Annotated in this window: 92 protein-coding genes; 49 read left to right on the top strand and 43 right to left on the bottom strand. The window is 70.9% G+C overall.

The genetic code is table 11. The features are described from left to right. Nucleotides 1-34 precede the first annotated feature (34 nt). Nucleotides 35-217 carry a hypothetical protein gene (locus AB0I22_RS31180; protein WP_363134321.1) on the bottom strand — a complete coding sequence of 61 codons (183 nt, stop codon included), beginning with the start codon at nucleotides 215-217 and terminating at the stop codon, nucleotides 35-37. Between the two features lie 119 nt (nucleotides 218-336). Here AB0I22_RS31180 and AB0I22_RS31175 point away from each other — a divergent pair, with 119 nt between their 5' ends. Beyond that, a complete protein-coding gene (locus tag AB0I22_RS31175) occupies nucleotides 337-708 on the top strand; it encodes a hypothetical protein (protein WP_363134320.1) in 372 nt (123 codons plus the stop codon). Nucleotides 709-757: 49 nt separating this feature from the next. Here the strand turns inward: AB0I22_RS31175 and AB0I22_RS31170 are convergent, their stop codons facing one another. Continuing rightward, on the bottom strand, nucleotides 758-1,861 hold the full coding sequence (locus AB0I22_RS31170; protein WP_363134323.1) for an FAD-dependent oxidoreductase: 1,104 nt from the start codon (nucleotides 1,859-1,861) through the stop codon (nucleotides 758-760). Nucleotides 1,862-2,090: 229 nt separating this feature from the next. Between AB0I22_RS31170 and AB0I22_RS31165 the strand changes: the two genes are divergently transcribed. The 14 genes from AB0I22_RS31165 to AB0I22_RS31100 all read left to right on the top strand — a co-directional run bounded on the left by AB0I22_RS31165 (nucleotide 2,091) and on the right by AB0I22_RS31100 (nucleotide 16,995). Beyond that, nucleotides 2,091-2,621, top strand: coding sequence for a GrpB family protein (locus AB0I22_RS31165; protein WP_363134319.1), 531 nt, complete (start codon nucleotides 2,091-2,093; stop codon nucleotides 2,619-2,621). A 226-nt stretch (nucleotides 2,622-2,847) separates the two neighbouring features. Beyond that, nucleotides 2,848-4,383, top strand: a complete 1,536-nt coding sequence (locus tag AB0I22_RS31160; protein WP_363134318.1) for a carbamoyltransferase C-terminal domain-containing protein — start codon at nucleotides 2,848-2,850, stop codon at nucleotides 4,381-4,383. 91 nt (nucleotides 4,384-4,474) lie between these two features. After that, the gene (locus tag AB0I22_RS31155) at nucleotides 4,475-5,335 is read left to right on the top strand and encodes a DUF6071 family protein (RefSeq protein ID WP_363134317.1); all 861 of its coding nucleotides are present in this window, start codon (nucleotides 4,475-4,477) and stop codon (nucleotides 5,333-5,335) included. Between the two features lie 33 nt (nucleotides 5,336-5,368). Then, on the top strand, nucleotides 5,369-6,586 hold the full coding sequence (locus tag AB0I22_RS31150) for a DegT/DnrJ/EryC1/StrS family aminotransferase (RefSeq protein ID WP_363134316.1): 1,218 nt from the start codon (nucleotides 5,369-5,371) through the stop codon (nucleotides 6,584-6,586). Then, entirely contained in the window at nucleotides 6,586-7,953 is a 1,368-nt protein-coding gene (locus AB0I22_RS31145) for a radical SAM protein (RefSeq protein WP_363134315.1), read from the top strand. The genes AB0I22_RS31150 and AB0I22_RS31145 overlap by 1 nt, the downstream gene beginning before the upstream one ends. Beyond that, nucleotides 7,950-9,068 carry an aminotransferase class I/II-fold pyridoxal phosphate-dependent enzyme gene (locus AB0I22_RS31140; protein ID WP_363134314.1) on the top strand — a complete coding sequence of 373 codons (1,119 nt, stop codon included), beginning with the start codon at nucleotides 7,950-7,952 and terminating at the stop codon, nucleotides 9,066-9,068. Before AB0I22_RS31145 ends, AB0I22_RS31140 begins: the two co-directional genes overlap by 4 nt. Nucleotide 9,069: 1 nt before the next feature. Continuing rightward, entirely contained in the window at nucleotides 9,070-9,735 is a 666-nt protein-coding gene (locus AB0I22_RS31135) for a 2OG-Fe(II) oxygenase (protein ID WP_363134313.1), read from the top strand. Between the two features lies 1 nt (nucleotide 9,736). Next, complete coding sequence (locus tag AB0I22_RS31130) at nucleotides 9,737-10,297, top strand: adenylate kinase (RefSeq protein WP_363134312.1); 561 nt, start codon at nucleotides 9,737-9,739, stop codon at nucleotides 10,295-10,297. Beyond that, nucleotides 10,284-11,873, top strand: coding sequence for a hypothetical protein (locus AB0I22_RS31125; RefSeq protein ID WP_363134311.1), 1,590 nt, complete (start codon nucleotides 10,284-10,286; stop codon nucleotides 11,871-11,873). Before AB0I22_RS31130 ends, AB0I22_RS31125 begins: the two co-directional genes overlap by 14 nt. A 247-nt stretch (nucleotides 11,874-12,120) precedes the next feature. After that, complete coding sequence (locus AB0I22_RS31120; protein WP_363134309.1) at nucleotides 12,121-12,903, top strand: tyrosine-protein phosphatase; 783 nt, start codon at nucleotides 12,121-12,123, stop codon at nucleotides 12,901-12,903. Between the two features lies 1 nt (nucleotide 12,904). Then, nucleotides 12,905-13,795, top strand: a complete 891-nt coding sequence (locus tag AB0I22_RS31115; RefSeq protein WP_363134308.1) for a hypothetical protein — start codon at nucleotides 12,905-12,907, stop codon at nucleotides 13,793-13,795. 85 nt (nucleotides 13,796-13,880) lie between these two features. Beyond that, nucleotides 13,881-14,606 carry a methyltransferase domain-containing protein gene (locus tag AB0I22_RS31110; RefSeq protein WP_363134307.1) on the top strand — a complete coding sequence of 242 codons (726 nt, stop codon included), beginning with the start codon at nucleotides 13,881-13,883 and terminating at the stop codon, nucleotides 14,604-14,606. Further along, a complete protein-coding gene (gene truD, locus AB0I22_RS31105; RefSeq protein WP_363134306.1) occupies nucleotides 14,603-15,658 on the top strand; it encodes a tRNA pseudouridine(13) synthase TruD in 1,056 nt (351 codons plus the stop codon). Before AB0I22_RS31110 ends, truD begins: the two co-directional genes overlap by 4 nt. Then, complete coding sequence (locus AB0I22_RS31100; protein WP_363134305.1) at nucleotides 15,655-16,995, top strand: hypothetical protein; 1,341 nt, start codon at nucleotides 15,655-15,657, stop codon at nucleotides 16,993-16,995. Before truD ends, AB0I22_RS31100 begins: the two co-directional genes overlap by 4 nt. Nucleotides 16,996-17,090: 95 nt before the next feature. Here AB0I22_RS31100 and AB0I22_RS31095 read toward each other — a convergent pair whose 3' ends face one another. The 10 genes from AB0I22_RS31095 to AB0I22_RS31050 all read right to left on the bottom strand — a co-directional run bounded on the left by AB0I22_RS31095 (nucleotide 17,091) and on the right by AB0I22_RS31050 (nucleotide 27,792). Continuing rightward, nucleotides 17,091-18,344, bottom strand: coding sequence for a cytochrome P450 (locus AB0I22_RS31095; protein WP_363134304.1), 1,254 nt, complete (start codon nucleotides 18,342-18,344; stop codon nucleotides 17,091-17,093). 106 nt (nucleotides 18,345-18,450) lie between these two features. Further along, entirely contained in the window at nucleotides 18,451-18,978 is a 528-nt protein-coding gene (locus AB0I22_RS31090; protein WP_363134303.1) for a DUF6125 family protein, read from the bottom strand. Between the two features lie 4 nt (nucleotides 18,979-18,982). Next, nucleotides 18,983-20,707, bottom strand: coding sequence for an AMP-binding protein (locus AB0I22_RS31085; protein ID WP_363134302.1), 1,725 nt, complete (start codon nucleotides 20,705-20,707; stop codon nucleotides 18,983-18,985). Then, complete coding sequence (locus AB0I22_RS31080) at nucleotides 20,704-20,952, bottom strand: acyl carrier protein (RefSeq protein WP_363134301.1); 249 nt, start codon at nucleotides 20,950-20,952, stop codon at nucleotides 20,704-20,706. Before AB0I22_RS31080 ends, AB0I22_RS31085 begins: the two co-directional genes overlap by 4 nt. Before the next feature lie 5 nt (nucleotides 20,953-20,957). Continuing rightward, a complete protein-coding gene (locus tag AB0I22_RS31075) occupies nucleotides 20,958-21,455 on the bottom strand; it encodes a PaaI family thioesterase (RefSeq protein WP_363134299.1) in 498 nt (165 codons plus the stop codon). Nucleotides 21,456-21,807: 352 nt separating this feature from the next. Continuing rightward, nucleotides 21,808-23,007 (bottom strand): ferritin-like domain-containing protein, encoded by a 1,200-nt coding sequence (locus AB0I22_RS31070; RefSeq protein WP_363134297.1) that lies wholly within the window; start codon nucleotides 23,005-23,007, stop codon nucleotides 21,808-21,810. Between the two features lie 72 nt (nucleotides 23,008-23,079). Beyond that, on the bottom strand, nucleotides 23,080-24,489 hold the full coding sequence (locus AB0I22_RS31065; RefSeq protein WP_363134296.1) for an MFS transporter: 1,410 nt from the start codon (nucleotides 24,487-24,489) through the stop codon (nucleotides 23,080-23,082). Between the two features lie 402 nt (nucleotides 24,490-24,891). After that, nucleotides 24,892-25,659, bottom strand: a complete 768-nt coding sequence (locus AB0I22_RS31060) for an SDR family oxidoreductase (protein WP_363134295.1) — start codon at nucleotides 25,657-25,659, stop codon at nucleotides 24,892-24,894. Between the two features lie 223 nt (nucleotides 25,660-25,882). Continuing rightward, entirely contained in the window at nucleotides 25,883-26,623 is a 741-nt protein-coding gene (locus tag AB0I22_RS31055) for an LppX_LprAFG lipoprotein (protein WP_363134294.1), read from the bottom strand. A gap of 200 nt (nucleotides 26,624-26,823) precedes the next feature. Continuing rightward, on the bottom strand, nucleotides 26,824-27,792 hold the full coding sequence (locus AB0I22_RS31050; RefSeq protein WP_363134293.1) for a LysR family transcriptional regulator: 969 nt from the start codon (nucleotides 27,790-27,792) through the stop codon (nucleotides 26,824-26,826). Nucleotides 27,793-27,917: 125 nt separating this feature from the next. On the opposite strand from AB0I22_RS31050, the gene AB0I22_RS31045 reads away from it, so the two are divergent. After that, a complete protein-coding gene (locus tag AB0I22_RS31045) occupies nucleotides 27,918-29,078 on the top strand; it encodes an iron-containing alcohol dehydrogenase (RefSeq protein ID WP_363134292.1) in 1,161 nt (386 codons plus the stop codon). A gap of 79 nt (nucleotides 29,079-29,157) precedes the next feature. Here the strand turns inward: AB0I22_RS31045 and AB0I22_RS31040 are convergent, their stop codons facing one another. The 3 genes from AB0I22_RS31040 to AB0I22_RS31030 all read right to left on the bottom strand — a co-directional run bounded on the left by AB0I22_RS31040 (nucleotide 29,158) and on the right by AB0I22_RS31030 (nucleotide 32,866). Next, nucleotides 29,158-30,600: a CoA transferase gene (locus AB0I22_RS31040; protein ID WP_363134291.1), complete on the bottom strand. Its 1,443-nt coding sequence runs from the start codon at nucleotides 30,598-30,600 to the stop codon at nucleotides 29,158-29,160. A gap of 107 nt (nucleotides 30,601-30,707) precedes the next feature. Continuing rightward, entirely contained in the window at nucleotides 30,708-31,703 is a 996-nt protein-coding gene (locus AB0I22_RS31035; RefSeq protein WP_363134290.1) for an MDR family oxidoreductase, read from the bottom strand. 302 nt (nucleotides 31,704-32,005) lie between these two features. Then, complete coding sequence (locus AB0I22_RS31030; protein WP_363134289.1) at nucleotides 32,006-32,866, bottom strand: LysR family transcriptional regulator; 861 nt, start codon at nucleotides 32,864-32,866, stop codon at nucleotides 32,006-32,008. 123 nt (nucleotides 32,867-32,989) lie between these two features. Between AB0I22_RS31030 and AB0I22_RS31025 the strand changes: the two genes are divergently transcribed. The 3 genes from AB0I22_RS31025 to AB0I22_RS31015 all read left to right on the top strand — a co-directional run bounded on the left by AB0I22_RS31025 (nucleotide 32,990) and on the right by AB0I22_RS31015 (nucleotide 35,585). Then, a complete protein-coding gene (locus AB0I22_RS31025) occupies nucleotides 32,990-34,171 on the top strand; it encodes a YbfB/YjiJ family MFS transporter (protein ID WP_363134288.1) in 1,182 nt (393 codons plus the stop codon). Nucleotides 34,172-34,193: 22 nt separating this feature from the next. Continuing rightward, nucleotides 34,194-35,225 (top strand): nitronate monooxygenase, encoded by a 1,032-nt coding sequence (locus AB0I22_RS31020; protein WP_363134287.1) that lies wholly within the window; start codon nucleotides 34,194-34,196, stop codon nucleotides 35,223-35,225. A 75-nt stretch (nucleotides 35,226-35,300) separates the two neighbouring features. Beyond that, a complete protein-coding gene (locus AB0I22_RS31015) occupies nucleotides 35,301-35,585 on the top strand; it encodes an acylphosphatase (RefSeq protein ID WP_363134322.1) in 285 nt (94 codons plus the stop codon). Between the two features lie 33 nt (nucleotides 35,586-35,618). On the opposite strand, the gene AB0I22_RS31010 is transcribed toward AB0I22_RS31015, so the two are convergent. From AB0I22_RS31010 to AB0I22_RS31000, 3 genes are all read right to left on the bottom strand, one after another. Then, complete coding sequence (locus tag AB0I22_RS31010) at nucleotides 35,619-36,491, bottom strand: oxaloacetate decarboxylase (protein ID WP_363134286.1); 873 nt, start codon at nucleotides 36,489-36,491, stop codon at nucleotides 35,619-35,621. Between the two features lie 148 nt (nucleotides 36,492-36,639). Next, nucleotides 36,640-37,356: a GntR family transcriptional regulator gene (locus AB0I22_RS31005; RefSeq protein WP_363134285.1), complete on the bottom strand. Its 717-nt coding sequence runs from the start codon at nucleotides 37,354-37,356 to the stop codon at nucleotides 36,640-36,642. A gap of 152 nt (nucleotides 37,357-37,508) precedes the next feature. Further along, on the bottom strand, nucleotides 37,509-38,213 hold the full coding sequence (locus AB0I22_RS31000; RefSeq protein WP_363134284.1) for a Clp protease N-terminal domain-containing protein: 705 nt from the start codon (nucleotides 38,211-38,213) through the stop codon (nucleotides 37,509-37,511). Nucleotides 38,214-38,564: 351 nt separating this feature from the next. On the opposite strand from AB0I22_RS31000, the gene AB0I22_RS30995 reads away from it, so the two are divergent. From AB0I22_RS30995 to AB0I22_RS30955, 9 genes are all read left to right on the top strand, one after another. Further along, nucleotides 38,565-39,665 carry a lectin gene (locus AB0I22_RS30995; protein ID WP_363134283.1) on the top strand — a complete coding sequence of 367 codons (1,101 nt, stop codon included), beginning with the start codon at nucleotides 38,565-38,567 and terminating at the stop codon, nucleotides 39,663-39,665. 16 nt (nucleotides 39,666-39,681) lie between these two features. Beyond that, nucleotides 39,682-40,254, top strand: a complete 573-nt coding sequence (locus AB0I22_RS30990; RefSeq protein ID WP_363134282.1) for a hypothetical protein — start codon at nucleotides 39,682-39,684, stop codon at nucleotides 40,252-40,254. Nucleotides 40,255-40,727: 473 nt separating this feature from the next. Then, nucleotides 40,728-41,939: a sialidase gene (locus tag AB0I22_RS30985; protein WP_363134281.1), complete on the top strand. Its 1,212-nt coding sequence runs from the start codon at nucleotides 40,728-40,730 to the stop codon at nucleotides 41,937-41,939. 24 nt (nucleotides 41,940-41,963) lie between these two features. Further along, nucleotides 41,964-43,190 (top strand): chromosome condensation regulator RCC1, encoded by a 1,227-nt coding sequence (locus AB0I22_RS30980; protein ID WP_363134280.1) that lies wholly within the window; start codon nucleotides 41,964-41,966, stop codon nucleotides 43,188-43,190. Nucleotides 43,191-43,216: 26 nt separating this feature from the next. Beyond that, a complete protein-coding gene (locus AB0I22_RS30975; RefSeq protein WP_363134279.1) occupies nucleotides 43,217-43,762 on the top strand; it encodes a hypothetical protein in 546 nt (181 codons plus the stop codon). Further along, a complete protein-coding gene (locus tag AB0I22_RS30970) occupies nucleotides 43,759-44,862 on the top strand; it encodes a hypothetical protein (RefSeq protein WP_363134278.1) in 1,104 nt (367 codons plus the stop codon). Before AB0I22_RS30975 ends, AB0I22_RS30970 begins: the two co-directional genes overlap by 4 nt. Beyond that, complete coding sequence (locus AB0I22_RS30965; protein ID WP_363134277.1) at nucleotides 44,859-46,163, top strand: hypothetical protein; 1,305 nt, start codon at nucleotides 44,859-44,861, stop codon at nucleotides 46,161-46,163. The genes AB0I22_RS30970 and AB0I22_RS30965 overlap by 4 nt, the downstream gene beginning before the upstream one ends. Nucleotides 46,164-46,373: 210 nt before the next feature. After that, the gene (locus AB0I22_RS30960; protein ID WP_363134276.1) at nucleotides 46,374-47,063 is read left to right on the top strand and encodes a DUF5701 family protein; all 690 of its coding nucleotides are present in this window, start codon (nucleotides 46,374-46,376) and stop codon (nucleotides 47,061-47,063) included. 281 nt (nucleotides 47,064-47,344) lie between these two features. Continuing rightward, a complete protein-coding gene (locus AB0I22_RS30955; protein WP_363134275.1) occupies nucleotides 47,345-48,490 on the top strand; it encodes an alpha/beta hydrolase in 1,146 nt (381 codons plus the stop codon). Nucleotides 48,491-48,558: 68 nt separating this feature from the next. On the opposite strand, the gene AB0I22_RS30950 is transcribed toward AB0I22_RS30955, so the two are convergent. Both AB0I22_RS30950 and AB0I22_RS30945 read right to left on the bottom strand, forming a co-directional pair. Continuing rightward, the gene (locus AB0I22_RS30950; protein WP_363134274.1) at nucleotides 48,559-49,041 is read right to left on the bottom strand and encodes a hypothetical protein; all 483 of its coding nucleotides are present in this window, start codon (nucleotides 49,039-49,041) and stop codon (nucleotides 48,559-48,561) included. Nucleotides 49,042-49,133: 92 nt separating this feature from the next. After that, nucleotides 49,134-50,372, bottom strand: a complete 1,239-nt coding sequence (locus AB0I22_RS30945; RefSeq protein WP_363134273.1) for an MFS transporter — start codon at nucleotides 50,370-50,372, stop codon at nucleotides 49,134-49,136. Nucleotides 50,373-50,680: 308 nt separating this feature from the next. Between AB0I22_RS30945 and AB0I22_RS30940 the strand changes: the two genes are divergently transcribed. Further along, a complete protein-coding gene (locus tag AB0I22_RS30940) occupies nucleotides 50,681-51,136 on the top strand; it encodes a hypothetical protein (protein WP_363134272.1) in 456 nt (151 codons plus the stop codon). Nucleotides 51,137-51,232: 96 nt separating this feature from the next. On the opposite strand, the gene AB0I22_RS30935 is transcribed toward AB0I22_RS30940, so the two are convergent. From AB0I22_RS30935 to AB0I22_RS30925, 3 genes are all read right to left on the bottom strand, one after another. Beyond that, nucleotides 51,233-51,766, bottom strand: a complete 534-nt coding sequence (locus tag AB0I22_RS30935; RefSeq protein ID WP_363134271.1) for a hypothetical protein — start codon at nucleotides 51,764-51,766, stop codon at nucleotides 51,233-51,235. Nucleotides 51,767-51,950: 184 nt separating this feature from the next. Further along, entirely contained in the window at nucleotides 51,951-52,373 is a 423-nt protein-coding gene (locus tag AB0I22_RS30930) for a hypothetical protein (protein ID WP_363134270.1), read from the bottom strand. Continuing rightward, nucleotides 52,330-53,160, bottom strand: coding sequence for a hypothetical protein (locus tag AB0I22_RS30925; RefSeq protein ID WP_363134269.1), 831 nt, complete (start codon nucleotides 53,158-53,160; stop codon nucleotides 52,330-52,332). Before AB0I22_RS30925 ends, AB0I22_RS30930 begins: the two co-directional genes overlap by 44 nt. A 1,187-nt stretch (nucleotides 53,161-54,347) precedes the next feature. On the opposite strand from AB0I22_RS30925, the gene AB0I22_RS30920 reads away from it, so the two are divergent. The 9 genes from AB0I22_RS30920 to AB0I22_RS30880 all read left to right on the top strand — a co-directional run bounded on the left by AB0I22_RS30920 (nucleotide 54,348) and on the right by AB0I22_RS30880 (nucleotide 65,017). Further along, nucleotides 54,348-55,424 (top strand): hypothetical protein, encoded by a 1,077-nt coding sequence (locus tag AB0I22_RS30920; protein ID WP_363134268.1) that lies wholly within the window; start codon nucleotides 54,348-54,350, stop codon nucleotides 55,422-55,424. A 1,052-nt stretch (nucleotides 55,425-56,476) separates the two neighbouring features. Next, nucleotides 56,477-57,076: a chemotaxis protein CheB gene (locus AB0I22_RS30915; protein ID WP_363134267.1), complete on the top strand. Its 600-nt coding sequence runs from the start codon at nucleotides 56,477-56,479 to the stop codon at nucleotides 57,074-57,076. Then, entirely contained in the window at nucleotides 57,076-58,941 is a 1,866-nt protein-coding gene (locus tag AB0I22_RS30910) for a CheR family methyltransferase (RefSeq protein WP_363134266.1), read from the top strand. The genes AB0I22_RS30915 and AB0I22_RS30910 overlap by 1 nt, the downstream gene beginning before the upstream one ends. Nucleotides 58,942-58,963: 22 nt before the next feature. Further along, the gene (locus tag AB0I22_RS30905; protein ID WP_363134265.1) at nucleotides 58,964-59,818 is read left to right on the top strand and encodes a GAF and ANTAR domain-containing protein; all 855 of its coding nucleotides are present in this window, start codon (nucleotides 58,964-58,966) and stop codon (nucleotides 59,816-59,818) included. A 12-nt stretch (nucleotides 59,819-59,830) separates the two neighbouring features. Beyond that, entirely contained in the window at nucleotides 59,831-60,565 is a 735-nt protein-coding gene (locus tag AB0I22_RS30900; RefSeq protein ID WP_363134264.1) for a GAF and ANTAR domain-containing protein, read from the top strand. A 114-nt stretch (nucleotides 60,566-60,679) separates the two neighbouring features. Next, a complete protein-coding gene (locus AB0I22_RS30895) occupies nucleotides 60,680-61,000 on the top strand; it encodes a DUF6191 domain-containing protein (protein ID WP_363134263.1) in 321 nt (106 codons plus the stop codon). Nucleotides 61,001-61,073: 73 nt separating this feature from the next. Continuing rightward, a complete protein-coding gene (locus AB0I22_RS30890; protein WP_363134262.1) occupies nucleotides 61,074-61,838 on the top strand; it encodes a DUF2071 domain-containing protein in 765 nt (254 codons plus the stop codon). Between the two features lie 703 nt (nucleotides 61,839-62,541). Then, on the top strand, nucleotides 62,542-63,759 hold the full coding sequence (locus AB0I22_RS30885) for a cytochrome P450 (RefSeq protein ID WP_363134261.1): 1,218 nt from the start codon (nucleotides 62,542-62,544) through the stop codon (nucleotides 63,757-63,759). Nucleotides 63,760-63,808: 49 nt separating this feature from the next. Next, on the top strand, nucleotides 63,809-65,017 hold the full coding sequence (locus AB0I22_RS30880; protein ID WP_363134260.1) for an MFS transporter: 1,209 nt from the start codon (nucleotides 63,809-63,811) through the stop codon (nucleotides 65,015-65,017). 79 nt (nucleotides 65,018-65,096) lie between these two features. On the opposite strand, the gene AB0I22_RS30875 is transcribed toward AB0I22_RS30880, so the two are convergent. The 8 genes from AB0I22_RS30875 to AB0I22_RS30840 all read right to left on the bottom strand — a co-directional run bounded on the left by AB0I22_RS30875 (nucleotide 65,097) and on the right by AB0I22_RS30840 (nucleotide 74,137). Then, a complete protein-coding gene (locus AB0I22_RS30875; protein ID WP_363134259.1) occupies nucleotides 65,097-67,070 on the bottom strand; it encodes an SMI1/KNR4 family protein in 1,974 nt (657 codons plus the stop codon). A 157-nt stretch (nucleotides 67,071-67,227) separates the two neighbouring features. Beyond that, nucleotides 67,228-67,821 (bottom strand): 3'-5' exonuclease, encoded by a 594-nt coding sequence (locus AB0I22_RS30870; protein ID WP_363134258.1) that lies wholly within the window; start codon nucleotides 67,819-67,821, stop codon nucleotides 67,228-67,230. Nucleotides 67,822-68,157: 336 nt separating this feature from the next. Then, the gene (locus AB0I22_RS30865; RefSeq protein ID WP_363134257.1) at nucleotides 68,158-68,715 is read right to left on the bottom strand and encodes a hypothetical protein; all 558 of its coding nucleotides are present in this window, start codon (nucleotides 68,713-68,715) and stop codon (nucleotides 68,158-68,160) included. Between the two features lie 249 nt (nucleotides 68,716-68,964). Next, the gene (locus AB0I22_RS30860; RefSeq protein ID WP_363134256.1) at nucleotides 68,965-69,762 is read right to left on the bottom strand and encodes an SDR family oxidoreductase; all 798 of its coding nucleotides are present in this window, start codon (nucleotides 69,760-69,762) and stop codon (nucleotides 68,965-68,967) included. Nucleotides 69,763-69,879: 117 nt separating this feature from the next. Then, nucleotides 69,880-71,127, bottom strand: coding sequence for a hypothetical protein (locus tag AB0I22_RS30855; RefSeq protein ID WP_363134255.1), 1,248 nt, complete (start codon nucleotides 71,125-71,127; stop codon nucleotides 69,880-69,882). Next, on the bottom strand, nucleotides 71,127-72,404 hold the full coding sequence (locus tag AB0I22_RS30850) for a hypothetical protein (RefSeq protein ID WP_363134254.1): 1,278 nt from the start codon (nucleotides 72,402-72,404) through the stop codon (nucleotides 71,127-71,129). Before AB0I22_RS30850 ends, AB0I22_RS30855 begins: the two co-directional genes overlap by 1 nt. After that, a complete protein-coding gene (locus tag AB0I22_RS30845; RefSeq protein ID WP_363134253.1) occupies nucleotides 72,397-73,413 on the bottom strand; it encodes a hypothetical protein in 1,017 nt (338 codons plus the stop codon). Before AB0I22_RS30845 ends, AB0I22_RS30850 begins: the two co-directional genes overlap by 8 nt. 259 nt (nucleotides 73,414-73,672) lie before the next feature. After that, on the bottom strand, nucleotides 73,673-74,137 hold the full coding sequence (locus AB0I22_RS30840; RefSeq protein ID WP_363134252.1) for a nitroreductase family deazaflavin-dependent oxidoreductase: 465 nt from the start codon (nucleotides 74,135-74,137) through the stop codon (nucleotides 73,673-73,675). A gap of 269 nt (nucleotides 74,138-74,406) precedes the next feature. Here AB0I22_RS30840 and AB0I22_RS30835 point away from each other — a divergent pair, with 269 nt between their 5' ends. Continuing rightward, entirely contained in the window at nucleotides 74,407-76,116 is a 1,710-nt protein-coding gene (locus AB0I22_RS30835) for an FAD-dependent oxidoreductase (RefSeq protein WP_363134251.1), read from the top strand. Here the strand turns inward: AB0I22_RS30835 and AB0I22_RS30830 are convergent. Then, on the bottom strand, nucleotides 76,094-77,143 hold the full coding sequence (locus AB0I22_RS30830) for a polyprenyl synthetase family protein (protein WP_363134250.1): 1,050 nt from the start codon (nucleotides 77,141-77,143) through the stop codon (nucleotides 76,094-76,096). The two genes, AB0I22_RS30835 and AB0I22_RS30830, sit on opposite strands and share 23 nt — an antisense overlap. A 333-nt stretch (nucleotides 77,144-77,476) precedes the next feature. After that, complete coding sequence (locus AB0I22_RS30825; protein WP_363134249.1) at nucleotides 77,477-78,328, bottom strand: LysR substrate-binding domain-containing protein; 852 nt, start codon at nucleotides 78,326-78,328, stop codon at nucleotides 77,477-77,479. A gap of 79 nt (nucleotides 78,329-78,407) precedes the next feature. On the opposite strand from AB0I22_RS30825, the gene AB0I22_RS30820 reads away from it, so the two are divergent. Continuing rightward, complete coding sequence (locus tag AB0I22_RS30820; protein ID WP_363134248.1) at nucleotides 78,408-78,917, top strand: cupin domain-containing protein; 510 nt, start codon at nucleotides 78,408-78,410, stop codon at nucleotides 78,915-78,917. 162 nt (nucleotides 78,918-79,079) lie between these two features. Then, nucleotides 79,080-79,442, top strand: a complete 363-nt coding sequence (locus AB0I22_RS30815; protein ID WP_363134247.1) for a DoxX family protein — start codon at nucleotides 79,080-79,082, stop codon at nucleotides 79,440-79,442. Nucleotides 79,443-79,929: 487 nt separating this feature from the next. On the opposite strand, the gene AB0I22_RS30810 is transcribed toward AB0I22_RS30815, so the two are convergent. After that, on the bottom strand, nucleotides 79,930-80,520 hold the full coding sequence (locus tag AB0I22_RS30810; protein ID WP_363134246.1) for a snapalysin family zinc-dependent metalloprotease: 591 nt from the start codon (nucleotides 80,518-80,520) through the stop codon (nucleotides 79,930-79,932). A 329-nt stretch (nucleotides 80,521-80,849) separates the two neighbouring features. On the opposite strand from AB0I22_RS30810, the gene AB0I22_RS30805 reads away from it, so the two are divergent. Then, on the top strand, nucleotides 80,850-81,563 hold the full coding sequence (locus AB0I22_RS30805) for a DUF998 domain-containing protein (protein ID WP_363134245.1): 714 nt from the start codon (nucleotides 80,850-80,852) through the stop codon (nucleotides 81,561-81,563). A gap of 463 nt (nucleotides 81,564-82,026) precedes the next feature. On the opposite strand, the gene AB0I22_RS30800 is transcribed toward AB0I22_RS30805, so the two are convergent. Next, entirely contained in the window at nucleotides 82,027-82,851 is an 825-nt protein-coding gene (locus tag AB0I22_RS30800) for an alpha/beta hydrolase (protein WP_363134244.1), read from the bottom strand. 70 nt (nucleotides 82,852-82,921) lie between these two features. On the opposite strand from AB0I22_RS30800, the gene AB0I22_RS30795 reads away from it, so the two are divergent. Beyond that, the gene (locus AB0I22_RS30795) at nucleotides 82,922-83,872 is read left to right on the top strand and encodes a helix-turn-helix domain-containing protein (RefSeq protein WP_363134243.1); all 951 of its coding nucleotides are present in this window, start codon (nucleotides 82,922-82,924) and stop codon (nucleotides 83,870-83,872) included. Between the two features lie 367 nt (nucleotides 83,873-84,239). On the opposite strand, the gene AB0I22_RS30790 is transcribed toward AB0I22_RS30795, so the two are convergent. From AB0I22_RS30790 to AB0I22_RS30780, 3 genes are all read right to left on the bottom strand, one after another. Further along, nucleotides 84,240-86,546 (bottom strand): hypothetical protein, encoded by a 2,307-nt coding sequence (locus AB0I22_RS30790; RefSeq protein ID WP_363134242.1) that lies wholly within the window; start codon nucleotides 86,544-86,546, stop codon nucleotides 84,240-84,242. 656 nt (nucleotides 86,547-87,202) lie between these two features. Further along, nucleotides 87,203-88,648: a carotenoid oxygenase family protein gene (locus AB0I22_RS30785; protein WP_363134241.1), complete on the bottom strand. Its 1,446-nt coding sequence runs from the start codon at nucleotides 88,646-88,648 to the stop codon at nucleotides 87,203-87,205. A 528-nt stretch (nucleotides 88,649-89,176) separates the two neighbouring features. Next, nucleotides 89,177-89,839: a pentapeptide repeat-containing protein gene (locus tag AB0I22_RS30780; protein ID WP_363134240.1), complete on the bottom strand. Its 663-nt coding sequence runs from the start codon at nucleotides 89,837-89,839 to the stop codon at nucleotides 89,177-89,179. 78 nt (nucleotides 89,840-89,917) lie between these two features. On the opposite strand from AB0I22_RS30780, the gene AB0I22_RS30775 reads away from it, so the two are divergent. Both AB0I22_RS30775 and AB0I22_RS30770 read left to right on the top strand, forming a co-directional pair. Continuing rightward, on the top strand, nucleotides 89,918-90,463 hold the full coding sequence (locus AB0I22_RS30775; protein WP_363134239.1) for a TetR/AcrR family transcriptional regulator: 546 nt from the start codon (nucleotides 89,918-89,920) through the stop codon (nucleotides 90,461-90,463). Nucleotides 90,464-90,630: 167 nt separating this feature from the next. Then, nucleotides 90,631-91,863 (top strand): FAD-dependent oxidoreductase, encoded by a 1,233-nt coding sequence (locus tag AB0I22_RS30770; protein WP_363134238.1) that lies wholly within the window; start codon nucleotides 90,631-90,633, stop codon nucleotides 91,861-91,863. A 346-nt stretch (nucleotides 91,864-92,209) separates the two neighbouring features. Here the strand turns inward: AB0I22_RS30770 and AB0I22_RS30765 are convergent, their stop codons facing one another. Next, complete coding sequence (locus AB0I22_RS30765; protein ID WP_363134237.1) at nucleotides 92,210-92,914, bottom strand: TetR/AcrR family transcriptional regulator; 705 nt, start codon at nucleotides 92,912-92,914, stop codon at nucleotides 92,210-92,212. A 149-nt stretch (nucleotides 92,915-93,063) separates the two neighbouring features. Here AB0I22_RS30765 and AB0I22_RS30760 point away from each other — a divergent pair, with 149 nt between their 5' ends. Beyond that, nucleotides 93,064-93,822, top strand: coding sequence for an SDR family oxidoreductase (locus tag AB0I22_RS30760; RefSeq protein WP_363134236.1), 759 nt, complete (start codon nucleotides 93,064-93,066; stop codon nucleotides 93,820-93,822). Nucleotides 93,823-94,345: 523 nt separating this feature from the next. On the opposite strand, the gene AB0I22_RS30755 is transcribed toward AB0I22_RS30760, so the two are convergent. Then, nucleotides 94,346-94,738 carry a helix-turn-helix domain-containing protein gene (locus AB0I22_RS30755; protein ID WP_363134235.1) on the bottom strand — a complete coding sequence of 131 codons (393 nt, stop codon included), beginning with the start codon at nucleotides 94,736-94,738 and terminating at the stop codon, nucleotides 94,346-94,348. 106 nt (nucleotides 94,739-94,844) lie between these two features. Here AB0I22_RS30755 and AB0I22_RS30750 point away from each other — a divergent pair, with 106 nt between their 5' ends. Continuing rightward, nucleotides 94,845-95,678 carry an enoyl-CoA hydratase/isomerase family protein gene (locus AB0I22_RS30750; protein WP_363134234.1) on the top strand — a complete coding sequence of 278 codons (834 nt, stop codon included), beginning with the start codon at nucleotides 94,845-94,847 and terminating at the stop codon, nucleotides 95,676-95,678. Nucleotides 95,679-96,008: 330 nt separating this feature from the next. On the opposite strand, the gene AB0I22_RS30745 is transcribed toward AB0I22_RS30750, so the two are convergent. Both AB0I22_RS30745 and AB0I22_RS30740 read right to left on the bottom strand, forming a co-directional pair. Next, nucleotides 96,009-97,574, bottom strand: a complete 1,566-nt coding sequence (locus AB0I22_RS30745; RefSeq protein WP_363134233.1) for an MFS transporter — start codon at nucleotides 97,572-97,574, stop codon at nucleotides 96,009-96,011. Nucleotides 97,575-97,615: 41 nt separating this feature from the next. After that, nucleotides 97,616-99,019 (bottom strand): MFS transporter, encoded by a 1,404-nt coding sequence (locus AB0I22_RS30740; protein ID WP_363134232.1) that lies wholly within the window; start codon nucleotides 99,017-99,019, stop codon nucleotides 97,616-97,618. A gap of 873 nt (nucleotides 99,020-99,892) precedes the next feature. Here AB0I22_RS30740 and AB0I22_RS30735 point away from each other — a divergent pair. Further along, nucleotides 99,893-101,041 (top strand): serine hydrolase domain-containing protein, encoded by a 1,149-nt coding sequence (locus AB0I22_RS30735; RefSeq protein WP_363134231.1) that lies wholly within the window; start codon nucleotides 99,893-99,895, stop codon nucleotides 101,039-101,041. A gap of 320 nt (nucleotides 101,042-101,361) precedes the next feature. Here AB0I22_RS30735 and AB0I22_RS30730 read toward each other — a convergent pair whose 3' ends face one another. Then, a complete protein-coding gene (locus tag AB0I22_RS30730) occupies nucleotides 101,362-101,805 on the bottom strand; it encodes a MarR family transcriptional regulator (protein ID WP_363134230.1) in 444 nt (147 codons plus the stop codon). Nucleotides 101,806-101,905: 100 nt separating this feature from the next. Here AB0I22_RS30730 and AB0I22_RS30725 point away from each other — a divergent pair, with 100 nt between their 5' ends. Continuing rightward, nucleotides 101,906-102,298, top strand: coding sequence for a nuclear transport factor 2 family protein (locus AB0I22_RS30725; RefSeq protein ID WP_363134229.1), 393 nt, complete (start codon nucleotides 101,906-101,908; stop codon nucleotides 102,296-102,298). The last annotated feature ends 756 nt before the right edge of the window (nucleotides 102,299-103,054 follow it).

Raw genomic sequence — 103,054 nt, 5'->3', positions numbered from 1 at the left:
GCTGCCAGCACAGCCCGCTGACTTTCCAACCCGCTCACGCCAGACCAACGAACCACCGAGCGGAAAGCCACGAGTTAAAGATCTGCACGCCCTTAGGGCAGGGAGCGGAAGTCAAAGCTTCACGCTCCAGATCGACTCGGCCGAACGGCGGGGCGACCGCTTCGCGCCGCGCTTCCTGCGGCGCCTGACCGGGCTGTTCGTGATCGGCGCCGTGCACGCCGTCGTCCTCTTCCCCGGCGACATCCTCACCCTGTACGCCGTACTCGGCCTGATCCTGCTCGCCCTGCGCCGCGTCCGGAAGCCAGCCAGACCGTTCCCCGGACCTCTGTCGGCGGGGTGTTCGCCGACGGCAAGCGGCTGGTGGTGCTCGGCAGGCGGGGCGAGGAGCTGGCCGTGGAGAGCAAGAACGAGGGCGCGGACCTGCCGACGATCGCGCAGCTCGCGGAGGGCTTCCAGGCCCACGGCTATCCGTGGATGCCTGGCGGAGACCCCTACCGCGACGAGTACAAGCGGTGGGTGGAGGACGTGCCGGACCTGCCGCCCGGCGCGAACGCGCTGTTCAAGGCGCGGGCCGCGGCCCTGGAGAAGGAGGACGAGAAGAACATCGCGGAACTGCGGAAGGAACTGGCCAAGCTCGGCCTGGTCGTACGCGACACGGAGAGCCGGCAGTGGTGGCGCGGCGTCCAGCAGCGGACGGGAGTCGAATAGCCCGCCGAGGTACGGAGGATGGGCGAACGGCCGCCCTCCGCCGCGCAGTTCACCGGACGCGGTCCAGCGGCTGCCGGCTCTCCTCCCGCAGCAGGCCGGCCGCCTGGCGGGCGGCGGCCACACACGTGGCGATCTTCCCGCCGAACAGTGCGACGGTCCGCTCGTCCAGCCGCCGCACCAGCGTCGGGCGGTCGTCGGTGGTCTCCACATGCGGCAGGACGGCCCGGACCGTGAAGTACGAGCCCAGGTGGGCCGCTTCGGCGAAGCCGGTCACGAACCGGCGGGCGAAGCGCTGGAAGTCGGGGAAGCGGGTCACCTGGGGGCGGCGCACCAGCCCGGCGTTCACGTACCGCATGAGCGGCCCGGGGATGAGCGGATACGGTCCGACCGTCGTCGCGTGGATGGCGTGATCGACATTGCCCAGCAGGAAGTTGCTCGTGCCGACGACCTGGTCCAGGCACATGAAGGGGCCGTCCATGACGACCAGACTGTGGCCGAGGTACATGGGGGGAAGCGCCACCAGCGGCTTCTCGCAGACCTCGAACTGGTACTCCGGCATGGCGGAGACGGGTCCGGGGTGCATGGCGTTGATGGAGGAGTACGTGGCCAGCACCACGTGGTCGAACCCCCGCAGCGCGCGCCGGTCCGCCCGGGTCCGCAGCCGCACCTCGACGCCCGCGGCGGCCAGCCGGGCCGCGCACAGGCGGCGCAGTTCGTCGATGTCGATGTGGGACTCGGCGATGCGCACGGACAGTTCGACCGAGGACCTCCGCAGGAACGGCGGGTACTCCTCGCGGTACGGCAGCCCGACGCTGTCGCAGAAGGCGAGGTACCGCTCCGCCGTCACCAGGCTGTTCCGCCTGGCGATGGCCACGTAGTGCGCGGAGCCGTTGTGGATGGCCGCGCCGTACTCGGCCTTGAAGGCGCCGAAGGCCCGCAGCACCGCGGCGACGGTGTCCATGCCCCGCGGGTAGTGGTAACCGCGGTGCAGCCGCCGCTGGTTGGCCCTGCTCGCCGACGACAGCAGCGTGGGGGACTGCTCGAAGAGCACCACGGAATATCCCGCCCGGGCCAGCTCGACCGCCGTGGTCGAACCGAATATCCCGCCGCCCACCACTGCGACGCGCTCTGCCTGCACCATGCTCCTCCGAATCCTTCGTGAAGCGGGCTGTGCGGCGGCGAGAGTATTTCTGCCCGGGGATTTCCCCCGGAAACGGACTCCGCCGTCTTTCCGGGGAATCGGCGCGGGCAGGCCGGTGGTAACACAACGGCGCTCCGCTGCGCAGGAGTAGACTACAAACAGCTAAGTGGCGCAAGGCTCCCGCACGGCTTCGGATTCATTTCCGGAGCGCGTCGGCGGGGCCGTCGAGGAAGGTGTCCGTATGTCCCAGCCGGTGCAGATCGTGGAGTACGACCCGCGCTGGCCGGTGATTTTCGGACGGCTGGCCGCCGTAATTCGCGACGGGCTGGGCCCGCTGCTGCTGCGTATCGAGCATGTGGGGAGCACGGCGGTTCCCGGCCTGCCGGCCAAACCCATTGTGGACATGGACGCGGTCATCCCCGCCGGAGCGGACCCGGCCGAAGCCATCGCGGCCCTGCGGCCCCTGGGATACACCCACGAGGGGGACTTGGGCATTCCCGGCCGGGAGGCATTCGCCGCCCCCGAAGGAGCGCCGGCGCACCATCTGTACGTGTGCGCGGCCGACAGCCCGGAGCTCGCCCGCCACGTGGCCTTCCGCGACTTCCTGCGCGCGCATCCGGACCGCGCGCGGCGCTATGGCGAGCTCAAGCGGGAGCTGGCGTCCCGGTATCGCGACGACCGTTCCGCGTACACCGAGGGCAAGTCCGTGTTCATCGGGAAAGCCCTGGCCCGCGCGGCCGAGGAGGGCGGCGGGCCGGCCTTCCGAGGCTGACGCCCCAGCCCTGACGCTCGCCTCGCCGCGCTTCCGTCGCGCCCTTCTCCATGCCCCGTGTGCGCCTTTTCCGCGCCCCTTCTGCGCCCCTGGTGAGCCCCCTTTGAGCCCCCGGTGCGCCCGGGCGGACCCGGCCCGTCCGATGGCCGAAAGTCGCTTGTGCTGATCCACTGGCGGTGCCTTAATTGAGTGAAGCAACGCCCATGTATGCCTCATTGGCTGCTACATGAGTTCGATTGAGGAACACCAGTACGGAACACCAGAGGCAAACCTCCACCGAGGGGAGTTGCAGGTGGCGCTGGTCGGCGTCAGTTGTCTCGCGCACGACGCGGGACTGGCTGTCCTCAGGGACGGCCGTATTGTCTTCGCCTCGCACAGCGAGCGGTACAGCAGAAAGAAGAACGACCCCCTTCTCAACGGCGCGCTGGTCGACGACGCCCTGCGGTACGCCGACGAGATCGAGGGAATTGTCTACTACGAACACCCTTTACTGAAACGGCTGCGCCAGGTATCCGCACGAAACTGGTCCGCGGCCCTGTCGGTGAGCCCCAAGCGGTATTTGGAACGCTTTCCGGCGCTCCGCGGAAAACCGGTGCACTTCGTCTCCCACCACAAGTCGCACGCCGCCGGCGCGTATTTCACCTCCCCGTTCACCGACGCCGCGGTGGTCGTGGTCGACGCCATCGGGGAATGGGACACGCTGACCGTCTGGCACGCCCGCGACCGCCGTCTGCGAAAAGTGCGTTCCGTCCGCTACCCGCACAGCCTCGGACTCTTCTACTCGGCCCTCACCCAGCGGGCCGGACTCAAGCCCAACGAGGAGGAGTACATCCTCATGGGCATGGCGGGCTACGGAACCCCCCGCCACCGCGAACTCCTCGAAACCGAGCTGCTGGACAGGCGAGAACCGCCGGACTTCGCGCTGAAGCGCGGCCTGCACCGGGGGCTCGGCCCGCGCTGGCACCCGGAACTCACCCACGCGCCCGACCTGGCGAGCAGCGCCCAGGCCGTCCTGGAATCCTTCCTCACCCGCCTCTTCCGCTGGGTCGCGCGGACCGTGCCGTCCCGCAACCTCGTCTACACCGGCGGCGTCGCCCTGAACTGCCTCTTCAACGGGCGGCTCGCGGGCATGGGGCTGTTCGACGACATCTGGATTCCGCCCAACCCCGGGGACGCCGGCTCCGCGGCGGGGGCGCTGGCCGCCCACACCCGCGAGTTCCTCCCGTGGGAGGGGCCCTACCTCGGGCACGACATCCGGCGGGACAGCGACCCGGCCCGGATCGTCGACGCCCTGCTCGGCGGAACGGTCGCCGGACTGGCCAACGGGCGCGCGGAGTACGGCCCGAGAGCCCTCGGCAACCGCAGCCTGCTCGCGGACCCGCGGGACCCGGCCGCCAAGGACCGGGTCAACGCGATCAAGAAGCGGCAGCGCTACCGGCCGTTCGCCCCCGTGGTCCTCGCCGAGTACGCCGACAAGCTCTTCGAGATGCCCGTGGCCGAGGCCCCGTACATGCAGTACGTGGTGGCGTGCCGGGAGCCCGGAACGTACCCGGCGGTGTGCCACGTGGACGGCACCAGCCGCGTCCAGACCCTGCGCCGCGACCAGAACCCCCTGCTCCACGAGGTGATTTCACGCTTCCACCAGCGCACCGGCTGCCCGATGCTGCTCAACACGAGCCTCAACATCCGAGGCCGGCCTCTGGTCAACACCTGGCAGGACGCCCAGGACTTCGCCAGGAAGTACCAGGTACCAGTTTTCTGATGTGCGCGGTCCGGCGGCGCGGTCTGATGTGCGCGGTCGAGGTGCGCGGGAGGGCGGTGAAAGAGTGTACGTCTACGCCAATGGCTGCTCCATGACCTACGGATCGGAACTCGCCGACCATCCGGCCACGCGGGTGTGCCAGGACCACGAGTACCGCTGGCGCTACAGCTGGCCGGGGCGGCTGCACGCCGCGCTCGACGCCGACGGCAGCTACAACGACGCGATGCCCAGCGGCTCCAACGACCGCGTCGTACGGACGTCCATCGACTTCGTCGCGCGCTGGCTGAAGGCGGGCCTGCCGCCGCGGGCGCTGCTCGTCGTCGTGGGCTGGACGCACCCCGCCCGGCGCGAGTTCCACGTCGCGGGCGACTACCGGCAGATCGTCCCCCACCACGCCTACGACATCAGGGCGCTGGACCGGCTCGTCACGGCGTACCGCAAGACGGCGGACTGCCCGGACGAGGCCGAGCAGCGCTACGCCACCCAGGTCGCCTCCCTGCACGCCTTCCTGGAACAGCACGGCATCGCGCACGTCTTCTTCAACGGCATCACGGCCCCCGCGCTGCCCCGGCACCTGCTCGGCACGTGCGTACAGGAAACCCTCACGGGCGCGCCCTTCATGCCCCACGACCCGGCCGAACCGACCATGGCCGACTTCCTGCGCGGGCGGCCGAACACCGTCAACGTCCAGCACCCCAACGAGACCGGCCACCGGCTCTGGGCCGCGGCGCTGGCCGACCACATCGGCTCCGCCGCGTTCGAGGACGCCGGCTTCGAAAGCGTCGGCCACGCGAGGCTCACCGTCGCCGGGCTGCCCGTACTGGGCGGCGCGCGGGCGCTGAGACGGCACGACAGGAAGGGCGCCGAGCGGATCGGGAGATTCGTCCGCTCCCAGCGCACCCGCTCGCGCACCCGGCGCTCCGACCGGACCGACCCCTACATCTACCCCTGATCCCCGGGCAGCCCCCGACCGGAGGAGCGACCTTTGACGACACCCGACACCGCCGCCGGCGGCCGGGTCCCCTTCAACGACCTGGGACGGACGGCCCTCGCGGACACCCTCCGCGCCGCCGTCGACGAGGTGGTCGCCGCGGGGGACTTCATCCACGGCCACGCCGTCGACGTCTTCGAGCGGCGGTTCGCCGCCCGCAACGGCGCCGCCCACTGCGTCGGCACGTCCTCGGGCACGAGCGCCCTCCAGTGCGCCCTGGAAGCCGTCGGCTGCGGCCCCGGCGACGAGGTCGTGACCGTCTCGGCCACCTTCGTCGCCACCGCGGCCGCGATCGCGCACACCGGCGCGGCACCGGTGTTCACGGACATCGACCCGGTCACCCGCACCGCCCGCCCGGACCAGGTGCGAGCGGCCGTCACGCCCCGCACCCGGGCCATCGTCCCCGTCCACCTCTACGGCCACCCGGCCGATCCGCGGGAGCTGGCCGCGATCGCCGCCGAGCACGGCATCCCGGTCGTCGCCGACGCCTCCCACGCGCACGGGGCCAGTTGGGAGGGCCGGCCGGCCGCCGCGTACGCGGACGTGAGCTGCTTCAGCTTCTACCCGTCCAAGAACCTCGGCGCGTTCGGCGACGCGGGAGCCCTCGTCACCGACGACCCGGACACCGCCCGGCGCGCCCGCGCGCTGCGCGACCACGGCCGCCAGGACGGCGAGGTCGTGGCGGTCGGCCACAACTGGCGGATGGACACCCTCCAGGCCGCCGTGCTCGATGCCAAACTGCCGCACCTCGACGAGTGGACCGCCGCACGGCGCCGGGCCGCGGACCGCTACCGGCGGCTCCTCGAAGGCACCGGACTCGGGCTTCCGGCCGTATCCCCGGAAGCCGGGCACGCGTACCATCTGTACGTCGTGCGACATCCCCAACGCGCCGCGATCCAGAGTGAGTTGACACGAGCCGGCATCGACGCGCGCGTCCACTACCCGCGGCCGGTGCACGAACTGCGGCCGTTCCGCGCCTTCCGCACCGCCGCGGAAGGGCTGCCGGAGACCGAGGCGCTGTCCCGGCAGTGCCTGTCCCTTCCCCTGTTCCCCGGCATCACCGACGAGGAAGTCGACACCGTGGCGCACGCCGTACGAGCGGCCCTGCGCACCGTGGGCGAACCCGCCGGCCCGGCGGACCCCGCGAGCGACGGCCCGGCGGACGGGACCGCGCCGGACCACCACCGACCGACCGAGACAGCAAGGAACTGATGGCCATGCCCGCTCTGCGCGTCCTCGTGATCTGGCCGCCCCAGGTCCTCAGCTATTTCAACGCCGGCCATCACAACCTGATCTACAGCGTGGCCGACTACCTGCGCCGGCAGCCCGAAGTCGACCAGGTGGACACCCTCGACGCCTCCGTGGAATCCCAGACGTGGAAAGAGGTCGGCGACCGCCTGCACCAGGGCGGCTACGACGTCGTGGCGGTCACCAACGACCTGGACGGGGTGGACGGGCTGACCCGCTTCCTCACCTACACCAGGCAACTGGCCCCGCGGGCACGGGTGGTGACGTTCGGCCGGCTCAGCGGCATGCTGCCGCGGATGTTCACCCGCTTCGACCTGGACGCGATCGTCGGGTCGGGCGACTACGAACCGGGGGTCGCGGCGTTCGTCCGCGCCGTCGGCGAAGGCCCGCCGACGGCCGGCGCCCTGCCCGGGGTCTGGCTGCGCACCGACGGCGAATGGAGCGAGCCCACCGCACCCGGCGGCGTACTCCTGGCCCAGGACTGGGTGATGCCCGACATCTCCGAGATCCCCTACCACGCCTACGACTGGCTGTACCGGGACGACCAGAACAAGTTCTGCGGCATCCCGGGCCGCCGGGAACTCGTGGTCCCGGCCGCCCGCGGCTGCCCCGTCGGCTGCGACTACTGCGAGGTCCCCGCCGTCTTCGGCAAACCGGACCGGCGCGCCTCGGTGGAGCAGGTGGTGCGCTACATCGAGGAGTCCTTCGCCGCGCTCCCGTTCGAGTATGTCGCCTTCTACGCGCCGACGTTCACCCTCAACCGGTCCTGGACGACCCGGCTGTGCGAGCAACTGATGGAGCGGGGCGCCCGCTACCCGTGGAAGTGCGCGACCACGGTCCACCACCTCGACGAGGAACTGGTCTCCCTGATGGGCCGCAGCGGCTGCGTACGCGTCAGCGTCGGCGTGGAGACCCTCGCGGAATCCGGACACGCCGCCCTGCCCCGGCTCAAGCGGAAGAGCGAGAGCGCCGTCGAGGCGCTCGCCGCCTGGTGCGAGCGCGCCGGCATCGAGCTGAACTGCTTCGTCATCGTCGGACTGCCGGGCACCTCCGTCGCCGACGCGGAAGCGGCCATCGCCGGGGTCCGGGCCGTCGGCGGGCGCGTACGGCCCACCATGTACAGCCCCCACGAACAGCTGCACCCGGGGATGTCCGTGGACGCCCTCGCCCTGCACAACCGGCAGATCCTGCCCGACGACGCGTTCCCCGAGCCGGTCGAGCGGCAACGGGCCTACGACATCGTCTTCGGCCGCGAACAGCGCCCGACCCGCGTCGGCGAACAGGTGGGGGAGCGGCGCGCAGCCGCCCCGGCGGCGGGCTCCCGGTCATGACGGCGCGGACACCCGGGCGCTCGCTGCGGGACTGGTTCCCGACCGCGGCCGCCGCATGGGACCTCGAACACCGCGGCCGGAACCACGTGGCCGGCCAGCTCAACCTCAAGAGCTGCGAGCTGCTGCACCCCGCGGTGGCGCGGTGGCACGCCGACCAGCTCGGCCGGCTCGCCCCCGCCACCGTCGTCGAATACCCCCTGACCGGCCCGGCCCGCGACGCCGTCGCCGCCCACTTCGGACAGGACCCGGCGCGCGTCCTGCTCAGCCCCGGCTCCGACCACGCCATCCGCCTGGTCTGCGAGGCGCTGGCCGCACCGGCCGGACGGCTGGTCGTCGCCCGGCCGCACTTCGACAGCTGGTCCCAGTGCGCCGTCCGCCTCGGCTTCCGCCTCGACGGCGTCGACATGCCGCACCGCTCCCCGGCGGCCGTGGCCCCGCTCACCGAACGCCTGCTGTCCGGGCCGCCGGCGGTCCTCGTGCTCACCCAGCCCGACAGCATCACCGGACAGCTCCTCGGCCGCGAACAGCTCGCCGAGGCCGCGGCGGCGGCCCGCCGGCACGGCAGCGTCGTGGTCGTCGACACCTGCTACCTGGCCTACGCCGACGACGGAGAAGCCACCCTCCAGGGCCTGGAGACGTGGGACAACGTCCTGCGGATCAACAGCTTCTCCAAGAGCCACGGCCTCGCCGGGGCCCGGATCGGCGCGGTGCTGGCGCAGGAGTCGGTCATCGACTACCTGGCCCGCTGGGCGCCCGACTCCATGCTCGCCCACGTGAGCCTGGCGCTGCTGGAACGCGCCCTGGCCGAGCCCGAGGTCTTCCGCACCGCCCGCGCCGAGGTGCGGACGGCGCGGGCGGAACTGGCCCACCGGACCGAACGCCTGTTGCCGGGCTGGTCGGCCCGCGCCACGCAGGCGAACTTCGTGGCCTTCGACGCGGAGCCCGACGACGCCGCGCGGGTGCACCAGGCGCTGCTCGCGGACGGCATCCGCACCAGACTCCTGAACGGCGAGCCCGGCTTCTCGGGCGGGCTGCGCGTCGCCACCCCCAGCCTCGACGCCGTCCGCCGGGTGACGGGCGTACTGGCCGGCCTGCCGACCCCGGCGAGGAGTTGAGATGACCCTGCTCGACCTCACGGCCATCGGCTCCGCGCCGCTGTCCACGGACCCCTACCCGTACGCCGTGCTGCCCGACAGCTTCACCGGCCACCAGGACGCCCTGGTACGGGAGTTCCCCACCGAGGGCTTCCGCTACGACGTCCGGGACACCGCCGAACCGGGCCGCAAGCGCTACCGCACGTACAACTACCAGCTCGTCACGTTCGGGACGCCGGACCGGGAGAACATCGCCCGGCTCTCCCCGCGCTGGAGGCTGCTCCTCGACGACCTGACGAGCACCGCCTACCGCACCGCCGTCAGCACCGCCACGGACACCGACCTCGCCGGGACCGTACTGGACATCCGGCTCGTCCGCTACGCGGACAGCTGCTGGATCGAACCCCACGTCGACCGCCCCGACAAGGTGGTGACCCACCTGTTCTACCTCAACGAGGAGTGGCGGCCGCAGTGGTCCGGCGCGCTGCGCGTGCTGCGCTCCGCCGACATCGACGACTGGAGCCAGGAGGTGTTCCCGCACGCCGGGACCTCCGTGCTGATGGTCCGTACAGAACGCGCCTGGCACGCCGTGCCGCCCGTCACCGGCGCCGGGACGCACGACCGGAAGACGCTGCTGGTGCACTTCGCCCGGCCCGCCGGCGCGGCCTCCGGCACCGGGCAGCGGTGAGATGCCCAACATCCTGATCGTGGGCATCTGCGGCGCGGGCAAGTCGACCCTGGCCCGAGTACTCGCCCACCGCCTCGGCCTGCGCCACATCGAGATCGACGCCCTGCGGCACGGCCCGCGGTGGAGCGTACGGGCGTCCTTCGCGCAGGACGTCGCGGCGCTCACCGCGACGGACGGCTGGGTCGCCGACTCGACCGCCTACCCGGAAGTGCTGCCGGGGCTGTGGGCCCGCGCGGACACCGCGGTCTGGCTGGAGCTCGGCCGGGGCGTGGTGCTGGGCCGGGTACTGCGCCGCACCGCGCGGCGGCTCCTGACGCGACAGCCGCTGTGGGCGGGCAACCGCGAGACCTGGCCGGGCGTGCTGAGCCGCCGCCACCCGGCGGCGAAGGTCCTGCTCGACTTCCGAACCCGCCGCGACCAGGAGCGGCGGATGCTCGCCGGATTCCACGGCGCCGTGGTGCGGCTGCGCACACCGGCCGAAGTCGCCGCGTACGCGGCCGGTGCGTACAAGAGCGGGGCGGCGGACGACAGCAGGGGGAGCGATGTTCTTGGTGGCCGCTGACGCGTCGGCAGCCGAGCGCGGCCTGCCCGGCCTGCGCGTGGTGACGGACGACCGGGTGACGGTGCTCGGCCGGACCGGACGCGATCTCCTCCTCTTCGACGGAGTCCTCTACCCGGACAGCGGCATGACCCCCGCCCGGCTCCTGCGGATGCTGCGCGCCGCCGCCGACGCGGGCACGGCCGCCGACTGGGCGCAGGTCAAGGGCAGGTACGCCGGGGCGTACCTGCGCGCGCGGCCGGGCGGCACCCGGCTGCTGGCCTTCAACGACCACCTGGGCGTCGCCGACCTGTACTCCTGGACCGACGGCCCGGACCGCCTGGTGCGCGGCTTCGCCGTCAGCAACGACTTCACCGAGCTGCTCACCCGCATCCCTGCCTGGGCCAGACGGCTGGACGAGCGGGCGGCGGACGCCTTCCGCGTCCTCGGCGCCACGGTCAACGGCCGGACCTTCGCCAGGGGAGTCCGCCGCCAGCCGCCCGGCACACTGCTGGCCCTCGACGGCGAGACGGTGCGCAGAGCGCGTAGCTGGCGGTACCGCTTCGAGCCGACGGCACGCGACCTGGACGAGGCCCTGGACAGCTGCTGGCACCTGATCGAACAGGCCGGCCGGCGGATCAGGGCGTGCGCGCCGAGAGGCGGACCCGCGCTGCTGGGGGTCAGCGGGGGGCACGACTCGCGGGTGACCGGCGCCGCCTGCGTCGCCGCCGGCATGGAGCTGACCGGCTACTTCTTCGGCGAGCGGCGCAGCACCGCGGGGCAGGCGGCCGACCACGTGGCCCGGGCCCTCGGCGTCCCGCTCGACTTCCCGGGCCGCAACCGCGAACTGCCCCGGTACTTCGCCGACTCGCTGCGCCACCGGCCGATGGCGGACCTGGAGTGGTGCAAGTACCTCCCCGGCCGGGACGCGCTCGTCTCGGAATCCCGCGCGCTGCTGTCCGGCAGACTCGGCGACCACCTCTTCAGCGACAAGGGGCACCAGCCCGAGGACGGCCCGCAGGACGACCGTGCCATCGCCGCCGACCTGTTCCGGGAACTCGCCAAGGAGGGGGCGGGCGAGGCCGCCGCCGAGCGGATCGTCGCGGACATCGCCCAGGAGCTGGCGGGCCTGGGCGGCTCGGGGGTCCAGCGCAGACGCGGCTTCAACTTCCAGAGCATGAGCATGTCCGTGAAACAGGGCGGGCTGTTCCACACCCTCGGGAAGATCCCGCACTACTCGGTGTTCGAGGACATCGACGTGTTCGCGGCCGCGCTGGACCTGCCCAACGCCTGGCGCGTCGGCAACCGCTTCTACGACACCCTCCTGGAGCGCAAGCAGCCGAGGCTCGCCCGCAACCGGATCGACGCCCCGACGACCAACGAGCACAAGCCGATCGAGCGCTGGCTGCGCGGCAACGCGGAATTCGCCGACCAGGCGGGGCGGCTCCTCGACCCCGCCGAGGACATGGCGCTGTACGGGCGCCGGCAGACCTTCGGCCAGGCGATCGACGCGATGCTCGCGGGCCGGGCGACGCGGAACGAGATCCACCAGTACTTCCGGCGGGCCACCGTCAAGGCGTATGAGCGCACGCACGGATAGGCCGCCCAGCGGGGCGCGCGCCCGCCCGCGCCGAGGCGGCCCGCCGCGTGAGCCGTGCAGTGAGCCGTGCGGTGAGCCGTGCGGTGAGCCGTCCACTGGGCCGTCCGCGCCGAGGCGGCTCGTCGCCTGCCCGCCCGCGCCGAGGCGGCCCGCCTTCTGCCCGTCCACGCGAACCGACCTGTCCCGGATGACCCGGCCCCTGCCGCCCCTCCTTCCGACCGCCGGCACGCACCACGGAGGTACCACCGTGCCCAGCCCACCGCCCCGTACCGCGCCGGGTTCCCGCGTCGTCCCCGGCGCGCCCAACGCCCGCGATCTCGCGGGCCTGCGGGCCGACGCCGGGCTGCGGGTCCGGCCCGGCCTGATGTACCGCGGGGCCGGGGCCGCCATGGGCCCGCTGACCGGCCACGCCCGTCTGCGCGTCGTCGTCGACCTGCGGGACGGCCGCGAGACCGCGGGCGGGGAGCCGCCCCCGGACGTGGCCGTGCTGTCCCGGCCGCTGGTCGCGGACCGGTCGGCGATCAAGGGCGGCGGCCCGCCCCAGCCCTCCCACTACCTCGCCTACTACCGCCAGTTGGCCCGCCCGGCCGCGCCCATCGCCGCCGAACTGGTCGGCCTGCTCGCCGAGCCGGACCGCCTGCCGCTGCTGGTCTGCTGCTCGGCCGGCAAGGACCGCACCTCCGTGGTCTGCGCGCTCGCCCTGCGCGCGATCGGCGTACGCACGGCCGACCTGGCCCGCGACCACGCCCTGACCGGCCGGCTGTTCCGCCGGGACCCGGCCGCGACGCGCACGCTGCCGTGGGCGCGCGGCCTCGCCCCGTCCGAACTGGCCGCGCGCACCGCCACCCCCGGCGGCGTCCTGCGGGCGCTGCTGTCCGGCCTGGAGCACGAACACGGCTCCGTCCGGCGGCTCCTCATGGACCACGGGCTGCGGCCGGACACCGTACGCCGGGCCCGCCACGTCCTCCTCGGCGATCCCCGCACCGCCGCCGACGGCGACCCACCCCGAACCGACAGCGACAGGAGCTGACGTGACCCCACCCCGCGCCGGGCGCGGCTACCTCACCCATGCCTTCAACCACGAGGGCGCCGACTACCTGCGCATGGCCTACTGCCTCGCGCTGTCGCTCCGCCTGACGCAGTCCGACGTCAACGGGCTGAGCGTCATCGTGCCGAGCTCCCAGCCCATGCCGGACCGCTACCGACGCGCCTTCGACCACGTCATCGCGATCCCGGACGTCCGGCCGGACTTCGTCGACAAGTCCTGGCGGGTGGACAACTACGTGCGGATGTACGAGCTGAACCCGTACGACGAGGCCGTCACCGTCGACGCCGACACCCTCTTCTTCGACGACGTGTCCCCCTGGTGGGAGGTGATGGCGACGGCCGACCTCGTCGGCGGGACCGCGGTCACCTACCGGGGGGAGCCGATCGCCCACAACCCGCTGCGCGAGGAGCTGTACCGGATCGGCCTGCCCGACCTGCACAACGGATTCTGCTACTTCCGCCGCGGCCCGGTCGCCGAGCGGCTGTTCGCCACCATGTCCGGCTACCTGGAGGACTGGGCCGGCACCTGCGACCGGCACTTCGGCAACCCCCGGGTGCCCTTCTCCTCCGACTCCGCCTTCCTGCTGGCCATCCGGGACAACGGCCTCGAAGACCTCGCCGCCGGACCCCGCCCCGGCACACCGCATTTCGTGCACATGAAGGCATGCGTCCAGGGCTGGCCCGGAGTGCCGGAATCGGCGCGCGAATGGCGGCCCTACGTCAGCCACGACTTCGACGACCGGCTGCGGCTGCGGATCGGCGGGGTCCGCATCGGCGCCCCCTTCCACTACCACGTACGCGACTTCATCACCGAAGAACTGCTGCTGGCGTACGAGAGCGCCGTGGAGGCCCGGCATGGCGCCGCCCAGGGCTGACGCGCTCGCGCCCGCGCGCACCGTATGCCGCTCCGCCGTCCCCCGGCGCACACGCCGACGAGCACACCACCAAGGAGGTCGGACCGTGAAGCCCCGGGCCAGGTCCTTCGACGAATTCGCCGGCGAATACGAGCGCCTGCACAACCTGACCGGGGACCCGGTCGGCGAATGGCTGGCCGAACGCCTCCCCGCGCGCGGGGGCAGCGCCCTCGACCTCGGGTGCGGGACGGGACGCCACGCGCTGCTCCTCGCGGAGCGCTTCGACACGGTCGACGCCGTGGACGCGTCCGCCGCCATGGTGCGGACAGCCGCCGCCACCCGGTCTCGCGAGAACATCCGCTACCGCGTCGGCGACCACACCGACCTGCCCGCCGGCTCCGGATACGACCTGGTCCTGAGCGTGTCGACGCTGCACCATCTCGACGGCCTCCCGGCCGCGCTCGCCCGCATACGCGGCCTCGTCGCCCCCGGCGGGCCGGCGGTGCTCCACGACGGCGTCTGCGAGGGCCGCCCGCCCTCGCGCCGCCGGCTGTACGCGCGCGAGGTGCGCCGCCCGTGCGCGGCGGCGGCCCGCGGTTTGCGCGACGCGGACCGGGCCTGGTCGGTCTTCCGGCTGCGGACCGGCGCGTGGCTGGAGCACCGCGCCGGAGACCGCTTCCTGTCGCGCGAGACGTTCGAGCACATCCATGGGGCGGTCTTCGACGCCGCCCGCTTCGAGGAGGCCCCCAATGGTTACGCGATGCTCTGGCGCCGTCCCCCCGCCGCGGCCGGACCGGCGGACTCCGCCGCGCGGACGGCGGTGAACCGATGACGCTGCTGAAGAAGTTCCCCGCCGACTTCCTGGTCTCGGAGAGCCTGGTGCTGCCCACCACCGCCCCCGACACCGAAGCCACCCCTTACCACTACGTACGGCTGCGCAAGCGCGGATACACCACCTTCGAGGCGATCGACGCGCTCTCCGCCTTCTGCGGCCGGGACGCCCGCGAGATCGGCTACGCGGGGCTCAAGGACGAGGACGCGATCACCGACCAACTGGTCTCCCTGTCCGGACCGTTGACGCATGAACGCATCGAGCAGTTCAACACGGCGCACGGCGCGGGCGAGCACGAGCAGGGCCACCCGCCCTTCCTGATGCTGCGTCACCACGGCTACGGGCCGCTGGCGCTCGGCGTGGGGGAGCTGGACGGCAACAGCTTCCACATCGTGGTGCGCCATCTGGACCGGGCGCAGGCCGAACGGCTCGAAGCCGTCCGCGGCCGGCGCAGCCTGTACTTCGTCAACTACTACGACACCCAGCGCTTCGGCGTGCCCACGGGCCCCAAGCGCACCCACCTGATCGGCCAGGCGCTCCTCGACGGGGACCACGGCCGGGCCCTGGAGCTGGTCCGCGAGTCCGGCTCGGCCGAAGCCGCCGCCGCCCAGCGGTTCACCGGCCCCGCCGACAGGTTCTTCGCCGAACTGGACCAGCGCCGGGTCGCCTTCTTCCTCTCCTCCCACGCCTCCTTCGCCTGGAACCGGCAGGTGGGCGACCTGGTGCGGGACCGCTGCGGCGACGCCGCGGTCCAGGAGAAACGCGACGGCATCCCGTACCTGTTCCCCACCACGCCCGACGGGGTCCTGGCGGTGCTGCGGGACGGCCTCGGCCTGCGCTACGACAGCTGGCGCTGGCGGGACGGGCGGATGACGTCGTCCGCCTCGGCCCGGCCGGCCGCCGTGCAGACGCAGATCCGCGTCGGGGAGGTCGCCGAGGACGAGAGCGCCGAGGGGGCGTGGCGGTGCACGCTCAAGTTCTTCCTCGGCTCCGGCTGCTACGGCACCACGGCGGTCAGCCAGTTCTTCCACCAGCTCCAGGCGGCCGAGTGAGCGCCGGCCCCCCGTCCGCCCTGCGGGTGCGGGGCGGACGCGAACTGAAGGGCGACGTGCGGGTACCGGGGTTCAAGCACGCCTTCGTCACCGTCCTGGCCGGGGCGCTCACCGGGCGCTCCGTGGTGACGATCGACAACTGCCCCGCCATCGAGGAGACGCGGGTGCTGACCGCCCTGGCACGCGCCCTCGGAGCCGAGGTGCACAGCGACGGGAGCACCGTGCGGGTCGACCCCTCGGGGCTGACCGGCCAGACACTGGACCCGCAACTCGTCGACCGCATCCACGGCGCCGTCTACCTGCTGCCCGCCCTCCTGGCCCGCTCCGGCCGGGTGCACCTGCCGGCCGCCGGAGGCTGCCGGATCGGCGACGAGGGCTCCGGCGCCCGCCCGGTGCGCCAGTACGCCGAAGTGCTCCAGCGGTTCGGCGCCGAGGTCACCGTCGGCGCCGACGGCTCCCTGACCGTCCGCGCCGACCGGCTCACCGCCTGCGAACTGGACCTCCGCGACTGGACGAGCGACCGGGAACTGCGCAGCGGCCCGCTGTACTCCGGAGCCACCAAGATGGCGATCCTCACCGCGGCCTCGGCGCAAGGCACCACCCGGCTGCGGCACCCCTATCCGAAACCCGACGTCACCGAACTGGTCCGGCTGCTCGACGCCACCGGCCGCCCCGCGCGCTACACGCCCGAGGGCGACCTGCTGATCGAGGGCCGGCCGGACGGCGGACACGGCCGCCCGCTGCGGCACGTACTGGTCAGCGACCTCATCACGGTGGTCACCTGGGCCACGGCCGCGGCCCTGACCAACAGCGCCATCCGGCTGACCGGCCTGACCCCGGCCCGGCTCGCGGCGGGCCTGGCGCCGGAGATCGCCCTCGCCCGCGACATGGGCCTGGACTGGCGGCCCACCGCCGGCACCCTGGAGCTGACCGGCGAACCGCCGAGCGCCCCCATCGACGTCACGGTCGCCTCGCACGGCATCTACAGCGACAGCCAGCCCTTCTTCATGCTCCTGGCGACCCGGGCGCCGGGCGTCTCGCACCTGAGGGAGACCGTGTGGCGCCGCCGCTTCACCCACGTGCCGGAACTCCGGCGGCTCGGCGCGGACATCGAGGTGACCGGCGCCCGGGCCCGGGTGGGCGGCGGGCGCCCGCCCAGCCGCCCGGACCAGTCCGTGGCCGGCGGCGACCTCCGCGCCGCAGCCGCCCTGCTCCTCGCCGCCCTCATGGTGCCCGGCACGGTCCGGGTCGGCGGGGCCGATCATCTCGTCCGCGGCTATGAGGACTTGGTCGCCGACCTCGTACGACTGGGGGCGGACGTGCGGCCCGAGGACTGAGGAGCGAAGGGCCCGAGACCTGTCCATCTGAACGGTCGGCGCGCGTCCCGGCGGACGCGCGCCGACCGTTCATCCGGTGCTGCTGACGTCTCCGGTCAGCCGCGAGTGAGCAGCACCGGCAGGGAGCGCGGGCTGTTGCTGACGATGGAGGGGAGCGGGACCAGTTCCTCGGCCGGCACGGCGAGCGCGAGGTCGGGGAAGCGGTCGAAGAGGGCGGGCAGGGCGACCTCGGCCTCCATGCGGCCCAGCGGGGCGCCGAGGCAGAAGTGCGGGCCGTGGCCGAAGGCCAGGTGCCGGGAGGAGTCGCGGGCGATGTCGAAGCGCTCGGCGTCCGGGCCGTGCAGCAGCTCGTCACGCCCGGTCGCCCCGTAGGCGGCGAGGATGGCGTCGCCCTTGCGGATCACCACCCCGCCGACGTCGATGTCCTCCACCGCGAACCGCAGCGGGAACCGGCCCACGGGCGCGTCCCAGCGCAGGGTCTCCTCGGTCACCGCGGTCCACGGCCGCGCGCCGCCGCGGGCCAGGGCCAGCTGGCCGGGGTGCGTCAGCAGCGCGCGTACGGCGTTGGTGATCAGGTTGAGGGTGGTGTTGTGGCCCGCCACGAACATCAGCAGCAGGGTGCCGATCAGCTCCTCCTCGGTCAGCCGGTCGCCCGCCTCCCGGGCGGCGATCAGGTCGCTCGTCAGGTCGTCGCCCGGCTGCTCGCGCTTCGCGGCGATCAGGGAACCGAGCCCCGCGTACATCGAGCGCTGGATGGCGAGGACCTTCGCGCGGTCCATGGTGGTGTCGGTCATGACGGAGGACAGCGCGTGGAGTTCCTCGCGGCGCTCCTCGGGTATGCCGAGCAGTTCGCAGATCACGCCGATCGGCAGGGGATAGGCGAAGCGTTCCCGCAGATCGACCGGTCCGGGCGCGTCCGCGGCGAGCCCGTCGAGCAGCTCCTCGACGATGCCGACGACGCGCGGCCGCAGCGACTCGATGCGGCGGGCCGTGAAGCCCTGGGCCACGAGCCCGCGCAGCCGTCGGTGGGCCGCGCCGTCGGTGGCGGTCATGGCCCGGACCGACACGAAGCTCAGCATCGGCCAGCTCTCGGGCACCTCGCCCCGCTCCCACGCGGCCCAGTGGCCGAGGTCCTTGACGACGCGCGGATCGCCCAGGAGGCGCTGGAGCTCCTCGTGGCGGGTGATCGCCCACGCCGTGACGCCGTCCGGCAGCTCCACTTCGACCGCTGCCCCGAGCGCCCTCAGCCGCGCGTTCTCCCCGTGCTGGTCGACGCCCTCCGGAGAGAGGCGGACGGGATCGTGGTGGACGGGATCGTGGTGGACGACTGCGTGCCGGTCATTACCCATGAGTTCTCCCCCAGTCGGAGCGATGCTCGCGCGAGTGCGCCGCCCGGGGCCCGTACGATCCGCTCGCACCGGCCCCGGGAAGCCGCGGCGCGCCCGCGGGCGGGCGTCAGCCCCCGGACTTCGGCATCACTTTGAGGCGGTACGAGCAACTGCCGGTGTGGGCCATCTGGCACAGGCCCACGGCCGGTTCGAGCGCGGTCGGCATCTCCATGGCCTGCAGCCAGCCGGTGAGGCGCTCGCCGGGACCGCAGTGGTAGAGCTTCTCGATGCCGACCTTCTTCACGCCCTTGTAGGCGAAGCACACCGTGACGTTCATGGTGTGGACGTCCCCCTCGACGGACTCCTCCGCCTCGAACAGCGAGCCGAGGTAGAGGTCCACGGCGGTGCTGAAGAGCGTCCGGTACTGCTCGACGCTCTCGACCCGCTCGATGCCGAGGCTGCGCATCAGCCGCCGCATCTCCTGGCGGCCGAACTCGCGCACGACCTGGATATTGGCCTCGTTGGCGCCGTCGATGCCGCCGGCCTGCGCGGTCTGGTAGTACCAGAGGCCGTCGGTGGCCATCCACGACCGCCGCAGAAGCTCCTCTCGCTCCGTGGCGGTCAGGGGGGCCGGGTCCTGGGGGGCTGCGGTCATCGTCCTACTCCAAGCTGACTTGGTCCGGATCGGTGGTGACGGTCGGCTGCGCGTCCGGAGGGGCCGGAGCCCACTGCTGGTAGACGGCCTGAGCTCCGTGCCGCAGCAGTTTCCCGCTCGACGTACGCGGCAGCCGGCCCTTCTGCACGAGGACGACTTCCCGGGGCGTGACCCCCAGTTCGCTGGAGACCGCGTACCGTACGCGCGCGACGAGTTCGGACCGAGCGTAAGCCTCCGATTCCTTGGTTTCCACCATGACGACCAGACCGTCGCCGTCCTCGAAGGGGACGCCCGCCGCCAGGACGGCGTGGTGCGTCACCCCCGGCAGCCGGCCGACGACCGACTCGATGTCGTGGGCGTAGTAGTTCTGCCCGAAGACAATGATCATCTCCTTCTTCCGGCCGGCGACGTACAGTTCGCCGTCCTTGCGGAAGGCGAGGTCGCCCGTGGACACCCAGCCGCCGTCGTGCACGGTGGCCCGGGTGGCCGCCTCGTTGGCCTCGTAGCCGCGCATCACCGAGGCGCCGCGGATATGGATCTCGCCCACCGCGGCCTCCGAGTGCAGCACGCCGCCGCCCTCGCCCACGAGCCGCACCTCCGTGCCCGCCACCGGCGCCCCCACCGAGGCGATCTCCCGGCACAGCCCGCTGTCGCGGCCGCCGAACTCCACGACCCCCTCGCCGAGCATGTCGCGCCGCACCCAGAGGGTCCGCACCTCCCGAGCGGTGGGCGGGAAGGTGACCGCGAGCGAGCCCTCCGCGAGTCCGTAGACCGGCAGGAACGCCGTCGGCCGGAAGCCGGCCGGTTCGAAGTGCTCGGCGAACCGCCGCATCAGCCCGGCGTCCACCGGCTCGGCGCCGTTGAGCGCCAGCCGCCAGGAGGACAGGTCGAGTTCGCGCACGTCCTCGGCGGGCACCTTGCGCAGGGCGTGCAGATAACCGGAGTTGGGCGCGGCGCTGATGGTCGCCCGGTGGCGGCTGATGACGCGCAGCCACCGGCCGGGGTCGCGCAGGAAGTCCTCCGGCGGCATCAGCAGCGCGTCGGCGCCGGCCAGCACCGCCGACAGCAGCGTCCCGATCAGCCCCATGTCGTGGAACAGCGGCAGCCAACTGCACCCCACGTCCGCGTCGGTGAGGTCGATCCCCTTGGTGATCGCCTCCACGTTCGCCAGCAGGTTGGCGTGGCTGAGCACCACGCCCTTGGGGTCCTCGCTGGTGCCCGAGGTGTACTGGACCAGCGCCGGGGCGTCCGCCGCGACATCGGCGTAGACCGCGGACGGGGCCGGTACGGTCGCGATGTCGAGAATGCCGAACTCCCGGGTCTCCGAGGAGCCCCCGCCGTCGCCGCCCAGCACCGGCCCCAGCAGGCTCCCCAGCGCCTCGTCGGTGAGCACGAACCGGACCTTCGACTGGCGCATCGCGAGGACGATGCGCCGCATGTGGATCTCCAGTGACGCGAACCTGGCCGGGGGCGGCACCGGGACCGGCACCGCTCCCGCCGCGAGCACGCCGAACAGCGCGCGGGCGAAGTCGATCGAGGTGGGCAGCGCGATGGCCACCCGCTCACCCGGCCGGACCCCGCGTTCCAGCAGACCGCACGCGACCCGGCCGGCCTGCGCGTACAGCTCGTCGTAACCGGTGCGCTCGCGCTCCTGGTCCCCGCGGAACAGCCGTATGCCGTGCCCGGTGCCGCGCTCCGCCACGTCCTTCAGCGCCGCCGTGATGCTCACGTGGCGGCGCCTTGCCGACAGAGCCGCTCGACCAGGTCCTGGAATTCGCCGACAGTCTGGAGCCGGAAGGTGGCGTCGTCGTCGACCTCGATGTCGAACTCCTTCTCCGTCTCCAGAATGATCTGCAGGATGCGCATCGAGTCGACGTTCGGCAGGGCGCGGAAGTGCCGGTCCGGAGTGAGGTCCCCTTCCGGCACGGACAGCTGCCCGCTGATGATGGCGCAGACACGCGTACGGACGTCCATGATGATCAATCCCCCTGTGGTGCGGGCCCGTTGGCGGACCGCAGCACCTTGATGAGTTCCGCTGGAATGCGCTCGGGGTTCTGCCCGAGCACGTCGTCGGTCAGTAGGTAGAACGTGCCGTCCGCCACGGCGACGATCTCCCCGTCGCCCGTTTCGACCCGGCCGGTGGCCCGTACCGAGATCTCGTCCCGCTTGACGATCTCGGCCCAGGCGGTGTGCTCGGTGTCGGTCTCCATCGGCCGCGCGTAGCGGATGCGCAGACCGGTGGTGAAGGCCGAGACGCGACCGGAGCGGTACACCGCCTGGGCCAGCGTCTCGTCCAGGATCGTCCCGACGATGCCGCCGTGCACGACCCCGGGAAACGATTCGTAGTCCGCGCCGAGTTTGACGCGGGTGGTGAAGACGTCACCATCGCGTTCGAAATCCAGATGCAGCCCGATGGGATTGCTCGGGGCGCAGCCGAAGCAATTGGATTCTGTTTCCGCTGTCGTGGACTCGGGCATACCGGTTCCTCTCGTCGGTTCCTGCGGTCGTATGGCGGATCGACGAGAAGAATCGGCTCGGAATGTGCTGATGCCCGCTGTGCATTTCCCCCGTCGTACCTTTCTGACACGCCGGCGCCCGCCCGCTGGACCGGAGCCGGGGGAGTTCCCCGACGGCTCCGGTCCGGCGCGGGCCGGTGCGGTGACGCACGTCGGCGACGACACGTCGGCGGCGAGTGACACCGCACCGCCGACAATCGGCAGGCAGCGGGCGGAGTCACCCGGCGCCTGTTGCCCCGCCGGGCACGGCACCGCGGATCGGCGTACGTGTGTGGATGTGACCGAGTGGCCGTGCGCTGTGGGACGAGCGCGGCTAGACCAGCGTGCGCAGCTTGCGCTTGATGTCCCGCGACGTCTCGATGGCGTCGTCGTCGGCCAGCCGCCGGACCATCGACAGCACCTTCTCGTCGGCGGCGTCCGTCGCGCCCGCCTCGACCGCCTCGATCCGCCGGATGCCGTTGGCGGAGGTCGAGTGGGGGTAGAAGTGGCCGGCCGGGTGCTTGAGGCCCTGGCTGCGGTCGGCGAGCCAGACGTAGGCCATCTTCAGGGCGGCGACCTTGTTCTCCCTGCTGCTGTCGCACAGTTCCTGGGAGAAGACGTAGAACGCCCTGGCGTGCCGCGACTCGTCACGCCCGAGCAGCTTCCACACGCGCTTGATGACGGGCTCCGTGGTGTCCGCCGCGAGCGCCTTGTACAGCTCGGCCGCGCGGCATTCGGAGATGATGTTCATCATGAGCGTCCCGGCGCGGGTGTCGCCCATGGGGTACGGCTCCCGCTTGTACAGCGCGTGCTTGGAGCGCACCTTCACGCCCAGCCGGTCGAGGCACCGGGCCTGTACGAGCGAGTGCCGGGCCTCCTCGGCCCCCCACATCAGCGCCCAGGAGGAGAAGCTGGTCTCGCCCTCCCACTCCCGCAGGAAGTTGTGGGCGCCGGGGAGGGTGCCGAATTCGATGATCGCGGCTTCCGTGAGGAAGTCGATCTCCTCCGCGTCGAGCATCTCCGGCTGCATCCGGTCGAGGTCGAGTTCTTTCCAGTCCCACCGGGTGGTCTCGAACCAGTCGAAGATCTTGTTGTACGTCGTGTCCAGGTAGTACTCCGTGTAGTTCTCGTCCTGGACCAGCGAGTGGTAGGCGCGCATACCGATCTCGGCCCGGTCGGTGAATCCGTAGCCGTCGAATTCCGACGGAGCGAGAATGTCCTCGACGTCCAGCGTCTCGGCCCATCCGGGTACCCGGCCGCCGGCGCTCTCGCCGACGACGTACGCGCGGGTCTTGGCGAACTTCTTGTGGTCGCGCAGTTTCCGTACGGCGTGTGGAGCGGACGAACCGCTGCCGCCGACGAAGACCGCCGCGAGGACGTCCCCTTCGTCGAGGTCGTGCAGATAGCGCTCGAAGACATCCGGCCGGGGCCGGTCGAGAGTGATCTCGCCGAACCGTGCCAGGGACAACTGGCTTTCCGGCCGGATGCCGGGCAGACAGTCGACGTAGGCTATTCGGGTATGGCTTTGCTTCATGAGGCTTCCCCCTTGACCTCGGATGACAGGGTTTTCGCGCGCAGTTCGGACTGCGGCACGGAGTTCGGATCGCTACACGGAGTTCGGAGTTTTGCGCGGAGTGCGGGACGGAACGTTCCGCCTGCGTGGAACGGGCGACATGCCCACTGCCGTGACGGCGCCCAGGAGCATGAAGACGCCGATGGCGATCCAGGCGTGCCCGAAGGCCCGCTGGGTCTCGTCGTAGGTTTTCGGAGTGCCCAGCAGGGTCACCAGCAGGCTGATTCCCAGCACGCTGCCGATCTGCCGGCTCATGTTGACCACGGCGCTGCCGGTGGAGAAGCGCTCCTGCGGCAGATCGGTGGTGGCGGTGGACAGGATGGTCGGCAGAGCGAGCCCGACGCCTATCCCCCCAACGAGCCACCCGGGCAGCAGAGTTCCCGCGTAGTCGGGTTTCTGTGCGAGCTGCTGCCACATCAGCGTCACGCCGACGGCGCACAGCAGGCAGCCCAGAGCGGCGAGCCGGCCGGCCGGGACCCGGTGGGCGAGCCTGCTCGCCACGATCGCGCCCAGCGGCACCATGAGCGGGCCGGGCGCGACGCCCAGGCCCGTGCGGAGCGCGGAGTAGTCCCAGACGTTCTGCATCCACAGGATCGCGCAGAGCAGGTTCGCCGCGAACGCGGCGCTGAAGACGATCGCCGTCGCGTTGGACCAGGCGAACACCGGCACCCGTAGCAGCGCGGGCTCGATCACCGGCGAGGCGTGGCGCCGGGACCGCAGCCAGAAGCCGGCGAAGCCCAGGACCGCGGCGGCCAGGATGACGGTCACGAGCACGGCGGACCAGTCGTCGATCTTCACCAGGCCCAGGGCCAGCAGCCCGACGGCGAGGGTCAGCACACCCGCGCCCGCCAGGTCCGGCATCCGCGAGGGCGCCGTGTCACGGGAGGACGGCAGCCTGCGCGCCGCCACCACCAGGGTCGCCAGCCCGATCGGCAGGTTGACCAGGAACACCCAGCGCCAGGACGCGCTCACCAGCAGGCCGCCGAAGACGGGCCCCGCCGCCGCGGCGAGCGCCGCGCTGGCCGACCAGATGCGCACCGCGCCCGAGCGCCGCTCGGGCGGGAAGACCGACAGCAGCAGCCCGAGGCTGGCCGGCGTCAGGGCCGCCGCCCCCACGGCTTGCAGCACCCGGAAGGCGACCAGCATCCACAGCGAGTTCGAGGCGGCGCAGGCGCCGGAGGCGACCGTGAAGAGCGCTACGCCGAGCAGGAACCCCTCCTTGCGCCCGTACCGGTCGGCCAGCCGGCCCAGCGGGACCAGCAGCGCGGCGAAAATGATCGCGTATCCGTTGAGAATCCAGGAGAGATTCGACAGTGACTCGCCCTGGAAGTCACGTCCGATGTCATCAAATGCAACGTTGACGATGAAAAGATCCAGGCCCGCCATGAACGCGGCGATCGATAGGATCGATAAAAGGAGGCGGGATTGACCCGGCGTCAGCATGGCTGGGATGCTAGTTGACCGGGAAGTAAGATCACAACGTTTCTGTTGGTAACGGTACTTCGACTTTTGCGGAGGGGGTTATTCAGCGCTGCCCTCATCGAGGACGAAAGCTGCCGGAAGTACTTCGAAATTCGGGGAACCGGAAGGGCGGCCGTCGCTGTCGGCGCCGTGGCCCGGGGCCGGTCCTCCCGGCGCGGCGCGGGGCGCTGACGAGCGGGGCCGCGCGGACCGGCCCGCACGTGAGCGGTGTCGCGGACGGCGCCGGTGCGCATCCGGAGGCGCCTTCGCCAGGTGCGGCCCGGCAGGTCGAGCGGAGGCCGCCTTCGACGCCACCGGGCTCCGGCGCCCGTCCGTGCGACGATCTCGCGGTACGGGCCAGGGGGCGCGGTGCGCCGCGTACCGCTACAGGTTGACGCCGCCGGAGACGTCGACCTTGGTGCCGGTGATCCAGCGCGCGTCATCGGAGGCCAGGAAGGCGACCGCGTCGGCGATGTCCGCGGCCCGGCCGACCCGGCCGAGCGCCGTCCGGCCGACGGTGCTCTCCAGGTGCGCCGGATCCGCCAGAGCGTCGGCGGTCATGTCGGTGCGGGTGAAGCCGACCCCCACGGCGTTGACGGTGATGCCGCGCGGGCCGAGGTATTTGGCCAAGGTGCGGCTGAACACATCGAGCGCGCCCTTGGTGAGCGGATAACCGATGCTGCCGCCCGACGACGCCACCCGGGTCGAGACGGACGAGATATTGATGATCCGGCCGCCCTCGCGCATCCGCGGCAGCAGCCGCTGCGTCAGAAAGAACGGCGCTTTGACGTTGACCGCGACCATCCGGTCGAACTCCTCGGGAGTGAGAACCTCGATCGGCCGCCCCATGAAGTTGAGCCCCGCATTGTGCACGAGAATGTCGAGCGCCGATTCCCCTCGCGCCGCCAGCCCTTCATCCAGCCCCGCCACGAGTTTTTCCACGTCTCCCGAGACTCCCAGCTCCGCCCCCACGGTGAACGCCTGTCCGCCGTCCGCCGCGATGCCCGCGGTGGTCTCCTCGGCCGCCGCCTCGCTGGAGCCGTAGTGCACCGCGACCAAGGCGCCGTCCCGCGCCAGGCGTTCGGCGATGCTCCGCCCGATTCCCCGGCTGCCGCCGGTGACCAGGGCGACTTTTCCGCTGAGTTTTCTCATGCGTTCACCGTAGTCAGGCGAAGAGGCGCCGAAAAGATCCAATAAGGCAACCCGGCATTGCTCCGGACATCAAGTCATCGGTGGATTCCGTGCGATGGATTTCACCCGGCGCAACTTTCGATTCACTCCGGCGCACGGAGCGGGGCCGGATCGCGGCCGTCCGGTGCGACAGCCGCCCCGCCAGGGCCCCGCGGGCCGCTGACCGGGCGGGAGCGTGAGCGCGTCAGCCCGGCAGGGGGCCTCCGGCCTGGGGCATGGGGGTGACCTTGCCGGGGTCGGGAGCGTGGGCCTCGACGGGCTTCCCGAAGCCGGACAGGTTCATCGTCGCCGTGCTGCCCGCCCCGGCCATGTCCAGGGTGAGCCGGGTGCGTACGACCCGGCCGCTCCCGTCCACCCAGACGTCCGCGGGCACGGAAAGCTCGCCGAGCATTTCCTGTATCTGTGAGAGTTTCGCCCGCGCGGTCTGCGCCATGCGCAGCTTGACCGCGTCGGCGTCGAGCACGCCGCGGTAGTGCGTGGCGGGCGCGCCGCCGACGGTCTCCTGCCCGACCTTCGAGGTGTGTCGCATCCGGGCTATCTGGCGCAGGACGTGATCGGGATCGTTCATCGGCGCCCGCAGTGGGTAATGGGCCTCGGCCTCGCCCCTGCGGATCGATCCCCATGTGCCGTGCTGCTCGGGGAATCCGCCGAGGTAGACGGTGTCGTCGGCGAAGATCTCGTCCAGGTGCGGCCCCTCTTTCCCCTTGTCGGAGGCGGTGCCTTGGTACAGGCCGGCCCGCAGGCGCCCCTTGGCGCCCGGCCAGTCGAAGGCGCCGTGGAGGGCCACGGTGAACGTCATGCCGCCGCCTCCCGTCTGGACCGTCCCGTCGACGCGGGCGGTGGTCTTGGTGGTGGCGGCCACCGCGGCCCGTACCGCCGCCCCTTCGTCGACGACCTTGGCGGCCGCGGACGCGGAGGCCTTCACGGGCTGCTCCTGCCGCGCCTTCGCCGGCCCGCCGGAACACCCGGCGCACAGCAGCGCTGCCGCACCGAGAGGAAGGAGGACGGGGAAACGCCGCATGGAACTCTCCGCAGGGGTAGTCGGGTTGCCGACATACCAACCATGCCGGGAATGTGATCCTACCGCCGAACTTTCGGGCATACGTACGAGGGAAGGCCCCGCCGTCAGGACGGGAGCAACTCGGCCCCGCGCTCGGCGACTTCCTGGCGCAGGGCGTCCCGCACGGCCCGTACCGCCGGGTGGGTGACCGCCTCGCGGCGTACGGCCAGCGTGATCGGGAGCCGGATGTCGATCTCGTGGGCCAGCAGCCGCCGCAGCCCCGCACCGTGGGTGAGGAAGGCCGGCAGGACGCCGATGCCGGCTCCCAGGCGGGCGGCTTCGAGCTGGGCGAAGACGTTCGTGGAGGAGAACGCGGGGGTGATCCCCGGCAGATGGCGCTCGATGTCGAGGTCGCCGACCTGGAGCATCGACTCGATGTAGAAGATCAGCGTGTGGTCCCGCAGTCCGGCGGCCGACTCGGGGGACCCGCACCGGGCCAGATACTCGTCGGCGGCGTACAGCCCCAGCGCGTAGTCGGTGAGGTGCTCGGTCACCAGGCGGTTGCCCGCGGGCCTGCCGATGGCCAGGGCCAGATCGAAGCCCGACGGATGCAGCGTCAACTGGCGTGTCGCCGTGATGAGTTCGACCTGGAGGTCGGGGTGGTGCCGGCGGACCCGGGCCAGGGCGGGGGTGGCGATGACGGTGCCGAAGGCGTCGGGCGCGCTGACCCGCACGGTGCCGTGCAGCGAGGGCGAGTCCTGACCGGACACCGCCTCGGCGACGCGGGCGAGCGCGTCCTCGATCGCGCGGGCGTTCTCCGCGACGGCCTTTCCGGCGTCGGTGAGCGCCCACCCTTCGGCGCCCCGCTCCATCAGCCGCAGCCCGAGGCTCTTCTCCAGCGCGGCGATGCGCCGGGAGACCGTGGTGTGGTCCACGCCGAGCGCGTCGGCCGCGGCCACCAGACGGCCCGTACGGGTGACCGCGAGCAGATAGCGCAGGTCGTCCGCGCGGATCCGGCGGGGATCGACCGTGCCGCGCCCGGTCCGCCGGGAAGGGGGCGGGTTCATGTCGGGCGGACGGGAGCGAGGGGGCACGGGAGCAGCGTATCTGCGTATACGCACATCGCGTCTGCGTTTTTGGTGCTTGATCGCACATCGCCGGGCGCGGCACAGTCGAACGACTCGAAGCGCCTCACCGCCCCTCCACAGAGAGGTTCTCCATGATCGCGAACCTGTCCCTGCCCCGGCTCCTGCGTATCGGCCGCGGCGCCGCCGACGAACTGGGCGAGGTCGTCAAGGGGCTGGGGCTGAGCCGCCCGCTCGTCGTGACCGACGCGTTCCTGGCCGGTACGGGCGCCGCCGCACAACTGGCCGCGACGCTGAAGAAGGCGGGCCTGCACCCGCTGGTCTTCTCCGGCACCGTGCCCGACCCGACGACCGACTCCCTGGCGCCGGGCGTACACGCGCTGCGCGAGCACCGGGCGGACTCCGTGATCGGGTTCGGCGGCGGCAGCCCGATGGACACCGCCAAGGCCCTCGCCCTGCTCGGCGTACAGGGCGGCCACATGCGCGACTACAAGGCCCCGCGCGTCAACCTCGGCCCGGCGCTGCCCGTGATCGCGGTCCCCACCACCGCCGGCAGCGGCTCCGAGGCGACCCAGTTCACCATCGTCACCGACAGCGAATCGGACGAGAAGATGCTCTGCGCCGGCCCGGCGTTCCTGCCGCTCGCCGCCGTCGTCGACGTCGAACTCACCATGTCGATGCCGCCCCGGCTCACCGCCGACACCGGCATCGACGCCCTCACCCACGCCGTCGAGGCGTACGTCAGCCGCAAGGCCAACCCGTTCGCCGACAGCCTCGCCCGCACCGCGATCGGCGCCATCGGCCGCCATCTGCGCCGCGCCTACGCCGACGGCGGCGACGCCGAAGCCCGCGAGGCGATGATGCTCGCCGCCACCCAGGCCGGCATCGCCTTCTCCAACTCCAGTGTGGCGCTCGTCCACGGCATGAGCCGCCCGATCGGCGCGCACTTCCACGTCGCCCACGGCCTGTCGAACGCGATGCTCTTCCCCGCCGTGACCGCCTTCTCCGTGGACGCCGCGCCCGGCCGGTACGCCGACTGCGCCCGCGCGCTCGGAGTCGCGACCGCCGAGGACGGCGACGCTACGGCCGCGGACCGGCTCGTACGGGCGCTGCGCGAACTCTGCACCGACCTGGAGGTCCCCACCCCCGCGGCCTACGGCATCGACAAGGACGAATGGGTCCGCCTGACACCGCTCATGGCCGAGCAGGCGCTCGCGTCCGGGTCCCCGGCCAACAACCCGAAGTCGCCCACCGCGGAGGAGATCCAGCGCCTCTACGCGGAGATCTACGCCTGAGCTCCCCGGCGGACGAAGCCGGGGAGCGGCGCGGCGGACGGCGGCTCCGACGGGGGAGCGGCGCAGCGGGTGGCCGGACTCAGCGCGGCAGCCACTCCGGCCGCGAGCCGCCCAGCCGCGGCGTCGTCCCCCGCCAGCGGGGCGCCGTCTCGGACATGCGGAGGACGGGTCCGAGGCTCTTCAGGTCGCCGTAGGCGGTGGCGTCGTCGGCCACCGCGTACCGTGCGAACTCCGCGGGGTCGAGCCGGCCCGCCGCGTCCTCGAAACCGCTGATCAGCCCCTGCCGCTGGATGAGCATCGCGGACTGGCAGAGGGAGACCTCGACGTGATATGAACCGCCTTCGCGGGCGCGGCGGGCGAGGGCGAGCATCGCGCCGTAGCTCCCCAGGAACCCCGTGAGGAAGTCGCAGAGGAAGACCGGTGTGAGCTGCGGGCGGCCCGCCCGCGCGGCGCGCCCCTGGATGTCGCAGACGCCGGTCACGGCCTGCGCCACCTGGTCCCAGCCGGCGCGGTCCCCGAACGGGCCGCCCGAGCCGAAGCAGTTGACGCTGACGTACACCGTTCCCGGCCGTACGGCCGCGAGGTCGGCCGGGCCGAAGCCGTGCGCCTCCAGCCGGTGCGGACGGTACCCCTCGATGAACACGTCCGCGCCGGAGGCGAGTTCGCGCAGGCGCGCGGCTTGGTCGGGGCGGGTGAAGTCGAGGTAGGCGCTGCGCTTGCCATGGCTGGTGTCGCGGACGAACGGCTCCACCTGGGGGAGGTGCGGCGCGGTGACCATCAGCACGTCGGCCCCGTGCTCGGCCATGCTCAGGGCGGCGGTGGGGCCCGCGAGGATGCGGGTGAGGTCCAGTACGCGGACGCCGCCGAGCGGTTCGGCGCCGGCGGGCAGCGGCTCGGGGGCGCTGTCGCCGATCTTGGTGATCTCCACGACCGGGCGCGCGGCGAGATAGGCGCCCTGCGGGTGGTCCAGCCACTCCTGAGCGGTACGGACGACCCCGCCGCACGCGTCGGCGGCGGAGATCGCCTCTTCCAGGTCGTCCGCCTGCCACCTGCCGACCGCCGCCTCCACCGAGGCGGGATCGGCCTCGCAGCCCAGCACGTCCAGCACCCGCCGTTCGAGGTGCGGAAGGTTGAAGTGCGGTACGAACCAGCGGTCGTCGGCGGTCCGCCAGGGCTGGGTGAGCGACGCCATGTGCTCGACGTCGGTCGAGACCGGGATGGGCCGGTACGCGCCCGCCGCGTCGCGGGCGAGCGTCATGTCCTCACCGCCGAGGGCCGTGGCGGCCGCGGCCCGTACGTCGACCCCGATCTTCTGCCGCCGTCCGGTCCGCAGCTCCCACAGGTCGTTCGCGGCGACGGCACGGGCCGCGAGGGCGTCGGCGAGGGTGCGGCCGACGCGGAACGGCGAGGCGAACAGCGGGTCGGCCCCGGTCGTCGTCACCTCACCGGGCGCCGGCGGCGCGCCGTCCCGGAGCGCCATGAGTTCGTCGAAGGCGCGCGGCCCTTCCTGTGCGGTGGTCATGTGCGGTTCTCCTTTGTACGGTCCCTGCCTCGTCCGCCACGCGCGGTCTCCCGTGGCGGGTGCGGCAGGGGGCTGGTGCTGGGTGCGTCGGTCCGCGCGCGGCCGGGTCAGTGCGCGCGGACGTCGACGACGACGCGGCCCGTTCCCCGGCCGGCGAGCATGTCGGCGGCGGCCTCCTGAACGGCCGCGAGGGGGATGGTCCGGGTCACGCTGTCGAGCAGTGCCGGGTCGAGATGGTGTGCGAGGAGCTGCCAGGCGGCTTCGCGGCGCTCGCGCGGGGTGCGCACGGAGTCGATGCCGATCAGGGAGACGCCGCGCAGGATGAACGGCAGGACGTTCCCCGGGAATTCGGCGCTCGCGGCGAGGCCGCAGGTGGTGGCGGTGCCGGAGTGCCGCAGGCCGGCGAGCGCGCCCGCCAGGAGCGGGCCGCCGACCGCGTCGACGACGCCCGCCCAGCGCTGCTTGGCGAGCGGCCGCCCCTTGGTGTCGAGTTCCGCGCGGTCGACGACGCGGGCGGCGCCGAGCGCGGTGAGCCGCTCGTGCAGGAGCTCCGGGCGGCCGGTCGCGGCGATCACTTCGTAGCCCGCGCGGGCCAGCAGCGCGACGGCGATCGAACCGACGCCGCCGCCCGCTCCGGTGACCAGGACGGGGCCGTGCCCGGGGGCCGGCCCGTGCCGTTCCAGGGCGAGGAGGCTGAGCGCGGCGGTGAATCCGGCGGTCCCGACGGCCGCGGCCTGGGCCGGGGTGAAGGGGTCGGGCACCGGCACCAGGTCCTCGCCGTCGACGGCCGCGAGCCCGGCGAGCCCGCCGTGCCGGTCCTCGCCGAGCCCGGCGCCGTTCAGTGTGACGAGGTCGCCTGGGCGCCAGCGGTGGTTCCGGCTGGTGAGGACCTCCCCGGTGACGTCGATGCCGGGCACGAGGGGGTGGCGGCGGATCACGCCGGGACGGCCCTGGAGGGCGAGGGCGTCCTTGTAATTGACGCTGGAGTAGTGCACGCGCAGCGTGGTGTCGCGGTCGTCCAGCACACCGTCGTCGAGTTCTTCGAGCGCGGCGCGGTGCCCGTCCGGGAGCTCGTGGGTGATCCAGCCGGTGAATGTCGTCATGGGGCGGCCCTTCTGTCGCGAGTGCGGCGGGCGGCGGCGGGGCCCCGGCCTCGTACCGGGCCGGTCCGACGTCCGGGAGCCCTGCGGAGTGCCTCGCAGGGTTCCATGGAGCACTTCCGTGAACCCTGCGGAGAACTCCCGGCAGCCCCGCGGAAGAAGCGGGCCCGGACGCCGTCAGGGGCCGGTGCCACACCGACCGCCGTTGCACCCTCGACGCTAGTGACAGGCCGGGGCCCGGGGAAATGCCTGCCGCGGCACATCGATGCGCGGCGGACATGGCGGCTGGTGACCGGCCGGATACGTCACTGGGGCGTGCTCCGCAGGGCGGCGTCCAGGAAACGGCGGATCAGCGTCCGCCGCGTGTCGGGCAGATGGACGAGGCGCACCGGACTCGGGGGCGCGTCGGTGAGGGGGATGAAGCGCAGGGCCGGATGCTGGGTACGGCGCTCCGCGACCTCGGGGACGATGCCGATGCCCCGGCCCGCGGCCACCGTCTCCAGCCATTCGTCGTAGTTCGCCGTCTCGATGACCTGCGCCGGTCGCCGGCCGTCGGGCCACGACCAGGGGCCGGTGGTCCCGCTGACGGTGTTGACGACCAGCGCCCAGTGCGGGATGTCGGCCCACTCCAGATGGGTGAAACGGGTCAGGTCGCTGTCGCGCGAGCAGACGGCGACCCGCGGCTCGTCGTACAGGTGCACCGTCCGCACCCCCGCCGGCACCTCGGCGTCACCCCGGACGAGGGCGATGTCCACCGTGCGCTGCCGCAGCGCCTGCACCGGGTCGTCGGTGCGGGTCAGGCCGACCGAGGCGCCGGTTTCCTCCTCGAAGCGGCTGAACGTCCGCTGCGCCCAGGGGTCGGGCAGCAGCCAGCTGAAGCCGAGCCGGAGGGCGCCGCGGTGCTGGACGGAGGCCAAGGCGTCGTCCAGGGCGGCGAGCACCCGCTCCGCGTGCTCCAGGAACCGCGCGCCGGTCTCGGTCGGCTCGACGTGCCGGGAGGACCGGTCCAGGAGCAGGACGCCCAGCCTGTTCTCCAACTGCGCGATCGTGCGGCTGAGCGCCGGCTGGGTGATCAGGAGCTCCTCGGCGGCCCGTGAGAACGAGCGGTGGCGGGCGACGGAGCCGAAGGCCCGCAGATGGCGAAGTTCGATGTCCGTGCCCGTCACGGCCCTCACCGGCGTCCATGCGCGTCATGCATAGCGGCAGCCTAACGGGCATTTCTCAGGCGCGTACGGGCTGCCTAGCGTCGAAGGCGGCCCCTGAACGCCACCAGGAAGGTGACCACCGCCGTGCATCCGTCGACCCCGCCCCCGCCGCGTACGACATCCCCGTGGGCGATCGTCGTCCAGGGCGCGGCGGCGCTCGCCGCGGGCATGGGGGTCGGCAGGTTCGTCTACACGCCCGTCCTGCCGCTGATGCGCGATCAGGCCGGGCTCTCCGCCGCGCTCGGGGCGAACCTGGCCACGGCCAACTTCATCGGCTACCTCCTTGGCGCCCTCGTCGGCATCGCCGCTCCCGCCGTCGTGCGGTCGGCGGCGGCGCTGCGCGGATCGCTGGTCGTGCTGGTCGGCACGCTGGCGCTGATGCCCGCCACGCACGACGGCGCGGCCTGGTTCGTACTGCGGCTCGTGGCGGGTGCGGCCAGCGCGCTGACCTTCGTGATCGCCGTCAGCACCATGCTCACCGGCCTACGGGCGCACGCCCACCACCTGGTCGGCTGGGCCTTCGGCGGGGTCGGCGCGGGCATCGCCCTGTCCGGCCTGCTGGTCGTCGCCGTGGAGGCCGCGTCCACCTGGCGGGCGGCCTGGCTCACCTGCGCCGCCCTCGCCGCGGTGCTCGCCGCGCTCGCCTGGCCGCTGGCCCCGCACCGGCACGCGGCCGAACCCTCCGAGACGGCCCGGCCGGCCGAACGGCCCCGCACCCGCCGCTGGTTCGTCGCCCTGCTCGCCAGCTACACCTTCGAGGGCATCGGCTACATCATCGCCGGGACCTTCCTCGTCGCGGCCATCCAGGAAGGCGTGCCCGGCCGGCTCGGCGGCGGGGCGTGGATCGTCGTCGGCCTCGCCGCGCTGCCCTCCTGCGCCCTGTGGACCCGGCTGGCCCGCCGCTGGTCCCGGCCCGCCCTCCTGCTCGCCGCGCTGATCATCCAGGCTGTCGGCATCGCGCTGCCCGCCGTCGCCGGCGGCCCCGTACCCGCACTCGTCTCCGCGGTGCTGTTCGGCGCCACCTTCATGGGCGTCAGCACGATCGCCCTGTCGATCGGCGCCCACCTGCGGGTGCCGCGCGCCGTGGCGCTGCTGACGGCCGGCTACAGCGCGGGCCAGATCCTCGGCCCGCTGCTCGCCGCCCCGCTGCTCAACCACGGCTACCACCGGGCCCTGCTGCTGGGCAGCGTCATGGTCGCCCTGGCCGGGGCCGCGGCGGCCGCCGTCTGCGTCCGTTTCCCGCACCACCTCGCCCCCGCGGCCTGACCCCGTATCCCAAGGAGCGATCATGAGCACACTGCTGACCGGTCTCGGCATCGACCGTCCGATCCTCGCCGCGCCGATGGCCGGCGGGCCGAGCACGCCCGCCCTGGTCGCCGCGGCCGCCCGCGCCGGAGGGCTGGGATTCCTGGCCGGCGGGTACAAAAGCGCGCAGGCGCTCGCCGGGCAGCTGCACGCCGTCGAGGCCGAGGGCGTCCCGTTCGGCGTCAACCTCTTCGTACGCAACCCGGTGCCCATCTCCCCTGAGGAGTACGGCCGTTACGCGCGCGTGCTGCGGGAAGAGGCCGACCGCTACGGGCTGGCCCTGCCCGACACCGGACCGCGGGACGACGACGACCACTGGTCGGAGAAGATCGGCCTGCTGCGGGCCCACCCCGTCCCCTGGGTGTCCTTCACCTTCGGCGTCCCCGGCGGCGACGTCATCGCGAGTCTGCGCCGGGCCGGCACCACCGTCCTGCAGTGCGTCACCACACCCGACGAGGCGCGGCGGGCCGCCGAGGCCGGGGCCGACGCGCTGATCGTGCAGGCGCCGGCCGCCGGCGGCCACTCGGCGACGCTGAACCCCGACCGGCCGATCGGCTCCGTCGCCCTGCCCGACCTGGTCGCCGCGGTACGCGCCGCCACCGCCCTGCCGGTCGTCGCCACCGGCGGCATCGCCGTCCCCGAGGACGCGGCGGCCGCCCTGCGGGCCGGCGCGGACGCCGCCATGGTCGGCACCGCGCTGCTGCGCACCGAGGAGAGCGGCGCCTCCGCGCCCCACAAGGCGGCGCTGGCGGACCCGGCCTTCGACAGCACCGTCCTCACCCGCGCCTTCACGGGACGGCCGGCCCGCGCCCTGCGCAACCACTTCACCGACCGGTACTCCGACAGCGCCCCGGCCGGCTATCCCGCCCTGCATCACCTCACCAGCGGGCTCCGCAAGGCCGCCACCGCGGCCGGCGACACGCGCCTGATCCACTTGTGGGCCGGAACCGGCTACCGGCAGGCCAGGATCGAACCCGTCTCCCGCACCATCGAGCGGCTGACCAGCCGGCTCTGACACAGCCGGCCCGTACGGCGCGTCCGCCCCGTACGGGCCGGGCTCCGCCACCGTTCCCCCGAAGGGCTCCCCGTGCTGATCCGACGACACGTCCACGTCCGCGGCCTCGTACAGGGCGTGTACTACCGCGACACCTGCCGCCGACTGGCCCGCGAGACGGGCGTGAACGGATGGGTCCGCAACCTCCACAACGGCGACGTGGAAGCCGTCTTCGAAGGCTCGCAAGGCGACGTCGAGCGGCTGGTGGGCTGGGCCGCCGAGGGACCGGGCGCCGCCGAAGTGACTCAGTGCTCCGTGGCCGCCGAAGACCCCGAAGGCGACCAGGATTTCCGTGTCCTGGACGACGCCCCGGCCGCGTAATGCGCTCCGGCCGGCCGGAGCGCGTACCGCCCGTCAGGCCTCGTAGCGCCGTTCCAGCTCCTCGTACTCGGCGCGGCGGACCAGCCGCTGGCGCTCCTCCCAAGGGGCGAGCCGGTCCATGACCGGCGCGAGGGAACCGGCGTCGCGCAGGCCGGCCAGCACGGTCTGGGTGCCGAGGATGGCCGCCTGCATCGCCGCGTTGGCGTACAGGAGGACGGAGTAGCCCATGGCCGTCAGCTCGTCGCGCGGCAGCAGCGGAGTCTTGCCGCCCTCGACCATGTTGGCCAGCTTGGGCACGTCCGGGACCGCCCGGCCCGCGGCGAGCAGCTCGTCGCGCGAGCGCAGCCCCTCGATGAACAGCACGTCCGCCCCCGCCTCGGCGTACAGCGCGGCACGTTCGAGGGCTTCGCCGAGACCGTGCCGGGCGCGGGCGTCGGTGCGGGCGATGACCAAGGTGTGCGCGCTGCGGCGGGAATCGACGGCGGCGCGGATCTTCTGGGCCATCTCCTGGGCCGGGATCACCTCCTGGCCGTCGAAGTGGCCGCAGCGTTTCGGGGCCGCCTGGTCCTCCAGCTGCACGGCCGAGGCGCCGGCCTTCTCCAGTACGCGGACCGTGCGCGACACGGCGACCGCGTTGCCGAACCCGGTGTCGGCGTCCACGGCGACCGGGATGTCCACCGCGTCGGTGACGGCCGCGACGTGCGCGGCCATCTCGGGCAGCGACACCAGGGCGAGGTCCGGCAGGCCGAGGTAGGTGTTGGTGACCCCCGCGCCGGTGACGTAGACGGCGCCGAAGCCGAGGTCTTCGGCGATGCGGGCGGTCAGCGCGTTGGCCACGCCGGGGAGGAGCAGTCCGCCGTCGGCGGCGATGAGTTCCCCGAGGGAGGGGCGGGCGGGGTCGTTCATCGGCCGGTCACCGCCGGTCCGGGTGGCGTGCGGCGAAGGGCGCCGTTCATGGGTCCGCCTTTCTGGCTGCTCTCTTTGATGTGTCGTCGGGGTACGGCCGGGCAGGGGCCGCCGTCGGCCGCTGGGGGAGTCGGCGCCGGGCCGGCCCTCACGTGGCGCGGTGCCCCTGGTCCGGTGCGTCGAGTACGGCGCCGCCTCCCAGGAGGCCGCCGCCCACGTCCTCGGCCATGACGGCCAGGATGTGGCGCAGGCTGTTGTTGATGTGGACCGCCGTCGCCTCGGCGGCCCGGGGTTCGTTGCCCTCCTCGATCGCGGCGCAGATCGACAGGTGTTCGGTGACGGTTTGCAGCATGCGGGCCGGCCGGCGGCGCGCGATCTGCCGCAGCCGTTGCAGGTGGCCGCGGAGCCCGGCGAGGCTGGAGACGAGGTACGGGTTGTCGGCCGCCTCGTCGACGGCCGTGTCGAGCCTGCCGATCAACTCGTAGTACCGCGCGTAGTCGCCGTCGGCGGGCCCGCCGGTCTCCAGCTCGCCGCGCTGCGCCTCGAACTCGGCCCGCAGCGCGGCGAACCGGGCGCGCTCGGGCCGGCGGGCGCACAGCCGGGCAGCGTACGGCTCCAGCGCCTCCCGCATCTGGAAGAGGTGCACCACATCCCGCAGCGCGATCTCGCTGACCTGCGCGCCCCGGCCGGGAACCATCCGGACCAGCCCCTCGTGGGCGAGCCGCTGGATGGCCTGGCGCAGCGGCGTCCGGGACACGGCGAGGCGCTCGGCGAGCCGCACCTCGCTGAGATGCGCGCCGGGCGGGACCTGCCAGTGCACGATCTCCGATCGCAGCAGGTCGTAGGCCCGTTCGCTCTGTGACACCACGAGGCTCCTTCGGGGGCGTGTCGGCCGGGTCCGTCGGCAGCGGCCTGTTGACCCGTCTGCCGGCAGCGCCGCGGTGCCGAATGTACACCCTTAGTATGCAGGTGAAAAACACCCTGTATACAGAGCCTCCGAGGTGACGGACTGTTTCGTTACCGCTTGTCGCGCGCGGCGAGCCGTTCGGCGACCTCGGTCCTGACCGTCTCGTGCAGTTCCTCCGGTGTGAAACCGAGGTCGCGCAGGATCTGGGCGGCCGGGCTCTCCTCGACGCGGATCAGGCCCAGCAGTGTGTGTTCCGTGCCGATCCAGTCGTGGCCGAGGTCGGCCGACGCGCGGCGTGCCTGTTCGATGGCCTCCTTGCTCTCCGGCCGGAACGCGATGTGCCCGCGCAGCGCCTTCTCCCCGGCCGGCGGCATCGCCTCCTCGATCGCGTCGCGGACGCGCTGCGCCGACTCGGCCTTCGCCGCCAGCACGTCGTACGCCAGGCTCCGCGGTTCGCCGAGCAGGCCGAGCAGCAGGTGTTCGGTGCCGATGAAGTCGTGCTTGTGCGTTCGGGCGGCCTCCTGGGCCAGCACGATGCTGTGCCGGTTCAGGTCGGTGAACCCCTCGAACGGGGCGGGCGTGTGGCGTTGCTGCGCGGCCTGTTTGGACACTCCGATGGCGTCGCCGATCTCGGTCCATGACGCGCCGGTCCGCTTCGCCTTGCTGACGTAGTGGTCGATGAGCTGGTCGCCGAGGTCGGACAGGGTCTGGGCGCGGAGCCGCGCCTCGCTGATGCGGGTCAGTTCGTTGGCGTCGGGGAGTTCCTCGTCGAGCCGGGTGATCAGGTCGGCGAGGCTGATGTCGAGTGGGCTCATGCGTCAACTTTAAGTTGACGATCCCTCAATCGTCAACCTGCAGTTGACGATTGCTCCGGCGGGGACGGGCGCCATCGATCACGGCGAACCCCGCTCCGGTCGCCGGGGGACTACAGGGCTCTCGCCCCGAAGGGCACCGCCGATCCGGCCCCTGCCCGCCTCCCGGCGGCGCGGGCGAATTCGCGACAAAGGGACGTGGCCCGAAGCTGTCGCGCCGACTTGCCGCGCGGCTGCACCGGGGAGTGGACTGTGCGGCTCGGGGTTCCTGCCATCCTCCCCAGAAAGGGCGTGACCATGGCGGCGAAAGCAGCGAGTGAGCCCATTCCGAAAAGGAAGGAATACCTTCCGGTCGTGACGGCCGACCCGACCAAGGTCGAGGTCCACAGCCTGCGGAATGACCTGCACAGCATCGGTCTCACCTGTGAGCAGACGGGAGACGACTATCTCCACCAGTTCATCAGGGAAGTACGCGCGCAACTCCCGCGCACGGGCCAGCTCGAATCCTTTCTGATCGGAAAGCGGAAAGACAGTCTGCGGCTGTCCTTCTCGCAGCACGCCGAGGATTTCGTCGGCGAGGTGTCGGGCCTCACGCGCGATGCCCTGGACCAGGTCACCGAGCGGGCCAACAAGCACCCCGGCGCCGCCGACTTCTTCGAGTCGCTCACCGCCGACAACCCTGGCGGCGCGCACTTCCTGCGCCAGCTCGCCGGTGTGAAGCCGTCCGATCCGCGGTTCGTCGAGAAGTTCGCCGAGAACAATCCGGCGGGCCTGCTGCTCGTCACCGAGCTGGCCGCGCGGGACATCGTGCCGACCTCTTCGGGTACCTGGGACCCGGGCGGCGACCAACTGGTCGGCGAGTACGCGGGCACACTCGCGGAGATCGTGAACGCCACCAGGTTCCAGCGCCTGGAGCAGCGGCCGGAGAAGCAGGACAAGAACAACGCGCATGCGGGGGACCAGCCCGGAAAGCGCTGGGGAGTCACCGGAAAGAAGTCCGAGGAATACCGGGGCGAGTTCTCCACCGTGGACGCGATCAAGCAGAAGTACAAGGAGGTCGGGCTCGTCGCGTCGGCCGCCGTGGTCGAGGGATTGGAACCGCAGAATCTGGAGTCCATGCTCGCCAACCAGATCGGGCCGCTCCAGGACGCGAGCGCCGAGAACTACGACTCCAGGAAGGACGGAAAGGACGAGGAGATCCTCGTCTTCCTGGCGCTCGACCCCTGGGTGGACAGCGAGAACGTCACTCACGCGACAGGGCTCGGCGTGCTGTCCGTCAACTGGCGCCTTCGCATCAAGCGGTACAAGCGGAAGGACAAGCACGGCGGCACGAAGCACGACACGCAATTGGAAGTCTGGGTGCGCGCGCTGCGGTACCGCTCCGTCTACAAGGAGCCCGCGAACACCACCACGTTCGAGGATCAGCTCACCGAAGACCGGAAGCTGGCCGACTGACCGGGAGGAACCTGCCATGAGCGAGCACGAGACGTCCGCGGAGCAGGCCGGCGAGCCCATTCCGAAGCCGAAGCTGGAGATCTACAGCAAGCTGCCCGCCGCGAGCAAGAGCGTATTCGACCGGTCCCTCGTCTTCTATTCGACGTCGACCGAGCGGAAGGCCCTCGTCCTCTACACGCCGGATCTGCAGAACATCGGCTGCATCGACAACACCGGCTCCGCTGCCTCCTCGGAGTACTCCAAGAGCGTCGAGACCGGATTCACGCTGTCGACCACCACGACTCTCTCCCTGGAGTCGACCGTCGAGGTCAGCTTCGAGGTCGTCAAGGCCTCGCTGACGGTGGGCTTCAGCATTTCGTTCACCGAGCAGTACTCCAAGGTCACGACGGAGACCATCCAATTCGCCGTCCCGGCCGGGAACAGGGCGTTCACCTACCAGGGTTATCTGCGCACGGTGGTCATCAAGCACGACGTCGCCCAGTCCAAGTACGCGTTCGATCCCACGACGCACAGCAGGTTCCTGACCAATGTGCTGGCCACGTCGCCGGACCCGCTGGAAGGCCATGAGGTGAAGTTCTTCACCAACTGACCGGCTGCGCCAAGGAGCCCCGCAACGCCTTGCCGGGTTGCGGGGCTTCGGCGATGGCTTCAGCGATGGCTTCAGCGAACGGCGCGCGGGGAGCGTCCTGTCGCGACGTACGCCGGGCCGGGCGCGTAGCTCAGTCACCGGCTCCCGGCCGGTATCCGTGCCGAGCAGCGCCTCGGCGGCCGCGGAGCCGAGCGAGTCGGCGAGCCGTTCGGACTCGGAACGGGCGCTGGGAGCCCCCGAGCCGCTGCGGCATACCACCAACAGTCACAGTTCGTAGCGGTTCGGGCACCGCGCGTAACTCCGGAGTGTGAGTGATCCACCGCATGGAGTGATCATTTCCGCCTTGCTCCCGTAACCGCCGTCTCCCGGCTCCAAGATCTCGGACGTGGCGATCACCGCACGGCTCAACAGCCCGACGAGCCGCCGGAGATGCCGATATCCGGCATGCCATGAAGTCGAGAGGACGGCTGAGATTGCGCAAGACGACAGGCGGCAGATGGGGCGCCACGAGGGCGGCGCTGGTGTCGGCGGCAGCGCTCGCCGCGCTGGCCGGGTCGGCCGCCGCGGGCCAGGTGCAGGCCGCTTCCGGCCCCGAGGTCATGAGCTGGGGGGCCGGCGGCGCCGGGCAGTTGGGCGATGCGGGCATCGCGGACCGCTGGTCGCCGGGGCCGGTGACCGGTCTGAACCGGGGCCAGGTACGGGAGATCTCCGCGGGCGGGACGGGGAGCGCGAACTCCTTCGCCGTGGCGCAGCTGGAGGACGGTTCGGTCCGCGCCTGGGGGCATGACTCCGCCGGGCAGTTGGGCAACGGCACCCGGCACGACCGGGCCACCCCCGACGCGGTCAACGGGCTGCGGGACGTAGGCGATGTGGCGGCGGGCGGCGCGCACGCCCTGGCGATCAGCAAGGGCCGGGTCTGGGCCTGGGGCGAGAACGGGGACGGCCAGCTGGGCGTCAACCGCTCCGGCGACGACAGCACGATTCCCGTCCGGGTGCCGAGCGTCTTCATGGCCCGGCAGGTGGCCGCCGGCTGCGACTTCAGCCTGGCGCTGATGGAGGACGGCACGGTGTGGGCCTGGGGCAGCGGCGCCCGCGGCCAGCTCGGCACCGGAGACCGCGCCTCGCAGGACGTACCGCAGGAGGTCAAGGGGCTCCCGGCGAACATCGCCGAGATCACGGCCGGCTGCCACCACGGCGTCGCCCGCGCCGAAGGCGGCGAGGTATGGGCCTGGGGCGACAACCTCAAGGGCCAGCTGGGCGACGGAACCGCCAAGAGCAGCAGCACCGTGCCGGTCAAGACCCGGTGGCTGAAGGACATCCGCCGGATCACCGCCGGCGGAGATCACACCCTCGCGATGCGCAACGACGACACCGTCTACGGGTGGGGCAGCAACCGGTACGGGCAGTTCCTGGAGCCGGACGCGGCCAGTGAGCCCGACGCCGTCCGCACCAACCGCAGCACCCCGGTGGCGATCGACGCGCTCGACGGGGCCCGCGACCTGGCCGCGGGCCGCGACCACAACCTCGCCGTCTTCGACGGCAAGGTCGTCGCCTGGGGCGCGAACGGCGAGGGCCAGCTCGGCAACGGTACGAGCGTCAGCCGCTTCGCGCCGGTGACCGCCGTGCGCGGGGACTACCACCACGTCGCCGCCTCGCTGGCGGGCAACACCAGTTACGCGTACTGAGCGCCGAGGAAAGGCATGCCTCCCATGAACACGAAGCAGACGGACCGGCGGACGAGGCGGACGAGGCGCGCACTGCGCTCCACGTACGGTGCGGTGGCCGCCGCCGCGGTGCTCGCGACGCTCGCGGGTGCGGCCGCCCCGGCCGCGGCCGGCGCCGGAACCCCCGACCCGTGGGTGTACAGCTGGGGCCAGAACGCCTCCGGCGAGCTGGGCAACGGGTCGACCGTCGAGCAGCACACCCCCGGGCCCGTCCAGGGACTGGCCCGCGAGGACGTGAAGGAGCTGGGCGCCGGGGGACTTACGGTCACCGGGCCGTTCGCGGTGGCGCTCCTGAAGAACGGAACGCTGAAGTCCTGGGGCGACAACAAGTACGGGCAGCTGGGCAACGGGTCCGTCCAGGCCCGCTCCTTCCCCGCCGCGGTCGCGGGCCTGAACGGCGTCAAGTCCCTCGCCGTGGGCTGCGGTCACGCGCTGGCCCTGAAGAGCGGACGGGTGTGGGCCTGGGGCCGGAACGACAACGGCCAGCTTGGTGATGGCACGACCAGTGCCAAGGACATCGGATCCCCCAAGCCGGTCGCCGTACAGGGCCTGGACAAGGTCAAGGCCATCGCGGCCGGCTGCCATTTCAGCATGGCGCTGCGACAGGACGGCACGGTATGGACCTGGGGCGCCAACAACAGGGGGCAGTTGGGCATCGGCACCAACAGCAATCACAACACCCCACAGAAGGTGCCCGGGCTCGGCCACGTGACCGCACTGGCAGCCAGCTCCTATCACTCCGCCGTGCTGACCACCGACCACACCGTCACGACCTGGGGCGCGGGCACCGCCGGTCAGCTCGGCAACGACACCGTCGCGGACAGCACCACACCGGTCGAGGTGAAGCACCTGGAGGGCGTCGAGAAGCTCTTCGGCGGGGCCCACACCGACTTCGCGCTGATGTCCGACGGAAGCGTCAAGGGCTGGGGCCATAACAACGTCGGCCAGCTCGGCGACGGGACGACGGTCAACCGTACGACCGCAGTGCCCATCGACGGCCTCAACGGCGTCCGGGACATCGTCGCCAGCAACCAGCACGCGGTCGCCCTGCTCGACGACCAGTCCGTCGTCTCATGGGGACTCAACGCCAACGGCCAGCTGGGCAACGGCAGTACGGAGAGCGCCGCCAAGCCCGTCACCACGCTGGCCGCCGGCAGCGGCGTCAACCACCTCGCCGCCGGCCGCAACGCGCACTTCACCTTCGCCTACTGAACCGCCTCCCTCGAACGGAACCGATCGTGAACCTCCGTACCGCATTCATCCGCAGGGCCGTCGCCCTCGCCGCCACCGCCCTCGCCGCCACCCTCTACGGCGCCCCCGCGGCCGGCGCCGTCACCGCCGCGCCGCCCGTCGCGGCGGCTCCCTGCGCCGAGAACGACACGCAATGCCAGGAGAAGGAGAAGGAGAAGGAACAGGAGTCCAAGCGCGAGCAGGAGGAGAAGCAGACCGAGGAAGGCCGGGAGCAGGTCACCAAGGACACCGGGGCGGCCAAGGAGGACATCGGCAAGGCCAAGGACCAGGTCCAGTCGTGCCCGCCGGAGTCCCAGGAGTGCATGGGCAAGGTCGTCGGCGACGGCACCGATCAGTACAAGGGCACCGCGCAGGGCAAGAGCATGGGCGAAGCCAAGGACAAGATCGACAACTTCCACCCCGAGCCGCAGAACGACGCGGGCGCGGCGGTGGGCTCCACCTGCGACCACTTCGCCGCCGACCTGCCGCCCTCCGCGCTGCGGTCCGACGACGGCGAGTCTCTTACGGGCGTCTGCGAGCTGATGGCCCAGTGAGCGACCTCCGTATCCCGTACGTCCGCACACTGTGCGTCCGGTGGCGCGCCAGGCTCCTCCCGGTCACCGCACTCGCGCTGGCCGCCGTGCTCCCGGCCGCCGCGTCCGTGGCCGCCCAGCCGCTGCCCGAGTCGCTGAAGCGGGTCCAGTACGAGCCCCGGTCCGCCGCTGAGGGGCGCTCACCGGCCCCGGAGCGCCCCGCCATCCCCCAGGCACGGGCGTACGACAAGAACGGCAAGCCGATGGCGTCGACCGCGCCGGTTCTGCGGTACTGCAACGACAACCCCAAGGGCTGCGGCTTCACGATGGATCGCGCGGTGGTGCCGCTGCAGTTCTTCAGCACCGTGAAGTCGCTGGGCAACGCGGTCATCAACTGCACCAAGAGCAACATCATCGTGGACCGTACGGTCGACCTGCAGACCGGCAGCCAGGACAACCTCGGCGGCGAGATCACCGGGTCCATCGCCATCGAAGGGCACATCAACGCCAGTGGCGAGGTGTCGGCCGGGGTGAGCGGCGAAGGCCACGCGCTCGCCAAGACGCCCGACCAGAGCAAGGGCCCGAGCGCCGAGGCCGGCGCCAAGGCCGGTGCCAACGCCAGCGGCAAAGTCGGGGCCCAGGCGGGGCTGAAGGCCGCCTTCTCCGGTGCGTTCAAGGCCCACTACAGCAAGACGTGGACCACCACGCACACCGAGTCCACGAAGTACCAGATGACCGTCAAGACCGGAGACGCTCTGGTCTTCGGCGCGAGCGCGGCCATGGAACGGATCTCGGGCACGCTCACCACCAGGCGCGGCGACCGCGTCGCCAATGTCGTCGTGGACGGCCCCTCCACCGTCAACAGCAGCTCCTTCATCGCCAGGACCAGCACCGCGCCCGGCGACACCTGCGACCGGCTCCGCCCGGCAGGCGACACCGGCCCCGACCGGTCGGTCCGCCGGCCGGTCGCCGACCGCGCCCTGGCCGCTCCCGGCTCAGGGCACCCCGTCTCGGCCCCCGTCCGGCGGTCCGTGTCCGCGCCCGTCCCCGCGGCACGCACCACGGAGGGGCTCACCGTGCTCCCCGCCGACCTCGCTCGAAAGGCACACGACGCCCCGTGACGCGAACCGACCGATACCGCGAGCGCGCGCGTAGCCCGCGTACCCCGCGCACCGCCGCGGCGTTCGCCCTCCTGGCAGGCGCCCTCCTGGCCGGGCCCGCAGCCCTGCCGCAGGCCGCCGAGGCCGCCGACGAACCCGGCGCCCGTACCGTGCCCGTCATCAACGGGGACTTCACCGCCCCCGCCTACGCGGCCACCGGCAGCGGCGACAGGCTGACAGGCTGGACCGTCCAGTACCCCTACCGGCTGCTCCCCAAGGACGCCGGCCACTCCGACGGCCTGCCCGCCCTGCTGCTGCGCAACAAGCGCGCCGCCGACCAGAGCGTGAGCCAGCGGCTGCGCGGGGTACGGGCCGGGGCCAAGGTGACCGTCACCTTCGACGACAGCACCGGCGGCGCGAAGAACGCCTGCGGCCAGAACCAGATCGCCCAGGGACAGCCGTACACCCTGCAAGGCAGCGGGGGCACGAAGCACCACTTCACCACCGACCCGGGCAGCACCGCCTGGCACCGGGACCGCAGTTACACCTTCACCGCCGGCGAGAACGAGCCACAGCTCACCTTCGCCTCCGCGCAGTCCACCGGCGGCTGGGAATGCGGCCCGCTCATCGCCGGAGTCCGCGCCGCCCAGGTGCCGCCTCCAGTGGACAAGACGATCGACAAGGGCCGGCTGCCCGCCCCCGAGGCCTTCGAAGGCAACAGGCGCATCACCGCGCAAGCGGCGGCCGACCACTGCGCCGCCGCCCGCGACAACTGCGCCTTCACCGCCGACGGTGCGTACTCGTACACCTATTACGACAAGGCGCGCGTCGTCGGCGAGGCGTACCTGAACTGCACGCGCAACACCATCGCGCACGACCGTACGGTCAAGTTCAGCGGGCGCGCCTACGACAATCTGGACCAAGGCGCCGGCATCCAGCGCCTGTCCAACCCCAGGGACAACCTCCACCAGCAGTTCACCACCGGCTTCGGCGCGTCCTCCGCCGAGCCCTGGCGCTGGACCACCTCGGCCGACCGGACCGTCCACGAGACCATCGAGGCCGGCGAGGCGGGCTGGGTCGAGGCCCAGTCGGGCCGCCAACGCACCGACGGCTGGTTCATGAGCACCGCCGACGACCCCGACAAGCAGATCCGTCTGCACGTCGTCGCCGACGGCCCCTCGCCCCTGGTACCGGACCGCGTCTACCAGCGCACCGGCCCCCGCACGGCGGGTGAGAAGGAGCGCTGCCGCTCCAACCGGCCTTCCGCCACCACCCCGGTCGGCGAGGGCGCACCGGCAGCCGCCGCCGACCGGGAGAGCTGACGCCGAGCGGCACATGCCGCACCGGGCCGTGGCCCGCGGGGAGGGCGGCGCTATCGCCGCCCTCTTCGCGTCGGTGTCAACGGAACCCACGACGAGGAAAACGGGGGACGAGGGACGGAGACGAGAGCACCGTGGCGCCGGGAACACTCCGGCGCATCGTCTCGTTTGACCTCAAGCCCGCCGCTCCGAGCCGTGAACCGAGGGAGAACCTTGCCCGATACGCCGCCCGATATCTCGTCCGATGCCGCGACCGCCGGCACCGTGCCGCCTCTCCCACCGCTCGCCGCCCAGGCGGAGCGCCTGATCGAACTCGCTGTACACGAACTCGCGGGGATACCGGCCGACGACCTGCGCACCTTCGCCGAGAACGCCGCCGCCGAAGACGGCCGCACCCTGCTCGCCGTCCACCCGGACCGCGTCCCCGCCTCCGCCCTCGCGCCGCTGCTCCGCCGGGCCGACAAGCCCGGCTTCGTCGTCGTCGACATGCCCGACGTCGACCAGTTCGCCCCCTCCTCCGTCGAACTGCCCGACGCTCCTCTCTACCTCGTCACCGGCCTCGACCGGGGCGACCGCATGGCTGATTGGAGCCCGCAGGAGGCGCTGCCCGCTCTCACCGACGAGGGCCGTACGCCGTTGCTGCTCACCGAAGGCATCCATTGGGTGCTCCAGCAGCCGGCGGCCCTTGAGCGCAACCGCTGCTTCATGACCATCGGGTCCCGGCTGCGCAAGGCGAACGGGGCCCTGGACGCCCGTACTCCGGCGATCTGGATCAGTAACGGCACCGGGCGGGACGGCCGGGAACGACGCGACGCCCCGAAGGTCGGCTGGTGCTGGTGGGGCAACCGCCACACCTGGCTGGGCTTCGCCTCCGCTACGGGCCGCGGGCCGGGCGGCGGCTGATCCCGCACGCGGGGGCGGGGCTGCCGAGCCCCGCCCCGGCCGAGGTTCAAGGCCGCAGGCTCGGGACACGGGCCGCCGGGTCGGCCGGGCCAGGTCCGCGGCGCTGCCCGGTCATGGAGAAGAGCCCACGGCCCAGCAACGCGTGATAGCGCCTCAGGCGTCGCTTCGCTTAACGTGCTGTGTTCCCAGAGCAGTTGACGGGCACGGCTCCCTGTACAGCGTCCCGGAGTCCTGCCGGTCCTACGTGCTCACCGTGGCAGCACACCGACAGGACGAAGCCCATGAAACGCATCCTTCTACTCGCGGCGTCAGCCGCTCTCGCGCTCTGCGGTCCGGCCGCCGCTTCCGCCGCCGCCCGATCCGATGCCGCACCGGTCGACGCCGCACCGGCCGCCTCGGTCCGGGCCGCCCCCGCCTTGCCCGAACCCACCGGAACGCATCGGATAGGCCGCGTCGCCCTCCATCTGGTGGACCGGGACAGAGCCGATCCGTGGGTGCCGCAGGAGAAGCGTGAGCTGATGGTCTCCCTCTGGTACCCCGCCAGAACGCCCTCCAGCACCCCCGCGGCCTACATGACCGCGGCGGAATCCCAGACGTACGTGCAATCCAACGACATACCGGTTCCGCCGGACGCGCTGGCCAAGATCACGACCCATTCCACCGTCGGCGCCGCTCCGGTCCGGCCTCGCGGCGGACTGCCGCTGGTCCTGCTGTCGCCGGGGTACGGGATGCCGCGCGCCACGCTGACGGGCCTGGCCGAGGAACTGGCCAGTCGCGGCTACGCCGTGGCCGCGATCGGACACAACTACGAGGCCTACGGCATCTCCTTCCCCGACGGGCATACCACCTCCTGCGTGATCTGCGGCGCTCCGGACGACCGGAAGACGGGAGACACCCGTGCCGCTGACGTCTCGTTCGTACTCGACGAACTCACCGGAACCCACCCGGCGTGGAAGGGCGGCCCGCTGATCGACACCGAGCGCACCGCCATGGTCGGACACTCCGCCGGCGGCTTCAGCACGATCCCGGCCATGCTGCGGGACGCGCGCGTGAAGGCCGCCGTCAACATGGACGGAAACTTCCGGTATCTCAACGAACTGCCGGTGGACCGACCGATGCTGATGCTGGGTCAGCCCGCTCACGTACCCGGCGGCGAGGACCCCACCTGGGACAAGACCTGGAACCAGCTAACCGACTGGAAGCGCTGGCTGAGCGTCGACGGAATGCAGCACCTGTCCTTCACCGACCTGGCGGTCCTGGCCAAGCAGTTCGGCATCCCGCTCCAGGAACTCGACGGCGACCGCGCCGACGCCCTCACTCGCGCCTACGTCGCCGCGTTCGTCGATACGCACCTGCGCGGACGGCACGTTCCCCTGCTGGACGGCCCGTCATCGCGGTTCCCGGAAGTCAAGTTCCAGCATCCGTAGGCCCGTCCGGGGCTGGAGACGCGGCTTCCGCGCCCCGACCTCGCGGACCCCCGGCGCGGAGCGCCGAGCTACAGGGCGAGTACGTACGCCCGTACGGCGGATTCGCCGGCGCACAGCTTGAGCGGGTGGCCGAAGGCGCCGCGCGGGGTGGGCGGGCACGGGATGGTGCCCAAGTCGGTGTAGGCGCCGTGGTCGAGGAGGGCCGCGCGCAGTTCTCGGTACGAAGCGGTTGAAGCGGTTGAAGCGGTTGAGGCGGTCGGAACGGTCGGAACGGTCGACAGGAGGTTGACCAGGCGGGCGGGGAGAGACCCCAGGTCCTCGCCCGCCCACGTGAGAACCCGCCCCGTGGCGGAGTCCGGTGCGTCGCGCTCCTGGACCTGGATGTGCGCGCTGTGCGGATCTTGCAGCAGCAGGGCCCACAGCGGGCGCCGCACGATGTCGCGGGGGAGGGCGAACAAGCGCTGGGCCAGGGCGTCCGGGGAACCCGAGAAGAAGTGGAACTCGGCGTCGGGCGCGCGGCCCGCCGGGCCGAGGGGGTCTGTGCCGGTCATCGTCATCCGTCTCCTCTTCGTCTCTTCGTCCGGCAGGGCTCGGGCGTCCGGGGGCTGGCCCGGGGGAGCGGGCCTCGGCGAGCCTGCGGCGATCAGGGGCGGCCGGTGGGCTCCTGCGCCGATCCGGGCTCGGCCGGGGTCCGCGACGGGTTCTGCTCCTTCGCCGTCGGCAGCGTCATGGACACGGCGGCGAACAGCGCCGTGGCGCCCGCCGTCAGCGCGCCCGCCGTGGTGGAGACGTGCTGGACGACCACGCCGGTGACGAAGCTGCCGGCCGCGAACCCCACCCAGTTGGACGCGACCAGGAACGCGAACGCCTGGGCGCGGCCGGCGGCCGACGCGTACTCGCCGACCAGCACGGTCTCGATGGCGTCGGCCGGACCGTTGACGAAGCCGACGACCGCGAGCAGCGCCATGGTGAGCAAGGTGGCCGGGCCCAGCCCCAGGGTCAGGATGCACGCCCCGTACAGGGCCAGCGCGACGGCGAGCTGGGCGGGGCCGGTGCCGGGCAGCCGCAGCCCGCCGTACAGGAAACTGCCGAGCACGCCGCCGCAGGCCAGCGCGGCGATGAAGAGGCCGGCGCTGGTGCCGAGCTCCCCGGCGTGGGCGGTCACCGTCACCTGGACGCCGCCGATCGCGAAGGCGGCCGCGGCCACCACGAGCTGGATGTGCACCTGCCGCCGGTTCCAGTCGAGGCGCAGGCCCGGCCCGGCCAGCGGTGGACGTTCCTGATCCACCAGCCGTACGGCCGGCGCGGCTCGCAGCCACCACACCCCGACGAAGGAGACGGCCGCCGTGACCACGACGGCGTACAGCACGGGCAGTACGACCACGATGGCCGCCACCAGCAGCGGCCCGCAGACGAAGACGCTCTCGGTCAGCAGCCCGCAGAGGGCGAACAGGGTCTTGCGGTCGTCCTCGTCCGACACCACCGCCATATACACGGCGTTGGACACCGCCGCCGCGGGCGGGGTCGCCGCCCCGGCGAAGAAGGCGGCCGGAATCAGCAGGCCCGGCCACACCGAGGCGGCGACCAGCACCGCGAACAGGCCGAAGAACAGGGTCTGCAGACAGACCGCCCAGGCCAGCGCGGTACGGGAACCACGCCGGTCGGCGATCCGCCCCCACACCGGGGACGTGAAGGCGAGGGCGACGGCGTAAGCACCGGACACGGCGCCGGCGGTGGCGTAACTCCCGCTCGCCTCCTTGGCGACGAGCAACAGCGCCAGGCTGACCATGCCGGACAGCATCCGGCAGACGAAGGCGGCGGTCACCACGCGTGCGATGCCGGGATGGGAGAGGGCCGACCCGTACCGAGCGATGACTGCCATACGGGGCCACCCCCACGCAGCGGTTGTCCGACACCGGTCGTTGCCCGACACCGGTCGGGGTCGGACGCTACCGGCAAGCCGGGAATCCGGGAAGTGCGGACCGGCGACGCCAAGGTAGTGCGGTGGTAAAATCACGGACGATCCGAGAACGTCCAACCGCGCCAGTCGCGGGCGGCCGACTCGCCGAAGACCGGATCCCGGTCTCGACCCCCCGCCGTTGCGTGATTGGCCTGGCCGCCGTCGAGCGGCCATCCGAAGACCAGGGGGCACGTGCAATGACGACCGAGTCCTTACGGACCACCCAGCCTGTGACCGAAGCGACGGCCCAGGCCTGCAAGGCAGCAGCGTGGGACTGCCAGTCCCACCAGTTCATGGGTTCGCCCGAAACGGTACTGACGAACCTGGTCGCCCTGCCCGACGAGCTCGTCGGCCGCCGGGTCTACATGCTCATGATCCAGGGCGAAGGCCGCTCCGAGGCCCGCGTCTTCGAGCGCTTCAACCTTGAGGACACGGAGGGAACGGTCGCCACCTGGCCCGAGACCGACGTACCGGGCCTGGTCACCCAGATCACCGAGGTCCTCGTCGCCAACCGGGGAGTGCACTGTCCCGGCGAGCAGGTCAAGGCCACCCTCGAAACCGAACGCGAGCTCCACGTCAGCGCCCCGGGCCCCGCCCCGAGGACCGCCGCCGACGCGTTCGGACCGCTCATGGACGGCTTCCGCGACGACAAGTTCGTCCGGGCCACCGTGCTGGTCCTCTGCTGAGCACGGCACGAGGCGAGGACGGCCACTCAGTTGTCCGTCCTCGTCGGCTTGCGCCGACACGTCAGCCCACGGCTTCGTACCTGACGGGAGTCTGCTTCACCAACCGCTCGCGGCAGCCCGGGCGGCTGCGAGCGGATCCGCGTGGTGCAGCGAAGCGTGTATCACGGCACGCAACAGGCCGCCCGCGAGCCTGAACGCCATTTCGGAGGAGCCCACTTCGTCGAAGCCGGCCCGGTCGACGCGCAACAGCCCGGCCGGCAGCACCTGCCCGCCGACATCTCCAGCCAGCCCGTCGAGCGCCGCACTGGCGAAGTCGCGCGGCAGCCCCGCCGCCAGCGGCCGCCCCAGCTCGCTCTCGCACTCGGCATCCGCGCCGAGCCCCAGCGGCCCGCCGAACGGGACCTCGAAGACGGTCACCGCCCCCACGGGGCCCGGTGTGAACTCGGCCCCCAGAAGAGCCCGCATGTGCATCCCGCCGAGTGCTCGGCTCAGTTCCACCACGGCTCTCACGGCACGCCCCGGTTCTGCCGTCGTCGGGCGCTCGCAGCGTGAGATGTCCGTGTGGGTGTAGGTGGCAGACGGCTCATCTGTCCGAACCGCGACACGACGGCCTTCAGCGATGATCACCATGGCCCCATTCATCAAGTGCGGGAAGTGCCGGAAGTGGGGGAGGCGCCGGAAGTGCGTCAAGTTCGCCGCCGGTTGTCATTGAACATCTCCGGAGGCTGGTCGCTCACCTCGGGGGTGCAGTTCGACTGGGCGGGCCTCTTCGGCGGGTTCTCAGTTCAAGAGCTGGGTCAGGTCAAGAACTGGGTCAGTTCAGGAGCTGGGCCAGGGCTGTGGCGATCGCGGCTACCGAGGAGCAGCCGGCGGCGAGTGCCACCGCGGTCTCCACCCGGTCGCGCCGCTGTCGGCGACGGTCCTCGGCGAGCTGCCCGGTCTGCTCGATCTCCGCGTCGGCTTCCGCGAGTTGAAGATCCGGCGACGCGTACGGACGGTCAGCCGACACGTCAGGAGACAAGGACCCGAGGGCGTCGCGAAGCTGCCGGACGGCGTCGAGGAGCTGCGCGGCGGCGTCCGGCGGCCGCGACTCCCGGTAGTCGATGCGGCTGTCGTGTCCTGTGCTCACCACACCTTCCGACATGCCGCCGCCGATGTGGACGCCGCCCGGCGCGGGGCGCTCTCCCGGGGGCTCACTGCCGCCGGTTTCGGGGTTGTTCGCGTCGCGTCCGTTCACGGCGTGCTCCTTCCGCTCGTTCCTCGTGGTACGTGATGCCGGACCGCGCTCCGGTGGCCGCCACACCGCCGCTCATGGCCCCGATGTGGATGCCGCCGCGTTCCACGATCACGAGTTGCCGTTCGAATTCGCCGGTGTCGTAGCCGCGTTGGCGCAGCGCGTCCAGCACTCCGTTGGAGATGCGGTCCTGCACGGTCTTCACGTAGCGGCTGATGTCCATTTCGTGGAACAGCGGCACCTGCTGGGCGCCGCCGAGTTCACGAACCGAGGTGCGCGGTCCGTCGGGGACCGCCTGTCGAGGGCGGACCAGCCACAGCTGGCAGAGGGCGAGCGCGGTGCGCAGCAGCGAGAAGAGCGCGGCGAGCGAGGCGGAGGGGCTGGAGAGCAGGGCCTGTACGCCGTGCCTGAGCAGTTGCCGGTTGCCGCCCGCCGCGGTGTTGGCCGCTGCCTCGAACTCGCCGCGGGGCGGCGTGAGCACGTGTGGGGCCACCTCCAGCACCAGCATCCCGCCCTGGGTGTGCACCCGCACCAGGACGCACACGACGAGCTGCCCGTCCCACGCGGTGACGCGCACCCGCAGGAAGTGCCGCCGTCCCTCCCCGTCGTCGTCGACCGCTTCGCGCAGCATGTCGCGCAGCCGGTCCGTCCCGTACGGCATCCGCGCCCGAGGCTCGCGGACCGGCAGCGCGACGAACTCGTCGATCTTCAGCTGCTGAAGCCGGCCCCGGCCCTCGGCCACGTCGGACATGCGCAGGGCGGCGACCTGGGGCCGGATCAGGTCGAGCACGTCCCGGTTGGCCAGTTGCGGGCCGCCGCCCTGCCGCTGGTCGGCCCTCGGCCGCGGCGTACAGGACCGCCCCCAGCGAGAACAGGTCCCCGGCGGGGGACGGCAGCCGAGGGTGCGCGCCGACGCTTTCGGGCGCGCGGAAGGCCAGCGCCCCGGCCCGGTCCGCCGCACCGTCCGTTACGGGCTCCCGCGCTCCTGCCTCCGCCCCCGCCTCGGGGGAGAGACCGCCGTACTGCGCCAGGACCACCCTGGCGAACGGGCAGGCCCCCGTCTCGTCCGGGGCGACCAGCACCGCCGAGGGGGTGAGCTGTCCATGGACGATCCCCAGGTGGTGCCCCACGCTGAGCGCGTCGATCACCGGGGCCGACGGCGTCGGCGGCGTCGGCGGCGTCCGCGTACGCCGCCAGAGTCGTCGCGTTCGCGACGAACTCCGCGACCACCCACGGGGCCCCTCGTGCTCGACCACCTCGTGGACGGTGAGCACATGCGGATTCTCCCGGAGCCGGCCGACGCCACGCGCCCGCTCACGCACCGCCGCGACATGCTCGGCCGCCCCCCCCCGTGCCGCCTCGCGCCGCGTACGGACCGGGCACCTCGGTCACCGTGACATGGCCGCCCAGATCCTCGTCGTGAGCGAGCCAAGCCGCTCCGCCGCCGTCCGCCGCGGCCTTCCGGACGAGCCGGTAGCGATCGGCGATGAGACTGTTCGCACGTGCCATGGCGCTCCCCGTTCACACGGCCCGGCAGCCCGGACCAGACGGCACGTCACCCCACGCGGCGCCCAGGCTCCTGACACCTGCCTCTGCGCGCCGCGTACGTTCCGGTCCACGTGATGAGTCAGGACTGTCGCCTGTGCTCCTACAAGTCTCCTTGCGTCAGGGGTGGTTGGCCATCGCGAGCCCAAGGCGTTATGAGTCAGGGCGGGGGAGAGCGGGCGGCTGAGCCGCCTAGGAGAAACTCTCGGCCATGTCGGCTGTCGCGCCATCGGAGGCGACGACGGCGCCGGGTCGCGATCGGCCGGTCCGCCGCGATCGGCAGGCCGAGTCCGCGGCGTTCGGGGGCGGTGTCCCGGCCCATGCCGACCCTGCCGACCACAGCGGCTCCACGCGGCTGACCTGTGTGATGATGCTCCGATATCAGCCGGTCCTGGGGAGGGCCGGATTCATGAGAAGGGGCGGGAACGAGGCGTGGGCAAGGGCGGGTCCATATCGGACAAGGAGTGGGAGCGTTTCCTGAGGGACGCGGAGGCCGGGACTCCGGGCGCGCCCGAGGAACCGTCGGCGCGAGCCCGGAATGTGGCTCGGCTGCCACGGGACGAATCCGGTCGGTCGCAGGGGTGGCGTACGTACCAGCCGGCCCGTCGGCGGCCGGGCAAGGGCTGGTACGTGGTCGGGCTGCTCTTCGCGGTCGCCCTGCTCGTGGTGGCCCTGATCCCGGGGAAGGTCATGGGGTGGTTCGGGGGCGACGACGGCACGCCACTGGCCGCGGAGTCCGAGCGCCCGGGGCAGCCGCCGGCGGCGGTAGCGGCCCAACGCCCCACGCTGTCCGAGCCATTCAGGGGATCTCCTGCCGCGCAGTGGAGCGACGGGGCGGCAGGGATTAACCTGCCCGCCGCGCGGGCGACCGGCTGGATGAGCCAGGTCCAAGTCGCGCACGCCCTCGACCAGTCCCGGGACTTCCTCGTCTCCTCCAGCCTGGATTCCGGCGTGCTGCGCGGTGAGCGGCCCGCCAAGGCGATCGCGTTGATCAACCCCCGTCAGGAAGACATTCAGAAATATCTGGCGACCGCGTTCCGCACACCCAGCCGGGAGAACGACCCGCGGCTGCTGTTCAGCCGCTTCGAGAAATCGAAGGTGCGGCTGGTGGGCGACGTGGTCAAGACGCGGGGGCGGATCACCTTCCGCGAGGGCAAGCGCGGCGCGGTCGAGGTGACGGCCGACGTCACGTACGTCTATCCCGTCGCCCGCGCCGAAGCCGGGAGCGAGGACGTCGAACGCACCATCGTGCGCCGCGAGACCGTGATGAGCTGGGACGACCCGGCAAAGGTGATCACCGAGCCGGGGACCTTCTCCCTCCTCTCCTACAAGGCCGACATCACCAACGGCGGTTGCACCACCTTCACCGGCTACTTCACCCCTTCGTTCGGCGGCGGGCAGAGCTCCACGGGCGATTCCGAAGTCGACCCGTACGACCGGAGCGCGTCGATGGACGCCCGTATGCGGGACGCCGACGCAGCGGGCTGCGACATCGCCACGCGGTCGTGAGCGGCGGCCGGCCTGCCGGTATCTCTTGAACGGAGCGGAGCGCCGTTCCCCGCACGTCGTGGTGAGCGATTCCGTTCGGCTTCCGTCAGGGCCGTTGGCGGCGGCGTCTTCTTCTGTCGACGATGACCACGGCGATGGCTCCGCAGGCTGCTCCGACGATCCCGCAGGCGAGGATGAGAGTGAGGTCCATCGGCACCCTTCCACTGGGGGTACGGCCTCGCGACCGTACTCGGGGGCGTGCGCGTGAAACCACACCGGATTCGGTCCGTTGGCCGTGAGTGCTGATCGGAGTCTCGGCCGATGTGGTCCGGTCGCGACGGAAGAAACGGAACAAGAGACGGAACAAGAAGGGTGACAGGATCGGAGCATGACGTCGATCCGAAAGGCCCATGCCGCGTAGGCGCCCCGCTCAGCTCCGGCAGGAGCTGTCTCGTCGAGGCCGCCCGCCTCATCCTCGGGCGGCGGCCGGGTCTACGCGTTCGAGCTGAGCTATGACCGGCTGCTTGTCGGCGCCGAGCGCAGGGCTGTGATCGAGCAGTGGCGCGACATCACCGACCGGTGGCGCGCGGAACCTTTCAGCTCCGAAATCGTGGAGGCCATTACCTGGAAACCTCCGCCACGGCGTACGAGCCTGAACTGCACCGGGGTCGGCAAAGAGCCCTCCACGCAGAACAGTTCACCCGATAGGGCAAGCGCTTCGGACCAGATCTGAGATCTCAGACCTGGGACTGGGCCGGGGCGATCAAGACCGGACACCGACGGAGTGCGGCCGGTCGGCCCCAGCGGCACGAAGGCGGCGGCACGGCCGCGGCCCCGCGCGATGACGGGCTACGCGATGCCTGGTGCAGGCGCGGCGACGGGCTCGGACGGTGATCGGACACCGTACCGGGGGCCCCGACGGCGACGCGCCGCACCTGGCCGTCGGCGCTGCGCCGGGTACGGGCGTGTGCCGCTGCCACATGCCCTGGGAAGTGGCGCGTAATCCCGCCTCGCACGCCGATCGGCCGCCTCGCCGTCTCACCAGCCGGTAGAGGGTCCGCTAGGCTCGGTGCGTGACAGCTGACCAAGCACCCGGGACCCCGTACGCCATCGTCGCTGTCGCCTCCTCCGCCGGCGGCATCCAAGGGCTGACCGCGCTGCTGGGAGCGCTGAGCCCTGATCTTCCCGTGCCGGTCCTGGTGGTCCAGCACCTCGACCCGCGGCACCGGACGGTGATCGCCGACGTCCTCGCCCGCCGCACCGACCTCCTGGTCAAGCTCGCGGAGGCGGAGGAGCGCGCGCTGCCGGGCACCGTCTACATCGCGCCTCCCGACCGCCACCTCCTCGTCGACTCCGACGGCGTCCTGTCGCTGTCGAACACCGAGCTCGTCCACTTCGTACGGCCCTCCGCCGACCTCCTCTTCGAATCGCTCGCCGGTGCGTACGGTCCGCGGGCGATCGCCTGCGTGCTCACCGGGACCGGCAGCGACGGTGCGATGGGGGCGGAGGCCGTCAAGACGCGCGGCGGCACGGTGATCGCCCAGGACCCGGTGACGGCGGATTTCCCGGGGATGCCGCAGGCGGCGGTCGATACGGGAGCGGTTGATTTCGTGCTGCCTCTTGAGGAAATCGCCGCGGTGGTCAGCGGACTCGTCGAAACCAAGAGGCAGTGATGGGCGAACATCAGAACGTGGACACCGATGAGGCGCTGGAGGAACTGCTCGTCTTCATCAGGGAGGCCCGCGGTTTCGACTTCACGGGCTATAAACGTTCCACTTTGGGCCGGCGCGTACACAAGCGGATGAACGATGTGGGAATCCGCTCGTACACGGACTACCGGGATCTTCTCGAAACCAGTGCCGAGGAATTCGGCGCGCTCTTCAATACGATCCTGATCAACGTCACCTCGGTCTTCCGCGATCCGGAGGCCTGGACCTTCCTCCAGCGCGAAGTCGTCCCGGAACTGCTCACGGACACCCCGCCCGATCAGGAGATCAGGGTGTGGAGCGCGGGCTGTTCCAGCGGTGAGGAGGCGTACTCGCTGGCGGTGATGTTCGCGGAGTCGCTCGGCCTGGAGGAGTGTCTGCGCCGGGTCAAGATCTATGCCACGGACGTCGACGAGGAGGCGCTGCGCGAGGCGCGGTCGGGGCTGTACACGGCGAAGTCGCTGGAGCCGCTCGCCCCGGAACTGCGGGAGAAGTATTTCGAGCAGAACGGCGCGCAGTTCAGCTTCCGCCCCGATCTGCGGCGCCGGGTGATCTTCGGGCGTCACGACATCACCCGCGACGCCCCGATTTCCCGGCTCGATCTGCTGATCTGCCGCAATACGCTGATGTACTTCAATGTCGAGGCGCAGACGCAGATCGTCGACCGATTCCATTTCGCTCTGCGCGAGGGCGGTTTCCTCTTCCTCGGCAAGGCCGAGATGCTGCTGAACGACGCCGACCGGTTCGAAGTGGTCAGCATGCGGCAGCGCATCTTCAAGCGCCGTGCGGGCGGTGCCGGGGTGCCGTACCACCCGGCCCCCCTGAAGATCAGGGCGGGCACCGGCCCCGAGCTGCACTCGGTCGCCCGTACGCGCCAGCTGCGCGACCTGGTCCTCGACGCCGGTCCGACCCCGTCGATCGCCATCGACGGCGACGGGCTCGTCGTGGTGATCAACAGCCAGGCGAGGGTTCAGTTCGGCCTGACCGCCGGCGACATCGGCCGCCCCTTCCAGGACCTGGAGGTCTCCTACCGGCCGGTCGAACTCCGTTCCCTGATCGACCAGTCGACGCACGAGCGCCGTACGCTCCGCGTCAACCGGGTCGAGCGACGGGTGGGCGAGGAGTTCCAGCACTTCGACATCACCATCCAGCCGCTCTCCGCGCCCAGCGGGCTGCACGTCGCCACCACGATCTCCTTCACCGACGTCACGGTGGCCACCCAGCTGAAGTCCGAGGTCAAGCGGGTTCGCGAGGACCTGGAGACGGCGTACGAGGAACTCCAGTCCACGAACGAGGAGTTGGAGACCACCAACGAGGAACTCCAGTCCAGCATCGAGGAACTGGAGACCACCAACGAGGAACTTCAGTCCACGAACGAGGAGTTGGAGACCACCAACGAGGAACTCCAGTCCGGGAACGAGGAACTGGAGACCATGAACGAGGAGATGCGCATCCGCACCGAGGAGCTGGACGAGGCCCGGGCCTTCCTGGAAGGCGTCCTGACCAGCATCGCGGCGGGTGTGGTGGTCCTGGACAGCAAGCTGAAGGTCAAGAGCTGGAACCGGGGCGCCGTCAACCTGTGGGGGCTGCGCGCGGACGAGGTCCTCGACGAGCAGTTCTTCGCGCTGGACTTCGGACTGCCCACGGACGTGCTGCAGCCCATGGTCCAGCGCTGCCTGGAGTCCCGCAAGAGCTCGGGCCCGGTCAGCGTGGAGGCCCTGAGCCGCATCGGCCGGCCCATCACCTGCGACGTGTTCTGCTCCCCGTTCGACGGCCACAACGGCGGCGTCGTCCTCATGATGGAGGAAAGCCGAAGCGACAGCCCCGGCTGAGCCGGGGACGTACCCTACAGGTATGAACCCGCAAGGGCACGAAGAAGCCCTCGTCCTCGCAGCGAAGGCCAGGGAGCGCGTGGCCCGGGCGACGGAGCGCGCGCAGCGGGCCGAAGCGGCCGCCGAGCGGCACGAACTGCTGGCGGCGAAGCCCGGAGGCGAGTTCCACGCGCAGATCGCGGCGACACACCGCAGATCCGCCGCGTGCCAGTACGCCTCGGCCCGCCTCCAGGGGGCATTCGCCGACAACACGGCGGCGTGGGCCCGGGGGCGGGGCGCCCCGCCCCGCTTCATGGCCGGTGTCGCGGAGGCGTGCGGCACCCGCGGCGCGGCCCTCACGCTCGTCGACTCCGGGCAGAACCAGCTCGCGGTCGCCGTGTCCGACGAGCAGTCCCGAGCGGCCCAGGAGCTGGAGTACGTACTCGGCGAGGGCCCGTCCAAGGACGCGGCGTCGGGGCGCCGCCCGGTCCACGCGTCGGGGCCGGGCATCGCGACGCTCTGGCGCGGATACGGTCCGGCCCTCACATCTCTGGGCATCGCCTCGGTGGCCGCCGTCCCGCTGGAGACGCAGGACAGCTGTATCGGGGCCTTGGCGGTGTTCGACCCGCCACCGGGCCTCGTGGGGTCCCCCGGTCTCGCCGAGGTCGCCGCGGCCCTCATCGGCATCGTGCTCCTCGGCCCGGACGCGGACCCGGAACTCTACGGCGGGACCGACCACCGGGTGGCCGTGCAGCAGGCGGCGGGCGTGCTCTCCGCCCGTATGGGCTGCCCCGTCGGGGACGCGGTAGCGCTGATCAAGGCCCGGGCGTTCGCCGAGGACGTCTCCACCGAGGTGATCGCGCGGCGGATCGTACGCGGAGACCTGAAACTCAACTGACGGAGAGGTGCCATGACGCCCGAGCAGCGGCTGGCCGACGTGTTCGTGGCCCTGGCCGGCAGCACGACGGACGGCCCGACGGACCTTGCCGCAACCCTCTCGACCCTCGCGAAGCGCAGCCCGCCCCTGCTCGGCGCCCGTGCCGCGGCCGTGGTGTTCGCCGCCGGCGAGCGTGACGACGCGCAGGTGGCGGGGTCCGATCCGGAGGTGTCCCGGCTGGAGCACGACGCGGTCGGCTGGCGCGAAGGCCCCGGCCACGACTGCCACCACGCCGACGTGCCGCCGGTGCAGACGGTCCTCGACTGCCGCCCGGCCCGGCAGCGCTGGCCGCACTACACCCCGCGGGCCCTGGGACTGGGCCACACCCGTGTGGTGGCCCTGCCCCTGCGCGAATCGACGCGCACCAGCGGCGCGCTCGTCCTGCTGTCCGGTCCGCCGGGCGGCTTCTCCCCCGAGACGCTGGCGCTCGGCCAGTCGGTGGCGGACTTCACCGCCGTCACCCTGCAACGCGCGCACGAGGCGGACCGCAGCCGGACCCTCGCCGCCCAGCTGGAACAGGCCCTGACCAGCCGCGTGATCATCGAACAGGCCAAGGGCGTGCTCGCGACGCGCCGGGCGGTGCCCGTGGACGACGCCTTCGACATCCTGCGCAGGCACGCGCGTTCACACCACCGGCTGCTGAGCGACGTGGCGCGCGAAGTGGTCGAAGGACGAGCCGATCCCGTACTGACCGACCCCGAGCCCTGACCGGCCCCGAGCCCTGCTGGGGTGGGCGGAGGTGCTGCGGGGCGGCAGGGCGGTCGGTCGCGCCGGTTTCTGAAGGACAGTGCGTGTTCGAGCCTCGCGCCGGATACTGGGGGCATGGGTTTCGCTGTCTTCATGACCTTGCCCGGACTGGTCATTCTGCTGACCGTGGTGGCCTTCGCCGACCAGCTGCTTCTGCGCGTAGGACGAGCCGGGCTGCTGCCGTGGCGGAACGGTGCCAGACAGGGGCAGATATCGGCTACGGGATTCGAGCAGCTCCATGCGACCTTCTCGCAGGGCAAGCAGAGCGAGCTGAAGGAGCGGCAGTCGGCGCTCATCCTGCGGGACGACGAGGAGGACGGGGCGCCGCCGCATCGCACCGTGGTGGACCTGAAGGGGGGAACAGCGGTCATTCGCCTGCCTCGGGCCGGCCGGTAGGGCAGTACGGTCGACGGCGGGGCTCGGGCTCCCTGGGTCGAGGGCTGCCAGGCAGTTGTGCGAAGCTGGCGTGATGTCGCTTGCTCCGGGACCTGTGGAACCGATAACGCCCGATCCGGTGCGTGAGGTACCGGACACGCTGCTCACCCAGTCGTGGCTCGACCTGTCGTTCCTGCACTGGGCGGCCGACCCCGGGGACGTGGCGCCGCTGCTGCCGCCCGGGACCGTGCCGGACACGCACGACGGGCTCACTTACATCGGGCTGGTGGCCTTCCGGATGTACCGGGTGGGCTGGTTCAAGGTGCCGGGTCTCCCGTACCTGGGGACCTTCCCGGAGACCAACGTACGGCTCTACTCGGTGGACCGGCACGGCCGGCGCGGCGTGGTGTTCCGCTCGCTGGAGGCGTCGCGCCTGCTGCCGGTGGCCATCGCCCGCAGCGCCTTCCGGCTGCCGTACGTATGGGCCAAGATGGCGATCCACCGCGATGCGGACACCATCAGCTACACCAGCAGCCGGCGCTGGCCCGGGCCGCGCGGGGCGCGCAGTCGCATCGCGGTGCGCGTCGGCGAGCGGATCGAGGAGCCGACTGCCCTCGAACACTTCCTGACCGCCCGCTGGGGCATGCACAACGCCTTCTTCGGCCGTCCGGTGTACCTGCCCAACATCCACCCGCGCTGGCCGCTGCACCGGGCGGAACTCCTGTACTGCGAGGACGAGTTGACAACGGCCGCCGGGCTGGCGCCGCCGGCCGGGCCGCCGGTGAGCGTGCTGTACTCTCCCGGCGTCCCGGTCCGCTTCGGCCGACCCATGCGCCCGGGCGGCCTGCCCACCCCCTGAGACGGCGGAGGCAGCCGGCCCTGGGCCAGGCCACGAGCGCGCTGGCCCGGGCCGCCAGGGCAACGGCGGCGTTCAGGTCGGCCGCACCGTCACCGGCGGCATTCACGTCGGCCGTACCGGCGCCGGCGGCGCGCTCCAGGCGCAGCACGCCGTCGACCGCGACCGTGCGGAAAGGGTCGTACCGGAAGCCCAGCGCCGCCCCGGACAGTTCCACGGCGGCGGCGGAGCCATCGCCGTCGAAGAGCCTGCGCAGGTCCTCCACTTGAAGCGCCACAGGAACCCTTCCCTCACGCGGGCGGGCAGGCAGCGCGGGCGTGCGCGGCGATGCCTGGACCGGGATGGCGGGCTCCGCCATCCCGGAGTGCGGCGTGGGCAGTCCCAAGATCAGGGTGAACCTATCGGAGGAGAGACCCGCCAGACAGGAGCGAACCCGCCATAGCGCCGCATGCGCGGAATCGCCTTTCTACAGCGCGAGTTCTCCGGTCCGCAGTGCGTGTGAGCCCTGATGCTCGCGGCGCCGCCTCCTTCGGATTGCCACGCGCACGAACGACGCGGCTCGGGAACGAGTCCGGGTCGGCCCAGTGCGCCCAGCTGAGGCCGCCCGTCGCCAATCTCCGCCCACCAGAATCGCAAGATCGGAACAGACCCGACGGAGTCCTACTAGGGTGGCTGTTCCGGCACCGAGGTGCGGACTGGAGGACGTGTGGCTCTCACTGAACTGTCCGACGCGGATGTCCTGAAAATCCCTCAGGACTTCCCCCCTGGAACGCTCTTCACCATCCCGCCGATACTGGCCGAATTGCGGGACAGCCGCCCGCTGTGCCCCGTACAGATGCCCAGCGGAAACCGGCTCTGGCTGGTCACCCGATACGCGGATGTGCGTTTCGTGATGCACGATCCCCGGTTCTCCCGGGACCTGGTCTTCCCCGGCGCTCCCCGGATGGCGGGCGACGACCTCACCTCGGTCAAGGGCTCGCTGTTCAACATGGAGGGGACCGACCACACCCGGCTCCGTACCGTCCTCGCCTCCGCCTTCACCCGCCGCGCCGCCGACGAATGGCGCTCCGCCACGCAGGCCCACGCCCACGATCTGATCGACCGCATCGAACGCGCCGGCTCCGGGGCGGACCTCGTCGCCGATTTCAGCGAGCCCCTCGTGGCACGGATCGCCGGCGGCCTGATGGGGATCACCCCTCAGGAGCACGGATGGACGCAGGACCGCATCCGGCGCCAGCTGGACCTGCTCGGCAGCCGGGAGCAGATCGCCGAGGCCACCGCCGAACTGACGGAACTGGCGAGCCGTCTGGTGGACCGCAGCGGGCGGCCGGACTCCGAGGCGACCGGACTGGTGGCGACGCTGGCCCGCGCCGTGCACGAGGAGACGATCAGCCGTCAGGAGGCCGTGAGCACCACGGCCCTGCTGCTGATGAACGTGACCGATCCGCTCGTACCGCCGCTCACCGTGGGCATCATGACGCTGCTCCTCCACGGCGACCAGTTGGCGGAGTGCAAGCGGGATCCGGAGCGCTGGCCGGAAGCGGTCCGGGAGGTGCTGCGCTACCACAACAACGGCATCACCAACTTCCCGCGCGTGGCACTGGAGGACGTCGAGTGCCACGGCGGCCGGATCGCCGCGGGCGAGGGCGTCATCACCTCCGCCCTCGCGGCGGCGCACGATCCCCGCGCGTTCACCGATCCCGGCGTCTTCGACATCGGCCGGAGCGAGAAGGGGTCCGTCTTCTTCGGCGCGGGCCCGCACTTCTGCCTCGGCTCGGCGCTCGCCACGAGCGTCCTGGCGACGGCCTACGCGGTGCTCTTCGAACGCCTGCCCGGGCTTCGGCTCTCGGTCGAGCCCCATGAGGTGAGGCGAGCGGACGACGGCTTCTTCGCCTGCCCCGAGAACCTGCCGGTCACCTGGTGAGGGAGCGCCGCGCCACCGCGTTCCCGAGGTCCCGCGCCCGGAGCCGCGCATGACGTCCACCGCGCGGGACGCCCGCCGTGACAGCGGCGGCGGCCCGGTCACCCGCCCCATTCTGCTGCTGATGGCCACCGCCACCGGGCTGTCGGTGGCCGGGAACTACTTCGCGCAGCCCCTTCTCGACGTCATCGCCGAGCGGTTCGCCATGAGTTCCGCGACCGCCGCGCTCGTCGTGACCACGAGCCAGCTCGGCTACGTCTGCGGGCTGCTGCTGCTCGTACCCCTGGGCGACCTGCTGGAGCGCCGGCGGCTGACGGTGACGCTGTGCGCCGCCACCGCCCTCGGCCTGGCCTGCGTCGCCGTCGCGCCGAACACCCCGGTGCTCTTCGCCGGGCTCGCCGTGACCGGCCTGTGCTCCGTCGGCGCGCAGGTCATGGTGCCCTTCGCCGCGACCATGGCGGCGCCCGACGCGCGCGGCCGGGCGGTGGGCACCGTCATGGCCGGGCTGCTGCTGGGCATCCTCCTCGCCAGGACGGCCGCGGGCAGCCTGGCGGAGCTGGGCGGCTGGCGCACCGTCTACTGGGTCAACGCCGCGCTGATGCTCACGATGGCCCTGCTGCTGCGGCGCGTCCTGCCGCGCTTCCCCGCCGCCGGGAACACCCGCTATCTCGCCGCGTTCCGCTCGATGGGCCGCCTGTGGGCGCAGTATCCGGTGCTGCGCTGGCGGACCCTGACGGGCGCGTCGAGCTTCGCCGCGTTCACGGTGCTGTGGATCTCCCTGACGTTCCTCCTGTCCGGTCCGCCCTACGGCTGGTCGGCCCAGGCCATCGGCCTGCTGGGACTGGCCGGGGCGGCGGGCGCGGCAGCGGCGTCGGTCGCGGGCCGGCTGGCCGACCGCGGACTGGTCCACACCGTCACCCTCGCCGGCGCGGTCCTCCTGCTGGCCTCCTGGGCGCTCCTGGCCCCCGCGGCACATGGACTCGTCTGGCTGGTCGCCGGAATCCTGCTGCTGGACCTGGCCGTCCAGGCGGTCCACATCAGCAACCAGAACGTGGTCTACGCGCTGGAACCGGAAGCCCGCAGCCGCCTGAACTCCCTCTACATGACCAGCTACTTCCTCGGCGGCGTCGCCGGCTCCGCACTCACCTCCGTCGTCTGGGCCCACGCGGGCTGGACCTGGGCCTGCGCGCTGGGCGCCGCCTTCAGCACCGTCGCCCTCCTGTCCTGCCTCGCGGAACGCGTACTGCACCGCAGGCCCTGACCGGGCCGTACGGGGATTCGCCGGGTCCCTGATGCCACGATCAGCACGGATGGGAAATCAGCGCAGCGTCGCCGGGGCTTCAGCAACTCCCCGGCTCGTCCTCTCCCGTCCGCCGGTCGTCCGTCGGGCGCGCGTCTCCCCAGCCCATCCGGATGACCGCGTACGTCTCGCCGTCCCTCGGCGGACGTGTCCAGGAACGGGTGACGAACGTGTGCAGCCGCCCCGTCACGAGGGCATGACGCGGCAGAGACACGCCGAACTCCCCGGCCACCGCTTCCAGCAGCGACCGTTCCGACCCGGCCCCGTCAGCCAGGTCACCGAAGAACCGGCTCGGGTCCAGCGCCCCCGGTATCTCCCCGCTCGACCGGACCTCGCCGTCCGCGTACGTGAAGGCGTACTGCTCGGCGCCGTCCCGCGCCACTGAAAGGTGGAAGAACGCCTCACCGCTCCGTTCCTTCAGGCCGCTCCACACCACTACCGCACGGGTACCCGCGCTGGCGGCCTCGGCAGGGGAGACGAACCGCTGCCGGTCGAACGAGCCGGGGGCGCCGTCGAAGGCGAAACTCCAACCGGTGCCGGCCCGGCCGACCGCCATCAGCGCCTTGTCGTCATAGGAAGAGAACTCCCTCTGGCCGTCCAGCGAACTGCGGCGCGCGTCCCAGCGCGTCATGGGCCTGTTCAGCACGGTGTCGTCGCCGTCCGCGAGACGTCCGGGCAACTCCCGCGGCGCCACCCCCTCCACCAGGACGAACCGGTAGGACGTGCGGTTGTCGCCCTGGTCCGGCTCCGCGAGCCACGCGAGGCCGTCCGGGTCGAGCCCGGCCGTCGGCCTCGGCATCTCACCCGCCTGTCCGCCCCTGGGCGTGGACAGCAGCTCGCGGCCCCGCTCCGGGGTCAGCAGCGGCCCGAGCACTGGGTCGGCCACCCACCCCAGCGGCGCCAGGTGGTCCGGTCCCAGCGGCTCCCACAGGGGCAGCGCGTCCCGCAGCGTCCGCCACGCTCCGTCGGTGTCCCCCCACCGCGCCAGCTCCCGCGCCTGCCCGACCGCCTCCCCGAACGGTCCCGCCGCCGTGTACCAGTACGTGCCGTTCCGCATCTGCTCCAGCGTCGCGTAGGCCAGTGACACCAGGTCTTCGTCGCCGCCCCGCAGGTTGAGCGTCAGCGTGGAGTCGTCCCGATACGAGCGCGCCGCGTGTTCGGCGACCAGCGGTGGCAGCAGCTCGGGCGCGTACCGCGGGTCCGCTGCCAGGTCCTCGAAGTACACCATGTGGGTCTGTCCGAGCAGGCGGCGTACCTGGTCGGCCAGGCCCGTAGCCCTCGGCCTGCCGTACGCCGTGGCTTCGTCCAGCGACTTCACGGCCTCTTCCCAGCCGCCGCGCAGCGCATCCAGCCGGGCCTCCTCGATCAGGGCGTCCAGCTCTCGCGTCGTGTCGTTGACGAATTCCGGCTCCCCGTCGCCCGGCCGCGCCCGCAGGCTGTGGAACTCCCGGTACATGTCCCGCATGAACTCAAGGAAGTTCGCGTGCCGCTCGGGCGAATCGGCCCGCCAGCTCGCCCACGTGTACACGGCCCACTCGCCTGCCTCGTCCACGTCCTCGGGATCCAAGAGGACATAGGTGGCATCGGATTCGACGTCGAGCTGCAGCCCGCGCCGCCAGATGTCCACCTCCCGCCGCTCCTCGGGCCCGGCGTCCTCGTCCAGGTGCTCCTCAAGTATTACCGCGAGCCCCGACTCGTCCTCGTGCCAGTGCGCGTCCTCGGTTCCCGCCAGCAGCCACACGAACTCGCCCGCGTGCCGCCACCCGTCGCTGACCTTGAGGAACTCCCGGTAGGACGGAGGCATCCGTCGACCGAGACGCTCCTCCACGGCCGCGATCCGCTCCTCCGACGCCGGGGGAAACCCCAGCCACCGCGCCCGCCGCGCGACCTCGTCCTCGTCGTCCTCGTCCCGTGCCTGCTCGCCCTCCGTCTCCTCGTCCAGGAGGGAATCCGCCCATTCCCCGCTCCACCTGAGCAGGAAGGACCGCCAGTCGAATGCCGTGGTATCCGTCATGCGGCTGATGCTGTCACCCACCACTGACAATGCCCCCACCGCCCGCCGCGGTCGACGGGCCTCTGTCGTACGCGACGGGCCCGGACCGGCCCGGCCCCCGGTCCGCTCAGAGAACTGGTGAGTCGGACCGGGCGAGCTCCGTGCGCCGAGACGAGCGTTACAGGCAGCCTTCGGGCAAGGCGGCGCCCTGACCGCGCAGATGGCTGAGGGCGGCGGCGAAGGAATGACAGTCGAACAGCGCTGAATGCTCTTGCCCCGCAGCGGGTTTGGGCAGACCCAGCGCGCTCCACAAGCGGCCCACGTTCGATTGCGCCGTCACCGGCGCCACGGCGTTCAGCCACGGCCGGATGTTCACGAAGGCCGCGTCGAGAAAACTGTTCTTGATGTCCTCTCCGCGTGCGCGCGCCCAGCCGACGTTCTCTCCGAGTACCACCATGTCGTTGCCGTAGGAGAGCACGGTCTGCCCCCGGCAGAACCCGAGAAATTCACCCAGGGCCTGGGGCGCGGGAACGCCTTCCTCGTCGACGATCTCCTGGCTGATGCCGGTGAGTTCGGTGAAGTACGGGGACAGCCGGGCATTGACCGTGGGCGTCACCAGCGCTTCGTACTCCTCGACGACCGAGCAGTCCGCACTCAGTCGCAAGGCCCCGATCTGCACGATCTCGCGGAGCTGCCCCGGCCCGCCCCAATCGTGCTCCAGCGCTCCCGGCCACGACGTGAACTCAAGGTCGAATACAACGAAGGTAGACACCCCGGCACTCTTTCAATGACCGAGTGCGAGGACGACCGCATCACGGCGTCCCCCATACCTGTTAACGATCTGTACACGCCGCATTGGCCCGTACGACGAAGGACGGCCTCACCGCCATCACCGCAACGGCGCGATCCAGTCCGCCTCCGTACAGGAGCAACCGGTGACCGGCACCGCCGTCCCGAACCGGACTCGCTGAATCCGAACGCGCTGCGCCAGCGGATATCCGCCTTCGTCACCTTCGGCCGGGATACGCGGTGGCCCGCGACGGTGCCACAACAGCCATCGGCTGATCGTGGCGACGCCGCGGACCCGATGCTCCGAGCTCCGGCTGGGTCAGAGGCCCCAGTCCCACTTTCCGCCGAGCCACGGAACTGTACGTTTCCAGCTTTTGGCCTGGTCCTTCGCGAAGTCCCATACGTCCTTTCCCCGCTCCCACAACCAGCCGGCGATGGGCGGAATGTAGGTGGAAAGGTGGGACGCGATGATCCCGAACCCCAAGTCGATCAGCCTCGTGCGGGGATTGCTCGGGCCGGCGGCCTCCGTCTTGGCGGTGAAGGCCGCTCCTACCGGGGCCAGGTTGGCCCAGGTGGCGGTCTGGGACCGGGCAGCGATCCAGTCGCCGGTGTCCGCGGGGGCGTCCGCGGATTGGTTGATGACGCGGATGCTGTCGTTGGCGGGGGTGTTCGCGGGATCGGTCCCCTTCTGGGCGTTCTCCCGTGCGAGCCGCGCGGCGGCTGCGGCTGCCGCCGCCTGCTCCTGCTGTCGCTTGACGGTGGCGATGCTGCGTGCCTCGCTCGCGGCCTGGGCCGCTGCCTTGGCGTCCTTGCCCGCGTCCCGGGCGGCTTGCCCGGCGCGGGCCGCCGAGCTCTGTGCGCCGGTGGCCGATGCCACCGCTTCCTTGGCGGACCCGGCGGCCTGGTTGGCCGAGTAGTTCGCCTGGCGACTGCTCTGACGGGCGGTGGACGCCGCGGATTTCGCCCGGCTGGCGGACTCGGCCGCCGCCCGGGCGGAGGCGTCGGCGCTCCGGGCAGGGCATCACAGGCGAAGCCGCCCCGTTTCAGCTCGCCGACGAACTGCCCGCCGTCTGCCCGCCGTCCTCGCCAGCCGGAGATATCCGTCAGCCATGCCCTACGCGTTTGACTACTCGATCCCGCCGTTGCTCTGGAGGAGTTGGCCGTTGATCCAGCCGCCCTCTGCCGAGCAGAGAAACGAGACGAGATTCGCGCAGTCTCGCGGCACGCCGAGGCGCCCCAGGGGCGTGGAGCGGATCATGTCCGCCTTTAGCTCCTCGGTCATCCACCCCGTGTCGGTCGGCCCGGGATTGATCGCGTTGCAGGTCACTCCCAGGTCGGCGAGCTCATGGGCGGCGGCCAGCGTGATCCGGTCCATCGCTCCCTTGCTCGCCCCGTACGGGAGGTTGCCGGCGGTGTGGTCGCTGGTCAGGCTGACGACGCGCCCGCTGCCGTGCTGCCCGCGAAACCGCAGCCCGTATTCCCGGATCAGCAGCCAGGTAGCCCGCGCATTGACCGCGAAGTGCAGGTCGAAGCTCTCCACCGTGGTGTCCAGCAAGCCGGAGTCGACCGACTCGCAATGGCAGAGCACCAGCGCGGTGACGTTCCCCAGTTCGCGCTCGACGCTGTCGAAGAGCTGAGCCGGCACGGCCGGGTCACTCAGGTCCGCCTCGACCGCGAGCGTTCTCGCCCCATGGGAAGCCAGCTTCTTCTGCAACTCTTCGGGCGCACCCAGCTCCTTGCCCCATTGCATGCGCTCGTCATACGGGGTCCAGTACGTGAAGGCCACGTCCCAACCGTCCTGGGCCAGCTTCACTGCCACGGACGCGGCGATCCCCGCCGAACGTCCCGCCCCCGTGACCAAGGCGAGCGGACGACCCGCCTCTCCCACGGCCTGCCGGCTCCCCGCGCGCGTATCACCAGTCATGGTGTCCATCCTGGCGGGCCGGCCCAGACACGGCACCCGATTTTCCCTGGCCCTGCCGCGAGTTGAGCGGATTCGACTGGCGAGAGCGCCACGCGCCGTCGGCATCCCAACCGGATTTTATGAGGACTTCTGATGAACTCCCTCGGCCGCCTCGGTCCTCCCGAGCGCAGAAGGGACAGTCCGCGTGACGGCCGCCGCAAGCAGCATGGATAGCACCAGTACGAGCCCGAGGGCGGCCATCGCTCCTGGGAAAGAGGCTGGTCCAGCAGACCGAATGACGTCCCCCATGTTGCTGGCCACGAGGGTCGAGCCGAAAGTGCTCGCGAGCGATGTCATGGCGATGGCCAGGTATCCGGAGTGGGGCAGACCTCCGAAAACAGAGAGGATCGCGGGATAGATCGGTCCGATGAAGGCGGCCAGTGCGAGAATCGGGTAGAACCCAAGATTCAGGCAGGCGAGGGCAGAAGCCAACGCGACAAGTGCGGCGGACGCGATGCCAAGTACTTCCTTGCGAATTCTTCGATACTTTCCCATCACCAGTACGGCAGCGCTGCGCCCGATGGTCACCATTCCCCAGAAGCAGGCCAGCAGCAGTAGGGGTTCCATCGCCTGTCCCGAAGTGCCCGCTGTCTGGGTGAGCCACGTGTAGAGCCATCCCGTCCAGCCATTCTCAACACCGGCGTAGAGGAATACGGCCGCGTACAGAGGCAAGTAGAGAAGGGCCATGGTCCTCACCCTGGTGGGCGCAGCGCTCCGAGACCATGCAGGGGGGATGAGTGGCTTCGGGGCTCTTCCTGGCCCGCTTCGGAAGGAGGCGGGCAGGCTCCATATGGTGACGGCGGCAAAGGAGACGAGCAGGGCCCCGAAGACAGTGGTTGATATGGGCCACTTCGCCGGCGCAAGGTTGAGCGATGCTATGGCCAGGGAGAGGGTCGCGCCCAGTCCGAACGAGGCTTGCTGGGTCGTTACGGTGAGACTGCTTGACCTGCCTTCGCGTGGCTGGACGGCCTGTGTGGAGAGGTAGACGAGGCATCCTCCGGTCGTCAGCCCGAGGAGGAAATCCCCGAGGTATGTCGCGACGAGCGTGGAATCCCCGAACACGAGTAACGCCAACGCTGCTATTTTGACGGCCAGTAGCATGCTCAGGACGGTCCCGCCGTGGAACCACCGGCAAAGGACCGTGGGGGCGAGGGACCCGAGAAGCGCGCCCGTGAATCTGAACTGCAGGACGGCAGCAGCGACGGACGCTCGATCGAAGGTTTCCGCCGCCTCGTAGGCGTGGACGCCGATGATCGATACGGAGGAGCCCAGCAGCCCGAAGACCACGTATGTGTGCACCAGTCGAGCCTTCGGGTCCTCGCCCATCAGATGCCGGTCAGACAGGACTTGGTGAACCGGCCTGCCTCGACGACGAACGACGGCGGCTCCTTCGTGCCCGACGCGCCGCAGTTCAACGCCAGTTCCAGCGTCTTCGCCAGATCGCTCGGGGTCCTGTCCGTGAAGGCATGGGCGTTCGGCATGCCCTCGTACTGCTCGCGCACCGGCGGAATGTCGTAGTAGACGTGCTGCACACTCGGGCTGCTGAACTTGATGGCCTCTGCCGCTGTGAGCATGTAGCTTTCGAATTCGCTGGCAAACACTACGCAGCGCAGTCTCTTCGATGCCAGCATCGCGGCAGGGAGATCGTCTGAGAATTCGAAGACCGGGGTAACGGACCGGGAGCCGAGGTCCTCACACCGTGCCCTGAGCTCCTCGGCATGGTCTGCCGGTGCTACCGCGCTGGGCATCAGCAGCACCAGGTGCTCCGACCCTTCCGGGCACTGTCTTCGGTATTCCTTCCAGCCGTCGAGGATGAGATCGAACCCCTTGCTCGGGACACACCTTCCCCAGGAGAACACGAGATCCCGGTCCGCTGGAATCCCATAGCGATCGAGTACCTGCCGAGAATGGTCTCCGTCAGTGCTGTACTTGGGGTCGTCGCACCAGATCCCGTTCAGGAAAGGAATGAGGCGCTCGCCGGGGATTCCGTACGATTCTGCAAGGAGGGACCGGGTGAACATGCTGACGTAGGCGATCTTATCGCCGGGCGTCCGGCGCATCTCGCCGAATCCGGACGTCTCCCAGGCGACGCGCTGCTGGGCCAACTTGTCATTCCCTGCCATGCCCAAGCTGTGCGCGACGAAGGACAGGCGAATCTTGTGTTCCTCCCGGATGAAGGAACGCAGGTTCGCCAGCATGATGCCGTGGACCATGACGGTGACCCGCTCAAAGTGCTGAGCGATGCCGGAGATCAGCGCACTGGACTCGACGCATGCCTGCTCCCACTTCGCGGGGCTCGCGAGCCCCCACGCCGCCTTGAGCGAAGCGTCGTCGGCGACAGGGTAGGTGGTGAGAAAGCCTCCGGTCCGGTGGCACAGAGAGGAAATCTCTCGCGCAAGGTCGCCTCGGTAGTCCGGTGACGTCTCGGCGACGCATGGCCCGATCGCGAAGAGACTGGGCGGATCGGTGGCGGGGATTTCTGCCGCGTCCAGGACGGCGTCATAAGCCTTGAAATATTGCGAGACGGCAACCCCGATGCCGCATTCGAGTGTGGTGACGCCATCGATCGCCAGAACGATGACCGCGTGGCCCCTGCTAGCCATTGACAATCCTATCCCTGCCCGGAACAAAGTGGTGTGCATGCTGATTCGAATCGGCTACGTTGACCGTCTTCTGCAGCCAACGGTTCTGCAGCGCTTCAGTCGTGGGCGTGTAAATGATCTCCTTGCAGTGGATGCTCTCGTTGTTCGCCTCGCCGAGCAGGAACCCCGGAAGAATCCGGAAGCGCTTTTTGTGCCGGTGGAGGAGCTTGACGAGAACGTAGAGTGCTTGCTGCGCTTCGGGTGTCAGGCCGATCGTTCTGTTCTCGAAGGCGCGGATGTCGTAATCCGATGCGCCCCCGAGTACCGGATGCCTTTCCGCGTCGCCGAGCCGCACATTGTTCCCCGCCACGGTGAGATCATCGAAAGGGGTGTAGAAGTTCGACTCGGAGAGTACCTCCCGCTGGCTCTCGGAGAGACCGTTGAGAACATCGATGTTCCGGGTGTACGACGTGGAGACGAAGGTCTCCGCGGACTGCCGGAGCCCCAGCAGGTTGACCCAGTCCGGCCGTACGAAGTGATTCGCGAGGTCCTTGTGGAACCCGATATCGGCGAGGGCCTTCTGGGACTGGGTGTGTGCCAGCTTGTCCCATGGGTGGATGTCCTGGAAGACGTCTCCATCGTTGACATTGGCGTAGCCGATGGGTTCCTGCTTCATCAGCAGGGCGTAGACCAGCAGGAACGCTTCCGAGACGTAGGTCTTCTTGCGTCGCCGCTTGTCGACGACCGGATCCGAGAAGTCCAAGTAGGGCAGATCCGGATCGATTGGGCATCCTTTCAGCGTGATGACGGGGCGCTCATGCTTCGGCCACTCCCGCGCCTCATCGCAGAAGTCCTTGAACCGCCGCGGAACCCTCTTGTCGTCGAGAAGCCCGGCGACTTCACCCTCAAATGCGGGGTAGCCGGCGTAAGGGTTGACATCGATCTGCAACAAGAGATCGGTGAGCTTCTCCGTCTCCCTGTTCTCGAAAGCAAAATCAGTGTCCGTCGTTTCTTCGACGTGGACCCACATGCGAAAGACCTCCGCAGGACGACGAGTAGTTCGAGCTGGACGAATGGCCGAGCACGCACACGTTCTGGAAGCCTCCGAACGCGGGGGACAGCTCCTGTGGCCTGCATTGAAGCGATGCGAAGCATTTCCCGAAGAGGGCGCGTCAAGGAAGGTCTCAGGCTGGGGGCGGGGTCTCCTGATCCCGGTCATCGACTTCCCTGCGGAGAAGGTGCCGCAGAGGCTGGTCAAACCGTAAGTTACCCGTCAGCACTGCCGTGAATCACTCGGCCTGTGGGTCCTTTCCACCTGTGGGCTCCAGCACGAAGACGGGGATCGTACGGTCCGTCTTCTCCTGGTATTCGACGTACGGCGGAAACGCGGCCACCGCGCGCTCCCACCACTGGGCCTTTTCGTCCCCGGTGATCTCACGGGCCGTCATGTCCTGGCGTACGGAGCCGTCCTGGAGCACCACATGCGGGTCGGACTTGAGGTTGAAGTACCAGACCGGATGACGCGGGAAGCCGCCGTTCGAGGCCACGGCCGCGTACCGTCCTTCGTGCTCCACGCGCATCAGCGGGATCTTGCGGATTTTGCCGCTCTTCGCGCCGCGCATCGTGACAATGACGACGAGCAGGCCCGTGTCCCAGAGCGTCGTCCCCTGCGTGCCGCCCGAGCTCTCGTACAACTCGACTTGTTCGCGCACCCACTGCACCGGATGCGGCCCGTACTCGCCCTCAAGCGGCATCGCTTCATCCCATCGTCGCGTACGGATTGTGTTGCGCGGTTCCACACAAGCACGCGCGGATTCATCCTCGCCACACCGCCGGCAAGAGCCGAAGACCGCCGTACATGAGGCGCTGTCCTGGCGGCCGGTGAGGAAGAGGCACAGTCACCCGCCCGGGGTGGGCCGCGTACGTTTGAGATGATCATCCGTCTGGCGTCCGCGAGCCCTCGAATCTCCGATGAGGGCTCGGCCCGGCAGCCGGATGGAACGGGACGGGAGAAGAAGAGTTCGTGGGCGCAGGCAGGGTTTCCGGCGGGACGGTCGCGGTGCTGGGCGGGGGAGTCGCGGGGCTGACCGCGGCCATGGAGCTGGCCGAGCGCGGATACGAGGTCACCGTGATCGAGCCCGCCGGGTGGGGCGGCAAGGCGCGCAGTACGTCCCTGCCCGGGACCGGGACGCGGGGACGGCTCGACCTTCCGGCGGAGCACGGGTTCCGGTTCTTCCCGGGCTTCTACCGCAGCCTGCCGGACACCTTGCGCCGCATACCGTTCGAGGGGCGGAGCGAGGGGGTCCTCGGCAATCTGCGCGAGGCGCCGCGACTGCTGTCGGCGCGCTCCGGGCGGGTGAACGAGGTGGTCACCGATGTGTCGTCGGCCTCGGGGCCGCGCACCCCGCAGCAGATCCTGCGGGCCATGGGCATCGAGCCCGGCGGGGGCGCCGGGCTGAGCGAGGAACTGCTGTACTTCGCCAACCGCATGATGGTCTACATGACCAGCAGCCCCGAACGCCGCCTGGGGCAGTGGGAGAACACGTCGTGGTGGGAGTTCACGGGCGCCGACGGGGCCTCGGAGGAGTACCGCAAGAAGTGCGTGGTCGGGGCGACCCGTACCGTCGTCGCGGCCCGCGCCGAGGTGGGGAGCACCCACACGGTGGGCGGGTTCCTGGAGGCGATGTCCTACGGCTTCCTGGGGCAGGGCGAGTCCGCGGCGGCGGACCGGGTGCTGAACGCACCGACCAGCCCGGCGTGGATCGACCCGTGGACCTCGTACCTGGCCTCCCTCGGCGTCCGCCTGGAGCTGGGATGGCGGGCCGAGAGCCTCGACGTCCGCGGCGGGCGCGTGGAGAAGGCGGTGCTGCGCGGCCCGCGGGGCCGACGCGACCTGGAGGCGGACTGGTACGTCTGCGCGCTGCCCGTTCACCGGGTGGGGGCGCTGCTGGAGAGCGGCCTCGCCGAAGCCGACCCGATGCTCGCCGACGTGGCGTCGCTGGACACGGACTGGATGGTCGGGCTGCAGTTCTACCTCACCGAGCCCACGCCCGTGGTCCGCGGCCATGTCCTCTATCTGGATTCCCCCTGGGCGCTGACGTCGGTGAGCCAGGCCCAGTTCTGGGACGCCGACTTCCGCGCCACCTACGGTGACGGAACCGTGGCCGACTGCCTCTCGGTCGACATCTCGGACTGGGACACCTCGGGCATCCTCTATGGCAAACCGGCCCGCGAGTGCACCCGCACGGAGGTGGCCGAGGAGGTCTGGGCGCAGCTGAGCGATTCCCTCAACGACGCGCACACGACCGTACTGGACCGCTCACTGCTGCACTCCTGGCATCTGGACCCGGCCGTAACGGGCCTGGACGGCCCCGGACCGGCGCGCAACGAGGAGCCGTTGCTGATCAACACCAAGGGGTCCTGGCACCGGCGGCCCCGGGCCGCCACCGCTGCCGCGAACCTGTTCATGGCCGGGGACTACGTGCGGTGCCCGGTCAACCTGGCCACCATGGAAGGCGCCGACCAAGGCGCCCGCCTCGCGGTCAACGCCCTTCTCCAGGCGGCCGGCGACCCGGCGGAACCGGCCGAGGTGCACGCGCTGTACGAGCCGCCGCAGCTGCGACGGCTCAAGGAGGTCGACGCCCAGCTGTACGGTCAGGGCCGCGCCCACATCCTCGACGTACCGGCGCCCTGGGCCGACCGGCAGCCGGTCAGTGCGAGCGGGTCACGATGAGATCGCACACGGCGCGCAGGTCCGACAGGGCCTCGGAGGCCGCCCCGGGCCGCTCCTCCAGTTCTCGCAGCCATTCGTCGGCGGCCTCGGCGTGTTCGGCGGCGAGCCGATGCGCCCAGCGCCGTCCGCCGGCCTCTTCCACCAGCTCCGCCAGCAGCGCACCCTCGCCGTCCGGGTCCGGTCCGGGAGGCCGGGCGTAGCGGCGGGCCAGTTCCTTCGCGGCCGTGGTGTCGGACGCCAGGGCCGCCACGACCGGCGTCGACATCTTGCGCGCGCGCAGGTCGGCGAAGACCGGCTTGCCCGTGACGTCGCTGTTGCCCCAGATCCCCAGCAGGTCGTCGACCAGTTGGAAGGCCATGCCCAAGTCGTGCCCGAACGCGGCGAACCGCTCGGTGTCCGCCGCGTTCGCCTCCCCGTACAGGGCTCCCAGCCGGCACGCACAGGCGAACAGCGAGGCGGTCTTCCCCGAGATCATCTCCAGGCACTCCTCGACCTCGACCCGGGCACGCCGCTCGAACAGCACGTCCAGGCCCTCGCCGACGGCCAGTTGGATCAGCGTGTCGAGCAGCGCCGCGGAAGCCTCCTGCGCGATACGGGCGTCGCCGCCCGGTGCGGAGAGGGTCTCGAACGACAGCATCAGCAGCGCGTCGGCCGCCCTCGTCGCAGACGCCGGGCCGAACACCTGCCAGGCCGCCGCACGGTGCCGGCGCACGGTGTCGCCGTCCAGCACATCGTCGTAGAGCAACGACAGGTTGTGCACCATCTCCACCGTCGCGGCCGCGGGAACGGCCGCCGCCGCCTCACCGCCCACGGCACGCGCGGACAGCAGGGCGAGGGCCGCCCGTACGGACTTGCCGCCGTAGTGCCCGCGCGAGGCCAACTCCTCGGACCAGCCCAGCTGGTACGCGGTCACCTTCCCCGGCAGCGCACCGAGCGCGCCGACCCAGCTCCGGATCTCCGGGTCGCAGGCAGCGGCCGCCCAGGCGAGGACATCCTTCGCCCGCGCATCCGCATCGGCCCTCGTCATGTCTCTCCTCAACCCGACTTCTCACTTCGCGGCGCGGCCGGTGAAGCCGACCGGTGAACCACTGCCCCCACCTGGCACGAGCGGCTGGCCATGTGCAGGAGGGGATCACCGACGGGCCTGATCGCGCCGGCCCTGCGGCAGCAGCCAACCGCCGGGCGGACACCCGCTGCTCACTGCCGCGAAGGCCCGTACAACTCACTGCCCCGGAGGCCCGTACAACCGCAGCACGTGACCCGCCCCGACGTTACCAAGGCGTTCATCCCCGACGGGCGACGGCCGCCTCCGCCCCTTTTGGAGCTGTTCGTGGCGGTGTGCGTGCCGCCGGTGAGCCGCTCAGTCGTGGTAGGCGGCGGTCGCGATCTGGACGAAGGAGCGGATCAGCGGATTCGTGTCGGCCTCGTTCCATGCCACCACCGCGCGGCTCGGGGGCATGTCGATCAGCGGCACCACGGTGAGCCCCTCACCCGGTTCGTGGTCCAGGAGAGTCATGCCGACCGTGCCGTTCCAGAGAACGGCTTGTCGGCATTCATGGACGGCGCGAACCACCGGTCCCTCGCGGAGCTCCCCGCCGTTCCAGTACGACTGCCAGACGGGGTCGGTGCCCTTCGGGAACAGGAACCAGCGGCGGTCGGCCAGGTCGGCCAGGTTCAGGCTGTCGCGGCGGGCCAGCGGATCGTCGGCGCGCAGCAGCGCTCCCACCGGGTCGGTGCGAAGCTCGTGCACGGCCAGGCCGGTCTCGTCGAACGGCTCGCGGGTCAGGGCGACGTCGACCAGCCCGGCGTGCAGCCCGCAGGTGGGATCGGTCAGGTCGGTCTCGCGGATGCGGACCTCGACGCGCGGGTGCCGCCGGTGGTAGGCGTTGGCCAGCCGGGTTGCGGCTGGGTCGGTGCTGTCACCCAGGATGCCGACGGTGATGGTCGCGGCGCCGGCGGCCGCGGCCACGCGTTCGCGTACCCGGTCGGCCTGGTCGAGCAGGGCGCGCGCCTCATCGAGCAGTACCGCCCCTGCCGGAGTGAGCGTGACGCCGGCGGAGGACCGGATGAACAGCGCGGCGCCGGCCTCGGTCTCCAACTGCTTGATCGCCCGGCTCAGCGGCGGCTGACTCATATGCAGCCGGGCGGCGGCCCGGCCGAAGTGGAGTTCTTCGGCGACCGCCACGAAATAGCGCAGCGTACGTAGCTCCATGCTGCGACGATACCCGCACGGTATCGACGCCTCACAATGGGTCTTGGACGTCGCTGAGCTCTGGCAGTGGGATTGAGGCATGACCGACGAACACAAGACCAGTGAGCCGATCGCCGACCCCGCCGTGTCGGTGGTCCGTCCGGGCGACGGCGAGACGATCATCCTGGGCAGCACGCGACTGCGCGTCCTCGAAGACGGCAGCAACACCGGGCACCGCCTCGGACTCGCCGAATCCGTCCTCGCGCCGCACACGCCCGGACCGCCGCAGCACCGGCACGCCCAGCACGACGAGGGTTTCTACATCATCTCCGGCACGGTCCGGTTCACGGTCGGCGAGAAGGACTACGACGCGTCCACCGGCACACTCGTGATGGTCCCGCCCGGAGCCCCGCACACCTTCGCCAACCTGACCGACCAACCGGCCGTCATGCTCAGCACTTTCACGCCGGACCTGTACGTGCAGTACTTCCGAGACCTCCAGGACATGATCGCCGGCGGCCAGGCGATGACACCACAGGCGAACATCCAGGTGATGAGCCGATACGCCACCGAACCCGCCACCGAATTCACCCAGAAGTCCGAGGGATAGCGCGGCCCGGCTGCCCGATACCGGATCAGTGCAGCCCAGACGGCTCCTGCCTCGCAAAGTCCGGGCCGCTGACGCACTCGCGTGTGCGTTTGCCGGTTCTCCCCTGTTGTCTCCCCTGTTGAGAATGTGGTCACCTGCAACTGGTGGCCGTGGATGGGAATTGTGAACGTCGCATATTGGATCGTCGTCGGCCTTCTCGCTCTCTTCTATCTCTACGGGGGCGGGGTGAAGGTGGTCCGGAGCCGTGAGCAGCTCCGACCGATGATGGCCTGGGTGGACAGCACGCCCATGCCGGCCGTCAGGGCCATCGGGGTGATCGAAGTGCTCGGCGCGATCGGGCTGATCCTCCCGCCGCTGACCGGCACCGCGCCCTGGCTGGCCCTCGCCGCGGCCATCGGGTTCGTGGTCCTGCAAATCGGCGCGACCAGGGTTCACCTGAGCCGCGGAGATCGCCAGATCGCTCTTAACCTCACGCTCCTTGTCGCTGCGGCCGCGACCGTCTGGCTGGCGACAACCTGGCTGTGAATTCAGGCAGGGCCGACGGGTCATGAGTTCGTTCCACGGTCACGAGGGGCGCTCTTGAGGCGGTGCCTCGGCCATGGGTCCGCAGGCTGCTGGAGCGTCGGGCGGACGTGCCGCCTGAAGAAACCGGACGTCCACGGCTTCTCGGCCCTCGACTCTCGGCCCTCGACTCTCGTCGCGGTCGTCGCCCGCCACCGTGCGTCAACACCTGCCGCAGGCCGGCTCGGCTCCGCCTTCGACGACACTTGGCGCGCGGCCGCCCTGCCCACGCACTCATCCGCCGCTGTCCCCTTCGGTCCGCGAGGTTCTGTACGGTGCCGCGATAGTCGCGGCACCGTACAGAACCGCCTGCGATACCGACACCGGCCGCACCGACGGTACGACGCGGTCGGCCGCGTCTGCTCCTGGACGCTCTGAGGAATGCTCGTGCCTGTGCGCTACGGGGTCCCGCTCCGGTTTCGCGGTCGGCCGGTCCCGGGAGCGTTCGGGGTCAGTGCGCGCCGGAGCGAACCCGGCCGGGCCAGACGTCGATGACTACCTGGTGGTGCCTCGGGCGTGTCGCCGAGGCGCCCGAGGCGTAGTTCCGGTCGACCCGGGCCGCCTCGGCCGCGTTGGGCTTGGCGTTCGTGCAGGAGGGGCCGGGGCCGTGGCCGGACATGAGCTGCGAGCACGGGCCGTTGTAGGTGTCGGGCAGCCCGAGGATGTGCCCGGTCTCGTGTGCCGTTATCCGGGTGATGTCGTAGCCCTGGTCCAGCGCTTGGCGGCCGAGCTGCACGTCGCCGTGGCCGCCGGGGAAGACCGGCCCCAGCGTGGACATCGGCCAGCCGTTGGTCGCCTTGTATATGTAGTCGGCCGAGCCGGGGGTCTTCGTCGGCTTCAGCTGCACGTTGTGCACCGCGGTGTTCCAGGTCTGCACGGCCTGCCGGATCGCGCCCTTCCACTGACCGGCCCGGCTGTCGTCGTAGGTCAGGGTGACCACCGCCCGGCCCGTGTGCGGTGCGGGGTCCGCCGAGGCGACGCCGACCGTGGTGCTCAGCAGGGCAGGTATGAGGGCCGTCAGAACGGCCATTCGCTTGCGCATGGGACGGGTGCGCCTCCTTGGGTCTCAACTGCTGCCCGTAGTAAAGAATGTAGACGCGAGCATGACAACCCCTCTCCGGGTTTTCGGGGCGCGGCGGCCGTCATGTCGGCGCAGCATCAGCGGCCGTGACGGCGGATCAGGCGGGGATGAGGAGGAGCTGTCACCCCGCATCCACCGGGCGCGGTAGGGCGGCGGCGGGATCGCGCCGGGCCCTCCCGGGAGCAAACTCGTCTCCTGTGCGAGTTCCTGATAACCCTCTGCCCGGTGCGGGTAGGGATCGAAGATCGGATCGGGTCGATCAGTGAGGGCCACAGGTGGAGATGCGGGGTGTGGTCAAGCGAGGCGGGTCCGGCGTCTGGCGCCCGGCCAGTGGGGCGGGGATGCGGCAGTGGGCGGCGATAGGTCTGCTGGCGGCGGCCGGCGTGATGTACAACGACTGGCTGCTCCAGTGGTGGGTCCCGACCGGGCTGGACTGGCGCGACTCCTATGTCAGCGAGGCATTCGCCGCCGACCAGCCGCACCGGATGATGTTCAACGTGGTCGAGCTGGCCACGGCCGTCATAGTGCTGGCCGCGGCCGGCCTGGCCGTAACCGTGCCGGGGCGGCGGGGATGGCCGGCCGCGGGGTGGGGGGCGGTGGCGGCGTTCGGGGCCTGCTCCCTCGCGGATGTCGCGCTGCCGATGCGGTGCGCGCCCTCCCGGGAGGCGGGGTGCCCGGTCGACAGCGTCGCGCATACGCTCACCAGCGGTCTGGTGCACCTGTCCGTCTTCGCCTCGATAGCGGCCTTCATCCTCGTCGCCCGTTCGGGACCGAGCGGTGGATCTCGGGCGGGGCGCTGGGCGGTTTGGCTGCTGCCGGTGTCGATGGCTGCGGCGATCGCCTCCGCCGGGCCGTATGTGGGCTATCCGGGTGGGCAGGGGATTGCCCAGCGGCTGCACCTGGTCACGGTGGGGGTGTGGCTGTGGCTGCTGGCAGCCGATCTGCCGAACGGCCCGCGACGGCTGGCCGACCGCGCCAGCCGCTCCGACACCGCGAACGCCTGATCGCTGAACGCAGGTCACCGGAGTATGCGGACCGGCGGACGCTGCGCTTCCCGCTCATCCTGCTCTCCGGTGCGACGCGGCATGGCGCGGGGGTTGCTTCGGACTCCCCTCCATCACTCGGGGCGGCGGCGCCGGAACGGAACCCGAACAGCCCGGCAGCCGCCTCCGCCGGGGGCCGGGCCCGTCACGGATCTGTCCGCCCGCCCCGGAGAACAGTCCGGGCTGACGCCACTGCGCGGTGCCGTACGGCGGTCAGTTCGGGTGGGAAGCGGGGAAGAGACGAGTGCGCTCGTCGGGCTCGGCGGCGCAATGGACGCCGCGGGCCAGGCAGGGCCGCAGGTTGGAGCGGTAGGTCGGAGTGGCGCGAGCCGACGGCCTTGAGCGCCGAGTGCGATCCGAACCGCAACCCATGGGCACGGCATTCATCCTGCTCAGCGGCCTCAAAGCCGATCGACCACTGCCTCTACGCCGTGAAGAAACCGGCGAGCGCGCGGCCGATCCGGTCGGGGGCGTTCTCCGTGGGGATGTGATCCGCGTTCGGGATCCGGATGAGCGTCGTGTGGGGGATCTCTGAGGCGAACCGTTCCGCGTATTCCACCCTCTCGTGGAGGTCGTCTTCGCCCCAGATCAGCAGCTTGGGCGCGGGGGACCGCTGAAGCGCGGGAACGACGTCGAGCGTGTAATGGTTGTCGGCCGCGCCCGCCAGGGCCAACCAGGAGCGGCGGACCCGCTCATCGGTCCACGGATCCACGTAGTCCGCGATCAACGACTCGGTGCCGACGTGGGCCAGTACCCTCGTGACCGCCTCCCGACGGGCGGCGAGCACACCCTCGGTCGTGTCCGAGTCCTGGAACCGGGCTACGTGAGGCGCGGGCCAGGAGTCGTAGAGGACCGAGTTGACCAGGGCCAGCCGGGACACTTCGAGCCCGTCGAAGGCGAGGAGGTGCTGGGCGATGGCGCCGCCGATGTCGTGGCCTGCCACGGCGACGGGTCCGGAGAGGTTCAGCGCGGAGGCGAATCGTGTCACCCAGTCGGCGAGGGCCGGAACCGTGGCTGCTTCCGGGGTGAGCTGACCTCCTGAGCGGCCGAGGCCGGGGAGGTCGACCGCGATGGGCCGTAGCCCCGCACCGGCGAGTTGGTCCAGTACGGGGAGCCAGACACGGCTCCAGTACGTTCCGTGCAGCAGCAACACGGGCGGGCCGTCCTGCCCTGCGGTCAGGTAGCTGGCCGGTTCGCCGTCGACCTGGACCGAGGTCCTCAACACTGTTGTTCCGGTGGTTTCACTCATGGAGCCACTGTGACCTGTGCGGGCCGCCCGTCCGAGAGTCCAGAAAGACACCTACAGGTACAATCTTGCCATGCGTCTTCATCGGGTGGTGGCCCTGCTCAACCCGCCTCAGTCGCCCTTCGAGCTCGCCTGCGCCACCGAGGTCTTCGGCACCACCCCGCAGGACGAGCAGCCCCGCTACAGCTTCCGGATCTGCGCCGAGCACCCCGGCCCCCTGCGGACCACCGCCGGATACGCGATGCTCGTCGACGTCGGCCTTGAGGCTCTGGAGCACGCGGACACCGTGGTCGTCCCCGGCTGGCAGCCGCCCGGCACACCCGTGCCGCAGGCCGTCACCGAGGCGCTGCGGGCCGCCCATCGGCGCGGGGCGAGGATCGCCGCCATCTGCACGGGAGCCTTCGTCCTCGCCCAGGCCGGACTGCTCGACGGCCGTCGCGCCACCACCCATTGGCGCGACGCCCCCCGGCTCGCCGCAGCCTTCCCGGAGGTGCGGGTGGACCAGGACGTGCTCTTCGTGGACCACGGCGATGTGGCGACCAGCGCCGGAACCGGCGCCGGCATCGACCTGTGCCTGCATCTGGTGCGTTCCGACCACGGCGCGGCATACGCCGCCCAGATCGCCCGGAACATGGTCCTGCCGCCGCACCGGGAGGGCAGTCAACTCCAGTACGCCGCACAGCCTGTACCGGCCAAGGCGGACGAATCACTGGCGCCCGTACTGGAGTGGGCCGCCTCCCGGCTCGACGCCCGGCTGACCCTCGACCGTCTCGCCGAACACGCCGGGCTGTCCAGCCGGACCCTCGCCCGGCGGTTCACAGAGCAGCTCGGCACCAGCCCAGGACAGTGGCTGCTCGGCCAACGCATCGACGCGGCACGGGTATTGCTGGAACAGACCGACCTGCCGGTCGAAGCCATCGCCACCCGCGTCGGGCTCACCTCGGCAGTCAACCTGCGCCGCCGCTTCCGGGCGCATCTGGGCACCACCCCCGGCGCCTACCGACGCACCTTCAGCCAAGCCTGACGGCCGGGCGGCCCGAGGGCGAGACGCCCTCGGACTGCTTGACCGGGATCCTGCCTGACGCGCCTGGCGGCGGCGGAACCTTCGCTCCCCTCTGCCTGCCCGGCGGCAATGAGCTCCTGCTGAAGCCCGACGGCACCACGAAGGCCGGGACGCGGTACCGCACCCACAGCGGCGAGCCTCCCGCCAGGGGTTCGAGCGCGACTCAGGGGGCTTCCAGGGGGCATCAGCGATCATGCGTATCCCCTCCGCCACGCCTGCATCGCCTGGCGCCCGCGCTCATCGTCAGCCGCCGAGTCCGCGCCTACCGGGGCAGGCGCGGACTCGGCGGAGGGGAGTTGCCGGCCGTCGGCGCGGCCAGGGCCGGCCGTCAGCGGTAGGTGCCGCTCATCTCGACGTCGTCCGGGCTGGGCTGGCGGACCCGGACCATGCGTTCGTCGATGAAGACGTAGATCCCGCCGGTTTCTTCCTCGATGTAGTACGGCTGACCCCTCGGGTCGATCCGGAGTTCGTACCCTTCGAACTCGGGGTGCCTGGGGTGTCGTCCCGCGCCCATCGCACTGCTCTCGCCACGCTCCGGGCGGGAGGAGACCGACTGGCGCCGCCTGGAATGAGTGGTGGGCTGCCGACTGGACGACGGTGCGGCGCTCCTCCTGGACGACGATTCGGCCGAGGGAGCCGTCGTGCCTCCCATGGCGACATCACGGACGGCCTCGCTCCGTTCGAGCAGCGGCATGCCCTTGCGTGTGATGGCCTTCCTCAGGTTGTCCCCGTTCTCACCTGTGTAGAGGTATCGGGACATCTGCGGCACGTCGTAAGCACTGCGGCGGAGCCGGGCGAGTGTCATCAGAAGTTCGTCCGGCGCCTTGGTGGGGTTGAGCTTTTGAGAGGCGCGGTCGAGTTGGCCCTTGCTGTCGAGCTTGCGGAACCTCTCCCAATCCTGGACCCAAGGATCGCTGCGGAGACTGGAAAGGGCATCGTCGATTTCTTGCCGGCCCTGATCGTCCAGTTGCCCTCCCTTGGTGAACTGCTTCGAGGGGGCGCCCCTGTGCCTTTCCCTGTCCTTCGGCTGGCTCGGCAGTTTGTTGGAGCGCGACGGCATATGCTCCCAATGCCCCTCGTTTTTGTACCTGGTGAGATATGTGCCGAGTCGCGTCTCGTGCAGACCGATAGCCTGGCCCAGAGCCACGAGGGGGATCCGCCGCTTCCTGTTGTAACTGTAGGCGAGTTCCAAGGCTCGCTGACGGCCTTCGTTGGTGGGAGGGTATGCCGCCGTCCCGTTCCAGAGCTCGTCGAGTTCCGCTGCCTGATTTTCGGTCAGCTCATCCAGGCGACGCCCCACGGCATGGGGCTGCGACCCCCGGCCGATTCCCACGTGGGCCGTCTCCAACTTATAGGCCTGCTCCATCTCCCGACGCGGCTTCCGGACGTACTGCTTTCCTTCGAACTCGGCATCGCTGGCGGGCGGCGTCACATCGGCCTGCCGGGACGCGTACCGCCCGGGGACCCTGATGGTGGGCCCGCCACGCCGGGACTCGGCTCCCGCCGGCGCTGCTTCGTGCCTCAGCGCCGGAGTGCTCGTGACGTCTTCCTGGACCATTTGCCTGATGTATTCCAGATAATGCTCGTCCATGATGTGCTTGTGATGCTCGGCCAGATTATTCACAGAGGTTTGGAAGTAGTGTCCATAGTTCTCGTCGAAGGTGAGCCCGCCGAACCCCATTCGCTGCTGGTAGTACTTCAGCGCCGCGGCGCACCCCATGCAGGGACGGTATTTGCCCATGATGGACAGGGGGCCGGAGACGTGGCGCGGGCTGATACGGGCGTAGCCGAGGGCCAGCAGAAGCTTCTGCTCCGCGTGCACCGACTTCTCGCGGGTCTGCTTTCCTGTGCGCTTGCTCTTTCTGGGGTCCAGTGCCCCGAAGCGCAGCAAGATGACCCGTCCCTCGAACTTCCGCGATGTGAGCATCGCATGCAGGTCGTCATCCTCGATATTCGCAACGATGACCGGTGCGTCGAGCTTGCTGCGCAGGGCCATGGCGGTGGCGTCGTACCCCCGGCCCTGCTCACCCGCGCCACGCTGTTTCTTGGCGATCGCCTTGTTCTTCTTGCGGTAGCTCTCCAGCTTGTCCAGCAGGTTCTCCGCCTCGTGGTGGCGCAGGCCCTGCGTGCGCCCCTCGTCGCTCTGCTGGATCTTCAGCAGTTCCTGCAGGGAGGGGTCCTCACCGAATTGCTTTTCGCCCTCGTCCACAAGAGTGTCGATCGACGAGTTGAAGTTGGTCGCGAACACCAGCCGGTCATTGATCAGCATGCCCTGGACCTCGCGGTTGTCGCTGTCCTCAGCGGCCTGGTCCGGCTCGGCCTCGCGGGCCCGCTCTTGGGCGCCTTTCATACTGTCGAACAGCAGGGTGCTGGTCTCCGACAGGGTCTGCTCAGCCTCTTGACCCCTCATGTCACGCGGGAAGCGCATCCAGAACTCGTCGTGGGCCCTGCCTTGATGCAGGCCGCCGTAGTTCATCATCGGCGGGGCGTTCACGTGGGCGGAGATCTGCTCCGTGACCTGCTCGGGAGTCATTCGCTGCGGGGCGGGGGCGTGTCCGCCGCCCCCGCCTCCGTGGCCCCCGTGGTACATGCGCTGCACAGGGAACGCGGCGGGGGCGGGGCTCGCGGCGAGCATGTGTCCGACGGTCGAATTGCCGACCGAGCCCTGCAAGGCTCTGACATAGGCCGGGTTCAGCCCCTCGGCCCGAGATGGGGATCTGCCGGGCCTGGCGCTTCGGTCGTCCGGGCGCTCTTGTCCACCGTGTCCGCTCGAACCAACCTGCCGCCGCCACATGCGCCCATCCTCCTTGCCGACAACTGCCGCGTCGGAACGAAAAGGATCAGTCCATCGCGGTCGCGGCACACCATCCAGGACCGCATGGGCAGAACCGGGGGCAGGCAACGTTGCCCTGGAAGCCGAAGGCGGACGGGTCGCGAGCCGGACCGTGCCGCGCTGAGCGTTCTGTGGGACGGGACACCGCCGGCCAGGGGGCGGGGAGGGCGAGTACGTACGGGCCGCGCGTAGTGTCCACTCTCACGATGATGGCGGCGCCGGCCTCGTGGCCATAGGCGGTCGACGGGCGGGCGGTGCCGATAGCGTCGTCGGCACCGTCTCCGCCCGCGTACGCGGCGAACTCCGACACATCAGTGGTGCTGCACGGCCCCGGCATCGTGGGAACGGTCGTTGGATCGACCGCTCTGAGGGTGTCGATCTCTGCGTTGCGGAGCCGGGCGAGCAGGGCCCGATTGGAGCAGCGGCGGCCGTAAGCAGGGACGGGGGCCGGTCGCAGGCTACGGGGATGGGGCGGCCGGTTCGGGCGGGGGTGCTGGTATCCAGTTGCCGTGGAAGCCGGCCGGTATGCGGACGGGGACGTGGATCTCGGCGACCGGGTCGGCGTCGAGGTCGGTGGCGTCCAGGATGGCCAGGTAGCTGGTGCCGCGGGCGCGGTCGTGGGCGAAGGCCATGAGGTAGCCGTCGTCCTCCCGGTCCGGGCCGGCGCCGGAGCGGGGGACGAAGACCGCTTCGCCGCAGGTGTGGCCGGCCGGGAAGCGGTGGGTACTGCGCAGGGCGCCGTGGGTGAGGTCGTACTTGTAGATCTCGGCGTGGTGGGGCTCGGCGTCCAGGGCGAAGCTCGTGGTGTAGCCGTAGCGGTGGGGCAGTCCGGTGCGGGTGTCGGCGATGCGGGGGTATTCGCTGGGCGTGTCGTCCAGTGGAGTCTCGGTGACGCGGCCGGTGGCCAGGTGGAGTACCCACTGGTGCAGGGCGGGCAGGCCGCCGCCCGGGTCCTGTGGTCCGTGGCGCCACAGGGTGGGGACGCGGGTGCCGGTGACGGTGATCGTTCCGTGGGACTCGAAGGCGTTCAGGGTGTGCCACACGTAGCAGGGAGCGATGTCGAACCACCGCACAGAGTCGTCCTGTCCGTCCTGCCGGCCCTGCCTGTCCTGTCCATCCGGCCCGTCCTGGCCGGTCCGGGGCAGGACGCCGAACCGGGCGCGGTGGCTGTCCTCCCACCGCCAGGGCAGCCCGCCCGCCGCGGCCTGCTCGGCGTCGAAGACGACGGGCAGGTCCATGAAGACGACGTGCCGTGCGGTGATGGCGAAGTCGTGCATCATCGTGGCCCGCGGCACCTCCACGGTCTGCCGCCGCAGGACCTGTCCCGCCGCGCCGGCCCGGTAGTACGTCAGATACGGCGGTCGGACGCGGTAGCCGAAGAAGTGCAGTTCCCCGGTGCGGGGGCAGGTCTTGGGGTGGGCGGTCATGGGGGTCTCCAGCGCCCCGTCGAAGGTGAAGGCTCCGAGAGTCGCCAGGTCGGGGGTTATCTCGTAGGGGAATCCGCCTTCTTCGAGGGCGAAGAGCCGGCCGGCGTGGGCGATGAGGTGTGTGTTGGCCGTGGTGACGCGGTAGTCGATCCGCGAGGTGACCGGGTCGAAGGCGAGGGCGAACCGGGACGCGCCGGGCTGCGCGTGCAGCGGTGTACGGACGTAGCGGTTGCGATACCAGGCGGCCTGCCCGTCGGCCAGCGCAATGGTGTGGATCATGCCGTCACCGGCGAAGAAGTGCGGAGACCAACCGGTGCGCGGATTGGGCCCGTTACGGAAGTACTGACCGCGCAGCTCCTTGGGAATCGCGCCGATCACCGCGCTCGGCCGACATGTGACCTCGGCCGGGACCGGCGCGTTGTTGCCCGACAGGTGGAGGGGCGCACGGGAGCCGGATGGCTCCGAAGGCATCGTCATCGGCCGTCTCCTGCCATGAGATGAGGTACCCAGCGTCCCTCAAGACGGATTCCGGCGGCAGTCTTGTACTTTTCACACGCATCCGCCGCTACGAGGTGAACCGCGGACCTCACCCGGCGAAGGGCACAGCCCGTGGCCAACGCACCGCGAGCAGCCGCCGGGTCCAGGAATTCGAAGCCCCTGTCCCCAAACAGGTCAGGGCCGGCGTCGACGCGGGTCGGCGCGAGCACGCTCCCCGCGCCGAGGGCCGCGAGGGCTTCTTCCAGGAACATGCCGCGGGCCAGCGGGACGACCAGGGCGGTTCAGGACGCCCACCAGCAGGAGCAGATCGGTCCACGGGACAGCCGCGTCTTTGACGGCGAGCTCACCGGCGGGCAGCCCGCAGCCGGGGGGACCGGTGCGGGAAATCGTGGCGGCCGCGACGGAGGGTTTCGAGGGCCAACAGGCCGGCCGCGCCGCCGGCGGTGGCAGCCGTCAAGATCCCGAGCGCGGTTCGGCGTTCCACCGGCCCGGGTACGAGCACGCCGCTCACCCCTCCACGCGCACCCCGATCCGCGCCGCGAACGCCGGGGCCAGCTCCATCAGCTGGGTCGGGCTGATCACCGCGCCCGCCAGCCGGTCGAGCCCCGTCGCGATGTCCAGCTCCGCCGCGCCCCGCAGGTCCACATCCTTCAGTTTCGCCTGATGCAACTCGGCCCGGCGCAGCACGCAGTCCTGGAACGCGACCCGTTCCAGGGACGCACCCCCGAAGTCCGGCTCGGCCAGCACGCACCCCTCGAACGTCACATCCGTCAGCTTCGCCTGGCGCAGGTTCAGGAAATCGATCTTCCCGCCACGCACCACCACCCTGTTCAGCCGCGCCCCGTGCATCTGCGTACCGCCGAGCCGCGCGTCCCGCAGCTCCACGTCCCGCAGTTCGGCGCCCTCCAGCCGCGTACCGACGCCCCGTATGCCATCCAGGACTGAGTCGAGCAGCCGCGCGCGCCCGAGGCGGGCCTCGTCCAGCCCGCAGCGGTACATCCCGCAGTCCAGGAACGTCGCCCCCGCACCGTCGGTCCCGCTCAGGTCCAGGTCCTCGAACCTCAGCCCGTCGTAGTCCCCGTCGGGCTCCAGCTCGCGCCCTTCGTACGTACGCAGCTCCGGCAGGGTGATATCCGGTCGCCGTGCCTCGCGCTTCACTGTCTTCGTCATACGCCCATCCTGCATCATCGAGATGCGTTTTCGCGTCTCGTGAGGCATTATTGCGTCAGAAGATATGGAGGTGTTGCCGTGCCGGTGCGTACCGATGTGGACGCGGTGCTGGAGCGGGCGATCCGGGCGATCGCCCAGGACCGGGGTGCGTCGATGGAGGAGCTGGCCGCCCGGGTGGGGGTGAGCCGGGCGACGCTGACCAGGCTGTTCTCCTCCCGGGAGGGCCTGATCGACGCGATGGGCCGCAGGATTCTCGCCCACTGCGAGGAGGTGCTCGAAGAGGCCCGGCTGCCGGATGCTCCCGTCGAGGATGCCCTCGGTGTGCTGGTCGCCAACTATGACGCGCTGGCCCAGTTGTGGAGCGTCGTCTACGTCGAGGCGGATGTTCTGGGCGTTCCCGAGCTGAGCGCCGCGGCCGACGCCGTCGTACAGGAACTCACCGCCTTCGCCGTCCGCGGCCAGAGTGAGGGCCTGTTCCGTACGGACATGCCCGCGAACTGGCTCGGCTCCGCCATGTGCTCCCTGGCCGAGTGCGCCTGGCAAATGGTCAACGAGGGTTATATGGGCGCCAAGCAGGCCCCCGACTACCTCACCAAACTCCTCCTCGACGGCGCACGCCCCTGACCGCCGGCCGACCGCCCGGCTCCGAGGCGCCCCTCACCGACCACCTGGCCCGGCTGCGGTCATCGGGCTAGGACACAGCACATGAGCGGAACGAGCAGACGCTGGTTTCCGGCCGCGAGCGGGCGACCGCGGCCGCCGGCGCGACCTCCTCAGAAACGAGCCCGACCATGCCCCACGTGAATGATGTGCCCGAGCCTGTCGCGTTCCTGCGAACCTCGTGGTCGACCGATCCGTTCGCGCTCGGCTCCTACTCCTACCTCGCCCCCAGCCCGCTGGGCGTGTCCGTGCGCGAGAAACTCGCCGCCCCGGCCGGCCGCCTGCACTTCGCCGGCGAGGCCACCTCCGGCGAGGCGCCGGCCACCCAGGCCGGGGCCCTGCTCAGCGGGCGGAGGGCAGCCGACGAGATCACCAAGGCGGCGCGCCCAGGCGAACACGTCATCGTGATCGGCTCCGGCTTCTCCGGCCTGGGCTGCGCACGCGACCTGACCGACGAGGGCGTGCACGTCACCGTCCTGGAGGGCCGCGACCGCATCGGCGGCCGGACCTGGACCGAGCGTCTCGACGGCATCCCGGCGGAGATGGGCGCCTCCTGGATCCACGGAAGCGAGGGAAACCCCCTCACCACGCTCCTGCGCGAGACCCGCGGACGCTCCTATCCCTTCGACTACGACAGCGTCGTCGGACGTGACGAGGACGCGATCGCCGAACTCGGCGCGCGCATGGCGAAGTCCGAGGACATCGAAGACCCCGACACCACCGCCGTCTCCGCCCTCCTGCCCCACCCGATGCCACCGGAACTGCGGTACGCGGTCAACTCCGTCCTGGTCCAGGAGTACGCCGTCGAACCAGAACACCTCGCCCTCTCCGCCCAGGAGGAAGGCGTCGCGGGCCAGGGCCGCGACCTCCTCCTGCCCGACGGCTACGACAAGCTCCTCGCCCACGTCCGCGGCACCATCCCCGTACGCACCGGCGCCGTCGTCACCCGCATCGCCCGAGACCCCGGCGGCGTGACCCTCACCCTCGCCGACGGCGAGACGCTGCGTGCGGACCGGTGCGTCATCACCGTCCCTCTCGGCGTCCTCAAAGCGCGGAAGATCACCTTCGAACCCGCGCTCCCCGCCCAGAAGCGTGAAGCCATCGACGCCCTGGGATCCGGACTCCTCGACAAGCTCTGGCTCCAATTCCCGTCCGTCTTCTGGGACAAGAACGCCGACCTTCTCGAATGGCTCGACCCCGCCGACCCCGGACGCTGGTCCTGGTGGCTCAACGGACACCGCGCTTTCGGCAAACCCGTCCTGCTCGGCTTCAACGCGGGCCGCCCCGCGCACGACCACGCCCACCTCACCGACCGCCAAGTCGTCGACAGCGCCATGGACGCGCTGCGCCGCATGCACGAGTGACGCTCAGTACGCTCGTGTGCCGCTCCATGGGCCAGTACTCGACGACGGTCGACGGCTTACACCGAGCGGGCGTCCCGCCGCTCTGAAGGAGCATCGCTCATCCGCTGCGGGCGCAGGCCGGGCCGCCTGTTCACGCCGGAGCGGCGGCCGGTGCGCCCTCGCGGGTGCGCGGTCCGGGGACGACGATTGCCCTGGCGATCAGGCTCAGGCCGAGGCAACTGTTCGTGTTCCTCTCGAACCGCCCGTAGGGGTTCACGGTCGGATCCGATGGGATTCTTGCCGCCGCGAACCCCCGTGCTCACGCGGGTTCATTGGACGCGCTGCTGCCCTGTCCTCAAAGGATCGTTCACCGGCATGCGTCGCCGAGTGGAGACGTCGCGGATGTTGAGCATCGCGCGCCAGCGCCAGCGTCAACGTTCCGGCTTCGGGTCGGGGCGTATCTGGCGAGCATGGTCTGGACGGCCTGTTCGACGGCGTCGTGGATGTCGGAGGCCGCGGGGTTCCAGTCGGTCAGCAGCATGCGCGGCCACAGGACGTAGTTGGCGATCATGCCGAGGAACTGGTTCGCGGCGCTCACCGCGTCCGGGACATCGGCGTTGCCCGCCTCGTGCTCGGATTCCAAGTAGCGCTGAACGGAGGTGAAGTAGGGCAGTTTGCCGAGCTGGAACTGCATCCGTCCCAGTTCGGGGAAACGAGGCAGTTCGGCGATGACGATCCGGAACAGGGCTGTCATGCCGGGCCGGCCGACCAGGTCGGCATAGCGGTGGCCGACAGTTGTCAGTCCGGAGCGCAGATCTCCGGCCTGTGGCCGCGCGGCGGCGTCGCCGGCGTCACGCTGCCAGGACTCGGTGACGATGGCCTCGAAGAGGGCCGCCTTGGTGGGGAACCGCTTGAACAGGGTGGACTTCGAGACCCCGGCCGCTTCGGCGATCCGGGCCAGTGAGGTGCCGTCGTAGCCACGGTCCAGGAACAGTTCCGTGGCCGCCGTGGTGATCGCCTCGCGTTTCTGCTGCGCGAGCCTGCGGTGGTGCGCGGAGAGTTCTGCTGCCATGCGGACAGTATGCCGCAGACCCGAGGCGAGTCACTTGACTCGCCTCTGCGGTGCTGCTTACGGTACGAGAGCAAGGCGAGTCGAGTGACTCGCATCCTGTCTGTGGCGCCCGGATGGATTCCGGCAGCCGCGCGGTGGAGGGACAGTTCATGACGATCGACAAGATCGCTTTGGTGACCGGTGCGAATCGCGGCCTCGGACGCGGCGCGGCCATCGCCCTGGCCACACGCGGGGTACGGGTCCTGGCCACCCACCGCGGTGATGCGGCCGGGGCCGAGAAGACGGTGGAACAGGTGCGGGCGGTGGGCGGGACTGCCGCCGCTCTCCGGCTCGACATCAGCGACGTCTCCTCTTTCGCGTCCTTCACCTCCGAGCTGAGCGAGCAACTGGAGCACTGGGGTGCTTCGCGGCTCGACATCTTGGTCAACAACGCGGGAGTGGGGATCTTCGGACCGCTGGAGGACGTCACGACCGACGACTTCGACACGGTGATGGGCACCAACGTCCGGGGTACGTTCTTCCTCATCCGGTCACTTGTGCCGCTGCTGGCCCAAGGCGGCGTCGTCATCAACGTCTCGACGTCACTGACCCGCCACACCAGCCCCGCCACCTCGGTCTACTCCGCCTCGAAGGCCGCCGTCGAAGCCCTGAGCCGCACCCTCGCCGCAGAACTCGGCCCGCGCGGCATCCGGGTCAACTCCATCGCCCCGGGGCCGACCGCCACCGATTTCAACGGCGGAGCGATGCGGGACGACGCCGAGATGCGCCAGGTTCTGGCCGGACAGACCGCGCTCGGCCGCGTCGGCGAACCTGAGGAGATCGGCGACGCCATCGCCACGCTGGCCTCCGAGGGCCTGCGCTGGGTCACCGCCCAGCGCATCGAGGTCTCCGGCGGCGCCCTCCTCTGAGCGACCGAGCGAGGGCCTATGGCCCCGGGCAGTTCCGGGAGCTTGAAGGAGTAGCGGCCGAGCATGGTGACGTGGCGGCGTACGAACGGGCCTGCGACCGCTACGGGGCAAGCCCGTCCCCGACGACGAGTGGGTGAGGGTCTTCAACCGGCCGTCCCCGCAGGGGCGGTGATCGTCAGGCCGTTTGTGCTGCTCACGGGGGTGTAGCGGGTATCGGGAGCCGTCACAGCGGCCGAGGCGGTGACGCCTTCGCGTACCCGCTCGGCAAGGCGTCCCCGGTAGGCGAACTGGCGGCACGCGGGGCGGCGGTGGGCCGCGTCACGGCGGGGTGACCTTGGCCGTGGGCGAACCGCCGGCCGTATGCCGGACAGCGCACGATGTGCTCGGTCTCGACGCCCTGGGCGAACCACAGGTCGACGGCCACAGTCTCGACGTAGTGCCGCCACCACCCGCAGGGCGGCGGTCTTGCGCCTCGCCGAGCAGAACCGCTTGTCGCCGCGGGTTGACATCATCGAACAGGCGGCTAAACGTCAGCCCTGATGTCGTACGCCCGCTGGCAGGACTGGATCTCTCCGCTGTGCTCGACGGTCCAGTCGTAGAGCCGGCCGAACGGCTCGCGCAGGGATGCGCCCAGGGGGGTGAGCGAGTACTCGACGCCGACCGGTGAGGTCGGCAGCACCGTGCGCTGAATCATGCCGTTGCGCTCAAGACGGCGCAGTGTCTGGGTGAGGACACGTTGCGTGATGCCCTCCAGGCCCCGCTTCAGTTCATTGAACCGGGTGGGCCGCTCCAGCAGCTCCATCACCATCATCGACCACTTGTCCGCTATCTGGTCGAGGATCGGCCGGCTGGGGCAGTTCGCCCGGAAAACCGTCCGTGCTTCGGCGTCAACGCTGTGCAGACCGGTGTCCTTCATGATCCTAGGTGCTCCCAAAGTGCGTTCTTGACCGTCTGGGCGCCGTCGTCGACGGTAGGTATGCATTGCAAACCTACATGCCCAACGGTAACCATCGGAGAACCTCATGACCAACGATGCCTACTCGACGCTGCACGTGAGCAGCGAACACGGCGTCGCCCGGATCGTCCTCGATAATCCCCCGGTGAACGCGCTCGGAACGACGATGATGCGTGAGCTGCGGACGGTGCTGACGGGCCTCAAGGACGACGCTTCCGTCCGCGTGATCGTCTTCTCCAGCGCCAACTCGGAATTCTTCATCGCTCACGTGGACATGCACGTCGGGGAAGAGATGGACGTCCTCCAGGAACTCGCCGCATCCGCGCCGGCGGACGTCAACGTGTTCCAGGCGATCGGTGAGCTGATCCGCCACCAGCCCCAGGTGACCATCGTGAAGCTCGCCGGGAAGGCCCGCGGAGGCGGGGCGGAATTCGTGGCCGCGGCGGACATGACATTCGCCGCCGTCGAGACCGCTGGACTGGGTCAGATCGAAGCGCTGATGGGCATCATCCCCGGCGGGGGCGGAACGCAGTACCTCCGGGACCGCGTGGGGCGCAACCGCGCACTGGAGGTGATCCTCACCGCCGACTTGTTCGATGCCCGGACCGCGGCGTCCTACGGCTGGATCAACCGGGCCCTGCCGGCCGACGAGCTCGACGAGTACGTCGACCGGATCGCCCGTAACATCGCCGCGCTGCCCGACGGCGTCATCGAGGCAGCCAAGCACGCGCTGCCTGCCGATGATTTCAAGGAAGGACTCCTTCGTGAGAACGATGCTTGGGCGTCTACGTTCAGCGAGCCGGCAGCTCAGCGTCTGATCAGCGGGGGTCTGCGGGACGGGGCGCAGACGCCGGCCGGCGAAAGCGATCTTGAGGGACTGATGCGCAGTGTCGCGCGCTGATCGCCGGGCGGGCGCATGACACAGCGCTGAACGGCCCCACGGCCGTATCGCTCGTCCATCAAGCCATTGAGCTCCCGATTCGGGTTCAGGTTCGGCTTCGGAAACACGCACCCACGGGTCCGGTCCGCCGCCGCGAAGACCCCGGGCAGCCGTACGGCCGCGAGCGGCTTCGCCTCCCGTGCTCGGTCGGCGGCGGCCGAGGGCGGCGGAGCTCAGTGACAAGGTGACTGACGAGACGCTGGACCACTTCGGTCGGTCAGTGCTCACTCGCATCATGGGGCATCACCAATCAACTGCCCTGCTCGGCCGCGGAGTTACGGGATTACGCTGTCACGGATGCGAGGCGGCGCCCCTTGCCCGCCCGGGTGTGCCGGCCTCCGCGAGGAGACGGGCGGTGCGTTCCGCCGACTTCTGTGCCCAGCGGCCGTTGGTGGCCGCGCCGACCAGCAGGACGGCCACACCGCAGCCGGTGATGACCCACCAGGCGGGCCGGGCGGCGTCGGCGAACGCATCCGGGTATGCGGCGCCGGTGATGTTCCGGGTGCCGTGGGCCAGGACCGCGCCGATGACGGCCACGCCCAGAGCCTGGCCGACCTGGCGGCTGGTGGTGGCCACCGCGGAGGCGACTCCGGCCTGGGACAGGGGCATCCCGGAGACGGCGGTGTTGGTGATGGGCGCGTTGACCATGCCGGCGCCGATGCCCAGCAGGCAGTAGCCCAGGAAGAGCGAAGGGCGGGATTCTTCGGCATCGCAGGCCGCGAAGAGCACGCCGCCCAGGGCCATGGCGGCGCCGGAGAGGACCAGCGAGGGGCGAGGCCCGTGGGAGGCGACCAAGCGGCCGGATGCGGGCGCGCTGATCAGCATGAACGCTGCCATCGGCAGCAGGTACAGGCCCGCGTGCAGCGCGTCGAGACCACGTACGTTCTGCAGGTAGAGGGTGTTGAGGAAGAGGAATCCGCCGAGGACCGCGAAGCCCGTGACGGCGATGGCGACGGCGCCGCTGAACGGTGCGCTGCGGAAGAACCGGAGATCCAGCAACGGCTCGGCACGGCGCGATTCGTATCTCAGCAGGCCGAGGAGCGAGGCGGTGGCGCCCACCAGGCAGGCCAGGACCTCCGCCGAGGTCCAGCCCTTGCCGGGCGCCTCGATGATGGCGTACGTGACCGTGCTGAGCAGCCCGACGACGAGCAGTTGCCCGATGGGGTCGGGCCGGCGCGGCGCGGGGGCGCGCGACTCGGGGACGTAGCGCAGGGTGGCCCAGACGGCGACGACACCGACAGGAATGTTGATGAGGAAGACCGCCCGCCAGCCGACCGTGTCCACCAGCAGGCCGCCGATGAGGGGGCCGGCGGCCATGGCCAGGCCGAAGACGCCGCCCCAGACGCCGATCGCGCGAGCTCGTTGGCTGGGGACGGTGAAGGTGGTGGTGATGATCGACATGGCGACGGGGTTGAGCATCGAGCCGCCGATGGCTTGCACCACTCTGAACAGGATCAGCGTCCCCAGGTCGGGCGCCACCGAGCACAGTGCCGAGCCGAGGGCGAAGACGATCAGGCCCGTGGTGAAGACCTTGCGGCGGCCGACGCGGTCGGCGACCGAGCCGGCCGGCAGCAGCAGGGACGCGAGGACCAGGGTGTAGGAGTCGACGGCCCACTGCATCCCGGAGAGGGAGGCGCCCAGGCCCCGCTGCATCACCGGCAGGGCGACGTTCAGAATGGTGCTGTCCAGGCTGACCAGAAGCAGGCTCGTACAGCAGATCACCAGGATCAGGACGCGCCGCTCGCGTGGGAGTTCCGTCGTGTCCGCGTCTGCTCGGAGTTTCCGTGGCCGTGCCCGGGTCGATGCGGCGGAGCAGAGGGGCATCGCCGGATCACCACGGTCGTGTGCGGTGCGCATGGACGTTCCGGGATCGGCGCCCCGGCCACGCGGTCGGCGGGTCACGGGCTCTTTTCCAGCGCGGGTACGGCATGGGATACGGGGGTGGGGTCGGCCTCCGCGGGGAGCGGGACGGGCGTCGGCGTGTCGCACGGGTCGGTCCCGCCGGCGTGCGCGGTGCGAAGCGCCTTGGGCAGGGCGAAGGCGCAGACGGCGGTGGTGATCAGGGCGAGCGCGGTGAGGTACCCGCCGAAGAGCGGCATGTCGCCGTGGCCGCTCAGAGCGGTTCCGACCAGGGGCAGGGTGCCGCCGACCAGAGCCGCGGTGGCCCCGTAGGTGAAGCCTATGCCGGTGACGCGGCAGCGCATGGGCAACAAGTCGGACATCACCGCGAGCGAGGATGTGGACCACAGTGAGCACAGCAGTGCCCCGCCGCACTGCACGGCCAGGAGTGCGCCCGCCGATGGCCGCAGCAGGAACAGCAGCGGCGCGGTCAGCGCGGTGGTCGCGATGCCGAAGGCGACGAGCATCCGGCGAGGCCCGATCCGGTCCGCGGCCAGGCCGCTCAGCGGCTGGACGACGACGAAGAAGACGAGGGCGATCGTGCTGGTCGTCAACGCGGTCGAGCGGCTGATGCCAGTGGTCAGATGGGCGTAGGTGGGCAGGAAGGTCAGCCACAGGTACTGGGAGGCAGTGCCCGCGAGGATCACCCCGGCCAGGACCAGGGTCTGGCGGGGGTGCCGCGTCAGGAACTCCAGGACCCGCGGCCGTTCGGCCCGCCCGGCCCGGACAGCCTCCGCCACGTCGCTGGTCTCCTGGCTCCGGAACCGGATCCATACGCCGACCAGCGCGGCGACCGCGCCGAGGGCGAAGGGGATCCGCCAGCCGTACGTGCTCATCGCCGCCGGCGGCAGCACCTGGGCGGTGAGTGCCGCGGCCCCGGTGGCCGCCAAGAGGCCGATGCCCTCCCCGGAGTGCATCAGGCCCGCGTAGAAGCCGCGCCGCTTCCTCGGGGCCGACTCGGTCAGGTACGCGATGGCGGTGGACGACTCCCCGCCGGCGGCCAGGCCCTGTACGACCCGCGCGGCGACCAGCACGGCCGGGCTGAGCAGCCCGGCGCTGCTGTACGTGGGCACTGCCGCGAGTATCAGGCAGCCGAGCCCCATGAGCGACAGCGTGACGGCCATCGCCTCGCGCCGGCCGCGCCGGTCCGCGAGCGCCCCGAGCAGCAGGCCGCCGAGCGGGCGGAAGAAGTAGCCCACCGCGAAGACGGCGAAGGTCTGGAGGAGCGGGACGAAACTGTTGTCCGCCGCGGGCGGGAAGACCTGGCGCGAGAAGTAGACGCCGAGGATGGTGAACAGCGTCCAGTCGTACCACTCCACGCCGTTGCCGAGGCACCCCGCGAGCAACTGGCGTCTGCGGGCGCGGCTGGTGGCGGTCGTGGGGTCGTAGACGGTTGCGGACATGCGGACGGCTCCTCCAGAATGTAAATGAAAATGACTGTCATTTCATTCTGCTACACGCCCTGTAAAGCACTCACCAAGAAAGGCTCTTTAGAACGAAAAATCCAGGATTTGTGACGAGTCGCTGCTTCCACTGCGGCGCCGCTCACCCACGGCAGTCGAACCAGCCCTGCGCCAGGGGAGTACGACCGTGATCGCCCGTCAGCCGCGGTCGGGGCAACGCCGACGCCGCCTTCGCCCACCGTGGAAGCACCGGGCGGAGCCGGGACCATTCAGTCCGGCTCCCGGACCCGCTCTCGCGGTACGCCGACGCGCCGGCCGACCGCGCGGCGAACCCCCGCGGGCGCGGCGGCCGAGCTGTTCGCCGCCGCCCTCCTTCTGACCGGGCGCCGCGCAGGAGGGGCCACTGGCCGACCGATCGATGGTGGAGCCCTTCGCGCGCATGAGGGAGAATTTCGCCTGAGTCTTTGCGGATTTCGGCACGGGCCGGGTGAAAGCCTTTCGCCCAGCCCGCGCGTGGGCGTCCAGGACCTGGTCGCGGCGCGGGGGCGACTGCTGCCCGTGTTCGCTCATGTCCACCAGGAGGCCACGGATCGCCTGTGGACAGATCGGCGCTCTGCGCATGCCGGCTCCGTTGAGCCCTCCTGTGACCGTGCGCGGTAGTTGGCGGAGCGCTCCGACTTCCTCGCAGGTCACACCGTTCCCGTTCAACGCGGTTGGCGGGATCTGTTCACGGTGGTCGGCGGATCCGAAGCCCAGCCCGGCCTCCTTGCCGGCGAAGTCGCGCAACCGGGGGTGTGGCGGCGGAATTTCCACGTGCCGCCTGCGGTTTGCGTCCGACGACGACCGAACAGTTGATCAAGCGAGGGGCGCCTCATGCCGATCGAATCCGTACCGCAGGGAACGGTGGCCGAGGGTTTCGAACCGGTCCGCGAGGTGTTCGCGGCCACCTTGGCGGAGGAACGCGAGGGCCACGCCGCGCAGTTGGCCGCCTACGTAGACGGACGCCGGGTCGTGGACCTGTGGGGTGGCCCGGAGATCACCGGCGACTCCCTGACCGGCGTCTTCTCCTCCACCAAGGGCGCCGCGCACCTCGCCGTCGCCCTGCTCGTCCAGGACGGCACACTCGACCTCGACGAGAAGGTCAGCCATTACTGGCCCGAGTTCGCCGCCGAGGGCAAGGCCGGCATCACCTTGCGCGACCTCCTCGCCCATCGGTCCGGGGTGATCGGAGCCGACGACGGCTTCTCCCTGGAGGAGCTCGCCGACGACCGCCGTATCGCCGAACGACTGGCCGGCCAGCGCCCCTTCTGGCGGCCGGGCACGGCCTTCGGTTACCACGGCCTGGTCATCGGCGCACTCACCGGCGAGGTCGTGCGACGCGTCACGGACCTGACGATGCAGGAGTTCTACGAGGCCCGTATCCGCGCTCCGTACGGCCTCGACTTCTATATGGGCCTGCCCGAGGAACAGGAGCACCGGGTACTGCCGACCCTGCCGATGGACCCGACGCCCGAGCAGCAGCCTGAACTGGACGCGGCGGCGGTCAGCCCGGAGAGCCTGCCCGGCATAGCCTTCAACGAACACGCCTCGGACGCCGTCCCCCTCGAAACACTGCCCAACTTCCGCGCCATCCGCGCTGGAGGCCCCGCTTCCTTCGGCGGCATGGCCTCCGCGCGGGGTCTGGCAGGGATGTACGCGGCCGCCATCAGCGGACTCGACGGCAAGGCCCCGCTCCTCAAGCCCGACACGGCGGCGGAGTTCGCGCAGATCCACTCCGTCGGCTACGACCTGGTGGCCCGCCAGCACGAGTCCTTCGGCCTGGGCTTCCAGGCCGAGGCCGACATCTATCCCTTTCTGGGCGCCGGCTCCTTCGGCCACGCGGGCGCGGCGGGCTCAGTGGCCTTCGCCGACCCCCGAGCCGCCCTGTCCTTCGGCTACAACCGCCGGCGCTGCGCCGTCCTGGGAGGCGACACCCCGGAAGCGGCACGCCTGGCGAAGGCGGTACGAGACTGCGTGGCCTAGTGTGATGCGCCGGAAATGGCGGGCTGAAGTCCGTGGCCTGTTCCCGTCTCTCGGGGTTCTTTTGCCGTTGAAGTGGGGCTGTCCGGTGCCGAGTTCGCTGAGTTGAAGCGCTGGGCGGATGGAGCGGTAGAAGCCCGTCTTTACGAGCGCGCCCGCGCCAACCTGGAGTGCGTGGACGGGGCGCCGAATACGCGTGTGGCGTTACCAGTCTGTTCGCCGACTACCTCACCAAGATCACCCCACCCGCCACCGGAAACTAGGGATGGACTTCAGCCCGCTATTTCCGGCGCATCACGCTGGGGCGTCCATCGAAAATGGATCTAGGCGAATGGGCCGTCGGTGACGAAGCGGCGTAGGGAGGTGGCGAAGGCTGCGGCCTCGTCCGCCGGCCATGAGGCAAGACTGGCGGTGATGCGGGCGGACAGGTGCTCGCGCAATGTCCGCACCGTGTGCTGTCCCGCGTCGGTGAGGACGAGCAGGGTGGCGCGCCGGTCGGCGGGGTCCGCTTCACGACGTACAAGTCCGGCTTCCTCCAGTCGGGAGGCGCGGCGGGTGACGCCGGATCGATCGAGCCCTACCTCGGGCGCAAGGTCGGCCGCACTGCAGGGCCCGGTGCGCCCAAGCCCGCTGAGGACGGGGTAGGTCAGTTCGTCCACGGCTTCCCCCATACCGATGGCCAGGGCCCGGTGCAGTCCTTGACGGGTGCTGCGCTTGAGCAGCACGCCCAGTGCCTCGGCGATCTCGCGTCCCGCCTCGGTCTCCATCCACTCAGAATAGCGTGCGCGCCGCACGCATGCGTGTTACGGTGCCTGATATGCGTGCGTTGCGCACGCAACTGGGCTGGGACACGAGAGGAATTCCGTTATGCGCCGCACCGACATCGCCGCCGCACTCGCCGATCTGATCTTCAATCCGGGACTCGATCTCCATGAGGCCGCCGACCGGCATTTCGCCCCCGACTACCGTCAGCGCACCGACGGGCGCTGGGATGACCGCGACGACTTCCTTGAGCACATTGCCCATCTGCGCGGCGTCGTCGCCGAAGGGGTCGTCGAAGTCCATGACGAGCTGTACGACGGCGTCCGCTACGCCGACCGGCACACCGTCCGCATCACCAAGACGGACGGTTCCACCGTGCGCACCGAGGTCTACCTGTTCGGCGAGTTCGCGCCCGACGGCCGTTTTCGGCGCATTGAAGAGGTGACGCTCATGATCGAAGGCGCCGAAGCCGACCGGAATCTGGGCAGTGCCCGCTGAATGGGGGTGCCGGCGGGTAACCGCCTGAAGCCGAGCGGGGGAGTGGTCACAAGGCCGGCTTCCGGCCGGAGTGCGAGGCTCACGTGCTGGTCACAGCCGCTCGTCCCGGAGCTTGCGCCCTGGGTTGCGGCCTCTGGCCCGGCCTGCCCACCCCTCGTCGCTGTTCGAGGCCGATTACCTCACCGTCGAACACGCGGAAATCTATGCCGACTGGAGTAGACATTGAGCGGCGGCGTGGTTATGGTTTCTCTTGTAGCCGAGATCGAACGAGACCGGCAGAGATGAACTGCCGGTCAGCAGTACGCAGTTGCAGGACGGTTCGGTGGTGGAGTTTCGAAGCCAGGGTTGTTGCAGGACGGCGACGGGGCTGACGACCGGACCGGGTGGCCCGAGGTGATCAGGGGCTGCCGGAGCAGTACCGCAGTTCACGCAGTGGCAGTTCGGTAAGTGCGGTTCGCAGTACCCAGCAGTGAGTGAAGTGAGTGAGCGGTACCTCGGTGAAGGCGTCGGCTGCGGGCGCGCGTACCGGGAGGTTCGGCAGTGGGCTTCCAAGCCAGGGCAGATGCAGGACGGGCGACGGGGCTGGCTGCCGAAGAGTGACGCTTACCCAGGTCACCGAGTAGTTCGCATCACCAGCAGTTGGCAAGTAGTGATCAGCCGAGGGAAGAACGGAGGAGCGAGCGCCATCAGGATCGCCCGGGCGGAAATCTTGGGCCCGGGTACCGCAGGACATCGATAGCGAGGTGGTCTCCGGTC

This window comes from Streptomyces sp. NPDC050610 (assembly GCF_040654875.1).
In the GTDB taxonomy this organism is placed as follows: Bacteria; Actinomycetota; Actinomycetes; order Streptomycetales; family Streptomycetaceae; genus Streptomyces.
Note: the sequence above shows the minus strand (reverse complement) of the source record. Positions and strands in the feature narration are given on the sequence as shown.

Bases quoted from the DNA above. Each gene is read 5' to 3' on its own strand.
- AB0I22_RS31165 (WP_363134319.1), top strand. From the start codon at position 2,091: ATGTCCCAGCCGGTGCAGATCGTGGAGTACGACCCGCGCTGGCCGGTG.
- AB0I22_RS31160 (WP_363134318.1), top strand. From the start codon at position 2,848: ATGAGTTCGATTGAGGAACACCAGTACGGAACACCAGAGGCAAACCTC.
- AB0I22_RS31155 (WP_363134317.1), top strand. From the start codon at position 4,475: ATGACCTACGGATCGGAACTCGCCGACCATCCGGCCACGCGGGTGTGC.
- AB0I22_RS31145 (WP_363134315.1), top strand. From the start codon at position 6,586: ATGGCCATGCCCGCTCTGCGCGTCCTCGTGATCTGGCCGCCCCAGGTC.
- AB0I22_RS31140 (WP_363134314.1), top strand. From the start codon at position 7,950: ATGACGGCGCGGACACCCGGGCGCTCGCTGCGGGACTGGTTCCCGACC.
- AB0I22_RS31135 (WP_363134313.1), top strand. From the start codon at position 9,070: ATGACCCTGCTCGACCTCACGGCCATCGGCTCCGCGCCGCTGTCCACG.
- AB0I22_RS31130 (WP_363134312.1), top strand. From the start codon at position 9,737: ATGCCCAACATCCTGATCGTGGGCATCTGCGGCGCGGGCAAGTCGACC.
- truD (WP_363134306.1), top strand. From the start codon at position 14,603: ATGACGCTGCTGAAGAAGTTCCCCGCCGACTTCCTGGTCTCGGAGAGC.
- AB0I22_RS31095 (WP_363134304.1), bottom strand. From the start codon at position 18,344: ATGGGTAATGACCGGCACGCAGTCGTCCACCACGATCCCGTCCACCAC.
- AB0I22_RS31090 (WP_363134303.1), bottom strand. From the start codon at position 18,978: ATGACCGCAGCCCCCCAGGACCCGGCCCCCCTGACCGCCACGGAGCGA.
- AB0I22_RS31080 (WP_363134301.1), bottom strand. From the start codon at position 20,952: ATGGACGTCCGTACGCGTGTCTGCGCCATCATCAGCGGGCAGCTGTCC.
- AB0I22_RS31075 (WP_363134299.1), bottom strand. From the start codon at position 21,455: ATGCCCGAGTCCACGACAGCGGAAACAGAATCCAATTGCTTCGGCTGC.
- AB0I22_RS31070 (WP_363134297.1), bottom strand. From the start codon at position 23,007: ATGAAGCAAAGCCATACCCGAATAGCCTACGTCGACTGTCTGCCCGGC.
- AB0I22_RS31065 (WP_363134296.1), bottom strand. From the start codon at position 24,489: ATGCTGACGCCGGGTCAATCCCGCCTCCTTTTATCGATCCTATCGATC.
- AB0I22_RS31060 (WP_363134295.1), bottom strand. From the start codon at position 25,659: ATGAGAAAACTCAGCGGAAAAGTCGCCCTGGTCACCGGCGGCAGCCGG.
- AB0I22_RS31045 (WP_363134292.1), top strand. From the start codon at position 27,918: ATGATCGCGAACCTGTCCCTGCCCCGGCTCCTGCGTATCGGCCGCGGC.
- AB0I22_RS31040 (WP_363134291.1), bottom strand. From the start codon at position 30,600: ATGACCACCGCACAGGAAGGGCCGCGCGCCTTCGACGAACTCATGGCG.
- AB0I22_RS31035 (WP_363134290.1), bottom strand. From the start codon at position 31,703: ATGACGACATTCACCGGCTGGATCACCCACGAGCTCCCGGACGGGCAC.
- AB0I22_RS31020 (WP_363134287.1), top strand. From the start codon at position 34,194: ATGAGCACACTGCTGACCGGTCTCGGCATCGACCGTCCGATCCTCGCC.
- AB0I22_RS31010 (WP_363134286.1), bottom strand. From the start codon at position 36,491: ATGAACGACCCCGCCCGCCCCTCCCTCGGGGAACTCATCGCCGCCGAC.
- AB0I22_RS31000 (WP_363134284.1), bottom strand. From the start codon at position 38,213: ATGAGCCCACTCGACATCAGCCTCGCCGACCTGATCACCCGGCTCGAC.
- AB0I22_RS30990 (WP_363134282.1), top strand. From the start codon at position 39,682: ATGAGCGAGCACGAGACGTCCGCGGAGCAGGCCGGCGAGCCCATTCCG.
- AB0I22_RS30980 (WP_363134280.1), top strand. From the start codon at position 41,964: ATGAACACGAAGCAGACGGACCGGCGGACGAGGCGGACGAGGCGCGCA.
- AB0I22_RS30955 (WP_363134275.1), top strand. From the start codon at position 47,345: ATGAAACGCATCCTTCTACTCGCGGCGTCAGCCGCTCTCGCGCTCTGC.
- AB0I22_RS30950 (WP_363134274.1), bottom strand. From the start codon at position 49,041: ATGACCGGCACAGACCCCCTCGGCCCGGCGGGCCGCGCGCCCGACGCC.
- AB0I22_RS30945 (WP_363134273.1), bottom strand. From the start codon at position 50,372: ATGGCAGTCATCGCTCGGTACGGGTCGGCCCTCTCCCATCCCGGCATC.
- AB0I22_RS30935 (WP_363134271.1), bottom strand. From the start codon at position 51,766: ATGGTGATCATCGCTGAAGGCCGTCGTGTCGCGGTTCGGACAGATGAG.
- AB0I22_RS30910 (WP_363134266.1), top strand. From the start codon at position 57,076: ATGGGCGAACATCAGAACGTGGACACCGATGAGGCGCTGGAGGAACTG.
- AB0I22_RS30905 (WP_363134265.1), top strand. From the start codon at position 58,964: ATGAACCCGCAAGGGCACGAAGAAGCCCTCGTCCTCGCAGCGAAGGCC.
- AB0I22_RS30900 (WP_363134264.1), top strand. From the start codon at position 59,831: ATGACGCCCGAGCAGCGGCTGGCCGACGTGTTCGTGGCCCTGGCCGGC.
- AB0I22_RS30895 (WP_363134263.1), top strand. From the start codon at position 60,680: ATGGGTTTCGCTGTCTTCATGACCTTGCCCGGACTGGTCATTCTGCTG.
- AB0I22_RS30890 (WP_363134262.1), top strand. From the start codon at position 61,074: ATGTCGCTTGCTCCGGGACCTGTGGAACCGATAACGCCCGATCCGGTG.
- AB0I22_RS30880 (WP_363134260.1), top strand. From the start codon at position 63,809: ATGACGTCCACCGCGCGGGACGCCCGCCGTGACAGCGGCGGCGGCCCG.
- AB0I22_RS30875 (WP_363134259.1), bottom strand. From the start codon at position 67,070: ATGACGGATACCACGGCATTCGACTGGCGGTCCTTCCTGCTCAGGTGG.
- AB0I22_RS30860 (WP_363134256.1), bottom strand. From the start codon at position 69,762: ATGACTGGTGATACGCGCGCGGGGAGCCGGCAGGCCGTGGGAGAGGCG.
- AB0I22_RS30855 (WP_363134255.1), bottom strand. From the start codon at position 71,127: ATGGGCGAGGACCCGAAGGCTCGACTGGTGCACACATACGTGGTCTTC.
- AB0I22_RS30850 (WP_363134254.1), bottom strand. From the start codon at position 72,404: ATGGCTAGCAGGGGCCACGCGGTCATCGTTCTGGCGATCGATGGCGTC.
- AB0I22_RS30845 (WP_363134253.1), bottom strand. From the start codon at position 73,413: ATGTGGGTCCACGTCGAAGAAACGACGGACACTGATTTTGCTTTCGAG.
- AB0I22_RS30840 (WP_363134252.1), bottom strand. From the start codon at position 74,137: ATGCCGCTTGAGGGCGAGTACGGGCCGCATCCGGTGCAGTGGGTGCGC.
- AB0I22_RS30830 (WP_363134250.1), bottom strand. From the start codon at position 77,143: ATGACGAGGGCCGATGCGGATGCGCGGGCGAAGGATGTCCTCGCCTGG.
- AB0I22_RS30825 (WP_363134249.1), bottom strand. From the start codon at position 78,328: ATGGAGCTACGTACGCTGCGCTATTTCGTGGCGGTCGCCGAAGAACTC.
- AB0I22_RS30820 (WP_363134248.1), top strand. From the start codon at position 78,408: ATGACCGACGAACACAAGACCAGTGAGCCGATCGCCGACCCCGCCGTG.
- AB0I22_RS30810 (WP_363134246.1), bottom strand. From the start codon at position 80,520: ATGCGCAAGCGAATGGCCGTTCTGACGGCCCTCATACCTGCCCTGCTG.
- AB0I22_RS30800 (WP_363134244.1), bottom strand. From the start codon at position 82,851: ATGAGTGAAACCACCGGAACAACAGTGTTGAGGACCTCGGTCCAGGTC.
- AB0I22_RS30795 (WP_363134243.1), top strand. From the start codon at position 82,922: ATGCGTCTTCATCGGGTGGTGGCCCTGCTCAACCCGCCTCAGTCGCCC.
- AB0I22_RS30790 (WP_363134242.1), bottom strand. From the start codon at position 86,546: ATGCTCGCCGCGAGCCCCGCCCCCGCCGCGTTCCCTGTGCAGCGCATG.
- AB0I22_RS30785 (WP_363134241.1), bottom strand. From the start codon at position 88,648: ATGACGATGCCTTCGGAGCCATCCGGCTCCCGTGCGCCCCTCCACCTG.
- AB0I22_RS30780 (WP_363134240.1), bottom strand. From the start codon at position 89,839: ATGACGAAGACAGTGAAGCGCGAGGCACGGCGACCGGATATCACCCTG.
- AB0I22_RS30770 (WP_363134238.1), top strand. From the start codon at position 90,631: ATGCCCCACGTGAATGATGTGCCCGAGCCTGTCGCGTTCCTGCGAACC.
- AB0I22_RS30765 (WP_363134237.1), bottom strand. From the start codon at position 92,914: ATGGCAGCAGAACTCTCCGCGCACCACCGCAGGCTCGCGCAGCAGAAA.
- AB0I22_RS30760 (WP_363134236.1), top strand. From the start codon at position 93,064: ATGACGATCGACAAGATCGCTTTGGTGACCGGTGCGAATCGCGGCCTC.
- AB0I22_RS30755 (WP_363134235.1), bottom strand. From the start codon at position 94,738: ATGAAGGACACCGGTCTGCACAGCGTTGACGCCGAAGCACGGACGGTT.
- AB0I22_RS30750 (WP_363134234.1), top strand. From the start codon at position 94,845: ATGACCAACGATGCCTACTCGACGCTGCACGTGAGCAGCGAACACGGC.
- AB0I22_RS30745 (WP_363134233.1), bottom strand. From the start codon at position 97,574: ATGCGCACCGCACACGACCGTGGTGATCCGGCGATGCCCCTCTGCTCC.
- AB0I22_RS30740 (WP_363134232.1), bottom strand. From the start codon at position 99,019: ATGTCCGCAACCGTCTACGACCCCACGACCGCCACCAGCCGCGCCCGC.
- AB0I22_RS30735 (WP_363134231.1), top strand. From the start codon at position 99,893: ATGCCGATCGAATCCGTACCGCAGGGAACGGTGGCCGAGGGTTTCGAA.
- AB0I22_RS30730 (WP_363134230.1), bottom strand. From the start codon at position 101,805: ATGGAGACCGAGGCGGGACGCGAGATCGCCGAGGCACTGGGCGTGCTG.
- AB0I22_RS30725 (WP_363134229.1), top strand. From the start codon at position 101,906: ATGCGCCGCACCGACATCGCCGCCGCACTCGCCGATCTGATCTTCAAT.